The organism is uncultured Planococcus sp. (genome assembly GCF_947501725.1).
In the GTDB taxonomy this organism is placed as follows: domain Bacteria; phylum Bacillota; class Bacilli; order Bacillales_A; family Planococcaceae; genus Planococcus; species Planococcus donghaensis_C.
The window spans coordinates 57672-173014 of record NZ_CANMXD010000003.1 but is presented as its reverse complement, the minus strand read 5'-3'; the positions used below and the strand labels follow the sequence as shown (position 1 = coordinate 173014).

112 protein-coding genes and 1 tRNA gene (1 of these 113 only partly in view) are annotated in these 115343 nt (G+C 45.7%); 84 read left to right on the top strand and 29 right to left on the bottom strand.

Annotation, left to right across the window (positions count from 1 at the left end):
• Nucleotides 1-61: 61 nt before the first annotated feature.
• From Q0785_RS05445 to Q0785_RS05425, 5 genes are all read left to right on the top strand, one after another.
• Nucleotides 62-1048, top strand: a complete 987-nt coding sequence (locus Q0785_RS05445) for a TAXI family TRAP transporter solute-binding subunit (RefSeq protein WP_298826700.1) — start codon at nucleotides 62-64, stop codon at nucleotides 1046-1048.
• A 78-nt stretch (nucleotides 1049-1126) separates the two neighbouring features.
• On the top strand, nucleotides 1127-1651 hold the full coding sequence (locus Q0785_RS05440) for a DUF1850 domain-containing protein (protein WP_298826697.1): 525 nt from the start codon (nucleotides 1127-1129) through the stop codon (nucleotides 1649-1651).
• Nucleotides 1641-3674: a TRAP transporter permease gene (locus tag Q0785_RS05435; protein ID WP_298826694.1), complete on the top strand. Its 2034-nt coding sequence runs from the start codon at nucleotides 1641-1643 to the stop codon at nucleotides 3672-3674. The genes Q0785_RS05440 and Q0785_RS05435 overlap by 11 nt, the downstream gene beginning before the upstream one ends.
• 502 nt (nucleotides 3675-4176) lie before the next feature.
• A complete protein-coding gene (locus Q0785_RS05430; RefSeq protein ID WP_298826691.1) occupies nucleotides 4177-5436 on the top strand; it encodes a UV damage repair protein UvrX in 1260 nt (419 codons plus the stop codon).
• Between the two features lie 13 nt (nucleotides 5437-5449).
• On the top strand, nucleotides 5450-5812 hold the full coding sequence (locus Q0785_RS05425) for a YolD-like family protein (RefSeq protein ID WP_298826688.1): 363 nt from the start codon (nucleotides 5450-5452) through the stop codon (nucleotides 5810-5812).
• A 267-nt stretch (nucleotides 5813-6079) separates the two neighbouring features.
• Here the strand turns inward: Q0785_RS05425 and Q0785_RS05420 are convergent.
• From Q0785_RS05420 to Q0785_RS05410, 3 genes are all read right to left on the bottom strand, one after another.
• Nucleotides 6080-6152, bottom strand: a tRNA-Val gene (locus Q0785_RS05420).
• 128 nt (nucleotides 6153-6280) lie between these two features.
• Nucleotides 6281-7015, bottom strand: coding sequence for a thermonuclease family protein (locus tag Q0785_RS05415; protein ID WP_298826686.1), 735 nt, complete (start codon nucleotides 7013-7015; stop codon nucleotides 6281-6283).
• A 194-nt stretch (nucleotides 7016-7209) separates the two neighbouring features.
• On the bottom strand, nucleotides 7210-7353 hold the full coding sequence (locus tag Q0785_RS05410) for a hypothetical protein (RefSeq protein ID WP_298826684.1): 144 nt from the start codon (nucleotides 7351-7353) through the stop codon (nucleotides 7210-7212).
• Between the two features lie 116 nt (nucleotides 7354-7469).
• Between Q0785_RS05410 and Q0785_RS05405 the strand changes: the two genes are divergently transcribed.
• The 6 genes from Q0785_RS05405 (at nucleotide 7470) to Q0785_RS05380 (ending at nucleotide 13703) form a co-directional block, all read left to right on the top strand.
• Entirely contained in the window at nucleotides 7470-8393 is a 924-nt protein-coding gene (locus Q0785_RS05405) for a Gfo/Idh/MocA family oxidoreductase (protein WP_298826682.1), read from the top strand.
• A 64-nt stretch (nucleotides 8394-8457) separates the two neighbouring features.
• The gene (locus tag Q0785_RS05400) at nucleotides 8458-9846 is read left to right on the top strand and encodes an aldehyde dehydrogenase (RefSeq protein WP_298826679.1); all 1389 of its coding nucleotides are present in this window, start codon (nucleotides 8458-8460) and stop codon (nucleotides 9844-9846) included.
• 348 nt (nucleotides 9847-10194) lie between these two features.
• Entirely contained in the window at nucleotides 10195-10893 is a 699-nt protein-coding gene (locus tag Q0785_RS05395) for a response regulator transcription factor (protein ID WP_298826676.1), read from the top strand.
• Complete coding sequence (locus Q0785_RS05390) at nucleotides 10877-12244, top strand: HAMP domain-containing sensor histidine kinase (RefSeq protein WP_298826673.1); 1368 nt, start codon at nucleotides 10877-10879, stop codon at nucleotides 12242-12244. The genes Q0785_RS05395 and Q0785_RS05390 overlap by 17 nt, the downstream gene beginning before the upstream one ends.
• Entirely contained in the window at nucleotides 12244-12939 is a 696-nt protein-coding gene (locus tag Q0785_RS05385; RefSeq protein ID WP_298826671.1) for a PepSY domain-containing protein, read from the top strand. The genes Q0785_RS05390 and Q0785_RS05385 overlap by 1 nt, the downstream gene beginning before the upstream one ends.
• A 110-nt stretch (nucleotides 12940-13049) precedes the next feature.
• Nucleotides 13050-13703 (top strand): PepSY domain-containing protein, encoded by a 654-nt coding sequence (locus Q0785_RS05380; protein ID WP_298826668.1) that lies wholly within the window; start codon nucleotides 13050-13052, stop codon nucleotides 13701-13703.
• Nucleotides 13704-13777: 74 nt separating this feature from the next.
• Here the strand turns inward: Q0785_RS05380 and Q0785_RS05375 are convergent, their stop codons facing one another.
• Complete coding sequence (locus Q0785_RS05375) at nucleotides 13778-15349, bottom strand: ATP-binding protein (RefSeq protein WP_298826664.1); 1572 nt, start codon at nucleotides 15347-15349, stop codon at nucleotides 13778-13780.
• A gap of 220 nt (nucleotides 15350-15569) precedes the next feature.
• Here Q0785_RS05375 and Q0785_RS05370 point away from each other — a divergent pair, with 220 nt between their 5' ends.
• The 10 genes from Q0785_RS05370 to Q0785_RS05325 all read left to right on the top strand — a co-directional run bounded on the left by Q0785_RS05370 (nucleotide 15570) and on the right by Q0785_RS05325 (nucleotide 30041).
• Nucleotides 15570-16622 carry a M42 family metallopeptidase gene (locus Q0785_RS05370; RefSeq protein ID WP_298826661.1) on the top strand — a complete coding sequence of 351 codons (1053 nt, stop codon included), beginning with the start codon at nucleotides 15570-15572 and terminating at the stop codon, nucleotides 16620-16622.
• 19 nt (nucleotides 16623-16641) lie between these two features.
• The gene (locus tag Q0785_RS05365; protein ID WP_298826658.1) at nucleotides 16642-18102 is read left to right on the top strand and encodes a UDP-N-acetylmuramoyl-L-alanyl-D-glutamate--2,6-diaminopimelate ligase; all 1461 of its coding nucleotides are present in this window, start codon (nucleotides 16642-16644) and stop codon (nucleotides 18100-18102) included.
• A gap of 607 nt (nucleotides 18103-18709) precedes the next feature.
• Nucleotides 18710-20278, top strand: coding sequence for a peptide chain release factor 3 (locus Q0785_RS05360; protein WP_298826655.1), 1569 nt, complete (start codon nucleotides 18710-18712; stop codon nucleotides 20276-20278).
• A 136-nt stretch (nucleotides 20279-20414) separates the two neighbouring features.
• Nucleotides 20415-23474, top strand: a complete 3060-nt coding sequence (locus tag Q0785_RS05355) for an efflux RND transporter permease subunit (protein ID WP_298826652.1) — start codon at nucleotides 20415-20417, stop codon at nucleotides 23472-23474.
• Nucleotides 23475-23549: 75 nt separating this feature from the next.
• Nucleotides 23550-24629 carry an SDR family oxidoreductase gene (locus Q0785_RS05350; protein ID WP_298826649.1) on the top strand — a complete coding sequence of 360 codons (1080 nt, stop codon included), beginning with the start codon at nucleotides 23550-23552 and terminating at the stop codon, nucleotides 24627-24629.
• 221 nt (nucleotides 24630-24850) lie between these two features.
• On the top strand, nucleotides 24851-25648 hold the full coding sequence (locus Q0785_RS05345) for a TerC family protein (protein WP_298826646.1): 798 nt from the start codon (nucleotides 24851-24853) through the stop codon (nucleotides 25646-25648).
• Between the two features lie 235 nt (nucleotides 25649-25883).
• Complete coding sequence (gene sigI / locus Q0785_RS05340; protein ID WP_298826644.1) at nucleotides 25884-26630, top strand: RNA polymerase sigma-I factor; 747 nt, start codon at nucleotides 25884-25886, stop codon at nucleotides 26628-26630.
• Between the two features lie 188 nt (nucleotides 26631-26818).
• Nucleotides 26819-27916 (top strand): hypothetical protein, encoded by a 1098-nt coding sequence (locus tag Q0785_RS05335; RefSeq protein ID WP_298826641.1) that lies wholly within the window; start codon nucleotides 26819-26821, stop codon nucleotides 27914-27916.
• A 253-nt stretch (nucleotides 27917-28169) separates the two neighbouring features.
• Nucleotides 28170-29519, top strand: coding sequence for a TrkH family potassium uptake protein (locus Q0785_RS05330; protein WP_298826638.1), 1350 nt, complete (start codon nucleotides 28170-28172; stop codon nucleotides 29517-29519).
• A 78-nt stretch (nucleotides 29520-29597) separates the two neighbouring features.
• Nucleotides 29598-30041, top strand: coding sequence for a MarR family transcriptional regulator (locus tag Q0785_RS05325; RefSeq protein ID WP_223633802.1), 444 nt, complete (start codon nucleotides 29598-29600; stop codon nucleotides 30039-30041).
• A gap of 65 nt (nucleotides 30042-30106) precedes the next feature.
• Here the strand turns inward: Q0785_RS05325 and Q0785_RS05320 are convergent, their stop codons facing one another.
• On the bottom strand, nucleotides 30107-30769 hold the full coding sequence (locus Q0785_RS05320) for a hypothetical protein (RefSeq protein ID WP_298826629.1): 663 nt from the start codon (nucleotides 30767-30769) through the stop codon (nucleotides 30107-30109).
• 59 nt (nucleotides 30770-30828) lie between these two features.
• Nucleotides 30829-31443 (bottom strand): type II CAAX endopeptidase family protein, encoded by a 615-nt coding sequence (locus tag Q0785_RS05315; protein ID WP_298826626.1) that lies wholly within the window; start codon nucleotides 31441-31443, stop codon nucleotides 30829-30831.
• Nucleotides 31444-31664: 221 nt separating this feature from the next.
• Here Q0785_RS05315 and Q0785_RS05310 point away from each other — a divergent pair, with 221 nt between their 5' ends.
• From Q0785_RS05310 to Q0785_RS05290, 5 genes are all read left to right on the top strand, one after another.
• Nucleotides 31665-31853 (top strand): hypothetical protein, encoded by a 189-nt coding sequence (locus Q0785_RS05310; RefSeq protein WP_298826621.1) that lies wholly within the window; start codon nucleotides 31665-31667, stop codon nucleotides 31851-31853.
• Between the two features lie 29 nt (nucleotides 31854-31882).
• Complete coding sequence (locus tag Q0785_RS05305; protein ID WP_298826619.1) at nucleotides 31883-32818, top strand: MoxR family ATPase; 936 nt, start codon at nucleotides 31883-31885, stop codon at nucleotides 32816-32818.
• Entirely contained in the window at nucleotides 32819-33973 is a 1155-nt protein-coding gene (locus tag Q0785_RS05300; RefSeq protein ID WP_298826617.1) for a DUF58 domain-containing protein, read from the top strand. It begins immediately after the preceding gene.
• The gene (locus Q0785_RS05295) at nucleotides 33970-35193 is read left to right on the top strand and encodes a hypothetical protein (protein ID WP_298826614.1); all 1224 of its coding nucleotides are present in this window, start codon (nucleotides 33970-33972) and stop codon (nucleotides 35191-35193) included. Before Q0785_RS05300 ends, Q0785_RS05295 begins: the two co-directional genes overlap by 4 nt.
• A 225-nt stretch (nucleotides 35194-35418) precedes the next feature.
• A complete protein-coding gene (locus tag Q0785_RS05290) occupies nucleotides 35419-36279 on the top strand; it encodes an NAD(P)-dependent oxidoreductase (protein WP_298826610.1) in 861 nt (286 codons plus the stop codon).
• 43 nt (nucleotides 36280-36322) lie between these two features.
• On the opposite strand, the gene Q0785_RS05285 is transcribed toward Q0785_RS05290, so the two are convergent.
• Nucleotides 36323-36784, bottom strand: coding sequence for a YkyB family protein (locus tag Q0785_RS05285; RefSeq protein WP_223633778.1), 462 nt, complete (start codon nucleotides 36782-36784; stop codon nucleotides 36323-36325).
• A 270-nt stretch (nucleotides 36785-37054) separates the two neighbouring features.
• Between Q0785_RS05285 and fadH the strand changes: the two genes are divergently transcribed.
• The 14 genes from fadH to Q0785_RS05215 all read left to right on the top strand — a co-directional run bounded on the left by fadH (nucleotide 37055) and on the right by Q0785_RS05215 (nucleotide 54657).
• Complete coding sequence (gene fadH, locus Q0785_RS05280) at nucleotides 37055-37822, top strand: 2,4-dienoyl-CoA reductase (RefSeq protein ID WP_223633774.1); 768 nt, start codon at nucleotides 37055-37057, stop codon at nucleotides 37820-37822.
• A gap of 102 nt (nucleotides 37823-37924) precedes the next feature.
• Nucleotides 37925-38368 (top strand): cyclic-di-AMP-binding protein CbpB, encoded by a 444-nt coding sequence (gene cbpB, locus Q0785_RS05275; protein ID WP_223633772.1) that lies wholly within the window; start codon nucleotides 37925-37927, stop codon nucleotides 38366-38368.
• 179 nt (nucleotides 38369-38547) lie between these two features.
• Nucleotides 38548-40026 carry an MDR family MFS transporter gene (locus Q0785_RS05270; protein WP_298826601.1) on the top strand — a complete coding sequence of 493 codons (1479 nt, stop codon included), beginning with the start codon at nucleotides 38548-38550 and terminating at the stop codon, nucleotides 40024-40026.
• Nucleotides 40016-40891, top strand: a complete 876-nt coding sequence (locus Q0785_RS05265; protein WP_223633766.1) for a LysR family transcriptional regulator — start codon at nucleotides 40016-40018, stop codon at nucleotides 40889-40891. Before Q0785_RS05270 ends, Q0785_RS05265 begins: the two co-directional genes overlap by 11 nt.
• A gap of 67 nt (nucleotides 40892-40958) precedes the next feature.
• Entirely contained in the window at nucleotides 40959-41672 is a 714-nt protein-coding gene (gene dapD / locus Q0785_RS05260; RefSeq protein WP_298826595.1) for a 2,3,4,5-tetrahydropyridine-2,6-dicarboxylate N-acetyltransferase, read from the top strand.
• A gap of 12 nt (nucleotides 41673-41684) precedes the next feature.
• Entirely contained in the window at nucleotides 41685-42800 is a 1116-nt protein-coding gene (locus tag Q0785_RS05255) for an N-acetyldiaminopimelate deacetylase (RefSeq protein WP_298826592.1), read from the top strand.
• A gap of 134 nt (nucleotides 42801-42934) precedes the next feature.
• Nucleotides 42935-45292, top strand: coding sequence for a hypothetical protein (locus Q0785_RS05250; protein ID WP_298826589.1), 2358 nt, complete (start codon nucleotides 42935-42937; stop codon nucleotides 45290-45292).
• A complete protein-coding gene (locus Q0785_RS05245) occupies nucleotides 45289-46224 on the top strand; it encodes an ABC transporter ATP-binding protein (RefSeq protein ID WP_298826586.1) in 936 nt (311 codons plus the stop codon). The genes Q0785_RS05250 and Q0785_RS05245 overlap by 4 nt, the downstream gene beginning before the upstream one ends.
• Entirely contained in the window at nucleotides 46221-47063 is an 843-nt protein-coding gene (locus Q0785_RS05240) for an ABC transporter permease subunit (RefSeq protein ID WP_298826582.1), read from the top strand. The genes Q0785_RS05245 and Q0785_RS05240 overlap by 4 nt, the downstream gene beginning before the upstream one ends.
• Nucleotides 47064-47075: 12 nt before the next feature.
• Complete coding sequence (locus tag Q0785_RS05235; RefSeq protein WP_298826579.1) at nucleotides 47076-48494, top strand: hypothetical protein; 1419 nt, start codon at nucleotides 47076-47078, stop codon at nucleotides 48492-48494.
• Between the two features lie 14 nt (nucleotides 48495-48508).
• Nucleotides 48509-49501, top strand: a complete 993-nt coding sequence (locus tag Q0785_RS05230; protein WP_298826576.1) for an AAA family ATPase — start codon at nucleotides 48509-48511, stop codon at nucleotides 49499-49501.
• Nucleotides 49498-50358, top strand: coding sequence for a DUF58 domain-containing protein (locus tag Q0785_RS05225; protein ID WP_298826570.1), 861 nt, complete (start codon nucleotides 49498-49500; stop codon nucleotides 50356-50358). Before Q0785_RS05230 ends, Q0785_RS05225 begins: the two co-directional genes overlap by 4 nt.
• 11 nt (nucleotides 50359-50369) lie before the next feature.
• Nucleotides 50370-52103, top strand: a complete 1734-nt coding sequence (locus tag Q0785_RS05220) for a BatA and WFA domain-containing protein (protein WP_298826567.1) — start codon at nucleotides 50370-50372, stop codon at nucleotides 52101-52103.
• Entirely contained in the window at nucleotides 52084-54657 is a 2574-nt protein-coding gene (locus tag Q0785_RS05215) for a VWA domain-containing protein (RefSeq protein WP_298826564.1), read from the top strand. Before Q0785_RS05220 ends, Q0785_RS05215 begins: the two co-directional genes overlap by 20 nt.
• Nucleotides 54658-54767: 110 nt before the next feature.
• Here the strand turns inward: Q0785_RS05215 and Q0785_RS05210 are convergent, their stop codons facing one another.
• The 6 genes from Q0785_RS05210 to Q0785_RS05185 all read right to left on the bottom strand — a co-directional run bounded on the left by Q0785_RS05210 (nucleotide 54768) and on the right by Q0785_RS05185 (nucleotide 60404).
• A complete protein-coding gene (locus Q0785_RS05210) occupies nucleotides 54768-55958 on the bottom strand; it encodes an MFS transporter (protein WP_298826561.1) in 1191 nt (396 codons plus the stop codon).
• Between the two features lie 106 nt (nucleotides 55959-56064).
• A complete protein-coding gene (locus tag Q0785_RS05205; RefSeq protein ID WP_298826558.1) occupies nucleotides 56065-57141 on the bottom strand; it encodes an ABC transporter substrate-binding protein in 1077 nt (358 codons plus the stop codon).
• The gene (locus tag Q0785_RS05200) at nucleotides 57138-57944 is read right to left on the bottom strand and encodes an ABC transporter permease (RefSeq protein WP_298826555.1); all 807 of its coding nucleotides are present in this window, start codon (nucleotides 57942-57944) and stop codon (nucleotides 57138-57140) included. Before Q0785_RS05200 ends, Q0785_RS05205 begins: the two co-directional genes overlap by 4 nt.
• Nucleotides 57928-58752, bottom strand: a complete 825-nt coding sequence (locus Q0785_RS05195) for an ABC transporter permease (RefSeq protein WP_298826552.1) — start codon at nucleotides 58750-58752, stop codon at nucleotides 57928-57930. The genes Q0785_RS05200 and Q0785_RS05195 overlap by 17 nt, the downstream gene beginning before the upstream one ends.
• Nucleotides 58742-59848, bottom strand: a complete 1107-nt coding sequence (locus tag Q0785_RS05190; RefSeq protein ID WP_298826549.1) for an ABC transporter ATP-binding protein — start codon at nucleotides 59846-59848, stop codon at nucleotides 58742-58744. Before Q0785_RS05190 ends, Q0785_RS05195 begins: the two co-directional genes overlap by 11 nt.
• A 16-nt stretch (nucleotides 59849-59864) precedes the next feature.
• A complete protein-coding gene (locus Q0785_RS05185) occupies nucleotides 59865-60404 on the bottom strand; it encodes an XRE family transcriptional regulator (RefSeq protein ID WP_298826547.1) in 540 nt (179 codons plus the stop codon).
• A 376-nt stretch (nucleotides 60405-60780) separates the two neighbouring features.
• On the opposite strand from Q0785_RS05185, the gene Q0785_RS05180 reads away from it, so the two are divergent.
• Nucleotides 60781-61077, top strand: a complete 297-nt coding sequence (locus Q0785_RS05180; RefSeq protein ID WP_223633691.1) for a hypothetical protein — start codon at nucleotides 60781-60783, stop codon at nucleotides 61075-61077.
• A 98-nt stretch (nucleotides 61078-61175) separates the two neighbouring features.
• Entirely contained in the window at nucleotides 61176-61835 is a 660-nt protein-coding gene (locus Q0785_RS05175; RefSeq protein WP_223633688.1) for a TrkA family potassium uptake protein, read from the top strand.
• 146 nt (nucleotides 61836-61981) lie between these two features.
• On the opposite strand, the gene Q0785_RS05170 is transcribed toward Q0785_RS05175, so the two are convergent.
• Together Q0785_RS05170 and Q0785_RS05165 are read right to left on the bottom strand one after the other, a co-directional pair.
• A complete protein-coding gene (locus Q0785_RS05170) occupies nucleotides 61982-63649 on the bottom strand; it encodes a ribonuclease J (RefSeq protein ID WP_223633685.1) in 1668 nt (555 codons plus the stop codon).
• 2 nt (nucleotides 63650-63651) lie between these two features.
• Nucleotides 63652-63864, bottom strand: coding sequence for a DNA-directed RNA polymerase subunit epsilon (locus tag Q0785_RS05165; RefSeq protein WP_223633682.1), 213 nt, complete (start codon nucleotides 63862-63864; stop codon nucleotides 63652-63654).
• Between the two features lie 285 nt (nucleotides 63865-64149).
• Here Q0785_RS05165 and Q0785_RS05160 point away from each other — a divergent pair, with 285 nt between their 5' ends.
• Nucleotides 64150-64920, top strand: coding sequence for a Cof-type HAD-IIB family hydrolase (locus tag Q0785_RS05160; protein WP_298826535.1), 771 nt, complete (start codon nucleotides 64150-64152; stop codon nucleotides 64918-64920).
• A gap of 740 nt (nucleotides 64921-65660) precedes the next feature.
• Here the strand turns inward: Q0785_RS05160 and def are convergent.
• Nucleotides 65661-66227 (bottom strand): peptide deformylase, encoded by a 567-nt coding sequence (gene def / locus Q0785_RS05155; protein WP_298826532.1) that lies wholly within the window; start codon nucleotides 66225-66227, stop codon nucleotides 65661-65663.
• 146 nt (nucleotides 66228-66373) lie between these two features.
• Between def and Q0785_RS05150 the strand changes: the two genes are divergently transcribed.
• From Q0785_RS05150 to Q0785_RS05125, 6 genes are all read left to right on the top strand, one after another.
• On the top strand, nucleotides 66374-67018 hold the full coding sequence (locus Q0785_RS05150) for a YkyA family protein (RefSeq protein WP_298826529.1): 645 nt from the start codon (nucleotides 66374-66376) through the stop codon (nucleotides 67016-67018).
• Between the two features lie 252 nt (nucleotides 67019-67270).
• Nucleotides 67271-68383: a pyruvate dehydrogenase (acetyl-transferring) E1 component subunit alpha gene (pdhA, locus tag Q0785_RS05145; protein WP_298826526.1), complete on the top strand. Its 1113-nt coding sequence runs from the start codon at nucleotides 67271-67273 to the stop codon at nucleotides 68381-68383.
• A 3-nt stretch (nucleotides 68384-68386) separates the two neighbouring features.
• Nucleotides 68387-69364, top strand: a complete 978-nt coding sequence (locus Q0785_RS05140; protein ID WP_298826523.1) for an alpha-ketoacid dehydrogenase subunit beta — start codon at nucleotides 68387-68389, stop codon at nucleotides 69362-69364.
• 28 nt (nucleotides 69365-69392) lie between these two features.
• Nucleotides 69393-70784, top strand: coding sequence for a dihydrolipoamide acetyltransferase family protein (locus Q0785_RS05135; RefSeq protein WP_298826520.1), 1392 nt, complete (start codon nucleotides 69393-69395; stop codon nucleotides 70782-70784).
• Nucleotides 70785-70789: 5 nt separating this feature from the next.
• Nucleotides 70790-72199, top strand: coding sequence for a dihydrolipoyl dehydrogenase (lpdA, locus tag Q0785_RS05130; RefSeq protein WP_298826517.1), 1410 nt, complete (start codon nucleotides 70790-70792; stop codon nucleotides 72197-72199).
• An 87-nt stretch (nucleotides 72200-72286) separates the two neighbouring features.
• Nucleotides 72287-73123 (top strand): polysaccharide deacetylase family protein, encoded by an 837-nt coding sequence (locus Q0785_RS05125; RefSeq protein ID WP_298826514.1) that lies wholly within the window; start codon nucleotides 72287-72289, stop codon nucleotides 73121-73123.
• A 40-nt stretch (nucleotides 73124-73163) separates the two neighbouring features.
• On the opposite strand, the gene Q0785_RS05120 is transcribed toward Q0785_RS05125, so the two are convergent.
• Nucleotides 73164-74633, bottom strand: coding sequence for an aminotransferase class I/II-fold pyridoxal phosphate-dependent enzyme (locus tag Q0785_RS05120; RefSeq protein ID WP_298826511.1), 1470 nt, complete (start codon nucleotides 74631-74633; stop codon nucleotides 73164-73166).
• A 135-nt stretch (nucleotides 74634-74768) separates the two neighbouring features.
• Here Q0785_RS05120 and Q0785_RS05115 point away from each other — a divergent pair, with 135 nt between their 5' ends.
• Both Q0785_RS05115 and Q0785_RS05110 read left to right on the top strand, forming a co-directional pair.
• The gene (locus Q0785_RS05115; protein ID WP_298826508.1) at nucleotides 74769-75734 is read left to right on the top strand and encodes a nitronate monooxygenase family protein; all 966 of its coding nucleotides are present in this window, start codon (nucleotides 74769-74771) and stop codon (nucleotides 75732-75734) included.
• Nucleotides 75735-75750: 16 nt separating this feature from the next.
• Nucleotides 75751-76029 (top strand): UPF0223 family protein, encoded by a 279-nt coding sequence (locus Q0785_RS05110; protein WP_298826505.1) that lies wholly within the window; start codon nucleotides 75751-75753, stop codon nucleotides 76027-76029.
• Between the two features lie 20 nt (nucleotides 76030-76049).
• On the opposite strand, the gene Q0785_RS05105 is transcribed toward Q0785_RS05110, so the two are convergent.
• Nucleotides 76050-76691: a YktB family protein gene (locus Q0785_RS05105; protein WP_298826502.1), complete on the bottom strand. Its 642-nt coding sequence runs from the start codon at nucleotides 76689-76691 to the stop codon at nucleotides 76050-76052.
• A gap of 171 nt (nucleotides 76692-76862) precedes the next feature.
• Between Q0785_RS05105 and Q0785_RS05100 the strand changes: the two genes are divergently transcribed.
• Together Q0785_RS05100 and Q0785_RS05095 are read left to right on the top strand one after the other, a co-directional pair.
• Nucleotides 76863-77057 (top strand): hypothetical protein, encoded by a 195-nt coding sequence (locus Q0785_RS05100; protein WP_223633629.1) that lies wholly within the window; start codon nucleotides 76863-76865, stop codon nucleotides 77055-77057.
• An 86-nt stretch (nucleotides 77058-77143) separates the two neighbouring features.
• A complete protein-coding gene (locus tag Q0785_RS05095; protein WP_298826498.1) occupies nucleotides 77144-77935 on the top strand; it encodes an inositol monophosphatase in 792 nt (263 codons plus the stop codon).
• A 34-nt stretch (nucleotides 77936-77969) separates the two neighbouring features.
• On the opposite strand, the gene Q0785_RS05090 is transcribed toward Q0785_RS05095, so the two are convergent.
• Entirely contained in the window at nucleotides 77970-78164 is a 195-nt protein-coding gene (locus tag Q0785_RS05090) for a YlaF family protein (protein WP_298827309.1), read from the bottom strand.
• Nucleotides 78165-78278: 114 nt separating this feature from the next.
• Here Q0785_RS05090 and typA point away from each other — a divergent pair, with 114 nt between their 5' ends.
• Both typA and Q0785_RS05080 read left to right on the top strand, forming a co-directional pair.
• A complete protein-coding gene (typA, locus tag Q0785_RS05085) occupies nucleotides 78279-80126 on the top strand; it encodes a translational GTPase TypA (RefSeq protein WP_298826496.1) in 1848 nt (615 codons plus the stop codon).
• A 24-nt stretch (nucleotides 80127-80150) separates the two neighbouring features.
• Nucleotides 80151-80480, top strand: coding sequence for a YlaH-like family protein (locus tag Q0785_RS05080; protein ID WP_223633616.1), 330 nt, complete (start codon nucleotides 80151-80153; stop codon nucleotides 80478-80480).
• On the opposite strand, the gene Q0785_RS05075 is transcribed toward Q0785_RS05080, so the two are convergent.
• Genes Q0785_RS05075 through Q0785_RS05065 form a run of 3 tightly spaced genes read right to left on the bottom strand, consistent with a single transcriptional unit; the run spans nucleotide 80474 to nucleotide 81645 of the window.
• Nucleotides 80474-80923 (bottom strand): hypothetical protein, encoded by a 450-nt coding sequence (locus tag Q0785_RS05075; protein ID WP_298826492.1) that lies wholly within the window; start codon nucleotides 80921-80923, stop codon nucleotides 80474-80476. The genes Q0785_RS05080 and Q0785_RS05075 overlap by 7 nt on opposite strands.
• Complete coding sequence (locus tag Q0785_RS05070) at nucleotides 80923-81126, bottom strand: YlaI family protein (RefSeq protein WP_223633595.1); 204 nt, start codon at nucleotides 81124-81126, stop codon at nucleotides 80923-80925. Before Q0785_RS05070 ends, Q0785_RS05075 begins: the two co-directional genes overlap by 1 nt.
• 12 nt (nucleotides 81127-81138) lie before the next feature.
• Entirely contained in the window at nucleotides 81139-81645 is a 507-nt protein-coding gene (locus Q0785_RS05065; protein WP_223633592.1) for a peptidyl-prolyl cis-trans isomerase, read from the bottom strand.
• 167 nt (nucleotides 81646-81812) lie between these two features.
• Between Q0785_RS05065 and Q0785_RS05060 the strand changes: the two genes are divergently transcribed.
• The 3 genes from Q0785_RS05060 to pyc all read left to right on the top strand — a co-directional run bounded on the left by Q0785_RS05060 (nucleotide 81813) and on the right by pyc (nucleotide 86790).
• Complete coding sequence (locus Q0785_RS05060) at nucleotides 81813-82094, top strand: YlaN family protein (protein ID WP_058384833.1); 282 nt, start codon at nucleotides 81813-81815, stop codon at nucleotides 82092-82094.
• A gap of 73 nt (nucleotides 82095-82167) precedes the next feature.
• On the top strand, nucleotides 82168-83334 hold the full coding sequence (locus Q0785_RS05055; RefSeq protein WP_298826485.1) for an FtsW/RodA/SpoVE family cell cycle protein: 1167 nt from the start codon (nucleotides 82168-82170) through the stop codon (nucleotides 83332-83334).
• 15 nt (nucleotides 83335-83349) lie between these two features.
• Nucleotides 83350-86790, top strand: coding sequence for a pyruvate carboxylase (pyc, locus tag Q0785_RS05050; protein WP_298826484.1), 3441 nt, complete (start codon nucleotides 83350-83352; stop codon nucleotides 86788-86790).
• Nucleotides 86791-86824: 34 nt separating this feature from the next.
• Here the strand turns inward: pyc and Q0785_RS05045 are convergent, their stop codons facing one another.
• Nucleotides 86825-87742, bottom strand: coding sequence for a heme A synthase (locus tag Q0785_RS05045; RefSeq protein ID WP_298826483.1), 918 nt, complete (start codon nucleotides 87740-87742; stop codon nucleotides 86825-86827).
• A 346-nt stretch (nucleotides 87743-88088) separates the two neighbouring features.
• Here Q0785_RS05045 and cyoE point away from each other — a divergent pair, with 346 nt between their 5' ends.
• The 7 genes from cyoE to Q0785_RS05010 all read left to right on the top strand — a co-directional run bounded on the left by cyoE (nucleotide 88089) and on the right by Q0785_RS05010 (nucleotide 94659).
• On the top strand, nucleotides 88089-89006 hold the full coding sequence (gene cyoE / locus Q0785_RS05040) for a heme o synthase (protein WP_223633581.1): 918 nt from the start codon (nucleotides 88089-88091) through the stop codon (nucleotides 89004-89006).
• Nucleotides 89007-89055: 49 nt separating this feature from the next.
• Nucleotides 89056-90138: a cytochrome c oxidase subunit II gene (coxB, locus tag Q0785_RS05035; protein WP_298826481.1), complete on the top strand. Its 1083-nt coding sequence runs from the start codon at nucleotides 89056-89058 to the stop codon at nucleotides 90136-90138.
• A 31-nt stretch (nucleotides 90139-90169) separates the two neighbouring features.
• Nucleotides 90170-92053, top strand: coding sequence for a cytochrome c oxidase subunit I (locus Q0785_RS05030; RefSeq protein WP_223633576.1), 1884 nt, complete (start codon nucleotides 90170-90172; stop codon nucleotides 92051-92053).
• Entirely contained in the window at nucleotides 92043-92669 is a 627-nt protein-coding gene (locus Q0785_RS05025) for a cytochrome (ubi)quinol oxidase subunit III (RefSeq protein ID WP_146556494.1), read from the top strand. The genes Q0785_RS05030 and Q0785_RS05025 overlap by 11 nt, the downstream gene beginning before the upstream one ends.
• The gene (gene ctaF, locus Q0785_RS05020; RefSeq protein ID WP_223633573.1) at nucleotides 92669-93001 is read left to right on the top strand and encodes a cytochrome c oxidase subunit IVB; all 333 of its coding nucleotides are present in this window, start codon (nucleotides 92669-92671) and stop codon (nucleotides 92999-93001) included. The genes Q0785_RS05025 and ctaF overlap by 1 nt, the downstream gene beginning before the upstream one ends.
• 247 nt (nucleotides 93002-93248) lie before the next feature.
• Nucleotides 93249-94172, top strand: coding sequence for a cytochrome c oxidase assembly factor CtaG (ctaG, locus tag Q0785_RS05015; protein WP_298826475.1), 924 nt, complete (start codon nucleotides 93249-93251; stop codon nucleotides 94170-94172).
• A 25-nt stretch (nucleotides 94173-94197) separates the two neighbouring features.
• Nucleotides 94198-94659, top strand: a complete 462-nt coding sequence (locus tag Q0785_RS05010; RefSeq protein WP_298826472.1) for a DUF420 domain-containing protein — start codon at nucleotides 94198-94200, stop codon at nucleotides 94657-94659.
• Nucleotides 94660-94687: 28 nt separating this feature from the next.
• Here the strand turns inward: Q0785_RS05010 and ytvI are convergent, their stop codons facing one another.
• A complete protein-coding gene (gene ytvI, locus Q0785_RS05005; RefSeq protein WP_298826469.1) occupies nucleotides 94688-95743 on the bottom strand; it encodes a sporulation integral membrane protein YtvI in 1056 nt (351 codons plus the stop codon).
• Between the two features lie 82 nt (nucleotides 95744-95825).
• Complete coding sequence (locus Q0785_RS05000) at nucleotides 95826-96191, bottom strand: YugN family protein (protein ID WP_298826466.1); 366 nt, start codon at nucleotides 96189-96191, stop codon at nucleotides 95826-95828.
• 144 nt (nucleotides 96192-96335) lie between these two features.
• Here Q0785_RS05000 and Q0785_RS04995 point away from each other — a divergent pair, with 144 nt between their 5' ends.
• Entirely contained in the window at nucleotides 96336-97400 is a 1065-nt protein-coding gene (locus Q0785_RS04995) for a CAP-associated domain-containing protein (RefSeq protein WP_298826463.1), read from the top strand.
• Here the strand turns inward: Q0785_RS04995 and Q0785_RS04990 are convergent.
• Complete coding sequence (locus tag Q0785_RS04990; RefSeq protein ID WP_223633554.1) at nucleotides 97381-97890, bottom strand: PaaI family thioesterase; 510 nt, start codon at nucleotides 97888-97890, stop codon at nucleotides 97381-97383. The two genes, Q0785_RS04995 and Q0785_RS04990, sit on opposite strands and share 20 nt — an antisense overlap.
• 76 nt (nucleotides 97891-97966) lie before the next feature.
• Between Q0785_RS04990 and Q0785_RS04985 the strand changes: the two genes are divergently transcribed.
• Nucleotides 97967-98413: a YlbF family regulator gene (locus tag Q0785_RS04985; protein WP_298826456.1), complete on the top strand. Its 447-nt coding sequence runs from the start codon at nucleotides 97967-97969 to the stop codon at nucleotides 98411-98413.
• 63 nt (nucleotides 98414-98476) lie between these two features.
• Here the strand turns inward: Q0785_RS04985 and Q0785_RS04980 are convergent, their stop codons facing one another.
• Nucleotides 98477-99388 carry a glycerophosphodiester phosphodiesterase gene (locus Q0785_RS04980; RefSeq protein WP_298826453.1) on the bottom strand — a complete coding sequence of 304 codons (912 nt, stop codon included), beginning with the start codon at nucleotides 99386-99388 and terminating at the stop codon, nucleotides 98477-98479.
• A 249-nt stretch (nucleotides 99389-99637) separates the two neighbouring features.
• On the opposite strand from Q0785_RS04980, the gene Q0785_RS04975 reads away from it, so the two are divergent.
• Nucleotides 99638-99910, top strand: coding sequence for a DUF2129 domain-containing protein (locus tag Q0785_RS04975; protein ID WP_223633528.1), 273 nt, complete (start codon nucleotides 99638-99640; stop codon nucleotides 99908-99910).
• Here Q0785_RS04975 and Q0785_RS04970 read toward each other — a convergent pair whose 3' ends face one another.
• Entirely contained in the window at nucleotides 99911-100291 is a 381-nt protein-coding gene (locus tag Q0785_RS04970; protein WP_298826443.1) for a methylthioribose kinase, read from the bottom strand.
• An 83-nt stretch (nucleotides 100292-100374) separates the two neighbouring features.
• Here Q0785_RS04970 and rsmD point away from each other — a divergent pair, with 83 nt between their 5' ends.
• From rsmD to Q0785_RS04955, 3 genes are all read left to right on the top strand, one after another.
• Nucleotides 100375-100950, top strand: coding sequence for a 16S rRNA (guanine(966)-N(2))-methyltransferase RsmD (rsmD, locus tag Q0785_RS04965; RefSeq protein WP_298826440.1), 576 nt, complete (start codon nucleotides 100375-100377; stop codon nucleotides 100948-100950).
• A complete protein-coding gene (coaD, locus tag Q0785_RS04960; RefSeq protein ID WP_298826438.1) occupies nucleotides 100943-101422 on the top strand; it encodes a pantetheine-phosphate adenylyltransferase in 480 nt (159 codons plus the stop codon). The genes rsmD and coaD overlap by 8 nt, the downstream gene beginning before the upstream one ends.
• A 75-nt stretch (nucleotides 101423-101497) precedes the next feature.
• Entirely contained in the window at nucleotides 101498-102523 is a 1026-nt protein-coding gene (locus Q0785_RS04955) for a SepM family pheromone-processing serine protease (RefSeq protein WP_298826435.1), read from the top strand.
• Here Q0785_RS04955 and Q0785_RS04950 read toward each other — a convergent pair.
• Complete coding sequence (locus Q0785_RS04950) at nucleotides 102511-103710, bottom strand: nucleotidyltransferase (RefSeq protein WP_298826433.1); 1200 nt, start codon at nucleotides 103708-103710, stop codon at nucleotides 102511-102513. The genes Q0785_RS04955 and Q0785_RS04950 overlap by 13 nt on opposite strands.
• Nucleotides 103711-103836: 126 nt before the next feature.
• Here Q0785_RS04950 and Q0785_RS04945 point away from each other — a divergent pair, with 126 nt between their 5' ends.
• The 13 genes from Q0785_RS04945 to Q0785_RS04885 form a co-directional block, all read left to right on the top strand.
• Nucleotides 103837-104370, top strand: coding sequence for a YceD family protein (locus Q0785_RS04945; protein ID WP_298826430.1), 534 nt, complete (start codon nucleotides 103837-103839; stop codon nucleotides 104368-104370).
• A gap of 24 nt (nucleotides 104371-104394) precedes the next feature.
• Complete coding sequence (rpmF, locus tag Q0785_RS04940) at nucleotides 104395-104571, top strand: 50S ribosomal protein L32 (protein ID WP_006828847.1); 177 nt, start codon at nucleotides 104395-104397, stop codon at nucleotides 104569-104571.
• A 121-nt stretch (nucleotides 104572-104692) separates the two neighbouring features.
• Nucleotides 104693-105445, top strand: a complete 753-nt coding sequence (locus Q0785_RS04935) for an enoyl-CoA hydratase/isomerase family protein (RefSeq protein WP_298826389.1) — start codon at nucleotides 104693-104695, stop codon at nucleotides 105443-105445.
• A gap of 149 nt (nucleotides 105446-105594) precedes the next feature.
• Complete coding sequence (locus tag Q0785_RS04930; protein WP_298826386.1) at nucleotides 105595-106944, top strand: biotin carboxylase N-terminal domain-containing protein; 1350 nt, start codon at nucleotides 105595-105597, stop codon at nucleotides 106942-106944.
• Nucleotides 106941-107156 (top strand): acetyl-CoA carboxylase biotin carboxyl carrier protein subunit, encoded by a 216-nt coding sequence (locus tag Q0785_RS04925; protein ID WP_298826382.1) that lies wholly within the window; start codon nucleotides 106941-106943, stop codon nucleotides 107154-107156. Before Q0785_RS04930 ends, Q0785_RS04925 begins: the two co-directional genes overlap by 4 nt.
• 27 nt (nucleotides 107157-107183) lie before the next feature.
• Nucleotides 107184-108734 carry an acyl-CoA carboxylase subunit beta gene (locus Q0785_RS04920; RefSeq protein ID WP_298826379.1) on the top strand — a complete coding sequence of 517 codons (1551 nt, stop codon included), beginning with the start codon at nucleotides 107184-107186 and terminating at the stop codon, nucleotides 108732-108734.
• 82 nt (nucleotides 108735-108816) lie between these two features.
• Nucleotides 108817-109680: an FAD-dependent oxidoreductase gene (locus tag Q0785_RS04915; RefSeq protein WP_298826377.1), complete on the top strand. Its 864-nt coding sequence runs from the start codon at nucleotides 108817-108819 to the stop codon at nucleotides 109678-109680.
• Complete coding sequence (locus Q0785_RS04910) at nucleotides 109677-110054, top strand: DUF3397 domain-containing protein (protein ID WP_298826374.1); 378 nt, start codon at nucleotides 109677-109679, stop codon at nucleotides 110052-110054. The genes Q0785_RS04915 and Q0785_RS04910 overlap by 4 nt, the downstream gene beginning before the upstream one ends.
• A gap of 78 nt (nucleotides 110055-110132) precedes the next feature.
• The gene (gene bshC, locus Q0785_RS04905; protein ID WP_298826372.1) at nucleotides 110133-111752 is read left to right on the top strand and encodes a bacillithiol biosynthesis cysteine-adding enzyme BshC; all 1620 of its coding nucleotides are present in this window, start codon (nucleotides 110133-110135) and stop codon (nucleotides 111750-111752) included.
• Between the two features lie 146 nt (nucleotides 111753-111898).
• Nucleotides 111899-112330: a division/cell wall cluster transcriptional repressor MraZ gene (mraZ, locus tag Q0785_RS04900; RefSeq protein WP_146556518.1), complete on the top strand. Its 432-nt coding sequence runs from the start codon at nucleotides 111899-111901 to the stop codon at nucleotides 112328-112330.
• Nucleotides 112331-112350: 20 nt separating this feature from the next.
• A complete protein-coding gene (gene rsmH / locus Q0785_RS04895) occupies nucleotides 112351-113289 on the top strand; it encodes a 16S rRNA (cytosine(1402)-N(4))-methyltransferase RsmH (RefSeq protein WP_223633471.1) in 939 nt (312 codons plus the stop codon).
• A gap of 12 nt (nucleotides 113290-113301) precedes the next feature.
• Nucleotides 113302-113661: a cell division protein FtsL gene (gene ftsL / locus Q0785_RS04890; protein ID WP_223633469.1), complete on the top strand. Its 360-nt coding sequence runs from the start codon at nucleotides 113302-113304 to the stop codon at nucleotides 113659-113661.
• Nucleotides 113658-115343 carry the 5' portion of a penicillin-binding transpeptidase domain-containing protein gene (locus Q0785_RS04885; RefSeq protein WP_298826353.1) on the top strand. The gene runs 663 nt beyond the window's last position, so only the first 1686 of its 2349 coding nucleotides appear in the window; the start codon lies at nucleotides 113658-113660; its stop codon lies off the right edge, out of view. Before ftsL ends, Q0785_RS04885 begins: the two co-directional genes overlap by 4 nt.

The following is a 115343-nucleotide window of genomic DNA, read 5'->3' as shown; positions in this document are numbered from 1 at the left end:
AAAGACATGCTATTATGAAGGTGGAACATGGAATACTATTTGAAAAAAGGGAGGTCACTTTATGTTGAAAAAGAAATTTGGTTTATTTGCTGCTGTAACTCTTGCAGGATCTGTATTTTTGGCAGGTTGCGGAGATGATGCAGCTACTACAGAACCCGAAGGAGAAGGCGAAGGCGGGGCTTCTGATCCTGAATTCCTCAGCATCCTGACAGGCGGAACGACAGGAACTTATTATCCACTTGGCGGCGCAATGGCGACGATCATTGAAAACGAAACAGGCTTGGATACCACGGCTGAAGTTTCGCAGGCTTCTGCTGCGAACATGACGGCACTTGCCGATGGCGCTGCACAGATCGCATTCGTGCAGACGGATACAGCTTTCTATGCTGCTGAAGGATCGAACATGTTCGAAGGCGAAGTGATCGATACTGTTTCTGCAATCGGTGCACTTTATCCGGAGACGATTCAATTGGTTACGACTGCGGATTCCGGTATTGCTTCTTTTGATGACTTGGCAGGCAAAAGCATCTCTGTCGGTGCTCCTGGATCCGGGACTTATATTAACGCTGAACAATTATTGGAAATCCACGGTATGACAATGGAAGATATCGATGCACAGAACCTTGACTTCGGTGAGTCGCAGGAAAGTCTGCAATCAGGCCAGATTGACGCGGCATTCATCACTGCAGGAACTCCGACTGGCGCAGTCGAAAGCCTTGGAGCTACTTCAGACGTTGTCATTGTCCCTGTAGAGCAGGATAAAGCTGACGAACTGATCGAGAAATATCCATATTATGCCCATGACGTTGTACCATCCGGCATCTACGGCTTGACTGAGGAAGTTCCAACTGTCTCTGTTCTCGCGATGCTAGTGGTCCAGAACGACCTTTCGGAAGATCTTGTCTACGATATCACGAAAGCGATCTACGAAAACACAGATCAAATCCAGCATGCAAAAGCTGAATTTATCAAAGCTGAAACGGCTCTTGATGGAATCGGAATCGATATCCACCCAGGAGCTCAGAAGTATTTCGACGAAGTAAATTAATTGAATGAGCGATTAACTGACGGTAAAGCGTGAGCTCTGCCGTCAGTTCTTTGTTTTAAAGATGGAGGAGAATGGTCTATGCAGTTTCTCCGGATGCAGAAATTTCTTCCTTTACTGATTGCCCTCATCTTAATCGGCTCCTTAATCGCATTCTTCCCTTTCCATAAGCATTATGTATTTATCGATAATCAGACTGAAGAAACAGCGGCTTATCTACCGGTGGAAAGTCCGTATTTCCAAATAAGGTATACGCATTCAATCCATCTGTCGGAAGTCATCGAGAGCTACAAAGTAATGGAAAACAATGAGCTGATGATGACAGAGCTTGAATACGAAGATTTTAATATTGGCATGCCTTCAAATGCAGGAGAAGGAGAGACCTTTGTCGAAAAAGACGGGAAATACTTTATCAAGAACATGACAAGGAAAGTTCCTGAGTTCCGGCTGTTTGTAGGGGATGTTGATGCGGGATTGTCATTTGTTACAAAAGGGCACCAGATGGATTTGAAAAAAACGCTTGAAAGAGGTAAGTCGTATACTTTTCGGGTAGAGCGCTTATCCCTATTTCAACTAAGAAAAGGAGTGAGATTTGATGAGCGATAAGTTGCCTCCAGAAGAACGCGAACAGCAAAAGCTTCCACCAGAGGATGAATCCTACATCTCAGAAGAAAAACAGAAAGAAATCCTGCAAAGATATGATCCCGAATCCAATACACGGGATTTAAGCGGAATCATTAAACATGTGGTCTTTTTCGGATTATTGGCATTTGCTCTATTCCAGCTTTATACGGCAATTTTTGGTCAATACACCGCCTATATTCAGCGGTCGATTCACTTAGGATTTGCTTTATCCCTGATCTATCTATTATTCCCTGCCAGAAAACGTAAAGGAAACCGCCTTAAAGTTGCCTGGTACGATTATATCCTGGCCTTGCTGTCGATCGGCGTAGCTGCCTATTGGCCGATTATGTATGACGATTTGGTGTTCCGTCTGGGGCGGGTCACTGAATTGGACTTGATCGTCGGTGTTTTAGCGATCCTGCTGACACTTGAAGCGACAAGGCGTGCAGTGGGAATGCCGATTACGGTCATTGCCAGTTTGTTTTTGGCCTATTCCTTTTTCGGTCCTTATTTCCCAGGGTTCCTGCGCCATAGAGGACAAGATCTGGACTCAGTCGTTCAGTTGATGTTCTATACCACGGATGGAATATTGGGGACACCGATCGGCGTATCGGCGACTTTCATCTTCACCTTCCTGTTATTCGGCTCCTTCCTGGTGAAAACAGGAGTCGGACAGTACTTTAATGACTTGGCTGTATCCCTGGCCGGGAATTTAACGGGTGGACCGGCAAAGGTAGCTATTTTCTCAAGTGCCCTGCAGGGAACCATTTCCGGAAGTTCTGTTGCCAATGTTGTTACATCGGGTTCTTATACGATTCCGATGATGAAAAAATTAGGCTATAAAAAAGAATTTGCCGGCGGGGTGGAGGCGGCAGCTTCCACCGGCGGTCAGTTGATGCCACCGATTATGGGGGCAGCAGCCTTCCTGATGGTGGAATTTATCGGGGGAGTGACTTACTGGGAAATTGCCAAAGCAGCCGCAATACCGGCTCTTTTATATTTCACAGGGGTTTGGATCATGACCCATTTCGAAGCCAAGCGAATCGGCTTGAAGGGCCTTTCACCGGAAGAAATGCCGGACCGCAAGGAAGTCTTGAAAAAGATTTACCTGCTCCTGCCGATTGTTGCGATCATCTTCTTCCTGTTGATTGGTATTCCGACTATGCAAGCAGCGCTTTACGGGATTCTGCTGACGATTTTTGTCAGTGCTTTCAATAAAGAAACACGCTTGAATTTCAAAGACATCATCTTAGCATTGGTTGACGGTGCTCGGACTGCACTTGCTGTTGCAGCAGCAACAGCGGCAGCAGGGATCATCGTCGGGGTCGTTGTAAAGACCGGCCTTGGTTTAAGTTTGGCAAATGGACTGGTTTCCGCTTCAGGCGGAAATATCCTGCTGACCCTATTCTTCACGATGCTGGCAGCGATTGTCCTGGGTATGGGATCACCGACAACTGCCAACTATGTCATTACCTCTACGATAGCGGCACCAGCCATCATCACTTTGTTGATGATAGATGAGCCGGTTGGAGCAGCGGTACCGCTTGTGGTCGCTTTATCTGCCCATTTATTCGTATTTTACTTCGGAATCATCGCCGATATCACCCCTCCGGTTGCTTTAGCAGCATTTGCGGCTTCAGGAATCTCGGGTGGTGAGCCGATACGGACTGGTTTCATCGCGGCTAAACTGGCGATAGCAGCGTTCATCATTCCGTATATGTTCGTTTTGTCACCAGCCCTTCTGATGATCGACACGACCTGGCCTGAGCTGATTTGGGTATTAATCACCGCCATTACAGGCATGATTGCTATTGGCGCCGGATTGATCGGCTATTGGTACCGGAAGCTCAACTGGCTCGAGCGTGTCCTGACATTTGCAACCGGTTTGGCTTTGATTTATCCGGAAGGCTTGTCTGATACGATTGGCGCTGTCGCATTTGTGATTCTGTTCGGAATCCAATGGCTGGCACGCGATAAAAAACCTGCTAAAACAGCAGAAGCATAATTGAACACAAAACCGGCCGGGCATTAGCCCGGCCGGTTTTGTGTTTTTTTATCATAAGAAAAATATGAAAAAAACGAAAAAAGCCATCACCCGAAGGCGATGACTTTTTCAAAGCAAACTTTGTTCCTAAAGCTTGCAGTGGGTTTGGCACCCAATGATTCCTGCAGGGCGGAAACGGTTTCTGTCCTGTTTTCCGTTGCGCTGATAAGAACGATGGATGTCAAATCTCTTACTTGGACTATCATAATACGCGATCAGCCAAATGTAAAGTTGTTAGAAAATTCGTTGATTCAGGCTGCAATTCTTCTGTACAAACTGAAGGCCAACCATCCCCGGGTTGATTGAAGTGAAAACAGCAGAATAGCCTCGGAAAAGCGGATTCTGTTCCGCTTCGAACTAAATAAAACAAAGACCGGAATTTTTATTTTCGCAAAAAGGATTGCCGTTGTCATACTGGTGGTATAGAATAAGAACATACGTTCCCTTTAGGGAGGTGGCGACGATGAAGGGTCATGAACTGCCGGAACGCTCCATATTCTGTATCGACATGCGCGGATTTTATGCCAGTGTTTCTGCGGTCGAACTGGGATTGGATCCACTGGAAGTCTGTCTTGCGGTTGTCGGGAATCAGGAGCGGAAAGGAAGTGTGGTTTTAGCTGCTTCACCGATGATGAAAGAGCGTTTTGGTGTGAGGACCGGCACGCGGCTTTTTGAAATCCCCAATCATCCGGACATCTTGCTGATTGAACCGAAAATGAAGCTGTATTTGGAGAAGTCCATGGCCATCACTGAACTACTGGGGACTTATGTGCCAAAAGAGTCGATTCATATCTATAGTGTGGACGAAAGTTTCATTGAACTTACAGGCACTGAAAAGTTATGGGGATCGCCTGAACTCACCATGCGCCGCATCCAGCAGAAGTTGTTGGATAGCTTCAAACTGCCTTCCTCAGTCGGCGGAGGGCCAAACATGCTGATGGCGAAGCTGGCCCTGGATCTGGAAGCGAAGGAAACGGGTTTTGCCTATTGGACATATGCTGATGTGGCAGCGAAGTTATGGCCTGTTGCGCCTCTGCGGAGAATGTGGGGCATCGGATCACAAACAGAAAAGACCTTGAACAGCATGGGCATCTTTTGTGTGGGGGATTTGGCCAGTGCGGATGTCTCCCTGCTGGAAGAACGGTTCGGGATACTGGGCAATCAGCTGCACCAGCACGCGAATGGCATCGACTTATCGGATCTGGGGTCTCCTTTGATAGAGGGGCAGGTCAGTTATGGAAAAGGACAGATTCTGTATCAGGATTACATAGAAGAAAAAGACATCATGACGATCATTCTGGAAATGTGCGAAGACGTAGCGATGCGGACGCGCCAAGCCCGCCGTGCAGGGCGGACCATACATTTAGGTATCACATACAGCAAGACTGCTTTCGGTGGGGGCTTTTCCCGCTCGCGCTCTATTGAAGAAGCGACAAATGACACCTTGATGATTTATCAGGTCTGCCAGGCGATTTTCAGAGAACATTTCCAGCACAAACCCGTCCGGCAGATTTCATTGTCCATCAGCAACTTGGAAGAAGAATCATCGATGCAGTTAAGCCTTTTTGATGAACGGAAGTTCGAAAACAGAAGTCTTGGAACAGCCATGGACAACATACGGAAAAAGTACGGCTATTCGGCGATTTACCGGGGTATATCGGGTACACAGGCAGGCACAGCCATAGCGCGGACGAAACTGATCGGCGGGCACAATAAAGAGTAAGGGGAGTGGTCCGATGAAGCGCAATAAATATTTAAAGACCGTAGGCGACATCAAAGACCGTGGAAAGATCAAATGGACAGCTTTAATGCTGCCGGAACATGTCGAAATGATCCGGGAGTGGTACGAAAAAGACGAAAAGGTGCTGAAACCCGACTTGAACGAATACGACCTGCAGCTGCTCCAGGAGGAGATGGACATCGCACTGAAACGCCAATGCGAAGTCCTTATCCACAGCTGGAAGGACGGCGTGATCCATGAGCATAGGGGGACGATTGAAGGCATCGATGCAAGAAGCCGCATGTTGATTTACGGAAATCAAGTTGAAAAGCACAGGCTGCCGATGGATGAAGTGGTTTCGATTGTGACGGTTGAATGAAAAGAATTGAGGGCAGATTAGTAGAGGAATTTAAAAAAGGGATGATGAAATGAAGCGGTTAAATTTGTATTTCTTTGGCGAAGAGAGCATAAGCTTTCAAGATGGGTTCTATTTCTATGGTGGTATTTTACTGATCGTCCTATTATTGTTTTTAATTTAATAGTGGTCCGTTGGTTTTTCAGCTTGCTGTCTGCAGCTTGATGGAATATTGGACATAAAAAAACCGCGTAGCCAATGAGGCTGCGCGGTTTTTCAATCTAACACGTATGATTCCTACTGGGCTCGAACCAGCGACCTCTACCCTGTCAAGGTAGCGCTCTCCCAGCTGAGCTAAGGAATCTCAATTTCCAGGACAAATATAAGTATAGCTTGTCCACGGAAAAAGTCAATAGTTTTTGAAGAAGAAAAATACGATCTGCCTTTTATCAGGCATCCGGGCGGAAGAAAGCTGGATAAAGAGCCTCTGTCCTATTGGCCAACACCCCGGAAGCCGGCATCTTGTGCTTCTTGTTCAGTGCAGAACCATTCTTCGGGATTGGTTTGCTCGTAGGAGGAATCGCTCGGCAAGTGATAGATTTTATTGCCGCTGCGGTTGATGTTTCCTTTGATCTCGCAATCGCCTTCAGTCGGTTCTTCAGTAGCAGGACTGTTATTATTTCCGGTTGAACCTTGCCCGAATGCATCTGCGTTGAAGCCCCGGTCAGTGGAATAGTTTTCGTACTGCCAAATGCCTGCTTCCTTGTCTCGCGCAATTTGTTCGGCTTTCTCGAAGTCATCGAGGTAGCGTGTATTTGGAGGGAAAACATAGGCGACTCTGGCAAGTCCGGATTCAATCATCTGTTCCTGTACGCTTTCGCCGTCCACATAAATATAGGCCAGCAAGCGGTCGTAATCGTCGAAGCGGTCGCCGACGTCGAATTCGATCGATACATCGCCCGATTCGATCAGCCGTTTGTTTTCTTCAGTAGCTTCTTTGCCGAGAGGCTGTTCGCCCAGGCGCGGATGATTGGTTTCCGGTGTATCCATCAACAGGTAGCGGACGGTCACTTCTTCGCCTTCATAGATGATTTTGATGGTATCGCCATCAATGACCTGTGTCACTTCGACATCGATCTGGTCGGTCGTGCCGGCGGTGTCCGTCGTCTCCAACATGCTGCAGCCTGAGAGAAAGAATAGAGCCAGTAATATAAGTTTCAATTTCATAAGGATCCCTGCTTTCGTTTCCTCATCATTATATGGAATAGTGGGCTTTGTGGCAATCAGACAGCTGGTTATTGGGCTTTGCCCGAGAGCAGTCTTCCTGAAAATTTGCATAGTAAAACGCCTCTTTCAATCATAAATTGAACAAGGCGTTTTTATGTATGGCAGCGGCAATAGTCGTCTATAGGCTTCAGCAATTAAAGTGCTGGCTCCGTTTGCTGTGCAGCTTCGCCGTAATACAAGATGGATTCTTCGGTAAGGCTTTCGAGCTTTTCTTTATTGACCCCAACTTCCAATTCTCCTGTAAAAATAGGTTCCCACCAATTCGGTTGTTTATTCATCATATTCCCTCCTCAGATAGTAATGGTATTGTTTGACTATTCTATACCCCCAAAGGTTACACTAATAAACAAACAGCGTAAAAAAAGCCGGAAGGCCTTAAAAGGAGAGATTCTAAATGATTTCAATAGGCATCATTGGAGCGGGAATTGTCGGCGAACGGATCATTAAACAGATTCAGCAGGAAGACCATATACAGATCAGAACAGTCTACGACCAACAGACGGAACGGCTCACACAAATCAGCGAAACCTACGGAATTCCGATGGCGAAATCAGTGGAGGAAGTTCTCCATTCGGATATCAACTGGGTCTATATTGCGACACCGCCAGCTTTTCATGCCGAAATCGCTGAACTTGCCGCCAGTGCTGGAATCAATATCCTATGTGAAAAACCATTGGCACATAATGTGGAAGGCGGCGAAATGATGGCAGCTGCCGCGCAGGATAATCGCATCCAAACGGCTATGCATTTTCCGCTGATGTATAAACCGGCAGTCCGCGAAATGGCCAAGCGCATCAAGAGCGGCCATATCGGAAAAATAGTCCGGATTGAATTACAGACTTTTTTCCCCGATTGGCCAAGGTTGTGGCAGCAGAATCCATGGATCGGGTCGAGAGCTCAGGGCGGATTTGTCCGTGAAGTCTTTCCCCATTATTTTCAATTGATGAACCGGCTTTTCGGTGACTTATCGTTTACTTCCCATTACATCAGCTATCCGGAAGAAATTGATAGATGTGAAACCGGATTGATCGCCCATGGACTGACCCGCGACCGGATTCCTTTCCTCGTAACAGGAATAAGCGGTATCGGACAAAAAGAGTTGCTCCAGTTCAAGGTTTACGGCGAGCAAGGGGTTCTGACTCTAGAGAACTGGTCAGATCTTTACGAATCGTTAAAAGGCGAAGACCGCCAATTGATCAATGAATTTGAAGATGTGCCATCGCTTTTTGAGGAAATGAATAATCAATCGACTCTTTTGGTCAATTTTGAAGAAGGACTGATCGTCCAACGCTATATCGATCATTTATTGACTGAGTGAGTGTTCATTTTTTGAATCAGAGGCCTTAATTGGTATAATGAAGAAACTTGAAGGAGGTTGGAAAATGAATTTTACAGCAACTGACGTGGAACAGATGATTGAAGAACAACGCACATATTTTTATACAGGTGACACAAAATCAAGAGAGTTTCGGATTGAGCAATTGCATCGGTTAAAAAAGGTGATCCAATCCCATAAAACTGAAGTGATCGATGCCTTGAAGAAAGACTTGGGCAAAAGTGAATTTGAAGCCTATGCCACGGAAGTGGGATTTGTGCTCGACAGCATCGGCAGCATGGCGAAAAACCTGGAAGACTGGATGAAGCCGGAGCAAGTCAAGACACCGATTCATCTTCAGCCGGCGAAAAGCTTTGTCATCCGTGAACCATATGGCTCTGTTTTGATCATCGGGCCTTTCAATTACCCCTTCCAACTGGTGATGGAGCCCTTGATCGGTGCCATCATCGGCGGGAATTGTGCAGTCGTCAAACCTTCTGAAGCGACGCCTCACGTAGCAAAAGTCATCCGCACCATCATTGAGGAAGCGTTTCCTTCCTACTATATTCGTGTAGTGGAAGGCGAGCGGGAAGAAGTGACCGCTCTAATCCACGCCTCATTCGATTACATTTTCTTCACCGGCAGCGTCAATGTCGGGAAAGTCATCATGAAAGCGGCATCGGAACGGTTAACACCGGTTACATTGGAGCTCGGCGGCAAAAGCCCGGCAATTGTGGATCAGACTGCAAATCTTGATCTGGCAGCGAAGCGGATTGCTTGGGGAAAACTGATGAATACTGGGCAAACCTGTGTGGCACCGGATTATATTTGTGTGCACGAATCAGTTAAAGACGAATTCCTGAAAAAATTGACGAAAACAATACAGAACTTTTACGGGAAAGATGCACAAAAAAGCCCGGATTTTGGACGCATCGTCAACACGCAGCATTTTGACCGATTAGCGGAAATCGTGCAGAAGGAAGCCAATCATGTCATTTATGGCGGAAAAATGGACCGAGCTGACCTGTACATCGAGCCAGTGCTCCTGGACAACATCACGTGGGACAGTCCTTCGATGGAAGACGAGATTTTCGGGCCGATTTTGCCGATCATCACCTACAACGATTTACCGTTGCTGCTTCGCCAAATCCGCAAATTGCCGAAGCCTTTATCGGCTTACCTATTCTCGGAAAATGACCGGGCGATCCGGTTCTTCCTGGATCAATTGCCGTTCGGCGGCGGCTGCATCAACGATACGGTTTCCCATGTGGGCAGTTCGTATCTGCCGTTTGGCGGAATCGGTACGTCAGGCATCAATTCCTATCACGGGAAATCCAGTTTCGAAACCTTTACGCATGCCAAATCGATTCTGAAGAAATCAACCAAATTATCAACGAATCTGGTCTTTCCGCCGTATAAAAACAAAGCGAAATGGATCAAAACGGTATTGAGATAAGCGGCCTCCGGGTCGCTTTTTTTCGTTGTCGGATTGCTGCGCTTTTGGCTGCCTGCGCTTTTCGTATTGTCCAGTCTCCAGCGCCCAGCTCTTCGGGTCATAAGCCAACCCAGCGCCGTGGCAGAGAGCGCCACTTTACTGGTCTGTCTTATGCCCGTCAGAGCTACATGGGCGCCTACGCTTTTCGTTATTGTCCAGGCTCCAGCAGCCAGCCCCTCGAGTCGCTTCAGTCTTACCGACAATGGCAAAAAGCGCCATTACCGGTAAGACTTCCAGCGCTTATCGGGGCTAAACGGCTGCCTGCGCTTTTCGTATTTCTGCTATGATAAATACCAAGAGGTGATGGCAGTGGCGGAACGCATTTTAATTGTGGAAGATGAAAAAAGCATTGCACGTGTACTGGAATTGGAGTTGAAGTTTGAAGGGTACGAAATAGGGGTCGCGCATACAGGATCTGAGGGATTGATCCAATTCCGGGAACAGGATTGGGATTTGGTGCTGCTTGATTTGATGCTGCCGGAAATCCACGGGCTGGATGTTTTGAAAAGGATCCGTTCTTCTGATGGGTCAATTCCGGTTATTTTACTGACTGCCAAAAACGATGTGAAAGATAAAGTGGCCGGCTTGGATTTGGGAGCGAACGATTATGTCACCAAACCATTTGAAATCGAAGAGTTGTTGGCACGGATCCGCGCTTGCCTGCGCTTATCGAACGGCAACGGCAATTCGACGCTGCACCGCTTCCATGAGTTGGAGATGAACGAAAGTACACGGGACGTCAAAAGAGGCGGACGTATAATCGAATTGACGCCACGGGAATTTGACCTGCTGCTGTATCTGATCAAAAATCCACAGCAGGTACTCAGCCGGGAACAAGTGTTGAATGCGGTGTGGGGCTATGATTATTACGGAGATACCAATGTAATCGATGTCTATATCCGCTATTTGCGGAAGAAAGTGGACGCCGGTGAAAACTCCACCTACATCCAGACCGTCCGTGGAGTCGGATATGTATTGAAGGAGCAAGGCTATGAAACTGAAAAATAAAATCCATATCTCTTCCGCTTTGTTGATGCTGGTCATTTTGCTGGTACTGGCTTTTGTCATTTATTTTTCATTCAGCCAATTGACCTATTCAACGGAAGTGGAGCAGCTGCAGGCAGAAACGAGTGCCTTAGTAGCTGATCTCAATGAAACTGCTGGAGATCCAGGAATTGTGCTGCGGGCATATATGCCAGTCAATGGACTTGTGAAAGTGACTGTTCCAGAAGGCGAACAGCCTTCTCCAATCCAATCTCCGTCAGTGACTGTCGAGCTCCCCGCAGAATTGGAAGGACAGTCCGGAACAGTAAACGTGGAAGGTGAGCGCTTTGCCTATAGCAAAGCACCTATCTTCTGGACAGACGGCCAAGTGGCGGAATTGACAGTTGCGCAATCTTTACGGGAAACGACGAATAATTTGAATACGCTGCGTCTGGTATTGGTAGTGGGAACTTTACTGGCGATGATTCCTGTTATCATTTCCAGTATTGTGCTGGGGAAAATTGTCACACAGCCCATTACAAATCTTACGAAGACCATGACACGCATCCAGCGAAACGGCCAATTTGAAAAACTGCCCGTAGAAGGGAAGTCTCAGGATGAGCTGGCGCAAATGGGCCATACCTTCAACGAAATGATGGGCTTGCTGGAAGAGAATTATTCCAAGCAGGAGGAGTTTGTTTCCAACGCTTCCCATGAACTGAAGACGCCGTTGACGGTCATCGGCAGTTATGCCAAATTGCTTGAGCGCCAAGGGATGCACGATGAGAAAATTGCAGAGGAAAGCATTTCTGCCATCCGCGCAGAAACCGATCGGATGAAAGCGTTGATCGAGCAGTTGCTGCACATTGCCCGCCGAAGTGAGTCGCAAGTTGAATGGACAAAAGTGAACGCCGTGGATTTATTGGAGCAGACTGTGACAGCGATGAACACATCCTACGATCGTGAATTCAAGCTGATCACCACGGAACAGTCCCTGCCGATCACGACCGATACGGCAAAGTTCAAACAGTTGCTGTATATCCTGCTCGATAACGCCCGGAAATATAGTTCGGACAAGATCGAAGTAGTGGCGAGGAAAAATGGCGACACCGTCATCCAGATTCGCGATACGGGAATCGGCATTCCAAAAGAAGCAGTGCCTTATGTCTTTGAACGTTTTTACCGGGTCGATAAGGCCAGAAGCCGGGAAACAGGCGGTTTTGGCTTGGGCCTGTCTTTAGCGAAGCAATTGGCCGACTCCCTGAACGTCAAAATCGAGCTGGAAAGCATCGAACAGCTGGGAACCACGGTATCCATCATTTTCTCAGAGAATTTTAATGTTGAGGATGTACACTCAAATCAGGAGGGGTTGTGATGCGGAAATGGATGGTTATGGCGTCAGCGACAATCTTGTTAGGAGCAGGAGTCCTGGTGTTTCTGTTATTCCCGAATTCTTCAGAGGAGATAACGATGGAACAGGCGAATGAAACGGTGATTACCCTTTATGGAGGAGAAGTGGAACAGACCACGGAATCCGGTAAAGTCTACAGCGTGGAATTTCAGCGGGCGGATGGGCGTTATTTGGCATTGGTCAACCGACAGAACGGTCAAGTCGAAAATATGGAATTGATTGAAAAAACGGCAATGGCTAAAGAACTGACAGAACAGCAGGCGAAGGACCTTGCTTTAGAAAAAGCTGAAGGGACAGTCGACAGCATCAGTTACGACGAAGGACGCAATGAGTACGAAGTCAAGGTCAGGGAAGAAACGCAGATCTCGACGATTGTCTTATCTGCAGCTAATGGGGAAGTGCGGAAGATCAGCCAGGAGCCGATTGAAACGGAATCTCCAGCGGAGGAACCAGAACCTGAACGAATCATTACACGGGATGAAGCAGTCCGACTGGCTAAAAACACCTTAGACGGAGAACTCCAGGAAGCGGAGTTTGTACAGACGGAAGATGGCGGCTACTACTTGGTGGAGATTGAAAATGATCAGACCGAACAAGAAGCGACTATTCAAATCCATGCAATACGCGGTGATACGATGTCGGTCGAGTGGGATGATTGACACTGAGAACAGTTTCATGTATTTCTCATCAAATTCTCATAAAGCCTTAATCTTCTCCTCAGAAGAGAAGGTTATTGTAAGAGTAACAACAAATGAGGAGGAGAAATTACATGAAGAAATTAATTTACATTCCAGTTGCAGCAGGGGTTTTAGCGTTTGGGGGCATTGTCTTGGCCAACACCGAAGCGCCTGCAGCCAATCCAACATCTACGTCAGGAACGGTGACCAATGAAGTGCAGGCATCCTCAGCAACTGAAAAAATGCTCAGTTTTGAGGAAGTCTCAGCGAAAGCCTTGGAGTTGGCAGATGGCCGCATCACCGATATTGAATTGGACAAAGATGACAGAAGACCCCATTACGAAGTCGATATCGATTTTGATGGCTACGAATATGATTTTGAATTCGATGCCTACACAGGCGAAGTACTGAAGCAAAAACGTGAAAAAGACAGAGATGACGATTCTAAACAAATGAAAGAAGCAGCTTCATCGGCAGGTACATCATCCGCTGCAAGCAATTCCACTAGCCAAACGGCATCATCGAGCGAGGAATTGATCGGTTCTGAAAAAGCAGTCGAGGCAGCTTTAGCAGTAGTGAGCGGAACAGTTGAAAGTCTCGAACTCGAAAAAGATGATGGCGTTTCGTATTACGAAATCGAAATTAAAGATGGTCGTGCGGAGCATGATGTCGAGGTCAATGCAAAAGATGGTTCCATATTGAAAGTCGATTCGGATACTGATGACGATGATAATGACTGGGATTAATCAAAACCTATACACTAACTAAAATACAAAAAAACAGCAGGAGAAAAATCCACGGATTTTTCTCCTGCTGTTTTTCAGTTATTCAGCGGCAACAGAATTGTGGCGGCTGTTCCTACGCCCAATGTACTGGATATAAGGAGGTCGCCTTGATGTTCTTGGACGATTTTCTGGGAAATGAGCAATCCCAGCCCCGTGCCGGTTGCTTTCGTCGTATAAAAAGGTTGGAAGACCTCTCCTAAATCTGCTGCTGAGATGCCATTTCCCGAATCATTGAAAGTGATGGACAACATAGATTCGTCTTCGGCTTTCATCAAAATCCGAATTTCTCCAGGTTCATCCATCGACTCAATCGCATTCTTCAGTAAATTGATGAAAACTTGCTTCAAATGATGCTCTTCCCCGTTGACCTGAAAATCTTCATCCCAATCTTTTTTCACTGCGATGCCATGCAGATTAAGCTCTGGACCGAATAGCAGCAAAATATCATCCAATGCATTTTGGATGCTGAACTTCTTCAATGCTGAAGCTTGAGGTTTTGCCAAAATCAGAAATTCACTGATGATCAGGTTGATCCGGTCCATCTCGGATTGGATCAATGCTGTATACTCCGGAAACAGATGCTTGGGATCGTGGTGCATCATTTGGACGAAACCGGAAATGACGGTCATCGGATTTCTGATTTCGTGTGCAACGCCTGCAGCAATTTCGCCGGCGAGCTTCAGTTTTTCCGATTGAAGAATCAGTTTTTCCGACTCTTTCTGATAGCTGATGTCCCGCGAGATGATGGACGTGGCTATCACTTTTTGAGAATGGTCAAAAATGGGTGATAAGGTGACCTGTGCATGGAAACGGCTGCCATCTTTTCGGACATCTACGGTTTCAAGCAGGGAATAACTTTCCCCTTGTTGAACGTCCAATGTTCGTTTCTCGGCGGCCTCTCTCATGTCCTCCGGGTAAAGCGGCAAGATTTTTCCGATGCATTCTTCGGAAGTCCACCCATAAAGATCCTCGAAAGCCGGATTGACGGCGATGATTTTATTGTTTGAATCGAACACCGCAATGGCATCTTTCGCAGTTTCAAAAAATAATTGAAGATAACCTTCCTTCGACATCAAGGCCTTTTCCATCGACGCATTTTTAATTTCTAACTGCTTCCAGTAATGGCTGAAATAAATACTGTGTAAAAGTGTAATCGATAATACAGCAACGAAAAAAACAACAATGGATAGTTGGATATAAGGCAATGGGGCTCTCGCTGCAAACCGGTCAAATACGGTCAATAGAAGCGCAAATTCAATAGAAGTGACAACAGCCAGTATGACGATTGGTTTCGTATCATTGTATAGGGCAGAAGCAATAATGGGTATTACAAAGAAAACAAGCGTTACAGAGGACAAAGATTCGAAATTTAAAATGAAAACATACAAATTCATAGCAAAAAGAACCATGAATTGAAGAGCACGTTCCTGTATCTTTACAGAAAATAACCCCATCAGCACCAGATAGGAGAAGATGCCGAACAACGGCGATATGATTGCAGAATTCATCTCGATCCACTGATTGAGCAGAAAATGCAGGATGCTTGAAAATCCGTACAAATGGATGAATAATTGATTTCTTTTGCGGTTGGTTTCATTTCTTTCCATTGGACACCTCGAAGTTCATGCTTTTATATGGTTCATTATGTATAATTGCCTGTCGAATTTCGTTAAGCAATTCTATTTTTCACTAGAACCAACCTAGATATGGCCGATGCCAGAGGGCTGGGGTGAATTCTTTGAGTCAACTTATACTATAATACTATAAGACAGGACTGTCCGAACATCTTTCCTTTTGATATGATTATAAGATCGAGGAGTGATAGAAATGACTTACCAATGGAATCAAAGCGAAACCATCGATTTATTGAAAGAACTAGTGGAAATTCCAAGCCCTTCAGGATACACCATGGATGTCATGTCAAAAATCCGCACAGTGTTGACACAGTGGGGTGTTGATCACAAGACCACCCATAAAGGTGCAGTGATTGCGACGATCCAAGGAGAAAATCAGCAGCAGCATCGGCTTCTGACTGCCCATGTTGATACACTCGGCGCGATGGTGAAGGAAATCAAACCAAGCGGCCGTTTAAAGCTGTCATTGGTCGGAGGCTTTAAATTCAATGCCATCGAAGGGGAAAACTGCCTTATACATAAAGCGGATGGCTCGACGGTCTCCGGAACAATTCTTTTGCATCAGACCACCGTCCATGTCTACAAAGATGCAGGATCCGCTGAACGCAGTGCAGACAATATGGAAGTTCGCCTGGACGAGAAAGCTTTTTCGCAGGAACAGGTAAGAAGCCTCGGTGTTGAAGTAGGCGATTTTGTGTCGTTCCAGCCAAGATTTGAAGCGACCCAATCCGGATACATCAAATCCCGCCATTTGGATGATAAGGCAAGCACTGCGTTGCTCCTTCAATTGGTGAAGCATTTGAAAGAGACTGGAGAACAGCTGCCGAATACGACCCACTTCTATATATCCAATAATGAAGAAATCGGCTATGGCGGAAATTCAAGCATACCTCCGGAAACACAGGAATACATTGCGGTCGACATGGGCGCTATTGGAGACGGACAGGAATCGGATGAATATACCGTTTCCATTTGTGCGAAAGATTCAAGCGGCCCTTATCATTACGGATTGACCCGCCATCTGGTTTCACTGGCGAAAGACCAAGGGATCGACTACAAAGTCGACATCTATCCCTATTATGGATCGGATGCTTCGGCTGCGATCAGCGCCGGCCATGATGTCAAACATGCCTTGTTTGGTCCGGGCATTGAAGCGTCACATTCGTATGAACGTACCCATACAGATTCATTAAAAGCGTCGGCAGCCTTGCTTCATGCATACGTGCTGTCTCCATTGGTTTCATAAGAGTTAGGAGAGGATCTACATGAACAGCAAAGATTTACTTGCGGCAATTCCATATAAGCAGATTAAAGGAGCTTTGCCCGAAACGGTTGAACACCTGACAATAGATTCCCGTGACATTAAAGCCGGCTCAATTTTTGTATGCATCGCCGGCTATACAGTGGATGGCCATGATTTTGCACAAGGTGCTGCGGATCAAGGGGCAACGGTGATCATAGCTGAAAGGCCATTGACCATTGATAATGCGACAGTCGTCATTGTGGACAGCACTTCGCGGACTTTGGGTCTATTAGCTGCTAAGTTTTACGACTACCCTTCCAAGCTTCTTCACATGATCGGCGTCACCGGCACCAACGGCAAAACCAGTGTGGCGGGCATCCTGCATTCAATGCTGATGAATCTTGGCGAGAAATCGGCGTTAACGGGAACGATCGGCTTCAACCTGAATGGCCAACTGCATCCATCGGCCAATACGACAAACGATGTATTGACGACACAGCAGATGATTGCACGTGCGCGCGATGAAGATTGTTCGCATATGACGATGGAAGTTTCGTCGCATGGCTTGGTCCTCGGCCGCCTTGCAGGAGTGGAATTCGACACGGCAATTTTCACCAATCTCACGCATGACCATCTGGATTTCCATGGCACTATGGAAGAATATGGACACGCCAAAGCTTTATTGTTTTCGCAGCTGGGGCAGGATCTTGCCAACCGGAAACAGGCCATTTTAAATGCGGATGATTCCTGGTCCAACGAAATTGCGAAAATGACGCCTCATCCCGTTTACACATACGGCATTCGCAACGACGCTCAATTCCAGGCGAAGGAAATCGAACTGACACATGAAGGTACGTCCTTCACTCTTGAATGTTCGGAAGGGAAATTCCCGGTAAGCATGAAGCTGCTTGGCGAATTCAATGTTTCCAATGCATTGGCGGCAATTGCCGCATTATATGCGGAAGGCTACAAACTGCATGAAATCCTGAAAGCTTTATCAGAGATTTCCCCTGTTGAAGGCCGCATGCAGAAAGTGGAAATCGAGGCGCCGATTTCGGTATTCATCGATTACGCGCATACACCGGATGCCATTGAAAAAGCGATTGATGCCGTCCAGGATTTTAAAACGAATAAAATCATTTTCCTGGTAGGAACAGGCGGCAACCGCGATAAAACAAAGCGCCCAATCATGGCAGAAAAAGCATCCGTCGCAGATTATGTCGTATTGACGACAGATGATCCACGCGATGAAGCTTACGACAGTATTTTAGGTGATTTGGAAACCGGCATGACCCACAGTAATTTCGCCTGCATCGGCGACCGCGAAGAAGCGGTCAAGCATGCTGTGCAGCAGGCAGAAACGGGCGACATCATTATTCTTGCCGGAAAAGGGCATGAAGATTACCAGATTATCGGCAATACCAAATACCCGCACAGCGACAAAGAAATCGCGATACAGGAAGCGTTGAAAAAGTTTCAGTGAAAAAGTCTAACCAAAATAATTAGCGGTGCATAACCCCAACCAGCCTGGCCACTTCGCTTTCCGTGGGCTCAGCTTCAGCCTCCTCGTCACTGCGTTCCTGCGGGGTCTTCAGCTTTCGCTGTCCCACAGGAGTCTCTGGCCATCCTGGTTGGGAATGTGTTGCTTCGATCAAAGACAGAAGCCTGCTAGTCAGTTACAGGATAAAAATAGTCACAACAAATCGGAGAGATCTTTCACTCAAGGATCCGAAGTGCAAGGCGGCGAAGGGCAAAGATATGCTCCTGCATCGCTGCGCTGCTTCGTCGCAAACGAGTCAGGCACAGCCCGACTCGCTTCCTGCGGGAACAGCGAAGTGCCGAAATCCACTCGGGCGCCAGTCCGAGTTAGTTCGGCGCGAGCCCGTGGAAAGCGTCCGCCTGGAGCGCAGGATCCGGTGTAAACATGATGAGATGAGTATTTATTCTTCTAATGATCTAAATACTCTTTTGTCTATAAGCTTAAAAAGAAGCCTCCAGTGGCTTCTTTTTTTCTGCAGGCGTTGAAATTCCTTGTTTTTTTCAGTCCCCTTCTCTAATATGAAGAGAGTAGATTAAAGGAGCGTATAAACATGTCAGACCAATTAAAGAATGAAATTCAAAATAGAAGAACCTTCGCCATCATATCCCACCCGGATGCCGGGAAAACGACCTTAACCGAAAAGCTGTTGTTATTCGGTGGAGCTATCCGTGATGCCGGAACTGTCAAAGGAAAGAAAAGCGGCAAGTTCGCGACATCCGACTGGATGGAAATCGAAAAGCAACGGGGAATTTCTGTAACTTCTTCCGTCATGCAATTTGATTATGCCGGGCACCGCGTCAATATTCTCGACACTCCTGGACACCAGGATTTCAGTGAAGATACGTATCGAACATTGATGGCCGTCGACAGTGCTGTCATGATCATCGATGTTGCCAAAGGAATTGAAGCGCAGACCGTTAAATTATTCAAAGTCTGTAAGATGCGCGGCATTCCGATTTTCACCTTCATCAACAAAATGGACCGCCAAGGGAAAGAACCATTGGAATTGATGGAAGAATTGGAAGAAGTTCTGGGGATTCAATCCTACGCAATGAACTGGCCGATTGGCATGGGGAAAGAATTCCTTGGCATTTACGACCGTTTCAACAAACGCATTGAGCCATTCCGTTCTAAAGAAGGCCGTTTCCTTGAGCTGAACGAAGAAGGAAAATTGCTGAAAGACCACGAAATGACCAAGTCGTCCTATTATACACAAGCGATGGAAGACATCGATCTATTGAACGAAGCCGGCAACGATTTTTCAATCGACCGGGTGAAAAAAGGCGAATTGACGCCGGTATTCTTCGGCAGTGCTTTAGGCAATTTCGGTGTTGAAACCTTCCTGGAAACTTACTTGCAATTTGCACCTTCACCGCAGCCGCGTGATACGCAGGAAAAAGAGGAAATCGATCCGGTCGATATGCCGTTTTCAGGATTTATTTTTAAAATCCAAGCCAATATGAACCCAGCTCACCGTGACCGCATCGCTTTTGTACGGATTGTTTCCGGAAAATTTGAGCGGGGCATGAACGTGACATTGGCGCGCACAGGGAAAAATATCAAATTGTCGCAGACCACCCAGTTCCTGGCGGATGACCGTGAAATGGTCAATGAAGCCGTAGCTGGAGATATCATCGGTCTCCACGATGTGGGGAATTACCAAATTGGTGACACCATAACCAGCGGAAAGAAATTCCAATTTGAAAAACTTCCTCAGTTCACTCCGGAACTTTTCATGAAAGTGACCGCTAAAAACGTCATGAAACAAAAGCATTTCCATAAAGGGATTCTTCAGCTTGTACAGGAAGGCGCAATCCAATACTATAAAACGCTACACCTGGAAGAAGTCATCCTTGGTGCAGTCGGGCAGCTGCAATTCGAAGTGTTCGAACACCGGATGAAAAATGAATACAATGTAGATGTGCGAATGGAGCCGGTCGGTTCTAAAATTGCACGCTGGATTGAAAATGAAGAAGATGTCAAAGAATCGATGTCAAGTGGACGCTCCATGCTTGTACGGGACCGTTTCGATAATTATGTCTTTTTATTCGAAAACGAGTTTGCGACACGCTGGTTCCAGGACAAAAATCCGGGCATTCGATTATACAGCCTCTTATAAAAATAAGAACCTGCTGCGGCAGGTTTTTTTATTTTCTTGAAAAAAGTGGCAAAAAGGTGAACACCATCTATATGATTTGCGGTTGCAAGTAATTTTTCTTATGATAGAGAAACACGGATAAGAGAGGGTTGGACAAATGAAAATAAGCGATTTTTCGATAAAGAGACCTGTTTTTACGCTGGTTATTATGTTCCTGATCATCATTTTGGGAGCGGTCTCATTCAGCCGTATTCCGATTACGCTAATACCTGAACTTAATCCGCCGATTGGTGTAGTAGTGACCAATTACCCCGGGGCCAGTCCCACAGAAGTTAGTGAGAAAGTGACAAAGCCGCTGGAAGCGAATTTGGCGACCTTGCCGGGGATTGAATCGATTCAATCGAACAGCCAGGAAGGTTCAAATTTTATCCTGCTGGAATTTGATTGGTCGACGGATATCGATGATGTCCAATCAGACATTATGCAGCGGATCGACCAAACACCGATACCGGATGATTCAAACGATCCACGCTTTCTGAAGTTCGACCCTTCTCAATTCCCGATTCTTCAGTTGTCCCTGCGGTCAAGTGACCCGGATGCTGATGTGCGTGTGATTGCTGAAGAGTTGGAAACCGAGCTTCGCCAGACTGATGGCGTGGCCAGCGTGAATATTTCCGGTTCTTTAATAGAAGAAATCCAAATCGAATTGGACCAGGCAGAACTTGAGGAACGCGGCCTCCAACAATCGGATGTGGTCCAGCTGATCCAGGCAAATAACATTTCATTGCCGGGGGAACCGATTGAAACCGAAGATGGCCGGAACTTGACTACCCGAATTATCAGTACCTTAACAAGTGTTGAGGAGATACGAGAGCTGGTTCTTACGATTGACCCCATAGAAGGCGATAATGTAACAATCGCTGATGTCGCCGAAGTCAACGTCAGCGAACGTCAAAGCAATAGTGAAACAAGAACCAATGAAGAGCCGGCTGTCCTGCTATCGGCATTGCAGGAATCTCGGGCAAATACAGCTGAAGTTTCAGATGCTTTTCAGGAAAGGCTGGATGAGCTGCTGAGCGAAGAACGTTTTGAAGGAGTCGAAGCGGATATCCTGTTCGACCAGGGCGACTACGTCAAATTGGCAATCGGCAATATCGGTCAGACCCTGATTCTGGGTGGGATTTTTGCGATGCTGGTCTTGTTCTTTTTCCTGCGCGGCATCAAGAGTCCGATTATTATCGGGGTGGCCATTCCATACTCGGTCATTGTAACTTTTGTGCTGATGTTCTTTGCTGACTTTGCTTTGAACATTTTGACCTTAGGTGCATTGGCTCTCGGGATTGGGATGCTGGTGGATAACGCGATCGTGGTCATCGAGAATATCGAGCGCCATTTGGCAATGGGTAAAAATTCCAAGAAAGCCGCTTCCGAAGGCGCGAAGGAAGTTTCGGGTGCAATCATTGCTTCCACCCTCACCACTGTCGCTGTTTTTATACCGGTTATCTTCATATCCGGATTGATCGGAGAAATTTTCTTTGAATTTGCTTTAACGATATCATTCAGCCTTTTTGCCTCTTTAGCGGTTGCTTTGACCGTCATTCCGATGATGGCTTCAAGAATGCTTGGAAAACCAAGCGACAAGCCAAATGTGCAGAAAGATGCGTCAAAAAGTGTCAAAGCATTCGAAGGATCCGTTATTTGGGCATTACGCCACCGAATCATTGTCTTGTTTACTGCACTTGTTTTGCTGGTAGTTGGTGCATTCGGTGTAATGCAGGTCGGTACAGAATTTATACCGGCTACAGATGAAGGCTTTGTCAGTGTTACTGTCGAGCTTGAAGAAGGCTCTTCGAGAACAGCAACAGACGAGGTAGTCAATCTGATTGAAGATGAATTGAAACTGGAAGAAGATGTAGATGTTTACGTCAGCCTGATCGGTTCGACTCAGCAGGGACAGGCGCAAGGTTCCTCGGAATCAAATACTGCTGAAATCTATGTGAAACTTGTGGACCTGGCTGAACGGGATCGTTCCATTTTCGAATTTGTGGATGAAGTCCAGCCCCGGATACTGGAGACAGTTGGGGAGCAGGCATTGGTCAGCTTCAATTTGCAGACAGCAGCTGGTTCTTCGCCAAATACCCTATCCTTTACAGTGACGGATACCGATCGGCAACGGCTCGATAACGCGGTCGCTGATATTGAAGGGGTTTTAACAGACCTTCCAGAAGTGACAGAACTGACGAATGACCGTCAAGAAACGATCGATGAAATCCAGATGACCATCAATCGTGATGCAGCCACCGAGTATGGCTTGCCACCGGTTCAAATAGCTCAGACTGTCAATAACATCACCCGGGGCGTATTGGCTACACAGGTATTGACGGAGAATGATGAAGTCCTCAGTGTTTACGTCGCTTATGAAGAAGGCGAAAGAAACAGTCTTGAAAAGCTGCGCGAATTATCACTTCGGACGCCTGCAGGGGAATTCGTTGAGCTTCAGGAGCTTGCAGATATCGAAGTTGCACAAGGTCCTGTCAGCATTCAGCGTGTGGACCAGGCAGACAGTGTTTCCTTTACCCTGCAGCATCAATCGAGCATCACTTTGGGCGACATGTCCGATGAGGTGGATGCAGCAATTGCAGAGTTGGACTTGGATGAAAATACGATGATTTCGTTTGGTGGAGACCGGGAGTTGTTGGATAACTCCATAAACGATATGATGCTTGCGGTTGTACTTGCTATCGTCTTGGTTTACATCGTTATGGCCGCACAATTCGAATCCTTCAAATATCCATTGGTCATCATGTTCACTGTACCATTGATGGCGATTGGTGTAGCAATTGCCTTGTTCGTCACGCAGACGCCGGTCAGCATCACCGCAGTTATCGGTCTGCTGGTTCTGGTGGGTATTGTCGTCAACAACGGGATTGTGCTGGTTGATTACATCAATCAGCGGAAACAAGCGGGAATGGATTCCTACGACGCGATTATCACTTCTGTCCATGATCGCCGCCGTCCAATCTTGATGACAGCGTTGACGACTATATTAGGCTTGCTTCCTCTGGCAATTGGAATTGGAGAAGGAACTGAAATCAACCAACCGATGGGGATTACTGTAATCGGTGGACTTATCAGTTCAACCTTGCTGTCCCTTTACATTGTACCGATTGTCTATAGCTTATTTGATAAACAAACAAGAAGAATGAATAAAAAGTAAGCCTTCGGGTTTACTTTTTATTTTTGCTGAAAATTATTGGAAAATTTAGTATGATTGTAAAAAGGAGATGTGCCTATGAGAGAAGTGGTATTTACAGGATTTCCAGGATTCATTGCCAGTCAATTGATTCAAAAGCATGCAGAGAAGAACGAAGCGATTTCGGCCATCATCCTTTCGTCGGAACGGGCGAAAGCAGAAAAGGAAGCTGAGCGCATCCAAAAAGAAACCAATTGCAGGGCCATTAAACTGATTGAAGGTGATATCACTAAAAGCGGTCTTGGACTTGCACATGCCGACAAAGAATATTTAGAAAAGAAAGTAGTGACATTTTGGCATCTTGCGGCAATCTACGACCTCGCAGTTCCAAGAGATCTTGCGTGGAAAGTCAATGTAGAGGGAACCCGCTGCGTGAATGACTTTGTCGCGGCATTGCCTGTTGTGGAACGTTACGTCTATTTCAGTACTGCTTATGTAGCAGGCAATCGGGAAGGAACTATTTATGAAAACGATTTGAAGCGTCCACAAGCTTTCAAAAACTTTTATGAGGAAACAAAGTTCGAAGCGGAATTGCTGGCGAATGAAATGAAGGAAATAGTGCCGGTTACGATTATCCGTCCTGGTATTGTCCGGGGCCATTCAGTGACAGGGGAAACCATCAAATTTGATGGGCCTTATTTTTTCCTGAATTTGATTGATCGTGTCAAGTTCCTGCCAATCATTCCATTTGTCGGACGTTCAAAATCCTATATTAATGTAGTACCGATCGATTATATCCTGAATGCCTCCATCTATCTCAGCAAGTTGGAAGCAGCAGAAGGGCAAACTGTCCATCTGACAGATCCGAACCCGCATCCGGTGGAAGAGGTTTACCGTGGAATGGTCCACCTGATGACCGGAAAAAATCCAAAAGGGCGGTTGCCGCACAACTTGGCGAAAGCGTCTTTGTCGGTTGCTGCAATAAGAAAAGGGCTGGGAGTGGAGATTGAAACTTTGGATTATTTGACTTGGTCTGCGGATTTTGACACACAGAATGCCAAACGCCTTCTGAATGGCAGCGGCATCCACTGTGCCGATTTTCTTGAAACCATGCCGGCAATGGTCGATTTTTACAATCTGCATAAAAATGACGAAAAATTTCAAATCACCATTCATTAAAACTTTGCCTTGCATAAAAAAGATGCTATACTGACATTACAACTCAATACACTTTGACTTTCAGTCAAGGGGGAGTAGCTATAGGGAAACCTATTTCACAGTCGTCAATACATGGTTAGTAGCCATCGGTTGTGATAGCAAACGAATTTTGCTTAGCGAGACCTTTGCCTTTATTTAGGCGGAGGTCTTTTTTGGTGGCAAAAATAGGAGGAGAAAGCAGAATGGAAGCAATTTTATTGGAGTATGCCTGGGTCCTGTTGGTGTTAGTGGGGCTTGAAGGGCTATTGGCTGCAGACAATGCAGTGGTAATGGCGGTAATGGTAAAACATTTACCGAAAGCGCAACAGAAAAAAGCGTTGTTTTATGGATTGGTAGGAGCTTTCGTCTTCCGCTTTGCAGCATTGTTCATGATTACGCTGTTAGTTAATATTTGGCAGATCCAAGCACTTGGAGCAGCTTATCTATTGTTTATTTCAATCAAGAGCATATATGATCAGCGAAAAGGTGATACAGATGAAATTCTTGAAGGCGTAGATGCAAAACCCGAGAAAAAAGGTTCAAGTTTCTGGATGACCGTATTGAAAGTGGAGTTGGCCGATATTGCATTTGCCATCGACTCAATGCTGGCAGCGGTTGCGTTGGCGGTAACCTTGCCGCATTTGACTGTCTTCAATATGGAAGATATAGGCGGCATTAACTCAGGCCAGTTTATGGTCATGCTTGCCGGTGGATTGATCGGTGTCATCATCATGCGATTTGCAGCACATAAATTTGTGCAATTGCTTGAAAAATACCCGCAGCTCGAAACAGCAGCTTTTGTAATTGTTGGATGGGTCGGCGTGAAATTATTGGTCATGACTTTATCCCACGAAAATGTCGGGATACTGCCACACGATTTCCCACACTCAACACCTTGGACATTGATTTTCTGGACAGTACTCCTTGGCATCGTTGTAGTAGGGGGAATTCTCGGAGTCAAACAGAATAAAGAACAGGTTAAGGAACAGGAAGTTAAATAAGAGCGTGTTCCTACAAGGAAAAGCTAAACAACAGGTGCATTGAATCCAATTCAATGCACCTTTTTTCTGTGGATTTTTTAAATATGAATTTTCTATAGAGAAGAAGGAGCGGCTACCCACAAAAGAACCACTTTAAAAGCGAATAATGGTAAGAAGAGTAAAACCTGCCTCTTTTCAATTGAATCCTTCAAAGTTACAATCAAGTAGGCAATGACTTTGAGAAGAGGTGAGTGGTGTGCTTTTAACTTCATTGGGTGGGCGATTTGGACGTATCGAGAAATCCAATGCTGAAATATTGGTAATACAGGCTCAGGATGGTGATGAGCAGGCTTTGCATGACTTGCTTTTTTCCTATTCACCCTTTATGAAAAAGACGGCATCTCAAGTATGCAAACGATTTATCGACGATCATGATGATGAATACAGTGTGGCACTTTCTGCATTTAATGAAGCTGTGCAAAAGTTTGACCATACCAATAATGCTTCATTTCTGACATTTGCCCATATGGTCATCCGTAGGCGTGTCATTGATTTTATACGCAAGGAAAGCCGCCGGGACGAATTCAGCCATGATTTCATGCCGGCAGCAGAGCCGGAAGCGCATAATGGCATAGCAGATCATGCCGCTTCCGAAGCATACGACACCAATCAGCAGAACCAGAAAAGACGGGAGGAGATCGCTTTATACGAAGAGATTCTCCGGGAATTCGACTTGTCCTTTCAGGAACTGGTTAAAGTGTCACCGGCCCATCAGGATGCACGCATCACTTCCATCCAGATTGCCCAATTGGTAGCTGAAACCGATGAATATAAACAATACTTAGTGGAAAAGAGAAAATTACCGATTAAGGAGATTGAAAAGTTGGTTAAGGTTTCACGAAAAACCATTGAACGCAATCGAAAGTACATAATTGCTATGGCGTTGCTGCAGATGAGTGATTTACATTTTTTAAAAGATTATTTAAAGGGGCGGTTGAACTGATGCGGAGACAATCTGGAATATGCATGGAACTGAATCAGGACCGCTCTATTTTTCTGATGGAAAATGGACGGTTCATCAAAGGAACGCCTATAGGGAATCCGTCAATAGGAGAAGAAGCTTCCTTTTATCCATACGAAAAAAAACAGGCAGTTGGTTGGCGTCCGATTATGGCACCTTTAATCGCGGCAGTGGCTGCTTTGGTTCTGTTTATGTCTGTTTTGGTAGCACCTGCTGAAGAAGCTTTCGGTTATGTACAGGTTCAAATCAACCCCGGTGTTGAACTGGGGATCAATGACCAGTATGAAGTGGTATCGATTCGTGAATTGAACAGCGACGGACACGAACTGATCCATCAACTTGATGATTGGAAAAATGACTCCCTGTTAGATGTGCTGAGCCGCGTTTTTGAAATAGCGGTGACAGATCAGACAGAACAAATTACGATTACAGCAGTTGAAGAAGATGACAGTGACTTTGACAAGGCTATAAAGAAGGTCGTTCTTGCGGTTTCTTCAGACGCGAAAAATAAACAAATGGCCATTCAGATGAAGGAAGCCACAAAGGCGCAATGGCGTCAATCAAGAGAAGATCACGTCCCTGTTGGACAAATGATCAAAAAAACCGAAACCTTGAAAATCCAGCAGCCTGACGTGCGGAAATCGGGGGAAGAGACGGAGGCCGTAACGGAGCCAAAAGAAAGCAAAGCGGCCAATGAGCAAAAATCGTCAAACGAAAATAACGGAAAGAATCATGAGAAAGAAACAAAGAATACCGAACCGTCAGATGAAAATAAGACAATTCCTCCAAGAGATGAGAAGAAAGCAGTTCCACCTGCATCAGAAAAGAAACAAAACAATCCATCATCAAAAACAGAACAGCAAAAAACGCTGAAGCCAAACAGTAAAACTGAAAAGCCTGCAGTCAAAACCGATAAAGCTCCTCCTGTAAAAGCGGGGGAGAAGAACAATCCAAACAAGCCTGCTCCAAAAGAAAAACCTGCTGAGAAAAAAGAAAAGAACCCGTTAGAACAAAAAGAGAAGAATTCGTCAGAGAACAAAGATCGCCCAAACAGTGAAGCACCAGGGCTGCAAAAGAAGAATGATAAACCAGCAGCCAGCAATAATTCTATTCAAAAAACCGAACCTCGACCTTCGATGGATCAAGAGAAGAAAGACAGCCAGGCTCCCGATCACAGCAGTAAAGATGAAAAACAAGATCAGAAGCAAGGTGGGAACTCTTCGAATCCACAAAATGAACAAGGAAATAAAGAGAAAGAGCAGAAGTGAATCTTCTGCTCTTTTCCTTTTTACCTGCTCATAGAAGAAAGGGATTTTCTTTTTTACCGCTCAGATGGACGAAACTGCACAGAAATTAAGCAAAGTGATAGGAGGTCCATCAAGTACATATCCCTGCTCTATAGGCTTATAGCGAATGAAGCCCATTTGTTCTTCTTAAATAGATTTTCGATTTCTCTTTCTTTTTGTCAATTCTTTTCATAGAATGGGGAGAGAGTAAAACGCTGAAGGGAATCAATGTCTTATGAATAAATCATTTCAAAAAGTACGGAATCTGACACCTGCCCAGGCAATAGTTTCGTATTATTTTGTGGCAATTGCAGTTTCCTTCTTATTATTAAGGTTACCGAATGTCCATAAACCAGGGATGACCATCCCTTTAATCGACAGTCTCTTTACGGCAGTCAGTGCTGTGAGTGTAACAGGTTTAACTGTCATCAACGTTGTCGAAACCTACACGGTATTTGGCATTGTCGTTCTAATGGTGATTTTGCAGCTGGGCGGCATTGGCATCATGTCCATCGGAACGTTTTTTTGGCTCCTTGTCGGGAAGCGAATTGGCTTGCGTGAACGCCAACTGATCATGGTTGACCATAACCAATCGAGCATGGCTGGTGTAGTCAAGCTGATCCGTGAAATCGTAAAGATCCTGCTGCTGATCGAAGCCGTGGGTGCCCTTATTCTGACGATTTATTTCACGCAGTTTTTTCCGACGTTCCAGGAAGCTTTGCTCCATGGCTTGTTTGGATCAGTAACTGCGACAACGAATGGTGGATTTGATATTACAGGAGAATCATTGATGCCTTATTTCAATGATTATTTCGTGCAAATCATCAATATGATCCTCATCATTTTGGGAGCGATCGGTTTCCCGGTACTGATTGAAGTAAAAGAGTTCCTGTCAAACAAACAAAAGTATTTCCGATTCTCTTTATTTACCAAAATCACCACAAGCATATTCGCCATTTTGCTGGCGGTCGGAACAGTCGGCATCCTATTGCTGGAATCCTTCCGTGCCTTTAAAGGGATGAGCTGGCACGAATCTGCATTCGCGGCAATTTTCCATTCGGTTTCTTCCCGTTCCGGTGGATTGGTGACAGTGGATATCACACAATTCAGTGATGCAACAAATGTCTTCATGAGTGCGTTGATGTTCATCGGTGCTTCTCCAAGTTCGGCAGGAGGAGGGATTCGGACAACGACTTTTGCAATCGCCATCCTCTTTTTGATTAATTTTGCGCGCGGGAAAAACACCATTCAAATTTTTAAGCGGGAAATTGAATTGATTGATGTTTTCCGATCATTTGCTGTCATTTTTCTGGCATTTTTCATGGTACTCGTCGCAACCATCGCCTTGCTCATCACTGAACCCCAAGCGACAATCGTAGAAGTTATTTTTGAAATCACTTCTGCTTTCGGAACTTGTGGAATGTCGCTGGGGATAACAGGTGATTTGTCGTCTACCGGAAAGGTCATCATCATGGCCTTAATGTTTGTGGGGCGTGTAGGGTTGATCTCATTCCTTTTCACAATTGGCGGTAAAACAGACCCGACCAAATTCCATTACCCGAAAGAGCGCGTAATCATCGGTTAAATCCTGGAAGATGTTATTTTGATGGAAAAAGACTATAATTAGTGTAATGCAGCTTAAACAGTGGAAAGAGTGAATCGGATGAATGAAGATATTAAACAATCGCTGAAATTATTTATCGTGTTGTCGCGTGCGCATAAAGCAATTACTGAACAAACCAATCAGTTTTTTCAAGCAAGTGGAGTAAATCCTACTGAATTTGCTGTTTTGGAGCTTTTATACCATAAAGGCAAGCAGCCGCTCCAAAAAATAGGAGGCAAAATCCTGTTGGCGAGCGGCTCCATCACGTATGTCATCGATAAGCTTGAAAAACGCGGTTATATCACACGCGTCAATTGTCCGAATGACCGCCGAGTGACATATGCGGAAATATCGGAACAGGGAAAAGAATTCATGGCTCAGATTTTTCCGGAGCACGAAAAGAAATTGCATGAATTGACAGAAGCACTGTCAAGCGAGGAAAAAGAACAAGCCATTGAATTGATGAAGAAATTGGGCTTGTCGATTAAAGACCTATCCTATTGAACAAAGCAAAAAGGCCATCCGAACTTCGGATGGCCTTTTTCTATGAGCTGTTACCAGCTGATTTTTTATTTTTCCAAGGATTCGATGGTTTTACCCATGGCGATAAAATCTTCAGTAGCATTGACCGTGCTGTCATCAAAAATAGTCAGGCGCACGAGCATGTTCTCTTTTTCATAGACGATGCCGGTCACGGTGCCTTCAGCACTTGGTACTTCATAGGCTGCAGACTGGGTGAAATCTGCTCCATCGAAATCCGTAACTTCAACAGGCTCTTCATCGGGATTAACCGCCTGAAGGGTTTGTCGCATGTTTTCTTCGGCCGAAACAAAATCAGTTTCTTCAGGAGTGAATGTCTCGATCCGCATGAAAACAGCTGAATTGTCGGATACATACAATGCATCTTTGCCCGGTTCTTCGGCAGATAGCTCGTAGCCATCAAGAACGGTTAATTCATAGTTTTGCTCTTCGCTCTGGGTCAGGCTGCCGGCAAGTTCAGATTCAGGTTCTTCAGTCTCTTCACCTGCAGCGGTTTCTTCTTCGGTATCTTCAGTGTCTTCCACGGCCTCTTCAGCGGGAACACTGTCATCCGTTTCTTCTTCCACTACTTCTTCGGCAGCTTCTTCAGGAGCTGTCCCTGTGTTTTCCTCTGCAGTATCTGGAGATCCGCAGGCAGCAAACAATATACCAATCGTCAGAATGGATGAACCTAAAAATAAATGCTTCTTCATAAAAAAATTCCTCCTATCGGTTTGTCTAGTAGACGTTTCGGAAGGAGGAATGTTTCATCTTAAACAGGTAATGGCAAAACTAGGAACAGCAGGACGATCATGACCAAGTGAGCGACGATGATGACCGGCAGGCTTCTTTTCCATTCGTAGAGCAGTCCCAGAATCAGGCCAGCTACTATTCCAGCACCTACTCCGGGCCAAAACCCGCCTAATGCCAGTGCTGAACCGAACAGGACAGAACTGATCAGCACTGCCACTGGAGTGGAGACATATTGTTTCAGTTTCTGTTGAACCAGCCCCCGCCAAAAAACTTCTTCACCGGGAACGATGATGAACATCAATAAGAGGTAATGCCAAATCGAGACAGGTGCAAAAGCAGTTAGAAAGCTTTCGACAGATCCTGTGATATTTAAGGGAACCAGTTGCAGCAATTGAAATCCAACCGCAATGAGTCCATAAAGAAGTGTTCCGTAGCCTAACCCATAGATCAATGTTTTCCAAGTGACGAGCTCATCGAATATTTTAACGAATACTATAGCGAGAGACATTAAAATCAGCATTGCAAATGTGTACATATACCAAAAGATGGCGGTATTTTCAAAGGCTAAATTATACAAAAAGAAAGCCAGGGGCAGCATCAAGATCAAGGGATGCTGTTTTAAAAAGTTGATCATGTAAATCCTCCTAAAAATAAAAGCCGAAGCCCCACTTCAGTAACGGCATTAAGGACATAGATGTCCGACTTGTTGTCTTGCTGTATACTATTGCCTAGTACAGATTCTCAGAATCTGTCTGAAGGTGGCTCCTCATAATGCTTGCCGAATGGGATATTTACCATTCGTTTAGTATTATAACAGAAGGAGTTATTAAAACTAAGGCAAAAGGAGAACAATTCATGACTGACTACAACCAGCAACTCGAAGATTTAAAAAATGGGGAAATCGAATCCATCACCATCGAGAAAGAAGATTTCCTGGATTTCCGGACAGTGTTGATCGCGCGTGAGGATTTCAAGCATTTCAGAGGAATCGCCTATCATCACGGCATCACTGTCTATACGTACACAGAAGAACCATCTAAATAACAGTGGATCACAAAAGCGGAGGGGATAAAGTGGAGAAGTTAACACAGGTCAAAGCACAGTTAAATGAATTGGTGGTCGGCAGGGGAAAAGAGATTGACTTCATGCTGATCGCTTTGATTCAAGGGGGGCATGTATTGCTTGAAAGTGTACCGGGTTCAGGCAAGACATGGATGGCTAAGGCGTTTGCCGGTTCATTTGCCGGCCAGTTTCAGCGAATTCAATTCACACCGGATGTGTTGCCGTCAGACGTGACGGGAATCCGGTTTTTTAATCCCAAAACCCAGGAATTCGAATTGCGGCCGGGGCCGGTACAAACCAATTTGCTGCTGGCTGACGAAATCAACCGTGCGACACCACGGACGCAGTCAAGCCTGCTGGAATCCATGGAAGAGAAACAGGCGACCATCGACGGGGAGACCGTTCAATTGCCGGATCCGTTCATTGTCATCGCTACACAAAACCCCGTGGAATCCCAGCAGGGAACATTTCCTCTGCCTGCTGCCCAATTGGACCGTTTTCTGTTCCGCTTGGAAATCGGTTATCCGGAGTATGAAGAAGAACTGGCCATCATCCGCAACTTTCGGGATAATGTTTCGCACAAAAAAGAAATTCTGCCTGTCGCGTCGGTAGAAGACGTCAGAACGTGGCATGGTGAGGCTGGAAGAATAGCGGTGCACGAAGACATCGAAACTTATATTTTAGCGCTTGTGCGGGCAACTCGTGAACATCCAGCCATTGAACTCGGATTAAGTTCCCGTGCAGCCCTGGCCCTTGTACACGCAGCTCAAGGGAGGGCATTCATTGAAGGGCGCAGTTTTGTGACGCCGGATGATGTCAAATACATACTCGAACCTGTCGCAGTCCATCGTCTGATGCTCACGGCCGAAGGAATGCTTGTCCATGAACCTTCAACTATCTTACGGGAAATCTCGAAATCAGTGGCTTCACCAGTAGAGGCAGTATAGATGGTGTGGATACGCCATGATCACGATACGAAAAACATGAAATGGGTAATGGGCTTTTTAATGATCCTGTTCTTTATCGCTATGGCATTTCTGCAATTTACGGCTGCTGCTGCAATTGTTTTTGTCCTGGCAGTAATCAGTCTGCAGATGCTTTACTTTAAGCATGTAGGCAAGAAGCTGTCTTTTCAAAACGATCGAATACGCAGGCGCGTACTTCATGGAGGAGATTCTTCATGGCAGTTGGTTTTTAAAAATGACGGAATGCCGATTTGGGGTGGTCAACTGAAAATATGGTTTCACAACGCTGTAGAACCCAAAGGCACAGAAATTACGAGCTATGGAGATCTGATGGAGATGAATTTGCCTTTCACCATCGGCAGAAAGCAGACGATTGAAATTGAAGTGCCCGTCACCGGAGAAAGAAGAGGCGTCTCACGCATCAAGAAAATGGAAGTGTTGATTCCTCATCCGTTTGGGGAAGGCAGCATGACTTTAGAGTACCAGCCGACGATTCTGCACGAACAGCTGGTATTTCCGAAACTTCGGAAATACCCTTTTCGATATGCTCCGTCCCGCCACAAACCGGGTCAGTTCAATTTACAGCATTCCTTATTCGATGATGCATTTCAGCCGATCGGTACACGTGATTATGCATCGACTGATCAATTCAATCAAATTCATTGGAAGGCCAGTGTCAGAATGCAAAACTATCAGACAAAGATATTTTCCCAGGTGGCCAATGAGTCGATGCTTTTTGCATTGAACATCTCCACACTTTACGGAACCATCCACAATATGGAAGAGCGGATTGAAGAGTTGGCTTCTTATATTGAGAACTGCTTCAGTACGGGAGTGCCTTACGCAATTGCGGTAAACATCCGCTCAGCTGGGAAGATGCCTTATTTGTATTTAGCGGCAGGCCAGGGGCAAAAACAGCGGCAACAAGCTCTGGAGCTGTTGTCGGTCATTTCGAAAAACAGTTCCACACTTCCTTACCGTACGATGCTTGGCCATTTGGACATGCACACAGAACTGCCGTATACGACCTATTTATTGACCGATGAGCCGCAGGAAGCAACGCGCTTCATCAAAAAATGGAGCAGCCGAACGGAATTGACAGTCGTGCGGAACAGAAAGGAACGTGATCCGGCATGACTGGACGTTTGCTGCCGGCTATTCATTTTATGTTTGATGCTTTCATCGTCTCCCTGGTTCTGGTGTTCGTCTCAACGGATGCAGCGTTGCCGGTGGTCTGGAGCTGGCTATTGGCATCAGTGGCGATCTCGTGTATCGCCTATTTCCTGTTTTCAAAATCCATCTATCGGCTATCTTGGATGATTGGAATTTGTCTAGTTGCTGCCGGAGGTATGTTCGGAGCAGGTGTGCCACTGTGGCTGGCTGTAATTTTAGGGATGCTGGCTATTTACCTGATGCATGCACGTTATTCAACCAATGCTGATGAGTTTAATGATGACCACCATTTCCTGATGAAGTTTGTACTGGTTTTCAGTAGCTGCTGGGTTCTGCTCTTGTTGAATCCAGACCAGCAGACAAGCCGGTTGCTGTTCACACTTGTGCCCGCAGCGGTGCTGTTCTATGTGGCAGCCCAATTGTTGTCCCGTTATTTCCAGTCAGCAGCAGATGGCGCACGATTCAGCCAAGCAGCCGGAGTCTTCGCTATTGTAGCTTGCGCTTCTGCTATAGCAGCAATCAGCATCCTCTTTTTCGCGGATGAAGTTCGAAAGGTTGTGGGAGTGGTACTCGGTGGTGCTATTCAGCTCTTGTTTTGGCCGCTTGCACTTTTGCTGGAGCAGGCAAGTGAATTTTTGTCGGGGTTGTCGACAGAGGAAGAGATGCAGGAAACCATCGACAAGCTTGGGCCTGACGCAGAGACGGTTCGCGAAGAGACTGCTGTGGGTAAGGAGATTTCGGCGGATTTACCGGTTGAGATCCTGTTGGGTTTTGTAGTTCTGGCTTGCGCGATTGCACTGCTAGTATGGATGAGGAAGATAAAGCCGGATTCCCGAATGCCGAATCAAGAGGCTAAAGCCTCGATTAAAAGATACAGTCATACATCTGCTGAACAGCCTGTCGAATCGCCGGATCCTACTTATGGCCGAAGCCTGGAACTGCATCAGGTCAGAGAAGTTTTTCGAGGGCTTGAGCAGATGGCAAAGGATCATGGCAAGGAACGGCAGAAGTACGAAACGGTTCGGGAGTGGGTGGCACGCATGCAATGGGAGGTGACGGAGTCTTTCTATAGGACCTATGATCAGGTCCGGTATGGCGATAAGCGATTGCCAAATCCACAAGCCACGCAATTCATTGATGAAATTGAAAAAATAAAAGGGAAATATTTAAAAGAAAATGTTTAAAGTGTTTCCAGGAAGGGCATAGTATACTTGAACACAGCAACATTCTCATTTCCCCCTTTTGTGGTCGGTCCGTTTACGGATCGGCTTCTTTTTTTGTTTTTTAAACGATTGTTGAGCTGTTTTGCAGAATATGGATAAGGAAAGATTAGTCATTCAACTTTATACAAGTGAATATCCTAAAGATTTTTGCTAAACTGAAGATAAATACAAAAGGAGGAAATACATATGAAGCTCGGATTTATTGGAACGGGAGTCATGGGCAATAGCCTGGTCAAACATTTACTGGACCACGAGCATGAAGTCTCCATTTACACGCGGACAGCTAAAAAAGCAGAGAATTTGGTTGAAGCAGGGGCTATACTGGTGGATTCGCCTAAACAAGTAGCTGAAAATTGCGAAGTCATTTTTACGATGGTCGGCTATCCATCTGATGTTGAAGAAGTGTATTTCGGTGACAAAGGGATCCTTCAACATGCGAAATCAGGTTCTGTACTGGTGGACATGACCACTTCCAAGCCGCAATTGGCCCAAAGAATTTTTGAAGCTGCTGCTGAAAAAGGGCTTCATGCATTGGATGCACCTGTATCTGGAGGGGATATCGGAGCCAGAAACGGCGTTTTGTCGATTATGGTCGGGGGAGAAAAAGAAATTTTTAAACAAATTTCCCCTATCCTGAATCTATTCGGTGAAAATATTGTTTTTCAAGGTCCGGCGGGCTCAGGCCAGCATACCAAAATGTGCAATCAGATCACCATCGCCAGTAATATGGTCGGTGTCTGTGAATCGCTGATCTACGCAAAAAAAGCTGGACTCGATCCAGAGCGGGTTCTGCGCTCCATTTCTACAGGGGCAGCCGGTTCATGGTCACTTTCTAATTTGGCGCCAAAGATGATCAATGAAGATTTTCGTCCTGGTTTTTACATCAAACATTTCATCAAAGATATGAAAATCGCAGCTGAAGAAGCCGAGAGTTGGGGGTTAGAGCTCCCGGGTCTTAAGTTGTCGTTGAAAATGTATGAACAGTTGGCGGCTCAGGGTGATGAAGACAAAGGGACGCAAACCTTGATCCGGCATTACGAGGCATAAGAAAAGCCGGAAACCTGTAAAGGTTTCCGGCTGAAGATCAACGTCAATCGAAATAGGATTTTTTAGGCGAATAAAACCGGTCAACTTGCCGAGGCTGATAAGATTTAGTGAAATTGGAAGCTGCTGCTTCTTTTTTCTGTGGCTCCAATCCAGTGAGAGTACGCAAAATTTCTTTTGCCACTTTCAAGTTCATCCGGCTTGGAGGATTGCGGTACGTATCATCCAGGTGGCCTAAATGATCCAGTGACGAGAAATCTTCTTTTTTCGGTAGCATATGAAAATAGTAATTGCCGCATTTTACGAGGACTGAAGATTGTTGTTGACTTTTCTGAGGGTTTTTACTGAAGTGCAGACCAATTTTTTGTGCACGCTCCTGCTCGATCATCATATTTAAAGCTTGTTTCTTCAACGCATACAAATAGTGGTTGTCGGGAGCGGTTTTTGCATGCCGGTTAACCGTGAAAATGGCTTGCGCGATATCTGAATCTGATTTTGAAGCTGGCATGAACTCATTCCTTTCATACGAATAGTGGTTAGTTCGACTTTATCATATCAAAATTTGCAGGGACTGTATACCGATGGGGCATATGCAATAAAAGGGTAAATCAGCGGTTTTGTAGAACTCTACTAGTTAAGGTGAACAAAAGGAAATACCTTTTATACACCGCTTCATCTGGCCATGGACAGTCGAGCCTTAAGAAGCAGTCTTTCGAGATCCTGGCAGATGGAGAACTAGGATTTACAATTTATAGTCTAACTCAAAGGGGATGTTTGTATGTTCACGGATCAAACGATTATTGTTACAGGTGGCTCAAGTGGAATGGGGCTACATATGGCTAAGAAATTCGCTTCTGAAGGGGCCAATGTCGTCATAACCGGACGCGATATGGAAAAACTGAACGAAGCTGTGAAAGCGATTACAGGAGAGCGTGGCTCCGTAGAAGTGTTCCAAATGGATGTGCGGGAACCTGAACATGCCAAAGCGATGGTGAAGTTCGCCCATGATAAATTCGGCCGGGTGGACGGACTGGTCAATAATGCGGCCGGAAACTTTATCGTCCATGCAGAAAAATTGTCACCCAATGGCTGGAAATCAGTCATTGATATTGTCTTGAATGGAACCTTCTTCTGTTCTCATGCTGTCGGCAATTATTGGATTGAAAATGGCACAAAGGGCAATATCCTGAATATGCTTGCCACGTATGCCTGGAATGCCGGAGCTGGTGTTGCGCACTCCGCAGCAGCAAAAGCAGGGGTCATGTCATTGACGCGGACCCTTGCGGTCGAATGGGGAACCCAGTTTGGCATCCGGGTCAACGGCATAGCGCCAGGTCCGATCGAGCGGACGGGTGGAGCCGATAAACTTTGGGAATCCGAGAAAGCGGCGAAACGGACGCTGGAATCGATTCCGCTTGGCAGACTCGGTAAACCAGAGGAAGTAGCAGAACTTGCAGCCTTCATCATGTCGGAAAAAGCCTCTTACATGAATGGAGAAATCGTTACTTTGGACGGCGGCCAATGGCTGAATAAATTCCCTTTTTAAGACAATTCTCACAGCAATAAAATAGTTTCAGGAATCTTGATGTGTTATGATGAAATCTGAATGGTGGCATCTAATACAGGCGATGCAAAAGGAGTAGAGTACATGATTTCATTACCAAGCAGAGATTTTCTTGATACACCAATCGAAGACTATATCATTTCTTCCGAAAAAGTTGCACATGTTCAGATGGGAAACAGTGCTGAACATGCATTGCTTGTACTGACGAAAACGGGCTATTCAGCAATTCCGGTGTTGGATTCGAAATACCGCTTTTGCGGCCTCATCAATGCACAACGCATTACTGATGCAATTTTAGGGATGGATCATATAGAATACGAGCGGCTTTCTGATATCCGCGTGGAAGATATCATGGAAAAAGATCTGCCCCTGATCCACATCAACGAACGTTTTCAAAAAGCACTTGATATGGTCATCAACCAAAACTTTCTTTGCGTCATAGACGATGAAGAAATGTTTATGGGCATTTTGACGCGTCGTGTGGTGTTGAAGCAGTTGAAAAAACAAATTTATCAGTTGAAAAGATAATTACAGCAATAGCGGAGAAGGCCTCGTTTTGAGGCCTTCTTTATGCTTTGGAGCTTAGGGCATTTCTGTTCTTCAATTAGCCGGATTCCAGCGTCCAACGTAATAAGCCATTCTGGCTGTGACTCCAAGCTGCAAGTACGTTTTCGCTTTCTATTGTCAGTTGAAAAGAGGTTTAGTTAATGGATAAAACAAAAAGGCCGCTGGTATTGATCTCTGTCATGTTGGCGATGTTCGTCAGTGCAGTCGAAGCCACAATCGTATCGACAGCCATGCCAAGCATCGCTTCTGAGTTGGGCGGGTTTTCAAAATACAGTTGGGTATTCTCGGCTTATTTATTGATGAGCACGGTGACGGTCTTATTATACGGGAAATTATCTGATATATTCGGCCGTAAACGCATTTTTGCTGTCGGCATGCTACTGTTTCTGTTCGGTTCGTTATTATGCGGCTTTGCCAACTCGATAGACGAATTGATATTCTACCGGTTTATTCAGGGAATGGGTGCTGGCGCAGTCATGCCGATTGCGACAACGATTGTCGGCGACATCTATTCCAGAGAAGAACGGGCGAAGATCCAGGGCTATCTATCGAGTGTCTGGGGAATTTCAGCTGTCACTGGGCCTGCAATCGGCGGGGTCCTGGTGGTGACCGTAGGATGGGAATATGTCTTCTGGCTGAACCTGCCGCTTGGCATCGTTTCCTTGCTTGGCGTCTTGCTGTTCTTGAAAGAGCCGGTAAATACAAAAAAACCGGTGATCGATTATAAAGGGGCTGCCTTATTGACGGCTGCTTTATCGACTATGCTGTATCTATTGGTGGAAGGAGGCGTATCGTTTGACTGGCTTTCCAGGCCATCCGTGATATTGCTTGCTGCCAGCCTGCTGTTTTTTGTGTTGTTCATTCGAGCAGAGAAGAAAGCTATCGATCCGATGATGCCTTTTGAAATTTGGCGAAATAAAACCATTCTTTATGCCAATCTGGTTTCTTTGGCAACCGGTGTCATTTTGATCAGCATTTCCAGCTACTTGCCCACTTATGTTACAGGCGTGATGGAACAGCCTGCAGCCATTGCAGGCTTTACGTTGACGGCCATGTCGATTGGCTGGCCTTTGGCTGCTTTTTTCTCCGGCAGGCTTCTGCTGAGGATCGGTTACTTCAAAACCTCTTTGGCTGGTGGATCTTTTCTGATAATAGGAAGCTTGTTGTTTGTTTTGATGCAGCCTGGTTTCGGTCCTTTATGGGCAGCTATGTCGAGCTTTTTTATCGGTGTTGGAATGGGCTTGACCAGCACGGCTTTTATCGTCACTATCCAAGCATCTGTTTCCTATGAGCTGCGTGGATCGGCCACTGCTTCAAATATGTTCATGCGGAATCTGGGCAGTACGATTGGTGTCGCCTTGCTTGGCAGTATCCTGAACAGTTCGTTGCTTCGGTATTTCGCAGACAATGGGAGGGACTACTCCTTGAGCTCCATCAATGACTTATTGAGTGTCGACAGCCGCGCTGGAATTTCAGCTGATGCGCTGGGCTTCCTGCAGCAGGCATTAGCCGGAGCACTTCAGAATGTATACCTGGTAACTGCATTTTTCGCGCTTCTCAGCTTTATTCTGATCCTTGGGCTGCGCGGACAAAAAGGGGTGAAGAGCAGTGTCAAATGAAGAACTGATCATTAAAGTACTGGCTGAAGAGGGTAATATGAGAAAAGCGGCAGAGCGACTGTTTTTATCGCAGCCGGCTCTATCTCAGCGACTGCAAACCATTGAAAAGGATTGGGGTCAGCAATTGTTCATTCGTTCGCAAAAAGGCCTGTCTCCGACACCTGCCGGGGAATTGGTCATTCAATATGCCAATGAGACGATTCTGCGGAAAGAAGAAGTGTTCGAAGTATTGCATACCTTGACTTCCAAAGTGCATGGCACTTTGAAGATTGCATGTGCGACGATTGTCGGCCAAAACTGGCTGCCAAAAGTGCTGAAGGATTTTGTGACGCTTTATCCGGAAGCGAAAATTCAATTGATTACCGGCTGGAGCTCGGAAATTGTGCGCTCGCTTTATGATGGCGAAGCCCATATCGGAATTGTCCGTGGCCATACGGACTGGAAAGGGCCGAAAATCCATTTATTCAAAGATACTTTGTATTTGGTGGACAAAGAAATACGGTCACTTGAAGAGCTTCTACAGACAGAGCGGCCATTTATCCAGTTTAAAAGCGACTCGACCTATTACGAAGAAATTCAACAATGGTGGCAAAAGCATTTTGCCTCCAATCCCAAACGGCAGATCACGGTGGATCAGATCGAAACCTGCAAACAGATGGCTGTCAATGGCATCGGCTATGCCATTCTTCCATCGATTACGCTGACCGGTACAGAAGATGTACACATGATGCCCTTGACGAACAACGAGGAAGAGCTTGAACTGACGCGGGATACGTGGCTGATCGGCTACGAATCAGCATTCCAGCTTCGCCAAGTAGAGGCATTTGTCGATATAGTCAAAAAACATGCCGCTTTATTAAGGTGAAGCGGATGAATTTTTATGCGATATCAGATATACTAACAGCATCACCTAATAGAAAGAGGTTTTATTGATGAAACAAATGGATGCAAACGAAATAATCTCGTACATACAAAATGCGAAAAAAGCTACACCGGTAAAAGCATACATAAAAGGGCAAGGCGTTGCTGATTTGGATTACGGCACGGATTCAAAAGTATTCGGAGAAGGCAATTCAGTAACCGTTTTCGGCGAATGGACAGATATCCAAAAAGCATTGGAAGCCAATGCTTCTGTCATTGAAGATTCAGTAGTGGAAAATGACCGCAGAAATTCAGCTATTCCGTTATTGGATATGAAAAACATCAACAGCCGGATCGAACCGGGTGCATTTATCCGTGAAAACGTTGAAATCGGCAATAACTGCATCATCATGATGGGTGCTGTCATCAACATCGGCTCTGTTATCGGAGACGGGACAATGATCGACATGGGGGTTATCATGGGCGGCCGTGCAACTGTCGGGAAAAACTGCCACATCGGAGCGGGTGCTGTACTTGCTGGCGTTATCGAGCCGGCATCAGCCACACCTGTCATCGTTGAAGATGATGTGATGATCGGGGCTAATGCAGTAGTGCTAGAAGGCGTTCGCATCGGCAAAGGAGCAGTAGTCGCTGCAGGAGCTATCGTAATTGAAGACGTTCCTGAAAACTCAGTAGTAGGCGGAACACCCGCGCGCGTACTGAAATTGATGGATGCGAAAACACGTGCAAAAACAGAAATCAAACAAGAACTTAGACAGCTGTAATCGGTGAATCCAATGGAATTAGTGAAAATCAGGAGAGATCTGCATCAAATTCCGGAAATTGGTTTTCAGGAAGTCAAAACCCAGGCCTATTTATTAGAAGCCATTTCCCGGTTGCCCCAAGAGCGGCTGGAAGTGGTGGAATGGCGTACCGGCATCGCGGTTAAAGTGCGGGGCAGCCATCCGGAGAAGCGGATTGGCTGGCGTACGGACATCGATGCTCTGCCGATTATAGAAGAGACTGGGTTCGAATTCAAATCGATTCATCCCGGATATATGCATGCCTGTGGACATGATGTCCATATGGCGGTGGCACTTGGGTTGTTGGAAAAGCTGATTGACAATCCGATCAAAGATGATGCCGTGATTTTGTTTCAGCCTGCAGAAGAAGGGCCAGGAGGGGCATTGCCATTCCGTGAATGGCTGAAAAATGACAAACCGGATTTTCTTCCGGATGTGATTTGTGCGCTGCACATTGCGCCTGAGCTGCCGGTCGGTACAGTCGGCACCCGGCCTGGCCTGCTGTTCGCCAATACGTCGGAGCTGTTTATCGATCTCCACGGAAAAGGTGGACATGCAGCCTATCCCCATTTAACGGAAGACATGGCTGTTGCAGCTGCTTCTCTGCTGATTCAGCTGCAGACCATCGTCAGCCGTAATGTCAATCCGATGGACTCTGCAGTGCTGACAGTAGGCAAGATGAGTGCTGGAACGGTTCAGAATATCATCGCTGAACATGCTCGGTTGGAAGGGACGATCCGTACCTTGAACAGTGAATCCATGATTCATATGAAGCAGAGGATTGAAGCGATCTGCCGGGCAGTCGAGGAAGCTTATAATTGCAAGGTCTCCATCGATTATGGTTCGAGCTATTTGGAAGTCAACAACGATAAGGCGCTGGCAGAAAAGTTCCTGCATTATGCCGGCGGTTTCGAAGGCATTAAAGCAATCCGGAGTGAAGCCGCCATGACAGGCGAAGACTTTGGTTATTTCACCGAGCAGCTGCCGGGAATGATGTTCTGGGCAGGTGTTTCTTCCCCTTACGGTCTGCATCACGCGAAGCTGGATCCGGATGAAAAAATTCTGAGCCTTATGCCCGACTTTATCCACGGATTCTTTTCTGAATTATAGGAACGGACAGCTTATGCTGCCCGTTCTTTTTTCTGCAGAAATAAGAAACTCAAAATTGGATTTTCTTGTGAGAAGATGGAACTATTTAACTTTCTCAGCGTACTAATAAGGAGACGAGTAAAAGGGGGATCAACATGCATAAACGCTTGCTGGCATTTTTTGCTTTTGCATTGCTTATCAGTTTGTTTAGTATGCCGCAAGTATCTTTGGCGGCGCCGCAAATCACCGTGGATTCCAGTGCCGGTTTTCAAAACAAGGTGAAGTATGAAAAAGGGCTGCCGCTGCAATTTACGGTAACCAATCAGGGCTCAGCTTTCTCGGGTGATCTGGTGCTCAGCTATTCAGAGACCTATAGTCTGGGAGCGGGTTTGGCGATGCCGATCGAGCTAGCTGAAGGCGAGACCAAGACGCTGCAGATCGCTTCTTCAGGTTTGTCGGATATGTATTATACCGGCGGACCCAATGACCAGAGCATCTTCCTATTCGAAGGAGGCTGGGAAGAAGGGGAGTCCATCGCGTTTAAAGGATCAAAAACCATACAGCCTTCCTATTACACGCCGATGACCCTGTTTGTCGCCAGCTTGACGGATAACCAGGATCGGCTGTTGCCGCTGAAGCAGATCGCTGTTCCGGCAAGTGAAGGGGTGGAAGTGTTCCACCTCAATCAATTGAAGGGTTTCACATTGCCGACAGAAGCGCAAGCTTGGGACATGATCGATTACCTGGTCATCGACGAATTTGCCTATAGTGATTTACCGGAGCCGACGCAACAGGCAGTGTTGCAATGGGTTCAGCAAGGCGGCCATATTATCACTGGTTCATCAGGGAATATGGAAGCCGAACTGGGGAATTTGAGCGGATACCTGCCCTTGGAATTGGCTGAACCGATTGAAGTGTCTGTACCTGGACTTGAAAAATCAGTTCCAGCTTATCAGGCAACAGCAAAAGAAGAGGCAGAAACCAGGCTGAAAAGCGGAGACCAGATACTGGCCGCTACACAGCCAGTCGGTGCAGGAAGCTTGACGCAATTGAGTTTTTCTATTGGAGACGAAAATGTTTCCGGACAAAAAGGCTATAGCCAGATGCTGTCAAAATTTTTCCCGGCTCAAATGGCTTATAACCATTCAATGGGCGGCCAATCGGTTCTCGATTATATGGCCTATGAAGTGGGTGAAGTCAATGAGTTGTTCGAGAGTTTTGAAGTCTCGAAACCTTTCATCCTTGCTATTATCTTTCTTTATATCCTGTTGATTGTTCCGATTCTTTATATCGTTTTGAAGAAGAAGGATAAACGGGAATATGCCTGGTTCATCATTCCGGCAGTCGCTTTGCTGACCTCGGTCGGATTATTCGCTTTCGGTGCAAAAGACCGGATCGGCAATCCGCAAATACAGCAGACCGGTTTTTTTGAAGTGGATGCAGATAAAGGGTTGAAGGGTTATTACGTCAATTCATTGCTGTCGAATCGGGGCGGAAATTATCAATTTTCGGCGCCTCCTTCCACCACCATGACGTATCGCATGGCCAATGAATTTTCAGGTGCGCAGCCTTACCTTTCCGCAATGATGGAAAAAGGCGCCGCAAGCAATCAGATGACATTGCGTGACATGCGCTATTGGTCAGTCGAATCGATAATGGGGCAGACATATATTGAAGACAGCGGAAACTTCAGCATAGATTTGGAAGTGGCCGAAGAAAAAATCACAGGCACCATCCGGAACAACTTTCCGTTTGCAGTGGAAGATGTTTCAATTTGGTCAGGGACACGCCTGTTGGATATGGGAAGTTTGAACCCTGGAGAAGAATTAGCGGTTGATGAAAAGGTGCAAGCGGATATTCTATCGCCTGCTGCCGCAATCGGCCAGTCCTACGGTTACCAGCCGATTTCCGATTTGGAAGAACTGGACAAAGCACGCCGTCAAACGCTGCTTTCAACTTCCTATGAACAAATTTCACAAAGCGGCAAAACTCCTTATGTGATTGCTTATACGAAAGATGCCATCGTCCCCATCACCCTTGAAAATCAACGGGCTTCTGTAGAATCCGTCCATTTGATCGCACAGAGCTTTAAACCGGAATTGTCGTTGAGTGGGGACATCTCTTTGAATGCTGATGCTTTTACTATGGACTTAGCCGGAGCCAGCAACGGTGCTTATTATGATAATGTGTCTAACGACCCTTATCTGTATTATATGGAAATAGGGGAATATGACATGACCTATACGCTGCCGGAAGATATTGAACTGAAGAAAGCTTCCTGGAATGAATTGTCGGTTGCGACGACAGGCCAAACCCTGGCAGTCAGCATTTTGAACCTGGATAGTGGAGAGTATGAAGAAATTACTCAGTCCAATCAAAAGTTCACCGATAATGCAAAAAATTACCTGAGTGCTGAAGGGACGATCAAACTGAAGCTGAAAATGTCCGAGAGTTCAGGAAATCCGGAAGTCATCGTACCGAAAGTCAAAATGAAAGGAGTGATTGCCCCATGATTGAGACAATCGGATTAACCAAGAAGTACGGGTCTTTTTATGCACTTCAGGATTTGAACCTGATTGTGGAAGATAGTACTGTTTTCGGCTTTGTCGGTGCGAATGGCGCAGGGAAATCAACGACTTTTTCGATTTTGGCTACACTTCTCCAACCGACAGCAGGGGATGCCTTCATAAATGGGATGAGTGTCACTAAGAATCCACAGGATGTGCGCAGGCAAATCGGCTATATGCCGGATTTCTTCGGTGTTTATGATCAATTGAAGACAGATGAATATTTGGATTTTTATGGCGCCAGTTATGGCATCAAGCCAAAAGAGCGGGCTGTGTTGATTCCGAAACTCTTGGAATTGGTCAATCTGGAGCACAAGCGTTATGACTATGTCGATCTGCTGTCGCGTGGGATGAAGCAACGTCTATGTTTAGCGCGTGCCTTGATCCATGATCCGAAAATCCTCATTTTGGATGAACCGGCATCCGGACTTGACCCGCGTGCTCGCGTAGAGATGCGGGATATCCTGAGAGAGTTGAAGACGATGGGCAAAACCATTTTGATATCTTCACACATTCTTCCGGAGCTTGCTGAAATGTGCGATAGCATTGGAGTCATCGATAATGGAAAGTTGATCGCCCAAGGGTCAGTCCATGATATTCAAGCCCAGCTGCAAAGTGAAAAAGTGCTCCGCGTCAAAGTGGTGGGGGATACGCGTTCTGTCATTCCATTTTTTGAAATGGATCCTTTTGTTTCCCAGATTGAAGAGCAGCAAGATAAAAATATCATTCAGTTTTTCTATCGGGGAACCGAAGAAGATCAGCTGCGCTTGCTGCAGCAGGCAATAGCCCAAAAACTGCCGATCCTGTCATTTTCAGAAGAAGAGACGGATTTGGAAGATGTCTTCATGGCAATCACCAAAGGGGTGGAAATCGGATGAAAACCTTAGTCACCAACCCCGTGCTGATCAAAGAGCTTAAACTGCGCTTCCGCAACATGAAAAGCTTCACAGGGATTCTTTTCTATTTGATTGCGATGAGTGTATTCGTTTTTGGTTTCATCTTTCTGGCCACTTCTTTGACTGGCAATGGGTTTTTCCGTCCCGATGAGAGTTTTATGCTGTTCAGCATCATGACCTATATTCAATTAGGATTGATCCTATTCATCACTCCGGCATTGACGGCGGGAACCATTAGTTCTGAACGTGAAAAACAGACCTTGAATATTTTATTGACAACTTCTCAGACTTCTTTCCAGATCATTTTTGGAAAAATGACGTCATCGATCGCTTTTCTGCTATTGATGATAGTTTCGGGGCTGCCTATCTACAGTCTGGTATTCTTGTATGGTGGAGTTTCCCCGAGCCAATTGTTTTTTATCTTCCTTTTTTACCTGCTGACCCTGCTGGCAATTGCCAGTATCGGCGTCATGCTGTCAACTTTGATCCGAAAAACAATCGTCGCCATCATCGCGACTTATGGAGCGATGATTTTCATTACTGGGGTCACAGCATTTTTCCTGTTGATTTCCGTTCAAATATCGCAGATGGGCACTGCTGCTCCGTCGATGTCGCCGATCGCACATTTTTGGGCGACCATCAATCCGCCGGCCGTCATGCTGACCTTGCTGCAGCCGCCGATGGAGGAACAGCTGCAAAGCCTGACGTTGGTCCCGATACCGTTATGGATCGGATACACCATCTTCTATCTTATTCTGTCAGCGGCCTGCATTCTTCTGGCAGTCAAACGGCTGCGCGTTAATATGAATAAATACAAATAAGGAGGGATTTCCATGGACAATCGTGATATTAACAGGTATGTCAGAAAAACAGGACGCCTGTTGAAAATGCTTCATTTCAGCCGCAGTTTTCAGTTCGCTTTGTTTGCAGGATTGGTTTCAGCCACGGCTTTGTTATTGATATCGCGATTGTTCATGCTTCCTTATTATGAATTTTATGCATATGCTGCAGGGGTTGCAGCCGCAATGTCCTGGCTTTTGTTGTCCATCAAAGACTTGCCGACAACCGGACAGGCGGTACAGGAGCTGGACCGCTTTACGCCCCATAATCAGCTATTGGCAGTATGGAAGCTGGTTGAGAAAAATACCCTGGCAGAGGACTTGACCAATAAAACTGCACAAATCATCCCTTACAGTTACCGGCTGTTCCGGAAAGAACGGAAAGCATGGCTGCGGCCTAAGTGGCTGTTCGGCGCGGTGATCAGCGGCACCTTGATGCTTGTGCTTTTGGTGTTTCCAAGCACTTTGCAGAATCAGGCAAATGATGCCGAAAAAGAGATGGAATTAGTGGATGACATCAAAAAAGAAGTCGATGAAATGGAAAAACGGGCAGAAACGCAAGAAGCCAAAAAAGAATTGAACGCCTTAAAAGAAACGATTGAAGAAAAGGAAGATCCAGAAGCAGTTTTGAAAGACATCGTTAAAAAACAAAAAGAACTGGATTTAAAAAAACGGCAACTGGCTGAAAAAAACAACTCGGATGCCGAAGCCACTTCGAAAGACCTTGAAAAAGCTTCGGAACAACTGGCCGAACAAGCCGGGAAAACGCAAACGGCTTTAAGCAATATGGGGAAACCTGTGGCATTTCCGCTGCAGCAGACCATTGCCAACCGTGAGCAATCCAGCCAAGAAACTCCGAGCGGTTCTGCTGATGGTGAATCTTCAGGTGCGGAAGGTGAAGCAGACAGTTCCGGTGCCAATGGACAAGCGTCAAGTGATACAGATAAAACAGATGCAGAAGAAGCTGGAAGTTCAGAGGATGGTTCAGAAAATAGTCAAGGCCAAGGCCAAGGACAAGGCCAAGGACAAGGGCAGGGACAAGGGCAGGGACAAGGCCAAGGACAGGGACAAGGACAAGGACAAGGTCAGGGTCAAGGACAAGGGCAGGGTCAAGGGCAGGGACAAGGGCAAGGAGCCGGCAAAGGGCAAGGAAGCCGAGAGCTGTTGACCGCCCCATCCCGAATCGGTGGTGAAGGTGAAACAGCAGTCGACAGCGGAGAAGTTAGTGAAGGCCAAGCAGCTGGAGAGCAGCGTGGGCCGGTTTCCGCAACTAAAGGAACCGTGCAGCCCTATGCCGATTTGGTAGGTGACTATTCGGATTCTTATTTCTCAAGTGCCGACCGTCTGCAATTGCCGCCTGATCTGCAGACAATTGTAGAGCGATACTTTACAGATATTGAAACCGATAAATAGAAAAGAGGGGTTTTATGACATATACTACCGATCAATTTACAGAAATGAGCCAATTGCTTAGAGAAGTCAAAGAGGAAATTGGGCGCTTCATCGTAGGACAGGAAACTGCAGTCGAGTTTTCTTTGTACGCTATTTTGGCGGATGGCCATGCGCTGCTTGAAGGGCTTCCCGGGCTTGGCAAGACGATGTTGATCCGTACCATTTCGGATGTACTCGATTTGTCGTTTTCAAGAATCCAGTTTACGCCTGACTTGATGCCCTCTGATATTACGGGAACCAGCTTGATCGAACGTGATGCGGAAGGGCGCCAGCAATTTACCTTCCGGGAAGGGCCAATCTTTCATCAAATGGTGCTTGCCGATGAAATCAACCGGGCGACACCTAAAACCCAAAGCGCATTGCTGGAGGCGATGGGAGAAAAAACAGTGACCATCCTTGGGGACACAAAACAGATGGCAAAGCCATTTTTCGTTTTAGCGACCCAGAATCCGATAGAGATGGAAGGAACCTATCCTTTGCCGGAAGCCCAGATGGACCGTTTTCTATGCAAAATACTGGTCTCTTATCCAAGTCGTAGTGAGTTAGCCGAAATCAGCCGCCGGACGACGGGTGCAGGCATCATCAAACTCAACAAAAAAATGAATACAACCAGTCTGGTCGATGCGCAGGAGATGGTCAAAGAAGTTCTGATGGCAGAAGATATTCTACTGGTGGCTGTCGACATCATCCAAAATACGCATCCCGAACACTCGGAGCATGAAGCTATCCGACAGTATGTGCAGTATGGAAGCGGACCACGTGGGTTGCAGAGTCTGATACGCCTTGCTAAGGCACGGGCGTTGATGGAAGGGCGCTATCATGTATCCATCGGCGATTTGAAGCATGTGGCAAAACCGGTGTTGCGGCATCGCCTGTTGTTGAATTACGAAGCGGAAGCGATCGGTAAGGAAGCGGACGAACTGATTGAGCTGGTGCTCAGCACAGCTGGAAAAGGCGTTTTGAAATGACTTTGTTGCATTTGCCCGCTGATTGGGGCTCACGTCTCAGCCGCTACGCCATTGGAACAAAAGCGAAAATCCGGGGTCATCACAAAGGCTCCCATCGATCGATGCGTTTTGGCAGTTCCTTGGATTTTTCTGATTTCCGTGAATATCATCCAGGAGACGATGTACGCCATATCGACTGGAATGTCTATGCCAGAACGGAGCGCGTCTATATCAAACGCTTTCTGGATGAACAGGAAATGCGCATCCATATCCTGATCGACAGCTCGAAATCGATGGACAACAAGTGGCTGTTCGCTAAACAACTGGCATTTTCGCTTGGGCTGATGGTCTTGGGAAGCGATGACCGCTTAACGGTTACAGGCGGACAAAAAGAAACCATCCCTTTTCGCAAAAAAGGGAAATCAGCCAGAAAGCTGTTCGAACATTTTATGTCTTCGGTGCCGGATCCGCAAACCGGGTCGTTTGCAAAGCAGGCAAGCTTTCATGCTGCCAAAGATTCTACAGTCCTGTTCATCGTTTCGGATGGCTTGGAACCGTTGGAAGACTGGCACGTATTCTTTCGGCAGGTACCGGCCTATGCGCATGATATCCGATTTATCCACATCAGCACAGAAGAAGAGAGGTCGCCGTCTTACAAAGGGGATCTTCGTTTTATCGACGATGAAACATTGGAAGTGTTGAACGTTACGGTTACGGAAGAGGCACTTCGTGCTTATCAAAAGCAAAGTGAGCTTCACACAAAAGGCTTGGAATCGCTTTGCCGAACTTACGGTATCGCTTATTTGCCCGTACATGTGGAAGATGGAATCGAGCAGGTGTTGTTTCATCAGATGGTGCGCAAAAATTGGATTAAATGAGGGGGAGCGGCATGGGTGCATCGAATTGGGGAATGATCTGGACAGCAATTATGCCGCTGGCCGTGATCCTCTACTATTTCTTCAGAAAAAAATACAAAGATCAACGGGTATCGTCGACCTTGTTTTGGCAAGAACGGATGAAAGAACTGCAGGCTTCGCCGTATTTGAAAAAACTGCAGCATCATTTATTGTTCTATCTGCAATTGGCGGCGCTGTTGTTTTGCGTACTGGGCTTGCTTGGCCCTTTCAGCGAGTCGGAAACGCTTGCGGGCAATGATTTTATTTTTGTAGTGGATACCTCAGCGACGATGCTGGCCGGTTCCCCTTCTCATTTTGAAGGGCACCGTCAGAAAATGAAGGATCTTGCAGCGCAAGCCGGGGGCAAACCGGTGACAATCATCACAACCGGAAACAGTCCGGAAGTGCTCCTCCGCAATGAGCAGGACCTTGAGTTGATCGAAGGAGCAATCGATGAATTAGCGGTAAGCTATGAAAGGGCTGAAATGGAGCAGACGATTTTGTTTGCGGATACTCTCTCGGTCAGCGACTCGACGGTCATCCACATTTTCACCGATGCATTGGATCGTGCTGTGTTGGCCAGTAAAACTGGCCAAAGCTATCAGGTGCATGGTTTTACTGAAACGCTGCGCAATGTGTCGATTCAGCAGTTCGGACTGTCAGAAACAGAAGACGGCGTCCGTGGGATTGTCCAACTGGTCAATAACAGCGAAGAAACGATGCCGGCCGTTATACGTTTGTCAGCAGGTAGTACGGAGAAAATAGTGGAAGTGGAACTGGCAGCTTCCGAAGAGCTGCTTGTCCCTTTCGAAGATTTGCCGAATGACAAGCTATGGCAGGCAACTGTAGAAGTTCAGGATGACTACACAGCCGACAATACGATGGCCAGTTATTTAGCTCCTCCGGCCAACTCCATATTGGTCGACTCGGCCCTGCATGAATTGGTTGCCAGCGGTTTCCGTTCGCTCGAATTGGATGTTCTTTTGGCAGAAGCCGGGCAATTGCAGCCGGATTCGAAGTTGCCGCTTGTCACGAATCAGAGCGGATTGTTGGATGGAGCGGCACCGGTCTTATTGATCGGACGCAATGATGAAACGCCATTCGACGTATCGGGACAAATTGATTCGCAGGCGCATCCCCTCTTCACGTACGCTGCTTTGGAAGAAATCTATGTTTCACAGCTGTATCCGCCTTTTGAGGGATATGAAACCATCGCTTCGATTGATGGCCATCCTTTTATTCAAATCTCTCCAAAAGGGGACATCGCCGTGCTGACGGATATTCAATTGACTGACTGGCCTCTTTTTCCTTCATTTCCACTATTTCTATGGAGTGCCATGGACAGCTTATCGGGTGATGCGGCATTTCTCGGTTTTTTTCAACCGAATGAACATCGATCCGTGTCTTTGGCTTCTAAGAGTGGTGAATGGGAGATTTTCAAAGATGGCTCTTACAGCCATTCGTATATAGAAGGAAGCGGTCCATTTATCGCACCTTCAGATCCAGGAATCTATGAAGTGATCGGTGAAGATGAGACGATGTCCATGATTGTCCGGCTGCCGGGAGAAGAGAAAGTGCTTTCAGTGGGCTCCAGCTATGCAATAGGGCAGGCAGAAGTTTCTCAGGACACCGTCCGTTTTTCGTTTGTCCCAATTATCATTGCACTGATCCTGCTGCTGGTTGCTGTGGAATGGGAGGTGTACCGCCGTGGAATTGCGACTCGATGAACCGCTCTGGCTGTTATTGCTTATTCCTGCAGTCATCTATTTTGGCTGGTTCGGTATCAGGAATTTTTCAGTGAGCTCCAAAATTGCAAAAATCGTCTATATCCTGCGAGTCACTGTCGTCGCTTTATTGATTTTCGCACTAGCGGCGCCTTCACTGTTCCTTCCTGTAAAAGAAGAACAGGTCATTTTCCTGCTGGACCGTTCTGCCTCTCTTGAAGGAATGGAAACAGAGATGGCGACTGCAGTGGAAAATGCCTTAAACGCTAAAAAAGACCATCAATCGGTTGCTGTCTATACCTTTGCCGAAGATTTTCAAAGCTTGCTTCCGATGACGACAGAGCCGGAAACTCTGCCGCAGGAACTGACAATCGGCCAAAATGGCCACACCAACATCGCCCGCGCACTGGAACTGGCTTCGAACAGTGGAGATACCGACCTTGCAACACGGCTGGTGATTCTCACCGATGGCAATGAAACCCACTCCTCAGCAATTGAAAGTTTGAACCGGCTCCAGTCCGACCGGCTGCAAGTGGATGTATGGCCAATCGAGCAAACTATGGAAAATGATATGGCCATCAGCCGTTTCGAAACGCCATCACGCGCATTTTTAGGTGAAACTCAATCCTTTACTGTAACGGTCGATTCAGATACAGAAGCACAAGCAAGGCTGATTTTCTCAGTCAATGATTTGGATTTGGATACGAAAGATATCGAATTGGCAGAAGGGCAGAATATCTTCACTTATTCATATCCTGCGAACTCGGAAGGCCTTTTGAAGTACGAAGTGCGTTTGGAGACAGCAGAAGATGCATTTCTCGAAAACAATACATTGGTCAGTATCACAGAAGTTTCCGGAAATCCGGAAGTTCTGGTGATCAACGGGGGAGAACCGAGTCCGATACCTGCTCTATTGGATACCGGCAACTTACGGGTTACTGAGTTGTCTTCAACCCAATTGCCGAGCAGCCTGTCTTCGATCCTTCGCTACGATTCGATTATTTTTGACAATGTCTCCGGTACATCGGTTGGAGAGCAACAGATGAACATCATCGAACAGGCCGTCCAGCAATTCGGTGTCGGCTTTATGATGGTCGGCGGTGATCAAAGCTTCGGTCTGGGCGGTTATTTTAAGACGCCGATTGAACGGCTGTTGCCTGTCGAAATGGAAGTCAAAGGCAAGCATGAATTGCCTTCACTCGGTTTGATGATCGTCATGGACCGTTCGGGCAGCATGATGGGCATGAAGATGGAACTGGCAAAAGAAGCGGCTGCACGTTCCGTTGAACTGCTGCGTCCGGACGATACCTTGGGTGTCATCGCTTTTGACGATCAGCCATGGGAAATTTTGCCGACTGCCAAAATCGCGGATCCGCAGGAAGCGGTCGATAAGATTCTGGGGATTACTCCAGGAGGCGGCACCGAAATCTATCGGTCCCTGCAGCAGGCTTACATGGAACTTGAAGACTTGGAGCTGCAGCGTAAGCATATCATCCTGTTGACGGACGGCCAGTCTGCCACATCCAATGATTACGATGCATTGATTGAAAATGGCAAGGAAAATAATATCACGTTATCGACGGTGTCGATTGGCCAGGATGCTGACCGGAATCTGCTGGAGCAATTGGCAGGTACCGGCAACGGCCGTTTTTACGATGTGATCGATGCCACCACGATTCCGGCCATCTTGTCTCGTGAAACCATTATGATGTCGCGGACTTATATAGTCGATGAACCGTTCTATCCCGTTGTCTATGACAGCAAATGGAACAATTTGTTTACAGACGGCGTTCCGCAGCTCAATGCCTATATTGCCACGACAGCAAAACGCACAACATCAGTTGCGCTGGAAAGCGAGGAGGGAGACCCCGTACTCGCCAGCTGGAATTATGGCCTTGGCAAAACGGTCGCCTATACATCAGGGAGCGGTGCCTGGAGCGGTGACTTCCAAAATTGGCCACGGTGGCCTGACTTTTGGAACCGCAGTGTAGCGGAACTATTGCCGAGTTTTGAGGAAATCCCTTATTCAGTGGTGCGTAAAGAACAAGGCGTTTATACGGTTGAAGATCCTACACAAAGCTCAGCGATTTTGACGGTTGCGGCCGTTGATGAACAGGGCAATGAAATTCCACTGCAAACAGAACCGGTTGCCCCTGGAAAAGTGGATGTGAAAATGGATGCGCAGCCAGGTCTGGTGTTCTTCAGCGTGACCAATGAAAATGGAGCAGCCTATAAAACGGGACTGACGATCCCGTATGGCGACGAATACCAAACTGTAGAAGCGAACATGCCGTTGATGACAGCGCTCGCTGAACGGACTGGTGGACAGGTACTGACTGCCATGGAAGACGCTTTCCGTGATATCCCCTTCACCAGCGGCACCATTCGTCCGATTCAGCTGTATCTGCTGTTTGCCGCGATGTTCCTATTCTTCATAGACATCACGCTTCGGCGTTTCGGACTTCCAAAAACTGTGATAAAAAGAAAAGCCGCAACAGAAGAGGATTCTTCTCCAGCGGCAATCGACCAATTGATAAAAGCGAAAAAGAGGAACTGACTCTTTTTCGCTTTTATTATTTAAGAAAGTAAAATGTTTTTGCTCTTAATTAAGTGTCTAGGCCTCCAGCACTCAGTTCCTATGGGCATAAACAGGTGCTTTTGCTTTTCTCAGCTTCTGCTGGTAGCCAACAGCTGCTGTTTCCGCATCGACCAGGTATTGGCGATGAAGAAGCAGGTGATCAGAATAGCGGTTCCTAGAATATAAGGATAGCTCATATTGATATCGAACAAGATACCGGCAAGTGCAGGTCCGATCATATTGCCCAGGCTCATATAGGCATTGTTCATGCCAGCTGCAAAGCCCTGTTCATCACCCGCCAACTTCGAGATCAAGGTATTGATGGCCGGCCGGAGCAGGGAAGCGGCAGTGAAGAAGACTGCGGCCACCAAGAGGATGGCCCAGAAAGAGCTGACAAAAAGGATGCCGATCATAGCACCTGCAGACACCAGCAGGTTGACCAAGATCACCTTCATCTCGCCAAAGCGTTTGAAGAGCTTGTCGATAACGAACGTTTGGACAACTACGCCGACAAATCCGCCGACTGTAATGAGAATGGCGATTTCCTTCGGAGTAAAACCGAATTTCTTATCCGCGTATAAAGCGATCGTAGACTGGAAGTTCGCTAAACCGAAAGCGAAAATGAACATGACCAGCAACATGACAAAATAAGGGGTATAAGTGGAACGTTTCAGCTGTTGGAGCAGGTTTTCGGATTTTGTATCGGCAGCCTGAATCTTAGGTGCCACGTTCGGCAGCACCACGAAGGAAATGAAGGCTGCAATCAGCGCAACGGCAGTAGCGATGTAAAACGGAAACTGAATGCTGACTTCCGCCAGAAATCCTCCGATGCCGGGTCCGATCATGAAACCGAGAGACATGGAGGCACCAAGAAGCCCCATGCCTTTTCCGCGTTCATCGTATGTCGTGATATCCGCAACAAATGCCATCATCGGAGGAATCAGGAATGCTGCGCCTAGTCCACTGAAGAAGCGGGCAAGATAAAGCATCCATAAATGCGTAGCCAATCCGAATGCCAGTTGGGATAGTCCGAAGACGATCAATCCGAAAATGATGAGTTTCTTGCGGCCATATTTATCGGAAAGTTGGCCGGATAATGGGGAGAACAGGAATTGAGCCAAGGCAAAAGTCGCGATTAATGTGCCAAGCGCCTGGCCTGCAACACCGAATGTATCTAAATAGGCAGGCATGATCGGAATGATCAAACCGATGCCGCTCATAGCGATGAACATATTGAACATCAGTACATAGAGTGCAAATTTATTTGAACGTACGGCCATAGAGGGACCTTCTTTCGTCATTATTTCGTAAGGCTAAACTTTAGTCTATAGAATCTACATACTATACCCCAATTTCCACAAAAAAAACAGGCAAAAGTTCTGCCTGTCAGTTTTCCATATCCATTTTAAACTCTAAAAATAGTTCATTGTAAGTTCCAAGCATTTCAAGTCCCAGATTTTCATAAACTTCCAGACGTTCCCGAAGTTCTTCCGGTGGATAGAAGCGTTCATCTTCTGTCACTTCCGGATCCATCAGGGCAATCGCTTCTTCGTTCGGTGTGGAATATCCGACGTAGTCTGCATTTTGGGCAGCCACTTCGGGGTCCAACATAAAGTTGATGAAGGCATGGGCACCTTCTACGTTGCCGGCTGTTTTTGGAATGATCATATTATCAAACCATAAATTTGAGCCTTCTTCCGGAACTGAGTAATCGATGTCTTCATTGATCCACATCATATCTGCCGCTTGTCCGGACCAGGTTACGGCCACTGCGGCTTCCTCACGGCGCATCATCTCGACAATTTCGTCACCGATGATGGCTTTGACGTTGGGACCCATAGTTTTCAATTTATCGGTGGCTTCACGTAATTCGCCAAGGTCAGTCGAATTCAATGAATAGCCGAGGCTGTTCAGCCCCATACCGATGACTTCACGCGCACTGTCGACCAGGATGACTTCCTGCTCAAGTGACGGATTCCATAAGTCGTCCCAGCTATCAAATGTCTGGCCTTCCAGCAAGGTCGGGTTGAATGCAATGCCGACCGTACCCCAGAAATAAGGAATCGAATATTCATTGCCCGGATCGAAAGGGAGATCGAGAAAATACGGATCGATGTTCTCGAGATTCGGGATAAGCTCGTGGTCAATCGGATGAAGCAAGTCGTTTTCTTTCATTTTTTCGATGGCGTATTCTGATGGCATGGCCACATCATAGGTTGTGCCGCCCTGCTCGATTTTTGTCATCATCGACTCATTGGAATCGAATGTTTCATAGACCACGGAAATATTGGTCTCTTCTTCGAATTGGTCGATCAGTTCGGGATCGATATATTCGCCCCAGTTATAGACGGAAATGCTGCCTCCGCCCACTGTCGCCGAACTCTTTTCCAAAACATTGACGGCATATAAGAGAATAGCAGATACGATAAGGATTGCACTGGCGGCTCTGATGATTTCCTTCATACTTTGGCGCCTCCTGTTCCAGGGGATTGTCCAGCCCGTTGAGTAAAGAAGTAATAGCCAAGGACTAGGCCAAGTGTTACCACGAATATTAAGGCGGAAAGGGCGTTGATCGTCAAGGTGATTCCAGCCCGTGCCATTGAGTAGATTTCAATTGATAAAGTCGAGAATCCATTGCCGGTAACAAAGAATGTCACTGCGAAATCATCCAGCGAATAGGTGAGGGCAAGAAAGAATCCAGCGAAAATACCGGGCTTGATATACGGAATGATAACACGAGTCAAAATATCCCGTTTCGATGCCCCCAGGTCGGTTGCTGCATCGATCAGCGAACCGCTCATTTCCTGCAGCTTCGGCAGGACCATGATGACCACGATTGGAATGCTGAATGCAATGTGTGAAATCAGCACAGATGCAAAACCGAGCTTGACGCCGATCATGGTGAATAGGATTAGAAATGAAGCTCCGATAATGACATCTGGACTGACGATCAGAATCGTGTTCAATGACAGAACGGCATTGCGCGTTTTACGGTTCCGCAAAAAGACGATGCCAATTGCACCAAGAACTCCGATAGCTGTTGAAATGAGAGAAGACAGCAATGCGATGATCACTGTATTCATCAAAATAATCAGCAGCCGGGTATCATTAAAAACGGCGCCGTAATGTTCCAATGTAAACCCTTCGAAACTCGACATGGTACCGCCGCTGTTGAACGAATAAAAGATCAGGTAGAAAATCGGCGTATAGAGAATGGCAAAGACGAGTATCAAATAGATTTTTGCGGGGTTACTTAGTTTTGCCATTATATAAGCCTCCTTTTTCTTTCTGGCCTGTCAGCATCATGATGATGATCATGAATAAGATAAGGAACACGGCGATAGTGGAACCCATTCCCCAGTTCTGTGTCACTAAAAATTGCTGCTCGATTGCTGTTCCAAGAGTAATGACCTTGTTTCCGGCAATCAGACGGGTGATGACAAAGAGTGACAGGGCAGGGATGAAAACAGCCTGGACGCCAGATTTAACACCGTTGATGGCCAAAGGAAAAATGATGCGCCTGAAGGTGGTGAAAGACGAAGCGCCCAGATCGCGTGATGCGTCGATCAACGCGGGGTTGATTTTATCCAGCGAATTGAAAATCGGCAGCACCATAAACGGAATGAAAATATAAACTGAAACAAAGATAAAGCTGAAATCGGTGAACAGAATCTGCAATGGGCCGGCACCCAGCGTCTGAAGAAACTTGTTGGCGGGCCCGTATAATCCGAAGATCCCGATAAAGGCATAGGCTTTCAACAATAAATTGATCCATGATGGAATGATGATCAGCAATAACCATAGCTGCTTATGCTTTGTCTTGGTCAGCCAGTAGGCTGTCGGATAGGCAATCAGAATGGTGATCAATGTGATCAGGAAAGCATACCAGAAAGAACTCAAAGTCATCCGCAAGTAAACGGAGGAAAAGAAATTCTGATAATTCTCCAGCGTGAAAGCTCCGGTCAAATCTAAAAATGAAAAATAGAAAATCAACGCAATCGGTGCGATGACGAATAAAGCGATCCAAATATAATAAGGGGCGAGGTATAACGGACGCGATGGGTTATCTTTCATTGACTGCCGCTCCGTAGGACTCCAGTCTTGCATCAAACGCTTCTTCCGACTCGTTCAAACGCATGACATGAATTGCCTCTGGTGAGAAGTCCAAGCCGATCTGTGAACCGACCTCCACTTTTTTCGTGGAATGGACAAGCCATTCATTGCCGACTTCGTCGATGGTGGAGATTTCAAAATGGACCCCTCTGAATAATTGGGTATCGACGGTCACCGCCATTTTGCCGGCACCGTTTGCTGTGATTTCCAGATCTTCAGGACGGATGACGATTTCCACCTGTTCATTAGGATTCAGTCCCGCATCCACGCATTCAAAATCCTTATTCGCAAAACGAACCTGGTAATCGGCAATCATCTCACCGCTGACGATATTCGATTCTCCGATAAAATCAGCGACGAAGCGGTTGATCGGTTCGTCATAAATGTCCATCGGAGTGCCGCTTTGCTGGATTTGGCCAGCATTCATGACAAAAATTTCATCAGACATGGCCAGTGCTTCTTCCTGGTCGTGAGTAACAAAAACAAAAGTTTTCCCAAGGCGCTGCTGAAGTTCACGCAGTTCATACTGCATCTCGGTCCGCAGTTTCAAGTCCAAAGCAGATAAAGGCTCATCGAGCAGGATAACCTCCGGATCATTGACGATGGCCCGGGCGATGGCGACGCGTTGGCGTTGGCCCCCGGACATTTCTGCAATTTCACGTTTCTCATAACCTTGCAGATTGACGAAAGCCAAAGATTCCCGCACACGGCGTTCAACTTCAGGGCCTTTGACTTTCTTGATGCGCAAGCCGAACGCAATGTTTTCAAATACATTCAAATGAGGAAATAGAGCATAATCCTGAAACACAGTGTTGACCTGGCGCTGATTGGCAGGTACGGTGTTCATTTTTTTGCCTTCAATATAAATATTGCCATTGGTCGGTGTAGCAAAACCGGCAATCAAACGCAGAATGGTTGTTTTCCCACAGCCTGACGGGCCAAGCAATGTATAAAACTTTCCTTTTTCAAGTTCAAAGCTGACGTTGTCCAAGACATTGCCGGCCCCTTCGTATGTCTGAGTGACATTTTCGAAGCGTATAATAGATGTTTCAGTCATAAAGATCCCTCCTGAATTATAAATAAGATTGAGTGGCAACGACGATCACTTCGGATATTCCGTCAAAATCATTGATCAGTTGATGATGATTGGAAGCTTCAAAGTAAATGGAGTCACCGGCGACAGCGGTGTATTGATGGTCTCCGATTCTGAGCAGGACCTTTCCTTCCAGAACGTAGATGAAGGTTTCAGCAGAAGACGGTTCAAACTTTTTAAAGTGGCCATTTGCCTGGAAGGTCAAAAAGACGGGTTCCATTTCCTTCTCATTCGATGTGGGGATGAGCCATTCCACTTCATATCCCGCTTCTTCATCGATATGTGCCGTATGGTCAGCGGTGGAGTATACGACTTTAACGTCGTGTTCATCAGCGAAAAACTCTTTAGGGGTAGTCCCCAACACTTCGAGTAAACTGAAAAATGTTTCAATAGAAGGGGAATTCATGTTCCGCTCCAGCTGGGAAATAAAACCTTTGCTCAGGTCCGTCCGTTTTCCGAGCTCTTCCTGAGTCAAACCATTCATTAATCGGAGGCGTTTGATTTTTGTTCCGATGTCCATCAGAATTCTCCTCGCTTCATCATTAAATAATACTTACAGAAAGTTTAGTTAAAATATACTTTTAGTTTACTAATAGCATATATTCATTATACGAGACGACTGATATTTTTCAAGTTAAAAATTATTTTCAATAAGGGATTGTTATCTATTGCAATTTACCGGCAGTATTTACTATCATAGAGAAAGTGTGAAATTAATAATGATGTCTCTAACCGGAATCTAACTGATGAAAACCTAAAAATGAACGATTATAAAAAATGTACCTATAACAATGGAAGACATGCCTTTATGTATACATAAAGGGGGGAAGCGGTTTGCTGCTGACCTGAGCAAGACCAGTTTTTACAGCTCGACCAAAACTCTAGGAGTGATCAATGTGAACGGCAAAATGAATTTCTTTCTCGACCCCAAAAATCGGGTCATTCAAAAACCTTCGATTATGAATTATAAACAGGACCAGCAAGGTTTGTACCTTGTGGCAGACAAGCGCTTCATCAACTGGATGGATGTCCATACGTATTGCCATAGTTGCTTGTCGGCACTTACTTTTGACGATGAATTTGACGCAAGTTATTGCGCCAGCTGCAATGAATGGCGGGAAGAACCCTGCACAGACATCAGCTGCGAGTATTGTGAAAACCGGCCGAAACGCCCATTGGATCCCCGCCGATAAGCGGGGTTTTTTTCTTGTAGCAGTTCTTGATGGATAAGATTTTTAGTTCGAGCTATATATGGTAAAATAAAGCCACTTGAACTAGTTGGAGGATGGATATGAAAAAGGAATTTGTAGTCATTGGACTGGGCCGTTTTGGCGGCAGCATTGTACGTGAATTGATTGAACAGGATGCGGACGTGATGGCGATCGACAAAGATTCGGAACGGGTGGATGAATTTTCCGCGATTGCGACTCAGGCTGTTGTTGCAGATACGACAGATGAAGCCGTATTAAAATCGCTGGGCATCCGGAATTTCGAGCATGTGATTGTAGCAATCGGTGAAAATATTCAAGCCAGTATTCTAACGACTCTGATGCTGAAGGAAATCGGCGTGAAGAAAATTACGGTAAAAGCGCAAAACGATTACCATGCTAAAGTATTGAACAAAATCGGCGCAGACAAAGTGGTCCATCCGGAACGTGATATGGGAATCCGGATTGCCCATAACATCCTCTCCAATAATGTACTGGATTACTTGGAGCTATCCGATGAACATTCCATCATGGAAATCAAAGCAAACCATAAGCTCGCTGGCTATACCTTAATTGGCTTAGATATTCGTGCCCGTTACGGCATCAACATCGTGGCCATCAAAAGGGGGGAAGACATCATCGTTTCCCCGCAGGCCGATATGGAAATCGAACAGGAAGATATCCTGATTATTATCGGTTCCGATGCTGACATCAACCGTTTTGAGAAGAAGATGATGAACTGATAAAAGAACGGCAGAGCGTCATCCTAAATGAACACGAAAAAGAAGCATTGGATTTTACTCCAATGCTTCTTTTTTAGGTCTAGTGCGAGTGCCGATAGGATCTATCGGGCGCTTGTCGAGGCTTAACGGCTGCTTGCGCTTTTCTGCTAAACTTCCATAATCACCGGCAAAATCATTGGACGGCGTTTTGTTTTTTCGTAGAGATACGGCCCAAGAACGTCGGAAATGTCATTTTTCAATTCTGCCCATTCCGTGTTTTTGCTGTGTATCTTCTTGTTCAAATGGCGGTTCAGCATTTGCTGAGCCTCATAGATCATGGTACCTGACTCACGCATATAGACAAATCCGCGTGAAATGATATCAGGTCCGGAGACCATTTTGTTCTTCTGCATATCGACGCTTACGACGACGATGACCAAGCCTTCTTCCGAAAGCACGCGACGGTCACGCAGAACGATGTTGCCGATGTCGCCGATTCCGCTGCCGTCGATGTAAACATCACCGGAAGGAACACGTCCTGCTACAGAAGCTTCATCCTGTCCTAAAGCAAGAACTTCACCATTTTCCATGATAAATGTGTTTTCAAGTGGAACGTCACATTCAACAGCCAAGCCCGCATGCGTTTTTAACATCCGGTATTCACCGTGTATCGGCATAAAGTATTTCGGTTTGATCAAACGAAGCATCAATTTGTTTTCGGGTTCTGAACCATGGCCTGATGTATGGATATTGTTAAGTGATCCGTGAATTACATCTGCTCCGGCGCGGAACAATAAATTGATTGTCCGATTGACGCTGCTCGTATTGCCCGGAATCGGAGAAGACGAGAAGACGACCGTATCGTTCGGCTGAATTTGAATTTGGCGGTGGGTTCCGTTGGCGATTCTCGAAAGAGCGGCCATCGGTTCACCTTGTGAGCCGGTGCAGAGAATCAATACTTCGTTTGCCGGCAAACGGTTCAAGGTTTGTGTATCTACAAAAGCATCTTCCGGAGCATTGATGTAGCCAAGCTCGCGGCCGATTGTCATCGCATTGTCCATGCTGCGTCCGAAGACGGCAATTTTACGGCCTTGCGCGACCGCTTCATCAGTTACCTGCTGAAGACGGTAGATATTCGACGCGAAAGTAGCAAAAATCAAACGTCCATCAATTTTTCTCATGATTTCCTTGATGGAGTCGCCGACTTTTCGTTCGGACATGGTAAAGTCAGGAACTTCAGCATTTGTACTGTCCGACAGCAAACAAAGTACGCCTTCACTGCCGATTTGCGCCATCTTCAATAAATTGGCAGGCTCACCCACTGGGGTGAAATCGAATTTAAAGTCACCAGTATGGACGATATTACCGGGCGGAGTTTTCACTACGACACCGAAAGCATCAGGGATACTGTGGGTTGTGCTGAAAAAGCTGACAGCTGTCTTGCGGAACTTGATGATATCATCTTCACCGATTTCAGTCATTTTCGTTTGACGCAATAAACCATGTTCTTCCAATTTCTTGCGCAATAGGCCAAGAGCCAGTTTGCCGCCGTATACTGGAATATTGATTTTTTTAAGCAAGTAGGGAATGCCGCCGATATGGTCTTCATGGCCATGTGTAATGAAGAGGCCTTTGATCTTGTCGACATTTTTTACTAAGTATGTGTAATCCGGAATAACGTAATCGATTCCGAGCAAATCGTCTTCCGGGAATTTAATGCCTGCATCAATCAGGATAATTTCATCCTGGAATTGGACACCATACGTATTTTTGCCGATTTCACCCAGTCCGCCTAGGGCGAAAACAGCTGTTTGGTCGTTCTTGACGAACTTCATGATTATTCTACGCTCTCGACTTCGTAATTTTGGGCAGCCTGTTCATACTCGAGATGATTGCCTTCAAGTAATTGAACAAGTTCAATATTGTAGTTGCGGTCTTTTAAGTGGTGTCGGACTTCTCGCTCGGATGCTGCTTCCACATAAAGGCTTTGGGTATTTTCTCGAACTGGTACTTCAAAACGGTTTTCTTGGTAGTATACTTTAAAAATCATTGTTTGCTCTCCTTTTTCCACGCTCAGATAAATGCACTTCCTTTATATTATCATGTCATTAGACTAAAATAAAGAATAGCCCTCCTTATTTATAAAGAAGGGCTAAAACATTTATGCGATTTTCTTTTTGTTCATGATGCCATTGAGCTGTCTGAGAAGTTTTCTTTTCAAACGTTTCAGCATGGCCAACCACTCCTTATAGCGAGTATACTTTTTTTTCTGACAATTGTAAAGGAACCGGGCTTTGGCATGGCTACTCAATTTAACAAGAATGGAGACTAAAAAATGTCTAAATTATTATTGCTGGATATTGATGGAACTTTATTGGATTCACACAAAAAATTGCCGGCTTCTGCAAAAGAAGCATTGGTACAGGCTCGTTTGAATGGCCACGAACTGGCCATTGCAACCGGACGCGGTCCCTTTATGATCACTCGGATTCTGGAGGAACTGAACATAGATACATACATTACATTCAATGGTCAGTATATCTCCCATAAAGGGCAAGCCATCCATAAACAGGCGATCGATTCGAATATGCTCAATGAGATTTTTGAATATGCGGAGCAGCGTGACCATCCGATCGTGTTCATGAATGAAAATAAGATGGTATCGTCCATTGATTTTCATCCGGATATCGACGAAAGCATCAAAACGCTGAAAATGCCGCATCCGGAAGTGGAAAAAGATTTTTATCTGAAAAATGATATATACCAAGCGCTGCTATTTTGTGAAAAAGAAGAACAACAGCAATATCATGAGGCATTTGAGCAAGTGGACTTTGTCCGCTGGCATCGCGTATCCTGTGATATCACACCCAAAGGCGGAACAAAGGCTAGCGGAATCGAGCACTTGATCAAAGCGACGGGACACTCTATAGAAGATACGATTGCATTCGGCGACGGTCTTAACGATCTGCAGATGATGGATATTGCCGGATACAGCGTAGCAATGGAGAATGGCCACGAAGAAACAAAAAAACGTGCAACCTACGTCACGGATCACGTCGACAACGATGGACTTGCAAAAGCCTTCAAGCATCTGAAATTGATTTGATAAAGAAAAGCGGAAGCAGCCGTTTAGCCCCGACAAGCGCTGGAAGCCTTGCCGGTAATGGCGCTCTTTGCCATTGCTGGTAAGGCTGAAGCGACTCGAGGGGCTGGCTGCTGGAGCTGGACAGAGAAAAGCGGAAGCGCCCAGTGCTGAAGCTAACCTAAGAACGCGACTTCCTGTTGCAACGGTTAGCTGACCCGCATCCTGCGGGCCCCCGACGGGCATAAGACAGACCGACAGTGTGGCGTACTTTGCCACGTAGCACGAAAAGTAGAAGTGCCTGCTCAGCTCTGACAGGTGTAAGATGAGCTGGCGAAGTGGCATATTTTCAGCCACACAGCCAGTTCGACTTACATCCCGAAGAGCTAGGCACTGAACTAGACAGTTGGGTTGGCTTATAACCCAAAGAGCTAGCTGCTGGAGTCTGGACAAAGAGAAAAGCGGAAGCAGCTGTCCAGCTCTGCCGGGCATAAGACGGACCAGTGAAGTGGTGCTTTTGCCACGTAGCACGAAAAGTAGAAGTGCCTGCTCAGCTCTGACAGGTGTAAGATGAGCTGGCGAAGTGGCATATTTTCAGCCACACAGCCAGATCGACTTACATCCCGAAGAGCTAGGCACTGAACTAGACAGTTGGGTTGGCTTATGACCCAAAGAGCTAGCTGCTGGAGTCTGGACAATGAGAAAAGCGCCGCACCCATCGACTGAAAAATTCAAAGCTCACTGAAATAAAAAAGAGGCTCGGCTTACTCAGCCGAGTCTCTTTCGATTGCGATAGCATTTTCAATTTCCGCGAATGGGTTTTTGGAATCGATGTGATCGAAGAACATGACCCCATTCAAGTGATCGAGTTCATGTTGGAAGGCGATCGCTGGAAGGCCTTTTAAGCGCATCTTGATTTCTTCGCCATCCAAATTGAATGCCTTGATGGTGATTCGGGCATATCTTGGTACATAACCTGGAATTGCACGGTCGACAGACAAGCAGCCTTCTCCAGCTGCTAAATAAGCTTTTTCTACTGAATGGCTGACGATTTTAGGATTCACCGCAATCAGGCTAAGGTTTTCTCCGGAAGTCTCATCGAAATGCAAGGCGAATATGCGTTTCGCTTCATTTATTTGAGGCGCAGCAATTCCCACACCGGGGCGCAAATCGTATTTTTCAGCCAATTCATCATCCTGGCTGTTCACTACGTATTCCATAAGGTCTTCACCCAATTTCCGATCTGCTTCAGAAAGGGGGAATTTCACTTCCTCAGCGCGTTTTCTGAGTGTAGGATGACCTTCACGTATTATGTCTTTCATTCGTATCAAGTGATTTCATCCTTTCAAATGGCTTGCTATACAATTTAGTATAACGTAAATCTGTGGTTTTGAAAAAAGAAAAAGCTATTGGGTGGAGTTGTATTTTAATCCTCTGCATACTATAGTTAATTCATGGTAATTAAGGGGTGAATCAGATGAAGAAATTAGGGATGGCGGTTAGTTTATCTGTTCTTCTATTGTTGTCTGCCTGTTCAGGTTCGGGCATCAGGGAAGATTTGGATGGCGTTCTGAATGAGACTTTCGATGCTGAAGAAGAATATCGTGCAGTGCAGGATGACCTCGAGGAGCGGGAAAAAAAGGAACAGCAATTGTTTGAAGAAATTATGGCTCTGACTCAAGAGGAACAGGAGCAGGTGGCAGAGCAGGCTCAAGAAGCACTTGATTCTGCAGATGAACGCCTGGAGTTTTTACAGACTGAAAAAGAGTCGATGGAATCGGCTGAAGAGAGTTTCACTGAAATCGACAAAGTAATCGAAGAAGCGAAAGAGGAATCTGTAAAAGCTGATCTGGAAGCGCTGAAAGCAAAAATGCAGGAACGCTTTGCTGCCCATGATGAGTTTACAACAGCCTATGAAAAGTTGGTCGCTCGCCAAAAAGAACTGTATGCACTATTGAAGGATGAAGAAAGCAAATTGCAGCTGCTTCAGGAAAAAGCTGCAGAAGTGAATGAGCAAAACGAGCAGGTCCAGCTGGCTGTTACAGCGTTCAATGAGTTAACACAACAGGTGAATGACTTAAAGGACGAAACAATGGAAAAATTAAATGAAAGCGAGGAATAAGCGGCCGTTAGGGTCGCTTTTTCTGTGCTATAAAAGATGGTCGAAAACGCTTCTGTATTATAATACAGGCCTTGAAATCAACTGATACAGTTTTGGATATTCGAATTATCTTATTATTACTATTGTCCGAAAATGTTAGGTTCTCTATGATTGACCGAGTTATTTTTGTAACGTATACTGGTAAAGAATGTGCAATTGTATCATAAACAATGGGTAATTATTTTAATACAGATAAAAAGGAGAGTTGCTTTTATGGCTGCGAAAAAATCACAGCAGTTCGATCCAGTGGAAACGCTTAATGCAATCGAAGAAAAGTTTGAAATGGTTCAGATTTTGAACGAAGAAGGCAAAATCGTCAATGAAGAGGCAGACCCGAAACTATCGGATGAAGATCTTCAGGAACTGATGACCCGTATGGTGTATACGCGGATCCTCGATCAGCGTTCTATTTCCTTGAACCGTCAGGGGCGTCTTGGATTCTATGCTCCGACAGCAGGACAGGAAGCCTCTCAATTGGCCTCTCACTTCGCTTTGTCGAAAGAAGATTTCATTTTGCCGGGTTATCGTGATGTACCACAATTGATCTGGCATGGATGGCCGCTTCACCAGGCATTCCTTTTCTCCCGTGGGCATTTCATGGGGAATCAGATGGCTGAAGGCTTGAATGTTCTGCCGCCGCAAATCATCATCGGCGCTCAGTTTATCCAGGCTACGGGCGTTGCGCTTGGTATGCAGAAACGCAAAAAAGAAGCTGTTGCAGTAACTTACACAGGAGAAGGCGGTTCTTCACAGGGCGATTTCTATGAAGGAATCAACTTTGCCGGAGCTTTCCGTGCACCGGCTATCTTCATCGTCCAAAACAACCAATACGCAATCTCGACTCCTCGTGAAGCTCAGACTGCCGCTAAAACAATTGCCCAAAAAGCTGTAGCTGCCGGCATTCCAGGCATCTTTGTCGATGGAATGGATCCATTGGCTGTTTATGCGGTGACACGCGATGCACGTGAACGTGCAATCAAAGGGGAAGGCCCGACGCTGATTGAAACATTCTGTTACCGTTATGGACCACATACGATGGCAGGGGATGACCCGACACGCTACCGTACATCGGATATCGACAGCGAATGGGAAAAGAAAGATCCGCTTGTCCGTTTCCGTAAATACCTGGAAGCGAAAGGCATTTGGGATGAAGCGAAAGAAACTGAAGTAATGGATAGAGCTAAAGAAGAAATCAAAGCGGCAATCAAAAAAGCGGATGGCGCTCCGAAGCAAAAAGTTACAGATTTGCTCGGATTTATGTATGAAGAGCTGCCGTTCAACGTGCAAGAGCAGATGGATATCTATAAAGCAAAGGAGTCGAAGTAAGCCATGGCACAATTAACAATGATCCAAGCGATTACCGACGCTCTGAAAACAGAGATGAAGAACGATGAAAATGTTCTTGTTTTCGGTGAAGATGTAGGAAATAACGGCGGGGTATTCCGTGCAACGGAAGGTTTGCAGAAAGAATTCGGAGAAGATCGTGTCTTCGATACACCTTTGGCGGAATCTGGAATTGGCGGCCTTGCAATTGGTCTTGCTTTACAAGGATTCAGACCTGTTCCGGAAATCCAGTTTTTCGGATTTGTCTATGAAGTGATGGATTCGATCAGCGGCCAAATGGCACGCATGCGTTTCCGCAGCGGCGGGAGCCTGAATTCGCCAGTGACAATTCGTTCGCCATTCGGCGGCGGCGTCCACACACCAGAAATGCACGCTGATTCATTGGAAGGATTAATGGCGGCTCAACCTGGGCTGAAAGTAGTCATTCCGTCTACACCGTACGATGCAAAAGGTTTGTTGATTTCAGCAATCCGTGACAACGATCCGGTCATTTTCCTTGAGCATATGAAGCTGTACCGTTCTTTCCGCCAGGAAGTGCCGGAAGAAGAATATACGATTCCTCTCGGTAAAGCGGATGTGAAACGTGAAGGCAAAGATTTAACGATTATCGCTTACGGCGCAATGGTGCAGGAAAGCATCAAAGCAGCAGAAGCGCTTGAAAAAGAAAACTACTCGGTTGAAGTGGTCGACCTACGCACCATCCAACCGCTTGATATTGAAACAATCATCGCTTCTGTAGAAAAAACTGGACGCGCTATGGTCGTTCAGGAAGCTCAAAAACAAGCTGGAATCGCAGCGAGTGTCGTGGCTGAAATCACAGATCGTGCGATTTTGAGCCTAGAGGCACCTGTTCTACGTGTAACTGCGCCAGACTCTATATTCCCATTCTCGCAAGCGGAGCAAGTTTGGCTTCCGAATGCGAATGATATAGTAGAAACAGCTAAAAAAGTACTTACGTTTTAAAATAGACAGAAACGGAAGGGTGAAATATATGGCTTTTGAATTTCGTTTGCCTGATATCGGAGAAGGTATCCATGAAGGTGAAATCGTAAAATGGTTCGTAAAAGCAGGAGATAAAATCGAAGAAGACGATATCCTTGTTGAAGTGCAAAACGACAAGGCGGTCGTTGAAATTCCATCACCGGTTTCAGGAACAGTTGAAGAAGTGTTGGTGGAAGAAGGAACAGTTGCCGTAGTAGGCGATGTTTTGATCCGCATTGATGCACCTGATGCTGATGGTGGAGAAGATGAAGAGCAAGGCGATAAAAAAGAAGCAGCTCCTGAAGTGAAGGAAGAAACGGAAGAGCAGGTTCAGTCCGGTACAGCCGAATCCGGCCAGGATGTCGATAAAGCTCCGGCTGAAGACGACAAGCCTGAAGAGAAGACTGGCGCTGGAGCTCAGCCGCAAGCTGATGCTAAAGAAGAGTCTGATCCAAATGCACGCGTCATTTCAATGCCGTCTGTCCGCAAATTTGCGCGCGACAACGATGTTGATATCAAACAAGTTTCAGGATCCGGCAATAATGGACGCATCCTAAGAGAAGATGTGGAAGCCTTCATGAACGGCGACCAAAAAGCGGCAACGCCTGCAGCTTCTGAGGAAGCTCCACAGGAAGCGGCAGAAGAAAGCACTGAAAAAGCGGCAGCGGCACCTAAAGCAGCGGCAGCTCCTGAAGGTGAATTCCCTGAAACCCGTGAGAAAATGTCCGGTATCCGCAAAGCGATCGCTAAAGCGATGGTCCATTCAAAACATACCGCTCCTCACGTAACCTTAATGGACGAAGTGGATGTCACGGAATTGGTGGCACACCGCAAAAAGTTCAAGGATATTGCGGCAGAAAAAGAAATCAAACTCACTTATTTGCCATACGTGGTGAAAGCTTTGGTCAGCACATTGCGTGAATTCCCAGCCTTGAATACATCATTTGATGATGAAACAAGCGAAGTTATCCAGAAGCATTATTTCAACATCGGTATTGCAGCCGATACAGAAAAAGGCTTGATGGTTCCTGTCATCAAAAACGCAGACCGTAAATCCGTATTCGCCATTTCCGATGAAATCAATGGGTTGGCGACAAAAGCGCGTGACGGCAAATTATCTGCTGCTGAAATGAAAGGCGCTTCATGCTCGATTACAAACATCGGTTCTGCTGGTGGTCAATGGTTCACACCAGTCATCAACCATCCGGAAGTAGCAATTCTTGGAATTGGCCGAATTGCAGAGAAGCCTGTAATTAAAAATGGTGAAATTGTAGCTGCACCTGTGTTAGCATTATCATTGAGCTTCGATCACAGAATGATCGATGGTGCAACAGCGCAACATGCATTAAATCACATAAAACGTTTATTAAGTCAACCTGAATTACTATTAATGGAGGCGTAAAACTTATGGTAGTAGGAGATTTTCCGATCGAAACAGACACACTTGTAATCGGCTCAGGCCCTGGCGGTTACGTTGCAGCTATTCGTGCAGCACAAACTGGTCAAAAAGTAACAATCGTTGAAAAGGAATATATTGGCGGCGTTTGCTTGAATGTCGGCTGTATCCCTTCAAAAGCGATGATTTCTGTTGGGCACCGTTTTGAGGAAGCTCAGCATTCGGAAGATATGGGGATTGTTGCCAAAGAAGTTTCGCTTAACTTTGAAAAAGCACAAGCTTTCAAAGACGGTGTCGTCAAGAAATTGACTGGCGGCGTTGAATCTCTTCTTAAAGGCAATAAAGTCGAAATCCTACGTGGAGAAGCTTATTTCGTTGATGAAAATACAGTTCGTGTAATGGATGACAATTCAGCGCAGACGTATAAATTCAAAAATGCAATTATCGCTACGGGATCTCGTCCGGTTGAAATCCCGACGTTTAAATTTACAAAACGCGTGATTAATTCAACTGGAGCTTTGGCACTTACTGAGCTTCCTAAAAAACTTGTCGTTATCGGCGGCGGATATATCGGTACAGAGCTTGGTACTGCATTTTCGAACATGGGTTCTGAAGTGACGATCCTTGAAGGCGCTCCTGATATCTTAGCTGGATTCGAAAAACAGATGACAGCAATCGTTAAAAAAGGATTGAAGAAAAAAGGCGTTGAAGTCATCACTAAAGCATCTGCTAAAGGTGTAGAGGAAACTGATTCAGGCGTCAAGATCACTTATGAAGCTGGCGGGGAAGAAAAAACGCTTGAAGCTGATTATGTTCTTGTAACAGTTGGCCGTCGTCCGAACACAGACGAAATGGGTCTTGAAGAAGTGAACGTTAAAATGACGGACCGTGGTTTGATCGAAGTCGACAAGCAATGCCGTACGAACATCCCGAATATCTATGCAATCGGAGATGTGGTAGCTGGACTTCAATTGGCCCATAAAGCTTCATATGAAGGTAAAGTTGCTGCAGAAGCAATTGCAGGCGAGAAGTCTGAAGTTGATTATATGGCTATTCCGGCAGTCTGCTTTACAGATCCGGAACTTGCAAGCGTAGGTTTGTCTGAAGAACAGGCAAAAGAAGAAGGATTCGAAGCTGCGGCTGCGAAATTCCCATTCGCTGCAAACGGCCGTGCTCTTTCATTAAACGCAACTGAAGGATTCGTGAAACTGGTTTCACGCAAATCTGACGGCTTGTTGTTAGGGGCACAGATCGTTGGAGCTGGTGCATCAGATATGATCGCTGAGCTTGGCCTTGCAATCGAAGCTGGAATGACAGTGGAAGATATCGCAATGACCATCCATGCGCATCCGACACTTGCTGAAATTACAATGGAAGCTGCGGAAGTAGCTCTTGGAACACCGATTCATATCATCAAATAATTGCCAGGAAGCCGCTTATGCGGCTTCTTTTTTTTGGAAAAAATGGACTAGCCATGGTAAGATTTGTTTAGAAATGGGGTGGTTGTATTGATACATAAACGATGGATGACACTTGCAGCTATGCTGATTTTGCTGGCTGCGTGCAGCGGAGAAAGCAATGAAACATCGGTTGAGGAAAAAGAGCCCGCTGTAGATCAAACGGCAAATAAGGAAGAAACTGAAGAAGGCGGAAAAACAGCTGAACCGAAAGAAGAAGAAAAAGAGCAAAAGGTAAAAGAAGTGGAAGTGGCTGAACCGCAATACCGCATTAATTCTGCCAATTGGTCCGTGCAGCCAATAGCGGATGCTGCAGAAAAAGTCGTGCTGGTGACAATTGATGACGCACCGGACAAACACGCTATGGAGATGGCGGAAACCTTGAAGAACCAGGAAATCCCGGCGATCTTTTTCGTCAATGGGCATTTTTTGGACACGGATGAAGAAAAGCAGCAATTGAAGCAGCTTCATGAAATGGGTTTTGCGATCGGCAACCATACCAACAGCCATCCGAACTTAAGGGATCTTACTGAACAGCAGCAAAAAGAAGAGATTCTGCAATTGAATGAAACGATCGAAGGGATCATCGGGGAAAAACCGAAATTCTTCCGGGCACCACATGGAGCGAATACGGATTTCAGCAAACAGCTTGTTCAGGAGCAGGAAATGGTCCTCATGAATTGGACCTATGGCTATGATTGGGAACAGCAGTACCGGGATGCCCAGTCATTAACAGACATCATGGTCAATACTGAGTACTTGAACAATGGCGCCAATCTTTTGATGCATGACCGGGAATGGACGTCAGAGGCCCTTCCAGGCATCATTGAGGGCTTGAAGGATAAAGGCTATGGTTTTGTAGACCCTGCAGCAATAGAGGGCATTTAAAAAGATCCAGGAGCAGAGGCTCCTGGATCTTTTTTTTGCTTTATCTGATTGCTTGCTGTTCTTTTATAACGCGCAGCATCTGCAGTGTATCGTCTTCCGGACCCTGTACAGGCAAACCGGCAGCAACGTTCATGTGGATGTAATTGATGTTTTCTTCGGTAATGATTTCCCCAGGAATGAAAATAGGGATGCCGGGCGGATAGACCATGATGAATTCAGCTGAAATGCGGCCGACAGCATCATTGATTGAAATGACTTCCGTTGTCGCGTAGAAAGCGTCTCGCGGCGTCATGGCAAGCCGTGGAATATCGGGCAGCAGGACGACCGGTTCGACGACAGCGGCGTCACTGTCGAATGATTCGCTCATGCGCTGTAGAGCATTCAACAGCAGATTCAGTTCCTTGCGGGTGTCACCGATTGTCACGAGGCATAGAATATTATACAAATCGGAAAGTTCGATTTCGATATTGGCGTTTTCCCTTAGCCATTCCTCAGCTTGATGCCCGGTGATGCCCAGGTTCTTGACGCTGATCAGCAGCTTCGTCGGATCCATATCGAAAGTGGCTGACGAATTCAATACCTCTTTTCCGACGCAATGCAGATGAGGAATCTTATTGATGCGCTTGCGGGCATCCTGAGCCAGACGGATTGCCTGGTCGATCAGGTCGAAGCCATGGATCGCCAATTGACGGCGAGCAGTGTCAAGGGACGCCAGAATCGGGTATGAAGTCGATGTTGTCGTCAGCATCGAGAGCGTGGACTGAACGCGTTTAGGCGATACCAGACCTTCCCGAACGTTGAGTACAGAGCTTTGTGTCATAGATCCACCGAGCTTATGGACAGAAGTTGCCGCCATGTCTGCTCCTGCCGCCATCGCTGAAATAGGGAGCGATTTATGGAAGTGAATGTGGACGCCGTGTGCTTCATCGACTAAAACAGGCACATTCCGCGCATGAGCAATATCGACGATCCGTTTTAAATCAGCTGCTACTCCGAAATACGTCGGATTGATGACCAGCACCGCTTTGGCATCCGGATATTCGATCATCGCCTTTTCTACAGCTTCTGCAGAAATGCCGTGTGAGATTCCGAGTTCAGGATCAACTTCCGGATGGATGAAAATCGGGATGGCACCGGCAAAGACAATGGCCGACATAATGGATTTATGGACATTTCGCGGTACGAGTATTTTGTCGTTGGGACCAACCACACTCAAAATCATGGTCATGATGGCGCCGCTTGTACCCTGTACCGAAAAGAATGTATGGTCCGCGCCGAATGCTTTGGCAGCCAGTTCCTGCGCGTCTTTAATGGCACCCTTCGGAGAATGTAGATCGTCCAGAGGGGCGATATTAATCAAATCAATGGATAAAATATTATCGCCGACAAATTCCCGGAATGCGGGATCGACGCCTTGGCCTTTTTTGTGGCCTGGAATATGAAATTGGATCGGGTGCCGGTTTCGATGCTTCAAAAGCGCATCAAATAACGGAGTTTCTAATTGAGACAATGATTAGCCCACCTCACTTAATAAAATGAAAACAAAAAGAATTATAGCATGATGCCAGAGCCTATAGTAAAAAATAAAAGGATTTTCTGTTGTGGAAGCGAATACATGACATACAGAGAGAAAAGGAGTGAGTTCATGGAATTTAATACGAGGGTGACTGAGCTATTGAACATACGCTATCCCATTATTCAGGGAGGCTTGGCATACTTAGCTTATGCAGAATTGGCGGCAGCCGTTTCAAACGCAGGAGGACTTGGGCAAATTACAGCAATGAGCCTTTCTACACCTGAAGAGCTGCGGAAAGAAATCCAAAAAGTTAGGGAATTGACGGACAAGCCTTTTGGTGTTAATTTTGCGATTGGCGATCATGGCCGTGCATTTTCGCATATGCTGGATGTGGCGATCGAAGAAAAAGTGCCGGTCGTTTCGATGACGGGCGGAAATCCGACCCCGATATTCGAGCAGCTAAAAGGGACGGATATCAAAAAACTGGTCCTTGTGGCTGCTAGAAGGCAAGCTGAAAAAGCGGAAAGCCTCGGTGCGGATGCTGTGATGGTCGTGGGGCAAGAAGGCGGCGGACATTTGGGGCGTGACGACATCGGTACGATGGTGCTGATTCCGCAGGTAGTCGATGCCGTGAATATTCCGGTCATCGCTTCAGGCGGAATCGGGGACGGACGCGGCTGGATGGCAGCTCATGCCCTTGGCGCTGAAGGCATTGAGATGGGGACGCGTTTCATCGCTACAAAAGAATGTGTCCATGCTTCAGAAGCCTATAAAGAGCAGCTGGTCAACAGCTCTGAAAACGATACAGTCATCATCAAACGAAGCATCGGCACACCTGCAAGGACATTGCGGAGCAGCTGGACAGATAAGATCCTGGAGATCGAAAGCCAGACACCCACCTATGAAGCCTTGAAAGAATTCATTAGTGGTGAAGCCAATAAGCGATTCATCTATAATGGAGAAAAGGACCAGGGATTTGGCTGGGCTGGGCAAGTGACAGGATTGATCAAAGATGTACCGACAGTCCAGGAACTGATTGAGGAAATGGTCCGGCAAGCTGAAGAAATCCGCAAGAAATGGTCTGTCACAGAGTGAAAAGAGGTGTGAAAGGATGGATTATTCCTATCCATTTTCAATTGAATGGTCAACAGAGGAAATCATTGATGTCGTAAGTTTTTTCGAAGGCATCGAGATGGCGTATGAAAAAGGCATCAACAGACAGGACCTATTGACGCGTTACCGTAAGTTTAAACAGGTAGTGCCTGCGATTTCAGAAGAAAAAACCTATTTCCGTGAATTCGAAGACGAAAGCGGCTATGCGAGTTTCCCGGTCATAAAAGAAATGAAGGCAGGAACCGGCGACGAAATCATCAAGATGAATAAGAACTAGCAGAAAAAGAACCTGCAGCCTCAGCGGCTGACAGGTTCTTTTATTGGTTGGAGCAAAGTATGGTATACAGGAAGAAGGGCCTCGAAAGTTTCTTCAGCAAATCGGAGGAACTGTTCTTTCGTTAAAGAAGCGGCCTGTTCTCTGGACAGGTGCCGACCGATAACAAATTCACCTTTTTTAACATCGCGCAGGCGGGTCAGCAATTTCTCGATGCCTTCTTCCCCTAATTCGATCAAGGATTCAGCCTGGGGCTTCATATGGTCTCCGGAAGCGACGAAGTCTCCTGATAAGAGGTCCAATACTTCAGAGTGCAGCAGGTTTTCAGCCATTGTTGATTTATTTGGTGCTTCGTAGATCACAGCCAAAATAACGAATACGTGGCTTTCCCACATGCCGATCTGAAAATGGGGCACTGCTTTATAGCCTCTTTTGTAAGGGGCAAAAGCTACCCAGCTATCATTTGGGGGATTGACGGTTCTCCGCATATGCTTCGCGACATGAGGAAAAAACTCATCCCCGGTTTTTCCAGAGAAGAAAGATGAGAACTCAGTTCCGAGTTCCTGGAACTTCGGACGGACATATTCTGTGAGTGCTGACATCCTGGCATCGAGGCCAGGAGTGTTGAAAACTTCGAAATCCTGGTCATTCCAATAAGGCTTCAAGTAAATATCCTCCTTTAATTTAGGTAATCAGGTTTCATTTTAACGAAGTTTGGGAAAAAAGAATATAAATACGTTTCTGCCAATGGATTTCATTAAAGAAAAGTGGTATTATAATAATTGTAACACGATTAGTCAGAATTTTCGGAGTATGATGAGAAAGGGGTGCTCATTATGAAACAGATGATTCAGATAATCCGCAAAGCGGATGTAGAGAAAGAATATGTACATGTGCTGAAATTAGAACTTGACTATGAACTTGCTTCATTATTTGATGCGATGCAGCAGAAAGACGATCATCAAATCTCAAAAAGCAAGCAGCGGCTTCAAGAGATTCACGTAGAACTGGAGGCCCTTCATGCGCTCTAATACGTCTATACATTAAAGGCATCTGCTGAAGTAAGACAGCAGATGCCTTTTTCGTTATACTGTAACAAATGAGGAGGGATACATACATGGATTTACATGCTATGGATTTATACATAAAATCACTGATCAAAGAAGCGGGGCATCGGATCCGCAATTCGTTTTTGACTGATATCACCATCGAATCAAAATCAAACGCCAACGATTTGGTGACGAATATCGACAAGGAAATCGAGCAATTTTTCATTGGACGCATCCGCAGGGACTTTCCGGGACATCGGATCTTCGGGGAAGAAGGGTTCGGCGACGATATCCAAAGTTCGGAAGGGACCATCTGGCTGCTCGACCCGATCGACGGCACGATGAATTTTGTTCACCAGAAACGCAATTTCGCCATTTCACTTGGCATATATGAAGACGGAATTGGCAAACTTGGTTATATTTATGACGTTGTCAATGATGATTTATATCACGGGATAAAGGACGGAGGCGCCTATTACAATGATGAGCAGCTGAGGCCTCTGATGGAAACGGTGATAACCGAATCGATTGTCGCTATGAATGCGACGTGGGCAGTGCCGAACCGCTATCTGGACCATGAAGCGACCATCCAATTGATCCGCGACGTAAGGGGCATGCGTTCTTATGGATCTGCTGCACTGGAGCTTGCCTATTTAGCGAGCGGACGTGTCGATGCCTATATTTCCATGAGATTGTCACCATGGGATATTGCGGGTGGCATGGTCATTGCGCAGGAAGTTGGTGCGGTCACAACGAATTTCAAAGGCGACCCGGCGAACTTATTGAAACAGGATACGTTTATCGCCGCCAATCCGGCTATTCACCAGGAACTGTTGAAAAAATATATCAAAATCAAGTAAAAAAAGATGCGGATTTCCGCATCTTTTTTTATACTTATAGTAATCCGGCTTCCCGCATTTCTTTTTTCTTCTTGAAGCCCATGCCCATGATCAGACCCAACAGCAAGATCGCTGCGAATATGCCCAGGACACTGCGCAGGCCAATAGCCAAACCGATTCCGACCATTGCCAATATTGCTGCCAGAGAATACAGTACAAAAATCCATTTTATGTTTTTAACTAAACTCATCACGCGATTTTCCTCCTGTAGCTTACTGCCTGAAATAAAATCTTAGGGTTTTACACCTATATGTGCTATACTAGCACAGTTATAGGCATGAAAAAAGAATATTGGAGTGAAAATATGACTAACTTACGTAACGACTTAAGAAACATTGCAATTATTGCCCACGTTGACCATGGTAAAACGACTTTGGTGGATCAACTTCTACAACAATCCGGAACTTTCCGTTCAAATGAACACGTTGATGAACGTGCCATGGACTCGAATGATATTGAAAGAGAACGCGGAATTACAATTCTTGCTAAAAATACTGCGATCCAGTACAAAGACGCAAAAATCAACATCCTGGATACTCCTGGACACGCTGATTTCGGCGGAGAAGTTGAACGGATCATGAAAATGGTCGATGGTGTCCTTTTAGTAGTCGACGCTTATGAAGGCTGTATGCCACAAACACGTTTTGTTTTGAAAAAAGCTCTTGAGCAGAACTTGAAGCCAATCGTTGTTGTCAACAAAATTGACCGCGACTTCGCACGTCCTGAAGAAGTGGTTGATGAAGTTATCGAATTGTTCATCGAGCTTGAAGCAAATGACGACCAATTGGAATTCCCGGTTATCTTTGCATCAGGTATGAATGGTACAGCAAGCCTTTCTGCTGATCCAGCAGATCAGGAAGAAAACATGCAGGTCGTTTATGATGCAATTTTGGAACATGTCCCAGCGCCTATCGATAACAGAGATGAGCCACTTCAGTTCCAGGTAGCTCTTCTTGACTACAATGACTATGTTGGACGTATCGGTATCGGCCGTGTATTCCGCGGGACGATCGAAGTCGGACAGTCTGTAGCATTGATGAAACTTGATGGAGCAGTGAAAAACTTCCGAGTTACTAAAATCCATGGTTTCATGGGGCTTAAACGCGTTGAAATCCAAAAAGCTGAAGCTGGCGATCTGATCGCTATTTCAGGTATGGAAGATATTAACGTAGGGGAAACGGTTTGTCCTGCAGATCATCAGGAAGCATTGCCGATCCTGCGTATTGATGAGCCGACCCTGCAAATGACTTTCCTTGTCAACAACAGCCCGTTCGCAGGTAAAGAAGGGAAGTTCATCACATCAAGAAAAATTCAGGAACGTCTGGATGCTCAACTTGAAACCGACGTTTCCTTGCGTGTAGATCCAACTGATTCACCTGATGCATGGGTAGTTTCTGGACGTGGAGAACTGCATTTGTCGATCTTGATCGAAAACATGCGCCGTGAAGGATTTGAAATTCAAGTTTCAAAACCTGAAGTTATCGTCCGTATGGTTGATGGAGTTCGTTGCGAACCTGTTGAACGCGTACAAGTGGATGTACCTGAAGAATATACTGGAGCAATCATCGAATCATTGGGTGAGCGTAAAGGTGAAATGCTGGATATGATCAATAACGGAAGCGGACAAGTCCGTCTTGTATTCAACGTACCAGCACGTGGATTGATCGGTTATACAACTGAATTCCTGACACAGACTCGTGGCTACGGAATCATCAACCACACATTCGACAGCTACCAGCCAGTTGCTTCCGGCCGTGTCGGCGGACGTCGCCAAGGTGTATTGGTATCTATGGAGCGCGGTAAAGTTTCGACTTACGGCTTGATGGGCATCGAAGACCGTGGTACTGCATTCGTTGAAGTCGGTGCTGAAATCTACGAAGGCATGATCGTCGGAGAACATAACCGCGATAGCGATCTAACAGTAAATATCGTGAAAATTAAAGCTGCAACCAACATTCGTTCAGCAAATAAAGACCAGACAACAACAATGAAAAAAGCACGTTTGATGAGTCTTGAAGAAGCGCTTGAATACTTGAATGATGATGAGTATTGCGAAATCACTCCACAAACCATTCGTTTGCGCAAAAAAATTCTTGATAAAAACGAACGTGAGCGTATGGCTAAGAAAAAGAAAGTTGCCATCGAAGAATAAGTGAATGGGAAGGATGTATAGCCCGTGGACGATCAAGCCTTTGTCTATGACAATATGTATCCGGTAGCCCGAGTTCTATACCAGAGTCTGCCGAGTTTTGAAATGGCGGGATACGCATTATTTGCGGTGATTTTCCTGCTCTCTGCATTCGTCTATAAATTAGGGTTTGCTAAAAAGTTATCTATTGGAAAAAATGCAATGATCGGCCTATTTCTGGCTGTCGGTGGTTTAGGGCTCACATTTCTTGCCTTCTTCCTGCCGATAGTGGAAGGGCTCATTATTGCGGCGCTTATACTGATTCTTTATAAAATCCGCCTATGGCGCGAAAAACGCGAAAACGCTGTATCTCATTGAGATACAGCGTTTTTGCGTTCAAAAGTTTTGTAGAGGATCGGCAACAGTAAAGCATATGTGAGATGGGCAAACATCCAATAAAGGAACGCCCCCAAATCAGTGGGAGCTGGCACGTCAGCTTCGACGGCTAGCCAGGATAATAGAAAATAGAGAAACGGGAAAGGGATGGACAAAAGCAGACTGATGATCACCATTTGGCCAAACGAATAGTTGCGTCTTTTTGCCAGGTAGACAAAGACCACACCGATGATCAACGAAATGCTCATGTGAAAAATGAATTCAGTTATCTCTGACCATTGCACATCGCCGATCAATGGAATGAAATCTACGTTCAGTAGAAGGGTATAGACTTGTTCGCCAGTGACGGATTGAATCCATTTCAGTAGAAGACCTAAAATCAACCCACTCCAGAATCCAATCCAGATGCCTTTTAACAGCTTCATCAGAAGTCATCCTCAATGCTGCGGGAACTGCGGTAAAAGTGGAAAGAACCGGTAGCCAGGCGCTCCTTGGTCCTTTCGGTGATCCGGTCATGGCATTCATTGCACATATGGGTATGGATGGGCCTGTTCCGCAGACGCTTAGCCTGCAAGGTATCATCCACTAACTCCTCAATCTTGTCGCAGATTACGCATTGTACACGCATGGTGAATCACTCCTATTCGAATCGGATGGCTTGGATATCGGTAATGGGATTTTCCTGGTTGGAACCATCCGGAAGAAGAACATGGACAGGACCGTCTTCTTTCAAGGGCTGGCCTTTTTCACTGAACTTGAAGATTAATTGTTCAGCGTGCTCAATTGGAAACTCGAATTCTCCGTGCAAAGTTTCGAAAATTACACGTTTTGTATGTTCATAAGGTTCCGCATTCAGAAGAAATGGTTTAAACACGATACCGAAAGTACCTGTCAGCATTTCCTTTTTTTCTTTGCTCTTGTAGGTTTTTTCTGAGTTTAAAGTTGGCGGTACAGTGTTACCTTCCATAATTTCCCTGGACCAGTGTTCGCCCATTCCACGCTTGTATTCTTCGAGTTCGTCTTTTTCGATTCGCTCTTCTTGGAAATACGTCTCTAAATTCAATTTCCGGTCATCAAAAATCCACACTGTCGGATCCAGTATCAGCTTAAATTTCACTTCACCTTTAAAAGGTACGATAAATTCCATGGGTAAACCCTCCATTTAAATAATCACTCTTCTAACAGTATACCTTTTTGTGTCAAGTTCCCAAAGGGATTCATCTCTTTCATATAGAGGCTTGCATTTTCCTTGCTTAAAAGATACACTTTAAACAGGAAAATAGAGAAGAAAACTCATAAAATGGGGGAGTCCTCATGGAACACACAGAAGAACAAACATACCATCTGAAGGCTTTAGAACTCCTCAAAGCTGATGCAGAAAAAATCGAGCAGTTAATCAAGGTGCAAATGGATCATTTGACGTTGCCATCTTGTCCTTTATATGAAGAGGTGCTTGACACCCAAATGTTCGGTCTTTCACGCGAAATCGATTTTGCGGTTAAGCTGGGACTCATCGAACGTGAGGCTGGAAAAAATTTAATGGATACGCTTGAAAAGAAACTTTCAATTCTTCACGAAGCGTATACAAATAAATGATCTAAAACTCAAACGAATTTTGTTTGAGTTTTTTTACTAATTCAACATCCATCAAATTAAAAGAGGTATAAAAATGAAATCTTACATCAAGAAGTACGCAAAGTTTTTCGATTATCCTTTATTTCTCACTTATTTGGCCTTAACGATATTCGGTTTGATCATGATCTACAGTTCAAGCATGGCCTGGTCGGTCAATTATTATGGCTCAGAGCCAGACCGTTTCTACATACAGCAATTGATAAATCTGGCAATCGCCTTCCCGGTATTCGCGATTGCTGCTGTTTTTCCGTATAAGCATTTTAAGAAACGCTGGATGATGGTGACCATCCTGACGGTTGTCTTTTCCGGATTGATAGCCGTCCATTTTATCGGTTTCGCAGCCGGCGGCGCCAAAAGCTGGATCAGCCTTGGGTTTGCCAATATACAGCCTTCTGAGGTAGCGAAAGTCGGCATTATTCTATACTTGGCCGGGGTGTTTTCGAATAAATACAATAACGGCACCATCAATAAATTAAATGAATCCATCATACCGCCGGTCATTATTTTGACTCTGGTCCTGTTTTCCGTTTTTCTTGAACCGGATCTTGGTTCCATGTTGATCATCGGCGCTGTCGGCCTGTCCGTCATGTCAGCGAGTGGCGTCCGCTTGAAACCATTTATCCGGCTTGCGGGCATCTTTATCGCAGCAGCATCAGTCTTCATCGTTCCGCTCATGATCTTTGCCGGCGACAGTATCTTTACGGAAAAACGGCTAGGCCGTCTGGATGCCTTCTTCAACCCCTTCTCGGACGAGCTGGGTTTTGGTTTTCAGATAGTCAATGGTTACCTGGCAATCGGTTCTGGCGGTTTGAGCGGATTAGGGCTCGGACAATCCATCCAAAAATTGGGCTACCTGCCTGAACCCCATACCGATTTCATCATGTCGGTCATTGCTGAGGAGCTGGGCGTATTGGGTGTCGTATTTGTTTTAGGCGGCTTAGGGTTTATTGTTCTGCGGGGGCTTTGGATTGCCATGACGACGCATGATCCGTTGGCCAGAATGCTTGCAGCAGGTGTTGCGAGCATGATCGGCATCCAATCTTTTGTGAATTTAGGCGGCTTAACGGGGCTTATTCCACTGACTGGAGTAACACTTCCATTTATAAGCTATGGCGGAACGTCCGTAATTTTGTTATCTTTAGCTATGGGAGTATTGATGAATGTTTCCATGTTCAACAAATACGAAAAAACTAAAAAGTAAAGGGTGTGCTGCGGTGTGAAGGAGATCAACAAAATCTTGGTGGCCAACCGCGGAGAAATCGCTATTCGGATTTTCCGCGCTTGTACAGAACTGAAAATTCAAACAGTTGCGATCTATTCTCAGGAAGACAGTGGTTCATATCACCGCTATAAAGCGGACGAATCCTATTTGGTTGGCAAAGGAAAAAAACCGATCGATGCTTATTTGGATATTGAAGATATTATCCGCATCGCAAAGGATTCCAATGTAGATGCCATCCATCCCGGCTATGGTTTCTTATCGGAAAACGTCCATTTTGCAAGACGCTGTGAGGAAGAAGGAATCGTCTTTATCGGTCCGACTTCGCAGCATTTGGATATGTTTGGGGACAAAGTAAAAGCGCGTACGCAAGCAATAGCTGCAGGCATTCCCGTCATTCCGGGTACAGATGGCCCTGTACAGTCGTTGGAGGAAGTTGAAGAATTCAGCAAAACAGCAGGTTTCCCCTTGATGATCAAAGCCTCGCTAGGCGGCGGCGGTCGCGGAATGCGAATCGTCAAATCTCATGAAGAGTTGGCGTCTGCCTATGAACGTGCGAAATCTGAAGCAAAAGCAGCTTTCGGTTCAGATGAAATGTATGTTGAAAAATTCGTTGATAAGCCAAAACACATTGAAGTCCAAATTTTGGGTGATTCAGATGGCAACGTCATCCATTTGTACGAAAGAGATTGTTCGATTCAGCGCCGTCATCAAAAAGTCGTGGAAATCGCCCCTTCAAATTCAATCAGTGAAGAATTGCGCAACGAAATTTGTGATGCTGCAGTCAAATTAATGAGAAACATCAACTACATAAATGCGGGAACTGTGGAGTTTCTTGTAGCTAATGATGAATTCTACTTTATTGAAGTAAATCCACGTATCCAAGTGGAACATACGATCACCGAAATGATTACAGGCATTGACATTGTCCATGCGCAGATCCACATTGCGAGAGGGCATATGATCCATAGTGAAGAAGTGGGGATTCCTCAGCAGAGTGAAATACCGTTATTCGGCTTTGCGATCCAATCCCGTGTGACGACTGAAGATCCGTTGAATGATTTCATGCCGGATGCAGGGAAATTGATGGTATACCGCTCAGGCGGCGGCTTCGGTGTCCGTCTGGATGCAGGTAATGGTTTCCAGGGAGCGGTCATTTCCCCTTATTATGATTCACTTTTGGTTAAAGTTTCCACTTGGGCAGTGACGTTCAAGGAAGCTGCGGCTAAAATGGACCGCAACTTGCAGGAATTCCGGATTCGTGGCATTAAAACAAACATTCCTTTCCTGGAAAATGTGGTAAAACACCAGAATTTCATAAAAGGTGATTTTGATACCAGCTTTATCGACAGTACACCCGAATTGTTCATCTTCCCGGTTCGCAAAGATCGTGGTACGAAGCTATTGAGCTATATCGGAAACGTAACTGTAAATGGATTCCCGGGTATCGAAAAGAAAAACAAGCCGATCTATGGCGCTCCAAGAAAACCGGAAGTCGATTTATCGGCACCGGCACCAAGCGGCACCAAACAAATCTTTGATCTCGAGGGAGCAGAAGGGCTGACCAAATGGATTCATGAGCAGAAAGATGTCCTGTTGACAGACACGACATTCCGGGATGCCCACCAATCATTATTGGCTACACGCGTCCGTTCGCATGACCTGTTTGGGATTGCCAAAGAAACTGCACGTTTGCAGAGCGATCTGTTTTCATTGGAAATGTGGGGAGGCGCAACTTTTGATGTGTCTTACAGATTCCTAAAAGAAGATCCGTGGGAGCGTCTGATCAAACTTCGCCAGGAAATTCCGAACGTATTGTTCCAAATGCTGTTCCGTGGAGCAAATGCTGTCGGCTATAAAAATTATCCCGATAATGTCATCCGTGAATTTGTCCGGAAATCAGGCGATGCGGGAATCGATGTATTCCGCATTTTCGATAGCTTGAACTGGATCAAAGGAATGGAAGTGGCGATTGATGAAGTCCGCCAATCCGGTAAAATCGCAGAAGCGGCGATTTGCTACACTGGGGATATCCTTGACCCGAGCCGTGACAAGTATACGGTTCAATATTACAAAGATATGGCAAAAGAACTGGAAGCGGCAGGCGCTCATATTCTGGCCATCAAAGATATGGCTGGTCTGTTAAAACCGGAAGCGGCGTATCGTTTGGTGTCCGAACTAAAGGATACGGTTTCACTGCCGATCCACCTTCATACACATGATACAAGCGGCAACGGCATCTATCTTTACTCGAAAGCCATTGAAGCAGGTGTGGATATCGTTGATACGGCTCTTGGATCGATGGCAGGTTTGACTTCCCAGCCAAGTTCCAACTCACTTTACTACGCAACAAGCGGCAGCGGCCGTGAAGTTCGAGCGGATGTTAAAGGGCTAGAAAAAATGTCCCATTATTGGGAAGACGTCCGCAAATACTATGTTGACTTTGAAAGCGGCATGAACAGCCCGCATTCTGAGGTTTATGAACATGAAATGCCGGGCGGCCAGTACAGCAATCTTCAACAGCAGTCAAAAGCAGTAGGCCTCGGTCTGCGCTGGGAAGAAGTTAAAACGATGTATTCGCGCGTCAACCTGTTATTCGGTGATGTCGTTAAAGTGACACCTTCTTCGAAAGTAGTCGGTGACATGGCACTATTCATGGTTCAAAATGAATTGGATGAAGAAACGGTCATTTCCCGCGGGAAAACGATCGACTTCCCTGAATCCGTCATTGAATTCTTTGAAGGTTATATCGGTCAGCCGCATGGTGGATTCCCGGAAGAACTGCAGAAAGTCATCTTGAAAGAGCGTGAGCCGATCACAGTTCGTCCTGGTGAACTGTTGGAACCAGCAGATTTCGATGAAATCAAGAACACTTTGTATGATAAATTGGAACGTCCGATCACAAGCCATGAGGTTTTGGCTTACGCACTTTATCCGAAAGTGTTCGAAGAATATACAGCAACCAATGTCCAATTCGGTAATGTATCCGTTCTTGACACGTTGACGTTCTTATACGGAATGAGATTAGGCGAAGAAATCGAAGTGGAGATCGAAAAAGGGAAAACTTTGATGATTAAGATGGTATCAATTGGCGAACCGCAAAAAGACGGAACGCGCATCATCTACTTTGAATTGAACGGCCAGCCACGTGAAGTCAGCATTCAGGACATGACGGTGGAAACGGATAGCACGGCCAAACCGAAGGCGAATCCGACAAACGAAAGCCATATTGCAGCGACAATGCCGGGCACCGTACTGAAAGTGGTGACGGAAAAAGGCGCTAAAGTGAAACGCGGCGATCATTTGCTGGTGACAGAAGCCATGAAGATGGAAACGACTGTCCAAGCTCCATTTGATGGAACAATCCAGGATATCCATGTAGTTGCCAATGACGGCATTTCTACTGGAGATCTTCTGATTGAAATGGAGAAAAAATAAAAATATGGCTGGCGCATTTGCGCCAGCCATATTTTTATGAAGATTTTTTGATTCGGCTCCGTGAAACTAGGAGTACCATGTAGCACAATAGACCAAAAAGCATAGAGATTAAAAGCGAGTGAAGAAGTGCCACTACTAAATTCAATTTAGTCAGGACAACCAGCATGCCGGTTGTCGCTTGAAGAAGGACAATGATGAAAGCGATTGTCCATCCCCAATAGATGACGCGCTGATCTTTGTATTGCTTGATTGCGTGCCAGGCGATGTAGCCCAGCCATATGACAATCAGTCCGGCAGCAGCACGATGTCCCATCTGGACCCATTCATACATATTGCCCGGCAATGCAAAGTCATCGTTCCGGCAAAGCGGCCAATCTGAACAAATGAGGCTTGACTCTGTATGGCGAACCAACGCGCCGGTATAAACCACGATATAGGAATACAAAGTGACGCCTATCGTATGGAATCTGAGTTTTTTGCCGATCTGCAAACGATCTGCATCAAACTTCCGGTCCACTTCGAAAATCAGCAGCGTCAAAAGCAGGATGGAAGCGAATGACAGGAGGGAAATTCCGAAGTGAAGAGCTAAGATGAAATCACCTTGTCCCCAAAGAACCTGTGCTGCTCCAATCAATGCTTGCAGAACCAGAAAGAATACGGCCATGATTGCCAAAAACTTTGTTTCCCGGACATGGCCGAATTTTCTCCAGGCCCATACTGCCAGTATGACGATCAATATGCCGACGACCCCTGTTACAAGGCGGTGGGAAAATTCAATCAGAACTTCAGGTGTGATGTTATCTGGAATCAATTTGCCATTGCAATCCGGCCAATTTCGTCCGCATCCCATACCGCTGTCGGTCTTGGTGACAAGGGCACCACCCAGAAGAATGAATAACATACCTATAGTAGCCGCAACGGCAAACCATTTTATATATCTATTTTGCTGCAAAATACCACCTACTTTTTCTATAGAAAACTTTTCAACGTCCATCTACCTGCATACTCGATAATAGCGAATGTTTCTTCAAAATACAACGAGAAATCAACAATAGAGGAAACTTTCAAGATTTGGACATAATAAATGGAGCTTCACAAACTGTTCAAAAACTATTATTTTTCTATCTTAAAATAGTGTGACCGTTAAGGTATGATAGGAGATGGATATTTGTGAGACCAATTGCGTGGAAATCATCTCTTTTATCAGGAAATTTCAGTTATATGTAGAAAAACAACTGGAATTTAGATATAGTTATGGTTAGCGGAATATGCTTACAACTTTGAAAGGAGGGACTTATATGTCAAACGGCCGGGCAATGTCTGCAGAGACACACGAAGCGCCGGAAGCGACGACATTCCTGAAAGACTTTTTGGCACTTATAAAAATTGGAATTGTAAATTCCAATTTGATTACTGTCTTCACAGGATTGTGGCTCGCATTCCAGTTTTCCGACAGGCATTTTCTGAACGAGCTGGATATCCTTGTCTATACCATCGTCGGTTCAGCACTGATCATTGCGGGTTCTGCAGCTATGAATAACTATATCGATACGGATATAGACCCATTGATGGAAAGTAAGAAAGCACGTCCGACAGTGACAGGAAGATTCAAGCCATCAGCTGTATTGGCACTAGCTGTTTCTTTCATCGTTATAGGCGAATTGTTTTTGTTTTCCGCTTCTGTATCAGCTGGCCTATTCGGGATTGCCGGAGTCTTAGCTTATGTCGTCTTATATTCCATGTGGTCTAAAAGACGCCATGTCAGCAACACGATCGTGGGGAGCATCTCTGGTGCGATTCCGCCGCTGATCGGTTGGGCTGCTGTTGAACCGACACTCGGGACAGGAGCTTGGGCATTATTCCTGATCATGTTCATTTGGCAGCCACCGCATTTCTATGCTTTGGCTATGAAACGGACTGAAGAGTATCGGGCAGCAGGTATTCCGATGCTACCGGTAATCAAAGGTTTTCACCGAACCAAAAAATCGATGCTTGCATGGGTTGTAATGCTTTTCCCTCTGCCATTCCTATTAATGGAACTTGGGACAGGCTTCATCATCTTAGCGACACTTTTGAACATCGGTTGGCTAGTCCTAGCCATTCGTGGATTTAAAGTGGCTGATGACTTGAAATGGGCGAAGACGATGTTCATCTATTCATTGAACTATATGACTATTTTATTTGTGTCAATGATCATTTTCGCTGTCTTTATCTAATGACCATTTCTAAAGAGAAACTATTTAAATGAGAGGGGTATGAAAAGCTATGATGAAAGGAATTAAAAAATGGCGGCTTTTCGCATTGATGACCACATTGCTGGTTTTTCTTGCGGGATGCGGACGTGAAGAGATTTCAACCTTAATACCGGCAGGCAAAGTTGCTCAAGATCAATTTAATCTGTTGATTTTATCATCAGTCGTTATGCTGTTTGTCATTATTGTTGTATCGATTATCTTCGTTTTAGCAATCGTTAAGTTCCGCCGTTCTAAAATGGGGGAAGACATGATCCCCGAGCAGGTTGAAGGAAGCGCAAGATTAGAGTTTTTGTGGACAGCTGTTCCAATTGTCCTTCTTTTGATTCTTGCTGTTCCAACAGTCTATTCAACATTCGATTTGGCTGACGTTTCGACAATGGACGTTCAGGCAGAAGATGGCAATTCTTCTCATCTGACAGTCAATGTAACCGGAAAACTTTACTGGTGGGAATTTGAATACCCTGAACAAGGAATCGTAACTGCACAGGAATTGGTTGTACCAACTGATGAACGCGTTTACTTTAACTTGATTTCTGCGGATATCAAGCACTCATTCTGGATTCCATCTATTGGCGGTAAATTGGATGTAAACCCGGAAAACGTCAACACTTTCTACCTGGAATTCGACCAGGAATCTTCAGAGCTTGAAGATGGCGTTTTCTATGGTAAATGTGCTGAGCTTTGCGGACCTTCCCACGCCTTGATGGATTTCAAAGTGAAATCTGTGGATCGCGAAGAGTTTGACCAATGGGTTACAGCAATGCAGGAAGAACCAACTCCTGCTGAAGATGCGGTAGCTCAGGAAGGCCAAGAGCTATTCGAACAAAGCTGTATCGCTTGCCACGCCACTTCTGGCGTTGGAGGTACTGGTGGAGTTGGACCTAACTTGGCAACATTCGGTGACCGCAACCGGATTGCTGGATATTTGGAGCATGATGAAGAAAATCTTAAAAACTGGATTGCAGATCCACAGGAATACAAGCCAGGCAACTTAATGCCTGATCCTGAATCATTGAACGACGGTGAACCATTCACTGAACAACAGCTCGATTCTCTTGCAGCCTATCTCATGGGCCTAACAGTTGAAGAGTAGAAATAAAGCTTAAAAAAGGGAGGTATACAGTGTGAGTTCTATTGCTCAAAAAAAGGGCTTCGGCGCTACAATTTGGGACTTCATGACAACGGTCGACCATAAGAAAATCGCGATCCTTTATCTGATCTCTGGTGGTTTCTTCTTCCTTGTCGGCGGTCTTGAAGCGATGTTGATCCGTGTCCAGTTGGCTACAGCAGGAAATGATTTCCTAAGTGCCGGAACATATAATGAAATTATAACAATGCACGGTACTACCATGATATTCTTGGCAGCGATGCCGATTTTACTGGCTTTCATGAACGCTATCATGCCTTTGCAGATCGGCGCGCGTGATGTCGCTTTCCCATTCTTGAATTCACTTGGATTCTGGTTATTCTTCTTTGGTGGTATTTTCCTGAATCTTTCTTGGTTCATGGGCGGCGCACCTGATGCCGGCTGGACGAACTACGCTTCGTTGGCACTGGCATCTGAAGGACACGGAATCGACTTCTATTCACTGGGGTTGACGATATCCGGTTTTGGTACATTGATTGCAGGGATTAACTTCCTGGTTACGATCATCAACATGCGTGCACCAGGTATGACGTATATGAGAATGCCATTGTTCACTTGGACAACTTTCGTTGCTTCCGCTTTGATACTATTGGCATTCCCGCCACTTACAGTCGGACTTTTCTTCATGGTCTTTGACCGTATGTTCGGAGCAAGCTTCTTTGCAGTCGAAATGGGTGGTAACACGATCATCTGGGAGCATTTATTCTGGATCTTCGGTCACCCTGAAGTTTATATTCTGATTTTGCCTGCTTTCGGTATCTTCTCCGAAATCTTTGCAATCTTCTCCCGTAAACGCCTTTTCGGATACACTGCACTTGTTTTTGCAACAATCCTTATCGGTTTCTACGGATTCATGGTTTGGGCTCACCACATGTTCACAGTCGGCTTAGGGCCAACAGCTAATGCTGTATTCGCTCTTGCGACGATGATCATTGCTGTCCCGACAGGAATCAAAATTTTCAACTGGTTGTTAACGATCTGGGGAGGGAATATTTCCTTCACGACTCCAATGATCTACGCTGTAGCTTTCATTCCGTCATTCGTTGCGGGTGGGGTTACAGGGGTAATGCAGGCGATTGCTCCTTTGGATTATCAATTGCATGATTCCTACTTTATCGTAGCTCACTTCCACTATGTAATCGTTGGTGGTGTTGTACTGGCAATTCTGGCAGGTACACATTTATACTGGCCGAAAATGTTCGGAACGATGCTTAGTGAAAAACTTGGTAAATGGACGTTCTGGTTCTTCTTCATCGGATTCCATTTAACTTTCTTCATCCAGCATTTCCTAGGCTTGATGGGTATGCCTCGCCGTGTTTACACGTTCGGAGCTGACCAAGGCTGGGATCTATTCAACGCAATCAGTTCAGCAGGTGCTGTATTGATGGCAATCGGCGTTATCATCCTTCTGGTAAACGTTGTCATGACTTCTATCAAAAACGAGCGTGTCGGCAACGATCCATGGGGCGACGGCCGTACATTGGAATGGGCAATTGCTTCTCCACCGCCATTCTATAACTTTGCTCAAACTCCATTAGTTCGTGGTCTTGATACATTCTGGATCGAAAAAATGGATGGCAACAAAAAAGGCATGATTTACGCTGAACCTCTTGGCGATATCCATATGCCGAATGGTTCCATCATTCCATTCGTAATTTCGCTTGGAATGTTCATTGCATCTTTCGGAGCACTGTACTTCCTCGACGGCGACAAGCCTTGGGCGTTGGCAGTATTGATCATCGGATTAGTCATTACTTTCGGTTCGATGTTAGTCCGCTCATTGAAAGATGATTTAGGATTCCATATTACGAAAGCAGAATTACTTGAAGACGCGAAGGGAGGCAACACCGATGGACATTAATCAAAGATACACTCCTCAATCATGGCCGGAACATCCTGAGACGGCTACGATGGAAGGGAAAAATAAGTTTATTGGTTTCTGGTTGCTTCTTGCTGCGGAGACAGTAACATTTGCTTCGCTTTTCGCAACTTACCTTGCATTAAAAGATAAAGGGCCGAGCGGCATGGAGTTTTCTGCCGCTGGACTTTTTGAACTGCCGCTGGTTTTTGCAATGACGATGATTCTTTTGACATCTTCATTGACAAGCGTTTACGCAATGTACCATATGAAAAACCATAATTTTAAAGCGATGCAGGCATGGCTTGGAATTACAGTCCTGCTTGGTGCAACTTTCCTAGGATTGGAGATTTATGAGTTTAACCATTATGTCCATTTAGGATTCGGTTATACAAACAGTGCTTTTAGTTCTGCGTTTTACACTTTAGTCGGAACGCACGGGGCTCACGTATTATTTGGCCTTAGCTGGTTTATCGCGTTGATGCTTCGAAACGCTAAACGCGGTTTGAACATGTACAATGCACCAAAATTCTATCTTGCCTCGTTATACTGGCATTTTATTGACGTTGTATGGGTATTCATCTTTACTGTCGTCTATTTGATGGGAGTGATCGGATAATGGCACACGATACACATATTCATGTTAGATCGCAGGCAGAATTCGAATACGCGAAGAAAAAGAGAGCAGAAGAAATGCGCGGCCATTTAGCAACTTTTGCGATTATGATCTTTTTGACATTAGTTGCCTTTACGATGGTGGCTGCTGGATTCTCCGCTTACCTGATTGTTCCAATCATTCTTTTGTTGGCGGGTATTCAAGTCATTCTTCAACTTTATTATTTCATGCACATGAGCGGTAAAGGACACGGTATGGTTGCGTTCTTTATGTTCTGTGGTATGTTTGTAGCTTTCATCACAGTTCTTGCATTAGTGACAATTGTTTGGTGGTAGGCACATTCTAAAAGCCCTTACCTTTCGAGGTAAGGGCTTTTTCTATGGATAAGGATGATACTTGCAACATGAAGGGAGAAATGCCTTAGGCTGCATCCTGAAGCGGATTTCATCTCTTGGAGGAGACGGAAAGGAAAAGCTTGCCGTCTGGCACTTTCATATTTCATATTGTTCATAGTTCGTTCATTGATATAGTTTGCAAGCCACTATATAATGAGGGTACTTGAAGAAAAGGAGGTCCCATTACATGCCGATCAGTATCTTCGGGTTTCAAGCTTTATGGAGTCCCATTTACTTAGCAGTCCTCGTTTTGGTGACGATTCTATATTTTTTGGCTACTACAAAGTGGCGTGGAAAGTTTAAAGGAAATCAGCCGCTGACATTAAGAGAAGCAGCACTTTTTGTATCAGGCATTGTCCTGCTTTATATCATCAAAGGTTCACCTGTGGATTTATATGGGCATATCCTATTTACAATGCATATGGTTCAGATGGCACTGTTGTTGCTGCTGATTCCACCATTACTGATAATGGGTATCCCGACTTATATCTGGAGAGCATTTATCGATCTTCCAGTAGTTAAGCCTGTATTCAACTTTTTGACTAAGCCGATGCTGGCATTGATCTTGTTTGGAATGGTCTTTTCGTTTTATCACATTCCAATGGTCTTTGATTTTGTCAAACAAGATGTATGGATTCATGGGGCAGTAAATATCGTCTTGTTCACTTCGGCAATATTCTATTGGTGGCCGGTAGTCAATAATTTGGAAGGCATGCATAAATTTCATGGATTGAGTAAACTGGCGTACTTATTTGGATTGAGTGTTTTGATGACCCCTGCATGTGCATTGATCATATTCAGCGGCACTCCTTTTTACGCGACATATACCGATGGTGAAGCATGGCTGCAGGCTATGGCATTATGTGTACCTGCCGGGACGCTTTCGCAATTGAATCTGTCGGGTCCTGAGTTATTCTCCACTATGTCAGCGATTGAAGATCAGCGTACAGGTGGAATTACAATGAAAGTTCTTCAGGAGCTTGTTTTCACAGTATTCCTATGGCTGGTATTCTATGAATGGCTGCGTAATGAAACAGACAATGCTGACGAAATTACGGCTAAAGTATTGCAGGACCGGAAAGACATGGCCTATCACAGACATAATGCTTAACGCATCACAAAGGAGAATAATGTAAATGAATTTGCCGCTATTGCCGACTATCAGTACTTTTTTTATCGTATTAAGCGCAATTTTGGTGGCGATCGGCTGGAACCTGATCCTTCGCCGCAAAATTGAAGCTCATAAGAAAGTGATGGTGGGAGCTGGTGCTGCAGCACTGACTTTCTTCATCATTTATATGTCCCGCACTATTTTCGTCGGAAACACTGCTTTTGGTGGACCTGATGATTTAAAAATCTTCTATACGGTATTCTTGATCTTCCATATCACTTTGGCTACAACAGGCGGTATTATGGGCTTGATCACGATATACTGGGGCTGGAAAAACCAATTGGCCAAACACCGTAAAATCGGACCGATTACTAGTGTGGTCTGGTTTTCAACTGCCATAACAGGCGTGATGGTCTATTTGCTGCTTTATGTGTTTTACGAAGGCGGCCATACAACTTCTGTGTTTAAAGCCATTTTAGGCGGATAAAAAAAGGAACCCTCGCTGGGTTCCTTTTTTATACTTTAAAATCAATTTTTATCATACCGGCTTCACGTGCTGATGTGAAGAGGATGACGATCAATGGGCCGATAAAGAATCCGAGAAAGCCGATCAGCTGCAGCCCGATGAACATAGCAATCAATGTCGCTAGAGGTGATAGGCCGATCTGGGTCCCCATAACTTTCGGTTCCACTGTCCGCCGGATAATCAACAGGACAAGCGCCAGAATAGCCAGTTGGGTTCCTTGGACAATATCGCCTGTAATGTATTCATATACAAACCAAGGTGTCAGAACGATAATCGATCCTAAAATTGGTATGAAATCAATAATCCATATCACCAGTGACATAACAAAGGCATATTCAGGGGTGATAAAGGCCAGTGAAACGAGCGAAACGATGAAGATGATGCAGCTTACCAGAAATTGTGCTTTCAAGAAACCAAAAATCACTTTGTTTAAACGTGCAAACATGAAACGGACCTTTTCGGCTGTTGAATCCTTTAAGCGCTTGAACAGCATGATTTTTAAATCAGGCAAATCCAGCATGAACAAAAACAGCGCTATCAAAAAGACAATGAAACTGACAAGAAAAGAGGGGATGCCTGTCAAAAGGTTGGAGACGGTATCGTAGTTGACGATCGTCAGCACCCAATTGCGTATGCCCTCCATAAATCCTGCTAATTCAGTTTCAAATGAAGAAACCACTTCGACCGGCATATCTTCTGTAGAACGGAAAAAGAACCGTTGAAACTCATCCCACATGGCCGACAAAGAATTGATGTATTCGGGGACCATTTTCGAAAACTGGATAATTTGTCCGATTAACTGGGTGACAATCCAGTAAAGCAACCCAGACACAACCAGTAGGAACAGGATGAATACTGAGATGACTGCCGATTTTCTGTGCCATTTGAACCTTTTATGGATAAAATTAACAAGTGGTTCTAAAAAAATAGCAGTGATCAAAGCGATGATCAATGGAATGGAAACAGGCAGTATGTATATCGAAATCAATATCAAGACCGCTATCACGACAGCGATCGTTACAGTTCTTTTCGTCAACCACTTCACTTGTTGAATCCTCCTTAGGAAGTTGAAATATTCATGGATCGGGTTAAAAAAACCGCAGTTCAATTACTGAACTGCGGGATTTTTATACGCTGATCTCGAAAGTCTGGATATCCTTTTTGATGGAGTCCAATAAGCCGATACACGTTTTAACCAAATGCTCCGGGAATTCTTCATCTTCACCATATTCAACACCATGCGGATAATAATGTTTGCCAAGTGCTGGCTTCAAGACGCGCATAGTGGCATCGTTTGAATCAACATCTCCGTCTGTAGCATAAGCGAATACGCGCAAGTAGTAAGTGCCTTCGCGAATGATGAATTTGCGGTCATAAGTGACACGCTCGTAATCCCATTGGCCTTCTTTAGTCAAGCCATGTTTGTTCATGATGCTTTCAAGTAATGCGACATCTACGTGAATGTTTTCAAGTCCTGTATTTTCAAAATACATAGGATCTCTCCTCCTCTATAACAAAAAAGACTACATGCTCCTTTAATAATAGATCATAATTTAAGTTGTTGCAATGGCTAGATTGTGTCAGTGTAGAGGCGACTGGTATAATAATGGAGATACAATAGCAAAGGGGCTGTTCGATTGAAAGACTTGCTTCGCATTATGATTTTTCTATCGATCGTTCTGATTGGTTTATTTTATTTGGATCCTTCAATAAATGAAAATGATGTCTTGGAAGCGCCGCGGACCACTGATCCTTTGCCAAGCGAAGAAATTACGGATGAATCATTGGATATTGCCCGTCCTGCCACGGGAATTTCAAGCTATATAGGCAAAGCCAGTGAGCGATGGATTGAACAATTCGGAGAACCAGGAAGGATTGAACCTTCTGCCTTCGGATATGATTGGTGGGTCTATAACGACAGCTATGCCCACTTTACGATGGTGGGAGTAAAAGATGACAAAATCGTGCAGGTGTATACAGCAGGGACTGCGGCAGATGCCACTCCCTATAAGATAGGGCAATCACTGGATGAATTGTACCGGTTCACCATTCTCGAAAATGAAGTCACTGTCAAATACGGCGATAATTCGTATACATTCAATGTCACTGCTGAAGATATGGATAAACGCATCCTCGTTAAATTTGAGGGGGTCTATGCACAATTGTATATTGATTCCATCGATAGGGCATTAGAAGCTGTCCGCTTCATGGATGCGGAAACTTTAGTGCGGCACCAGCCGTATGATATGATGTTCTCCGGTGAATTATTGCCGATCCAGACGCCATCTTCTACTATGCAGCAATCAATCGATGATGCAAACGCCAAACAGATTGTCGACTTAGTAAATGTTTATCGCCTGCACCATCAAACAAAGCCTTTGATCGCCGACCCTTTGGCGAACATGGTGGCAGAAACGAACAGTGAAGATATGGCCAAACAAAATTTCTCTTCCGAAGAACTGGAATTCAAAGATTTGCATGCCCGGCTGGAAGAAGGGAATATTGATTTTGAACAAGCTGCGGTCAATACAGCTGCCCGCTATTTTGATGCAGCAGAGACTGTACACGGCTGGACTAATTCAGATGTCCACCGCAAGACGCTGCTGAGTAATCAATATAACCAGACCGGAGTCGGGGTATTCGGAAAATACTATACACAGATATTTCTAGAAACAAAGCCTGTTATTGCTCAGAAGCAATAACAGGCTTTGTCTTTTTAGGAACGATGAAAAAAGAACCGGTGGCGGTTGCTATGTGCTTTCCGTCTTCTTGATAGATATTTCCTTCCAGTACCATGGTGTGCCTTCCGCTGCGGATGATGCGCGCTTCCGCGTTGATCGTTTCGTCGTCTGCGACAGTCAGGTAATGGATGGTAAGATTGGTAGTGACAGCTCCGAATCCGGTTGGACATTTGCTGTTTGCAAGAGTACCCATCGCTGTATCAAGGAGAACTGCAAGGATGCCGCCGTGGGGGATATCAACATTGTTATGGATGAACGGCGTATTCGGAATCGAAACAACCGAAGATTGTTCATCTGTAACACGTGTCATGTTCAGGCCGGCGCTTAAATAAGTGGCGAATTCGCCTTGTTGTTTTTTCTCGAAATTCGTGAGGTAGTCTGTCAGGATCTTAAGGTCTTCAGTACTGGAATTCTCCATAATGCGTGTAAATTGATCGGTTAAAGGGTTCATGCTGACAATCCTCTCAAGTCTATAGTGAAATTCAAAAATATCTGCTATGATTAAAAGCGTAAAGGAGGAAAATGCTATGATTATGACCTATGAATGGGCTGAAATAACTGACTTTGCAGATGAGTTAAGCCAAATGATCCTACAATCAGAGCAGGCTGACCTTTACCGGGCGGCTTATGACTCTGTCTATAACGATAAAAATCTCGCGGCTGAAATCCAAGCCTTCGCCAGATTAAAAGAACAATACGAAGAAGTACAGCGTTTTGGTAAATACCATCCGGAATATTCACGGGTGATGAAACAGATTCGCGTGGATAAACGCCGATTGGACCTGAATGAAAAAGTGGCCAATCTGCGTTTGGTTGAAAACGAGCTGCAGGATCTGATGGACCAAGTAAGCTTCATTATTGGAAGATCTGTATCTGAAGCAGTAAAAATTCCATCCACCAATCCATTTTTCTCATCGGAATCTTCCTGTGGAGGAAGTTGCGGTACTGGCGGCGGCTGCTCTTGTTCAGCTTAACCGTTTTAAATCAAACATTTCCATAGAAAAAGAGCAGCGCCCCGCGTTGCTCTTTTTCTATGGCTACTCTTCTTCCATTTCTGAAATGACAGCTACAGCCAGATCAGGGCGATCGGTTATGATGCCTTTCGCTCCTGCTCCGATTAAAGCGCTCATGGCTTCCGGTTCATCGATGATCCAATAATGGACCGGAATGTTCAAATTCCCAAGGAACGAAATAAAGCGGGGAGAATCCAAACGGAACACGGATGATTTAACTGGAATCTGAAAAACATCTGCGCGCGGCTGATAGAGATGGCCGAACTGGCTATTATAGGATGTATAAGCTTTTCTGACCTCGTTTTCACCTGCTCCAATGGCTACCCGGTTTTGGGCATATAAATTGAAGCGGTCGATCTGTTCATCATAAAAAGAAGTTACTGCTACGCGGTCTTGAACACCTAGTGAATCAATTAAGCGCCACAGCTTTGAAGGAACTAAGCTTCCTTCGTATGTTTCAGGGTCGTCTTTGATGTCGATGTTGATATACATCTGAGGGAATTTTTCAATCAGTTCACGCAGCAGTACCACTTTTTCGTTTTTGCCACGGTAGGAATGCTGACCGTCCAGGTCGATGAAGTGGTAGCCGAGATCGAACGCCTTTAACTGATCAAGCGACATATCAGCGACTCTTCCTGCTCCATCAGTAGTCCGGTCAATGAATTCATCGTGAAAAACTAGGATCTCTTCATCGTTCGTCATCCGGATATCGATTTCAAAGCCGTGGACTCCAAGTTCAGCTGACCGGTTAAAGGCAGCCAATGTATTTTCAGGTGCCAGTTTGGCGCCGCCGCGATGTGCGAGAACAATCGGGCGTTCATAATTCAAGACTTCTTTAACAGGACGCTGCTGTGGATTCGCCAACGCTTTGGAACCTGCCCAAGCGGCAGCTCCGACAGCCGCGGCGGCAAAACCGATTTTTGTCTTTTTCCCCATATTCAGTGTGACCTCCCTGGAATTCTGTAATAAAAACAGTATAGCGAATTGTGCGCTGTACTGACAGTTTTTTCTATTTCATGATCAGTGGCTTTCATAAGTGAAAAAGGCTGCCTTCGTTCTTAGCCTGTTTTCTGTTTTTCTTCAGCTGCGGAGTAAGCCTTACGCATGGCTTGGAGTTTCTTTGTATTCGGTTGCGGCTTTTTTCTTTCCTATGGTATTCTAGAAACTAAGAAAAGAGGGATACTTATGCATGATCGCCAAGGCCTCATCGTCTATGTGCATCATTTAAAACAAGCTAAATCGCTGCGGAAGTTCGGGCACGTCCATTATATTTCCCGTAAATTGAAATATGTAGTCCTCTATATGGATCAGGATGCCATCGAAACGACCAAAACGAAGTTAAATAAATTGCCTTATGTAAAACAGGTACTTGAATCCTACCGTCCATTCCTGAAAACAGAATATGAAAACGCCAAGCCTGATAAAGCTAAGGAATACGATTACAAAATCGGCCTTTGATTATTGCATTGGCGGAATATAATGATTTAGCCTTAATACTGAAATCAAGTGGCTATGGTAGAATTTCCGGTCCGCGTACACGGTGGAGTGCTTGACCTCCATCTTGATGGGAGTAAATCCGATTTCGGCAACGGCTTGTTCAAAAATATCCAAACGCTTGGAATCGACTGGGATTCCTTCCCGGCACATATAGATTGGCATGAAGTTGCCTTCTGCAGCCGGTTTGAACACAGCTGCTACCGATAAGACATCCTGTCCTTGTGGATTTTTTGAAATAAATACAAAGCCATGCATAAAGCGTTGTTGATTGCTTGTGATGAGTTCACGGAGCTCATAGATATCTCCGTACCCTTCTCCGAGTTCAATAAAACGTTGAATCATCGTTTCACGTCCTTTCCAGTCTTCATTTTACCATTATGCATGTAAATTGCATCAAGAAAATCATTTAAGTTAGAGGCGATAGTATGCGTGTTGTAGCAGGTTCAGTTAAAGGGATTCCATTGAAGGCGGTGCCTGGCAATTCAACCAGACCGACGACAGACAAAGTGAAGGAATCCATCTTCAATATGATCGGCCCATTTTTTGACGGCGGAGTTGCCTTGGATCTGTTTGCAGGAAGTGGCGGACTGGGCATTGAAGCCCTTAGCCGTGGCATTGACCAGGTCATTTTCACTGATAAAGATAAGCGGGCTGTAGAAACGATTCAAGCAAATCTTGAAAAGACGCGCCTCGTTGGCCAAGCGGAGGTGTACCGGGCAGATGCAGAACGTGCCATAAAGGCGATAAAGAAAAATGGGGTACAGGCGAGATTGGTTTTTCTGGATCCTCCTTATCACATGAAAAAATCCTATGATCTGATGGATAAAGCGGGAGAATTGGAAATTGTCACGAAAGATGCGATTATAGTCTGTGAACATGATCGGGAAGTGGAGCTTCCGGATCGCACCAGGTATTTTGAGCGCTACAAGAAAGAGCTTTATGGAAGCACCATTATTTCAATTTATCGTTATCAAGGGGAAGAGGGAGAACGTATTGACTAAAATTGCTGTAGTTCCAGGGAGTTTTGACCCGATCACAATGGGCCACCTGGACATTATTAAACGGGCGTCCACTATTTTTGATGAAGTTAAAGTGGTCGTAATGAATAATTCTTCAAAAAACCCATTATTCGACGTCAATGAGCGAATGGATTTGATCTCGCAGGTGACGAAGTCTATTCCAAATGTCAAAGTGGATTCATTTTCCGGTTTGCTGATCGATTATTCAGTTGAAGTTCAGGCAAACGCTATCATCCGCGGCCTCCGTGCGGTAAGTGATTTTGAATATGAAATGCAGATCACATCGATGAACAGATTCCTAAATGAAGATATCGAGACTTTATTCATGGTGTCCAACAACCAATATTCATTTCTTAGCTCGAGCATCGTCAAAGAAGTGGCGAAATACAAAGGCAGTATAACAGGCCTGGTTCCTGAAGCAGTCGAAAAAGCCCTTCATTCGAAATTTCAATAAGTCACGAATTTCGTGGCTTTTTCTTATGTAAAACGTAAATACCTTAAGATTTCAGCCGATGAAAGGAAGAACTGCATGAAAAATAAACGATTAGTTATTTTCGTCATCGTGATGGCGCTTGTAGTCTTTCTGTCCACTTATCAATTAGATGCCTATATCACGAGACCAGGCGGAGCCTATGAGCTGTCTCCGCTGGTTGAAGTGGTCGGCGGCGATGAAGACGATGAGGGCAGCCTCAGCCTGATGACGGTTTCCATGCTTACAGCGACTCCCGCTCTATATGTCTGGGCAAAAATCCAGGATGGGTATAAGGTTATGCCGCCGGAACAGGTCAGAAGCCCTCATGAAAGCGATGAAGAATACAATGTGCGCCAGCTGAAGCTGATGTCGGATTCGCAAGTGAATGCTTTGCAGATTGCGTTTGAGCAGGCGGAATTGCCTTACGAAATCAGCAATAACGGCGTTTTCGTTCTGAATGTACTCACCGGAGGGGCAGCAGATGGCATCTTGGCACCTGGTGACCGCGTTCTGGAAGTGGATGGCAATAATTTTACTGAAATGCAGGAATTCATCGATTACTTGAGTGACAAAGAAGCTGGGGAGACAGTGGAGGTGCTTTACGAGCGCAAGGATCGCGAAATCAGTACCGACATCGAACTGGCTCCTTTGCCTACGGATCCTGAGCGTGTCGGCCTGGGGATATCCTTTGTTGAAGACAAGAGCATTGAAACGACACCTGAAGTGGAAATCGATTCCGATACGATAGGCGGTCCATCAGCCGGTCTGATGTTCACGCTCGAAATCCTCAATCAGTTAGTGGACGAAGATATTACGAAAGGTTATAACGTCGCTGGCACCGGTACCATGGAAAATGATGGTTCTGTCGGAAGAATAGGAGGCATCGACCAAAAAATCATGGCCGCCGACTCTGCGGACATCGATATCTTCTTTGCGCCGAATGCCCCGGTAGAAGGTGGGGGAGACAGCAATTATACAATAGCTGTTGAAACCGCAGAAAAAATCGGGACATCGATGGAAATCGTTCCCGTCGACACCATTGAAGATGCACTTACTTTTCTGGAAGAGCTTCAGCCCCGGTAAATCGGAGGGGTTGTAAATTCTTTTTTCAAATCAGCAGAACCCATTCCCTGCAAATACATGGCAGTGGCATGAATATCAAGTTTCCCCATCTCATCATGCAGCTCGGCTGCACGGCTGACCAAGGGAAGCTTGATGTTTTTTTTTGTTTGGTTTAAATAGCTTCTGCCTGTGGCTGACATCCCTAGAAGCCTGATGTAGCCAGGGGCTTCAAATGAACGCAGCAGCTGCCAGGTGAAGCCTGTATAAATATGCGTCAGCATCCGTTGAATCCGCGTCCGTGTGAAACGCTTGGATTTGACGAGTGAAATGAAGGATTCAAAGTCATTCGCTGTTTTCGCTGACTGATAGATCAAATTTTCGATACCTTCGGTTATTTCGGCGAAGCGCTTCAGGTTAGCAGGACCTTCCCGCAGAACCGTAAAACGCAGCAGCGGATAAAACTGTTCCCAACTGCCGAAAGTGCCATATTCCTGTTCCATGTTCTTTAGTGGCAGGATTGAACTTTCCGGCATATAGGATGACAGCTCATCGACTGACTCACCCTTAAAGAAAGCTTCGCGTATTCCGGTAGCACTGGCAATCGGCAGTCCCGCTCTGATCGGGTCATGGTAATTCGCGCCGATGCGCTGAATCGTCAGTGGCTTCATCGAAGATCCCGAATTTTGAGCGGCCTCCAGATAATGAAACCCTAAAATATTATTCGGTTGTGTCAAATCGGCAAAACCCGCCCCGTTGCCGGTCAGGGAAAGGTAGGCATTGTTGAGCGCTTTTGGATAGCTGATGCCCGTTTGTACAGCCTCGTGGATGAGGTGCTGGTATTCAGCACTGCGCTCAGTCAACAACTCTCGGGAGTTCAGGAAAGGGGCAATCGATCCCTGCTCACTGCCAAAACAAAAAGAAGAACAGCCGATTGCCTCAAGCAGCGCAATTCCCCCTTTGGCGAAATCGGATGCCTGCGCCGTGGCATATACGTATGGCAGTTCAATCACCAGATCGATTCCTGCATCCAGCGCCATTTGTGTCCGCGTCCACTTATCGGCAAACGCCGGTTCCCCGCGCTGCAGAAATTGTCCGCTCATGACCGCTATGACAAGGTCTGCCCCCGACTCTGCGCGCGCTTGCTGCGCATGATGCAGATGGCCATTATGGAAAGGGTTGTATTCAACAATAACTCCTACAGCTTTCAATCTGCTCACCTCTTTGGTAGAATTAACTTTAGTATACCGATGTTTGAAATAGAGTGACAAGATTTTTTCTTGACATCTTTTTCTGTGCATTATATAATCAACTTTGTTGTCTTGAGGTGATTACTTATGAAAATAGCGATTCAACAGCTTCAAAAGCATCGCAGAGACGGACTGCCAATTGACCAAATTGTTCATTTGGATGCAGTGAAATCACGGAATAGCGATATTCGGGAAATTTCACCTGTACATGTCACTGGACATTGCACAATTGGTTCGCAACAATTAACGTGCCAACTCCATCTCGAAGGTATGCTCACGCTGCCTTGTGCCAGAACTTGGGAGGATGTTGAGTTTCCGATCAACGTCGACTCGGTTGAAGTCTTTGATTGGTCTGAAGAGGCCGGAGAAGACAAGCTTAGTGATGTTCACGCAGTAGAGACGGAGATCATTGATCTTCAGCCGATACTGGAAGAACTAGTTTTGCTGCAGATACCGATACAGGTGTTTAAGGAAGACGCTGATCAGACTGTCATCAAAGGCGGGAACGATTGGTCGTATTCAACAGACGAAGAGTATGAGGCCGAGAAAGAAGCGGCACCACCAAAACCGGATCCAAGACTTGCTGATTTAGCAAAGTATTTTGATCAGTCAGATGAATAGAATTAGTGTAAGGAGGTGTCACCAATGGCTGTACCAGCTAGAAGAACGTCCAAAACCGCTAAAAGAAAGCGCCGTACACATTTTAAATTGTCAGTGCCGGGCATGGTAATTTGCCCAAGCTGTGGCGAAAGTAAATTGGCTCACCACGTCTGCAAAGCATGTGGATCATACAAAGGGAAAGAAGTAGTAGCAAGCAAATAAAACAGTATTTGCTGCTGAAAGGCTATTGAGAGGCCATGGCTCTCGATAGCCTTTTTCTCTATACATAAGCAAGTGGCGACAGTATCGCCAGCAGGAAAAATGGCAGAAGAGAGGGATTCTATTGTCTTATACGATCAACCTTAAGGATGGCATCATGACGTTCACCATTGACCGTCCGCATATTCGCAACGCCATTAATGATGAAGTGACAGCAGGGCTTGAGGAACTGGTGGAAAAAGCGCAGCATCCCTCTGTTCAGACAGTCATCATCACAGCATCCGGCAAACAGGCTTTTTGTTCAGGCGGTGATCTTTCGGTGTTCCATGCCTTGCGGACAGAAGAACAGTCCTATGGCATGCTGAAGCGCATGAGTGATGTGCTGTATTCGATCAAAACACTGCCTGTACCGGTAGTTGCGGTGGTTAATGGCACTGCTGTCGGCGGTGGCTGTGAAATCGCTACAGCGTGCGATTACAGGCTTGTATGGGATCATGCGAAATGCGGCTTTATTCAAGGTACCCTAGCCATTACAAGCGGATGGGGCGGCGGCACTTACCTGATGGAAACTTTGCAGCATGACAAAGCGTTGAAAATGCTCAGTGAAGCCAGAGTCTATACCGCAGCTGAACTGCGGGAGATCGGCTGGGCATCATCGGTCATTCGGGAGGACCAGGACATCGACTCCTTTTTCAGCTCCATGAAGAAAGTCCATCCGGATGTCCACCGTGCCTATAAGGAAATGGCCATCCGTAAATGGCGCAAGACCGACCTGCAGGAACGCGTCGAACAGGAAGTCAGAAGATGCGCCGTCCTGTGGGAGAGAGACGCCCATCACGAAGCAGTCGACAACTTCCTCAATAAAACGAGGAAATGAAATCCCTTTTAAGAGGGATTTCTTTTTTTGTTTTAGTGGAATCCTGCAGTTCATTCTACTTTGAAAGAAATATTTCAACGAATAGTTGAAATCGCTTACAAAATTCGTATATGCTATAGAAGGGAGAAAACATAGGGGGTATTTCAAATATGAAGAAAATCCTGATTGCGAACCGGGGAGAGATCGCGCGCCGAATCATTCGGACATGCGACCGCCTCGGAATCGAAACGGTCGCCATCCACTCCGAGGCAGATGGGGATCTGCCTTACGTCAGTGAAGCGACTGAAGCTGTACTGATCGGTCCGAATCCGGTCGTACAGTCTTACCTGCAAATTGAAAAAATTATTGAAGAAGCCAAAAAACACGGTGTGGATGCGATTCATCCCGGATATGGCCTGTTATCGGAAAATGCGGATTTTGCACGCAAAGTGGCGAAAGCCGGAATGGTTTTTATCGGACCATCGAGTGACATCATTGAAAAAATGGGTGATAAAATCGAGTCCCGAAGAACCATGATCCAGGCTGGGGTGCCAGTGGTTCCCGGTACTGAAGAAGGCGTGGCCACGCTGGAAGAAGCACTTCAGGAAGCTGAAGAGATCGGCTATCCACTTATGCTGAAAGCCAGTGCAGGAGGCGGGGGGATCGGCATGGTCCGCTGTGAAAGTGAGCAAGCGCTCACTCAACAGTTTACTTCAGTAAAAAATCGCGCCAAAGCCTATTTCGGTGACGATGTCGTTTATCTTGAAAAATTTATCGCAGATGCCCGCCACATCGAAGTCCAGATTTTCGGTGATCATCATGGCAATCTCGTCCATTTGTATGAACGGAATTGTTCGGTCCAGCGGCGCAACCAGAAAGTGATTGAAGAATCACCTTCGCCGCACCTGCCGCAGGATGTTCGTGAGCGCCTTTGCGAAGCCGCACTTAAGGCTGGAAGAGCGGTTGATTATACGAATGCTGGAACAGTGGAATTTATCGTCGATCCGAAAAACGAGTTTTATTTCCTGGAAATGAATACGCGTTTGCAGGTGGAACATCCTGTCACCGAGGAAGTGACTGGATTTGACCTGGTCGAATGGCAGCTGACCGTAGCTGATGGAGGCGAATTGCCTTCTCAAGACAGTATCGGAACCAAAGGCCATGCAATCGAATACCGTGTATACGCAGAAGATCCGAAAACGTTTTTCCCTTCTCCAGGGAAGCTCGAAAAGCTTCAATGGGGAGAAGGCGCACGCATTGAAACCGGCTATGAAGAAGGCAACAACGTCACTCCTTTCTATGATCCGATGATTTCTAAGATCATCATACACGGAACGGATCGAGTTGACGCGCTGTCCAAATCACAGACTTTTTTCAATCATGTTACAATTAATGGTGTAAAAACCAATATTCCGTTATTTAAGGAATTTATTAGGTCTGAAGAATTTATTTCCGGTGATTATGCGACAGCAGTATTGCCGCAATGGATGGAAAAAACAAAGGAGGAACACACATTATGAAAGAATTGAAAGCGTCTATGGCAGGAACAGTATTGAATGTATTGGCAGCCGAAGGGGAAGCCGTAACGGCAGGACAGGCTGTTCTGACAATCGAATCAATGAAGATGGAAATTCCGATTGAAGCTGAATTTGGGGGCAAAGTGGAAAAAATCCATGTGGAAGTTGGCGGTTTCGTCAACGAAGGCGATCTTCTGTTGACTGTCGGCGAATAAACGATCTCAAGCAAAGGGGACAGTGAAATGACAAAAACGACTGAAACAACTGGCTATAATGAACGCTTGGAACAGAAGCTGGCGAAGATTTTTGCTGGGGGGCAGCAGAAATACCACGAAAAAATGAAAGAAAGCAATAAATTGTTTGTCCGTGACCGGCTGAAATTACTATTTGATGATGAAAATTATGCTGAAGATGGACGTTTTGCCAATGTAGAGGCAGAAGATCTGCCCGCTGATGGCGTTGTTACTGCCATCGGCAAAGTCAATGGGGAAACTGTCTGTGTAATGGCCAATGATTCTACGGTCAAAGCGGGATCATGGGGTTCCCGTACCGTTGAAAAGATCATCCGCATTCAGGAAACCGCTGAAAAAATGCAGGTGCCGATGTTGTACCTGGTGGATTCTGCCGGAGCCCGGATTACAGATCAGCTGGATATGTTCCCGAATCGGCGCGGAGCAGGGAAAATATTCCACAACCAGGTAAGGATGTCTGGAATGGTGCCGCAAGTATGCCTATTGTTCGGTCCATCCGCTGCAGGCGGCGCGTATATTCCTGCTTTCTGTGACATCGTCATCATGGTCGATGGCAATGCCTCGATGTATCTTGGATCGCCGCGTATGGCTGAAAAGGTCATCGGTGAAAAAGTGACGCTTGAAGAGATGGGCGGAGCCCGCATGCATTGCACCGTCAGCGGTGTTGGTGACGTGCTGGTTGCGACGGAAGAAGAAGCCATTTCTGAAGCGCGCCGCTATCTGCAGAATTTCCCGGCCAACTTTGCCATTAAGCCTGAAAAGATAGAGGCAAAAGCGGCGAAGGCTGGACGATCATTGGAAGCGATCATTCCAGAAAACCAGAATGCACCTTTCGATATGTATGAACTGATCGATCAGTTGGTCGACGAAGGCAGCTTCTTTGATATTAAAAAGTTGTTCGCCGGAGAATTGATTACAGGAATTGCACGCATCGACGGTCAGGTGGTCGGCATTCTTGCCAACCAGCCGAAAGTCAAAGGCGGCGTTTTGTTCGGTGATTCAGCTGATAAAGGAGCAAAATTCATCAATCTTTGCGACGCTTTCTCAATTCCGCTGCTGTTCCTTGCTGATGTACCAGGCTTTATGATCGGCACAAAAGTTGAACGCGCGGGCATTATCCGCCATGGTGCGAAGTTTATCGCAGCCATGAGTTCAGCAACAGTACCGAAAATCTCTGTTATTGTCCGCAAGGCTTATGGAGCCGGCCTCTATGCAATGGCAGGCCCGGCGTTTGAACCGGATGTCTGCATCGCTTTGCCGACAGCGCAAATCGCTGTGATGGGTCCTGAAGCGGCAGTCAATGCTGTTTACTCCAATAAAATCGAAGCAATTGAAGACCCGAAAGAACGTCTCCAGTATGTGCAGCAAAAACATCAGGAATACAAAGAAGAAATCGATATTTACCGTCTGGCGTCCGAATTGATCATTGATGAAATTGTGGCGCCTCATCAATTGCGTTCAGTGCTTTCCCAGCGTCTATCTTTTTATGAAACAAAAGATTTGCCGTTGCCATATCGAAAACATCCGATTTATCCTGTATAATGAAAATTATTATTGGAAGTCTGCCTAATATGGGCAGGCTTCTTTTTTAAGAAAAAATTGTGGCACTGTAAGGAGTGATTCCGTGAAATATGCAATTATCGGAGCTGGAGCGAGTGGACTGCTGCCAGCCTATCTATTGAAAAAAGCTGGCCATGATGTTCAAGTGATCGCACAGCATGAAGAACAAGCCGCATTGATCAACAAGCAGGGAATCATACATGGGGGAAACCGCCAGCCAGTCGAAGCCTATACGGATGTGGAGCAGATCGATCCCGATGCTGTTATTATTCTGACGTTGAATTACGAAGACCTGCAGCCAATTTTAAGGCTCTTGAAGATCCGCTGCGCAAGCAATAGGATCATTTTCCTTCAGCAAGGCATGTTGTTTTTGGAAAAAGCAAGAACTCTATCGCACCGCCATATTGCAGCCGCCATACTGGAAACGGATTGCATCAAGCTGAGTGATGTTGAAATCAGTTTCAACAAAGCAGCGCGGTTTACGTTCGGATTGGTAAAGGGGCATGCAGAAGAATTTCTCCCGGTTCTTGAAACCTCTGCCTGGCAGAGCGAGTGGGTGGATACTATTGAAGAATCGCTTTTTGAACAGTTGTTGTTCAACAGCCTGATCGATCCGTTGACGGCAATCATGAAGATCCGCAACGGCGAACTGATCACCAATCCGCACGCCTATGAATTATTCAGGAACTTATACAGTGAACTTTATTTGGCTTTCCCTGAAATTGAGTGGCTGCAGCCGATTGAAAAAGTGGCGACGTTATGCGCCGCCGAGCCTGAAAGAGTATCTGCCATGCTGGCTGATCGTCTCGCAGGCGATGCGATGGAAGTTGATGGCCTGATGCTTTATGTGTTGAACCGTTCAAAGCTGGAATTGCCTTTGTTTAAAGCTTTTTATCACCTTCTGAAAACTGTTGAGGTAGGAAAATGACGATATTACATACAATCGGAACCGTCTTCCTTTACGTCCCTTTTCTGCTGTTTGCTTTCATCTATTTCATCTCATTGAAAAGAAAAAAACGGAAAGCGCTTGGTATGGCATCGGATGTCACCACCTTTTTATTGTTCTTTTCCGTACCGGCTTCGGTTGAATTCCTGTGGGGCTATTCCATTACGGCAGCTGTTTATTTTGTTGCCCTTGTCCTGGCGATTGTTCTTTTGGTCATCGAATGGAGAACAGCCAAAGAAATTGAAATCATCCCGTTTTTCCGGAAATTATGGAGAACCTACTTTTTGCTGTTAGCCTCCGTTTATGCTCTTGTGTGGCTGGTCGGCCTTGTGATTGTTATCATAAAATCATTTTAGCAGGCGTATTTTTTTTCTTTGAGTGATGCGTTTGATATAGTAGATTTTAAATGTAAAGGGAAAAGGGGACTTTTTTTCATGAAGGTAGAGGAACAATACGTAGAACCAGTAAGTAAATTGATGAATGATTATGTGAATGGCAGACCGGCAATCCGCTCTTATTTTTCGTATGATCCGCAGATGCAGTCATTTGATGAACGCTTGAAGAACCTTCAAGGGCATTCTGTCGACCGTGGAAAATTGGCAGGTATTATGCGTAACTATATGGAACGTAACGGGTTGTCGGAAGCAGCACAACAAAATCTGAGAGATTTTGAAAAAGGCGCACCGGTGGTCGTTACAGGTCAGCAGGCGGGTCTTTTGACAGGTCCCCTATACACGGTACATAAAGCCATTTCAGTAATTATTTTGGCAAAACAAGCTTCAGAGCAGCTGAACACCAAAGTAGTGCCGGTTTTTTGGATTGCCGGCGAAGACCATGACTTAGCTGAAATCAGCCACCTTTACCGGGAGGTCAATGGGCGGGTCGACAAATTGAATATTCCCCATGCTGAGTATGGCAAGCATTCAGCTTCTACCGCAGAGCTCAATAAACCTAAAATCGCGATTTTCCTGGAAGAGTATTTCCGCAGCCTACCGGAAACTGAACATTCCAGAGAAATCCATCACCTGGCATTCGGCCTCCTGGAACAATCCGTTTCCTTTACTGATTTCTTCGCTGCGCTGCTCCATTATTTTTTCGAGGATGAAGGGCTGCTGTATATTGATGCAGCAGATAAAGAATTCCGCAAATATGAAGCTCCTTATTTCATGAAGCTGATTGAACGTTCAGGAGAAATTGCACAGACAGTAACTGCTGCCGAACAGGCACTTGTCCAAGATGGGTACAGTGCAGTGATCGGTGCGGAAGAAAATGCCGCCAACCTGTTTATTACAGTGAAAGGCGAGCGTCTATTGCTGGAACGCGAAAACCAGGAATTTATAGCAAACAATGGTGCTATCCGCTATACAAAACAGCAGCTTTTAGACATTGCCCAACAGAATCCGGAATTCTTGAGCAATAATGTGGTGACGCGCCCATTGATGCAGGAGATGGTGTTCCCTGTACTGGCATTTGTAGGCGGTCCCGGGGAGATCTCCTACTGGGCTGCGTTAAAAGATGCTTTCAAGTTGATGGACATGGAGTTGCCGGTCATCATGCCGAGGCTGAGCCTGACCTTGGTGAACCGCAAAACCCAAAGTCTATTGGAACAATATAAATTGGATTTTACAGCCGTAGTCAATGAACGCAGAATTCCGGTGATGAGAAACGAATTGATGGAATCAATCCGCGAGCAGGAAGCTGAAGCATTGATAGAGGGGCTGCAAGAGCAGGTGGAAGAAGCCTATGAGAAGATTAATCAACAGTTTTCTTCCATCAGTAAAGGCTTAACGCCGGTTGTCGAAAAGAATCTTCAGCTGCATATTAAACAATTCACTTTTTTGAAGAACAAGCTGCAGGATGAAGTGATGCTTCAAAACAGCATTGAGTTTGGCCATCTTTCTTCGATTGAAAATGAATTGCTGCCAAATGGCGGATTTCAGGAACGGATTTACAGTCCATTCATCTATATGAACCAGTACGGAACAGGGCTGGTGAAAGACCTTTTGGCTCTTCCGCTGAATTATGACAAAAATCATAAAATTATTTATTTTTAACCCGAAAAGTCTGCATTCGCAGGCTTTTTTTATGTCAAAATAACTTGTTGAGATAATTTCTTGTAACAAACGTGAAATATTTCAAAAACAAGTGGTGGCAAGTGGGGGATTGTGGTACATTTATTACAATAAGTGGGGTGAAGGGAATGTTCATGGGCGAATATCAACATAGCGTTGATGCAAAGGGACGGTTAATCATACCGGCTAAGTTTCGTGAACTGCTGGGTGACAATTTTGTCATCACTCGGGGCCTGGATCAATGCTTATTTGGCTACACGATGGACGAATGGCAGAAAATTGAAGAAAAGCTGAAAGAGCTGCCGGTCACTAAAAAAGACGCTCGTGCTTTTACACGCTTCTTTTTTTCAGGTGCTACGGAAGTGGAACTTGATAAGCAGGGACGCGTCAATATACCGACGACATTAATTTCTTACGCAAAACTTGAAAAAGAATGCATCATTTTAGGTGTGTCCAACCGTTTTGAAATATGGGCAAAAGATTCATGGGAAAGCTATTTTGCAGCATCCGAAGATTCCTTCAATGAAATCGCGGAAAATTTAACTGATTTTGACTTTTAAAAGTGAACGGGGGGAATGGATTGTTCAATCACACCACGGTTTTACTGCATGAAACTGTCGATGGTCTGAACATTCGCCCTGACGGCATATATGTAGATTGTACGCTGGGCGGAGCAGGACACAGCGAATATCTGGTTCAGCAATTATCTGACGAAGGTCATTTATATTGTTTCGACCAAGACGCAACAGCATTGGCTCATGCAAAAGAAAAACTACAAGATTACTTACATAGAATTACGTTTATCCATGCCAACTTCAAGTTTTTAAAAGAGGAACTGGAAATGCGTGGAGTGCAGAAAGTCGATGGCATTTTATATGACCTCGGCGTTTCTTCTCCACAATTGGATACTCCTGAAAGGGGCTTCAGTTATCATAATGATGCCCCTCTGGATATGCGGATGGACCAAAGCGCTGAGTTGAGCGCGTATCATGTAGTAAATGAATGGTCTTTCGAAGACTTGGTGAGAATATTTTACCGCTACGGCGAAGAAAAATTCTCGAAACAAATCGTACGCAAAATTGAAGCTGCAAGAGAAAAGCATCCTATTGAAACAACCGGCCAACTGGTCGAATGCATTAAAGACGGTATTCCTGCTTTTGCCCGCCGAAAAGGCGGCCATCCTGCAAAACGTGTGTTCCAAGCCATCCGCATCGCAGTAAACGATGAGCTTGGAGCCGCTGAGACTTCACTGCAGGACGCAATCGGCCTATTGGCTATCGGCGGAAGAATTAGCGTCATCACCTTCCATTCACTTGAAGACCGGCTCTGCAAAGCAATTTTTAAAGAAGCATCCTCGCTTCCTGAATTACCGCCGAATTTACCGGTGATTCCAGAAGGGATGGAGCCGATCCTGAAATTGATCACAAGAAAACCAATCCTGCCTACTGAAGAAGAGCTTGCACATAATAATCGGTCAAGGTCCGCTAAGCTGCGGATTGCAGAAAAAATAAACGAGTAAGGACGTGTTCAGATGGCGTTGAATGCAAGAACTGAAACCTACATCCAACAGCCGGCCGTTCCTCAAAACCCGAGTCGGCAGCCGGCAAGAAAGAAAAGCTTAATCACAAAAGGCGAGAAAATACTTTACGTGACTTTTGTAGCAGTCTGTATCCTGTGCGCATTGCTGGTTCTACAGAATCAATCGACGATTCAGGCATCTACTCAGGAAATTCAAACAATTGAACAATCAGTCAATGAAAAAACGAAGCAAAATACAGATTTGTCGGTACAGGTAAGTGAACTATCTTCATACGAGCGCATTTGGTCGAAAGCAAAAGAACTTGGCCTTAAATTAAATGAGCAAAATGTAAAGGTAGTGCCTGGACAATGAAAAAAAAGTTTCGATTTCAAGGGGGAGCCTTTCTGCTGTTTTTGTTATTTGCAGGGCTCTTTTTCCTTTTATTGACTAGAATTGTGACAATACAAGCTACGGGAGAAGTGGAAGGCCAGGAACTTGCTGCTAAAGCAGCGGCGAAGTACAGCCAGGAAGAGGTGCTTACTGCTGAGCGTGGACGCATCATCGACCGCAACGGAGAAGTGATTGCTGAGGATACTCTGACTTATAAAGTGGTTGCAGTGGTTGATGAATCAGCCACCCAAAAGGCCAGTGATCCGCGTCATGTCGTAGATATCGAAGAAACTGCCGGGAAACTGGCGGGCTATTTAGATGTTTCGGAAGAAAGTATCCTGAAAACGTTGAAATCCGGTAAGGAAAAAGACCGCTATCAGGTGGAATTCGGTGCGGCAGGCCGTGAAATCAGCCACACACAGATGCTTGAAATGAAAGAAGCCGAAATTCCGGGTTTACTATTTGTCCGGGATTTAAAACGATTATACCCGAACGGCGTTTTTGCTTCTCACCTGATTGGCTATGCCATGAAAGAAGAACTGAAAGATGGCGAAACAAAAACGACTGGAAGAATGGGTCTGGAATCCATACACAATGATATTTTGACAGGAAAGAACGGTAAAATAGAATTCGATACCGATAAATGGGGATTCCTGCTGCCGAATAGTGAATCTGCGGTAACTCCAGCTGTCGATGGTTCTGACGTTCAGCTGACTTTGGATAAAACATTGCAGAACTTCCTGGAAGACGCAATGAGCGGTGTCCAGGAAGAATACGATCCCACACGGATGATCGCTGTAATTGCTGATCCTAAAACCGGTGAAATACTGGCGATGTCCCAGCGCCCGACGTTTAATCCGAATACGCGGGAAGGGCTGTCCGATAACTGGCTGAACGAAAGCATCGAATTGACGATTGAACCTGGATCTCCGATGAAGATGTTTACGTTGGCGGCAGCAATCGAAGAAGGCAGATGGGATCCGAATGCTACCTATAATTCAGGAACCTATACGCTGCTGGACAGCACGATCGGTGACCATAACAGCGGACGCGGCTGGGGAACCATCTCGTATCTGGAAGGTTTTCAACGCTCTTCCAACGTCTCGATGGCGTACTTATTAGAACGGCTTGGGGCAGACACGTTCATGACATACGTCGACGCTTTTGGATTCGGCGAGCAGACAGGAATTGATTTGCCGAAAGAAGCAAAAGGCACAATCCTCAATCAATATCCGATCAATAAATTGACCACGGCGTATGGACAGGGATCGACTGTAACTCCTATTCAAATGATCCAGGCTGCTACTGCAATTGCAAATGGCGGTGTGATGATGAAGCCCTATGTTATCGATCAGATCAAGAATTCAGATACGGGTAAAGTCACTGTCAAAAGTGAACCAGAAGAAGCAGGGCAGCCTATTTCAGCTGAAACTGCTGAAAAAGTAAAAGAAGTCCTGGCTTCAACTGTCACGTCCGAGGTTGGGTCAGCGCAAGGTTTTGCGCTTCAGGATTACACAATAGCCGGGAAGACTGGAACTGCCCAAGTTCCGAAAGAAGGCGGCGGTTACTTAGCAGGCAGAAATAATTATTTGTTCTCCTTCCTGGGCATGGCTCCTGCCGATGATCCGGAATTGCTCATCTACATTGGTGTCCAGCAGCCTAAT

Bases quoted from the DNA above. Each gene is read 5' to 3' on its own strand.
- ftsL (WP_223633469.1), top strand. From the start codon at position 113,302: ATGGCGTTGAATGCAAGAACTGAAACCTACATCCAACAGCCGGCCGTT.
- Q0785_RS04970 (WP_298826443.1), bottom strand. From the start codon at position 100,291: ATGATTCAACGTTTTATTGAACTCGGAGAAGGGTACGGAGATATCTAT.
- Q0785_RS04920 (WP_298826379.1), top strand. From the start codon at position 107,184: ATGACAAAAACGACTGAAACAACTGGCTATAATGAACGCTTGGAACAG.
- Q0785_RS05135 (WP_298826520.1), top strand. From the start codon at position 69,393: ATGGCTTTTGAATTTCGTTTGCCTGATATCGGAGAAGGTATCCATGAA.
- Q0785_RS05115 (WP_298826508.1), top strand. From the start codon at position 74,769: ATGGAATTTAATACGAGGGTGACTGAGCTATTGAACATACGCTATCCC.
- Q0785_RS05025 (WP_146556494.1), top strand. From the start codon at position 92,043: ATGGACATTAATCAAAGATACACTCCTCAATCATGGCCGGAACATCCT.
- Q0785_RS05365 (WP_298826658.1), top strand. From the start codon at position 16,642: ATGAACAGCAAAGATTTACTTGCGGCAATTCCATATAAGCAGATTAAA.
- cyoE (WP_223633581.1), top strand. From the start codon at position 88,089: ATGTCAAACGGCCGGGCAATGTCTGCAGAGACACACGAAGCGCCGGAA.
- Q0785_RS05320 (WP_298826629.1), bottom strand. From the start codon at position 30,769: ATGAAGAAGCATTTATTTTTAGGTTCATCCATTCTGACGATTGGTATA.
- rsmD (WP_298826440.1), top strand. From the start codon at position 100,375: ATGCGTGTTGTAGCAGGTTCAGTTAAAGGGATTCCATTGAAGGCGGTG.
- Q0785_RS05330 (WP_298826638.1), top strand. From the start codon at position 28,170: ATGAATAAATCATTTCAAAAAGTACGGAATCTGACACCTGCCCAGGCA.
- Q0785_RS04945 (WP_298826430.1), top strand. From the start codon at position 103,837: ATGAAAATAGCGATTCAACAGCTTCAAAAGCATCGCAGAGACGGACTG.
- mraZ (WP_146556518.1), top strand. From the start codon at position 111,899: ATGTTCATGGGCGAATATCAACATAGCGTTGATGCAAAGGGACGGTTA.
- pdhA (WP_298826526.1), top strand. From the start codon at position 67,271: ATGGCTGCGAAAAAATCACAGCAGTTCGATCCAGTGGAAACGCTTAAT.
- Q0785_RS05095 (WP_298826498.1), top strand. From the start codon at position 77,144: ATGGATTTACATGCTATGGATTTATACATAAAATCACTGATCAAAGAA.
- coxB (WP_298826481.1), top strand. From the start codon at position 89,056: ATGATGAAAGGAATTAAAAAATGGCGGCTTTTCGCATTGATGACCACA.
- Q0785_RS05405 (WP_298826682.1), top strand. From the start codon at position 7,470: ATGATTTCAATAGGCATCATTGGAGCGGGAATTGTCGGCGAACGGATC.
- Q0785_RS05300 (WP_298826617.1), top strand. From the start codon at position 32,819: ATGGTGTGGATACGCCATGATCACGATACGAAAAACATGAAATGGGTA.
- bshC (WP_298826372.1), top strand. From the start codon at position 110,133: ATGAAGGTAGAGGAACAATACGTAGAACCAGTAAGTAAATTGATGAAT.
- rpmF (WP_006828847.1), top strand. From the start codon at position 104,395: ATGGCTGTACCAGCTAGAAGAACGTCCAAAACCGCTAAAAGAAAGCGC.
- Q0785_RS05190 (WP_298826549.1), bottom strand. From the start codon at position 59,848: ATGACTGAAACATCTATTATACGCTTCGAAAATGTCACTCAGACATAC.
- Q0785_RS05200 (WP_298826555.1), bottom strand. From the start codon at position 57,944: ATGGCAAAACTAAGTAACCCCGCAAAAATCTATTTGATACTCGTCTTT.
- Q0785_RS05245 (WP_298826586.1), top strand. From the start codon at position 45,289: ATGATTGAGACAATCGGATTAACCAAGAAGTACGGGTCTTTTTATGCA.
- Q0785_RS05220 (WP_298826567.1), top strand. From the start codon at position 50,370: ATGGGTGCATCGAATTGGGGAATGATCTGGACAGCAATTATGCCGCTG.
- Q0785_RS05415 (WP_298826686.1), bottom strand. From the start codon at position 7,015: ATGAAATTGAAACTTATATTACTGGCTCTATTCTTTCTCTCAGGCTGC.
- Q0785_RS05100 (WP_223633629.1), top strand. From the start codon at position 76,863: ATGAAACAGATGATTCAGATAATCCGCAAAGCGGATGTAGAGAAAGAA.
- Q0785_RS05325 (WP_223633802.1), top strand. From the start codon at position 29,598: ATGAATGAAGATATTAAACAATCGCTGAAATTATTTATCGTGTTGTCG.
- Q0785_RS05140 (WP_298826523.1), top strand. From the start codon at position 68,387: ATGGCACAATTAACAATGATCCAAGCGATTACCGACGCTCTGAAAACA.
- Q0785_RS05205 (WP_298826558.1), bottom strand. From the start codon at position 57,141: ATGAAGGAAATCATCAGAGCCGCCAGTGCAATCCTTATCGTATCTGCT.
- Q0785_RS05000 (WP_298826466.1), bottom strand. From the start codon at position 96,191: ATGTATTTTGAAAATACAGGACTTGAAAACATTCACGTAGATGTCGCA.
- Q0785_RS05010 (WP_298826472.1), top strand. From the start codon at position 94,198: ATGAATTTGCCGCTATTGCCGACTATCAGTACTTTTTTTATCGTATTA.
- ctaF (WP_223633573.1), top strand. From the start codon at position 92,669: ATGGCACACGATACACATATTCATGTTAGATCGCAGGCAGAATTCGAA.
- Q0785_RS05175 (WP_223633688.1), top strand. From the start codon at position 61,176: ATGAAAAAGGAATTTGTAGTCATTGGACTGGGCCGTTTTGGCGGCAGC.
- Q0785_RS05375 (WP_298826664.1), bottom strand. From the start codon at position 15,349: ATGGAAAGAAATGAAACCAACCGCAAAAGAAATCAATTATTCATCCAT.
- Q0785_RS05350 (WP_298826649.1), top strand. From the start codon at position 23,550: ATGAGAGAAGTGGTATTTACAGGATTTCCAGGATTCATTGCCAGTCAA.
- Q0785_RS05235 (WP_298826579.1), top strand. From the start codon at position 47,076: ATGGACAATCGTGATATTAACAGGTATGTCAGAAAAACAGGACGCCTG.
- Q0785_RS04980 (WP_298826453.1), bottom strand. From the start codon at position 99,388: ATGGGGAAAAAGACAAAAATCGGTTTTGCCGCCGCGGCTGTCGGAGCT.
- Q0785_RS05185 (WP_298826547.1), bottom strand. From the start codon at position 60,404: ATGGACATCGGAACAAAAATCAAACGCCTCCGATTAATGAATGGTTTG.
- Q0785_RS04930 (WP_298826386.1), top strand. From the start codon at position 105,595: ATGAAGAAAATCCTGATTGCGAACCGGGGAGAGATCGCGCGCCGAATC.
- typA (WP_298826496.1), top strand. From the start codon at position 78,279: ATGACTAACTTACGTAACGACTTAAGAAACATTGCAATTATTGCCCAC.
- Q0785_RS05295 (WP_298826614.1), top strand. From the start codon at position 33,970: ATGACTGGACGTTTGCTGCCGGCTATTCATTTTATGTTTGATGCTTTC.
- Q0785_RS05385 (WP_298826671.1), top strand. From the start codon at position 12,244: ATGCGGAAATGGATGGTTATGGCGTCAGCGACAATCTTGTTAGGAGCA.
- Q0785_RS05090 (WP_298827309.1), bottom strand. From the start codon at position 78,164: ATGAGTTTAGTTAAAAACATAAAATGGATTTTTGTACTGTATTCTCTG.
- Q0785_RS05315 (WP_298826626.1), bottom strand. From the start codon at position 31,443: ATGATCAACTTTTTAAAACAGCATCCCTTGATCTTGATGCTGCCCCTG.
- Q0785_RS05425 (WP_298826688.1), top strand. From the start codon at position 5,450: ATGAAGCGCAATAAATATTTAAAGACCGTAGGCGACATCAAAGACCGT.
- Q0785_RS05110 (WP_298826505.1), top strand. From the start codon at position 75,751: ATGGATTATTCCTATCCATTTTCAATTGAATGGTCAACAGAGGAAATC.
- Q0785_RS05310 (WP_298826621.1), top strand. From the start codon at position 31,665: ATGACTGACTACAACCAGCAACTCGAAGATTTAAAAAATGGGGAAATC.
- Q0785_RS05355 (WP_298826652.1), top strand. From the start codon at position 20,415: ATGAAAATAAGCGATTTTTCGATAAAGAGACCTGTTTTTACGCTGGTT.
- Q0785_RS05345 (WP_298826646.1), top strand. From the start codon at position 24,851: ATGGAAGCAATTTTATTGGAGTATGCCTGGGTCCTGTTGGTGTTAGTG.
- Q0785_RS05170 (WP_223633685.1), bottom strand. From the start codon at position 63,649: ATGAAGTTCGTCAAGAACGACCAAACAGCTGTTTTCGCCCTAGGCGGA.
- Q0785_RS05070 (WP_223633595.1), bottom strand. From the start codon at position 81,126: ATGCGTGTACAATGCGTAATCTGCGACAAGATTGAGGAGTTAGTGGAT.
- ctaG (WP_298826475.1), top strand. From the start codon at position 93,249: ATGCCGATCAGTATCTTCGGGTTTCAAGCTTTATGGAGTCCCATTTAC.
- Q0785_RS05210 (WP_298826561.1), bottom strand. From the start codon at position 55,958: ATGGCCGTACGTTCAAATAAATTTGCACTCTATGTACTGATGTTCAAT.
- Q0785_RS04910 (WP_298826374.1), top strand. From the start codon at position 109,677: ATGACGATATTACATACAATCGGAACCGTCTTCCTTTACGTCCCTTTT.
- Q0785_RS05075 (WP_298826492.1), bottom strand. From the start codon at position 80,923: ATGAAGCTGTTAAAAGGCATCTGGATTGGATTCTGGAGTGGGTTGATT.
- Q0785_RS05160 (WP_298826535.1), top strand. From the start codon at position 64,150: ATGTCTAAATTATTATTGCTGGATATTGATGGAACTTTATTGGATTCA.
- Q0785_RS05065 (WP_223633592.1), bottom strand. From the start codon at position 81,645: ATGGAATTTATCGTACCTTTTAAAGGTGAAGTGAAATTTAAGCTGATA.
- Q0785_RS05435 (WP_298826694.1), top strand. From the start codon at position 1,641: ATGAGCGATAAGTTGCCTCCAGAAGAACGCGAACAGCAAAAGCTTCCA.
- Q0785_RS05430 (WP_298826691.1), top strand. From the start codon at position 4,177: ATGAAGGGTCATGAACTGCCGGAACGCTCCATATTCTGTATCGACATG.
- Q0785_RS04925 (WP_298826382.1), top strand. From the start codon at position 106,941: ATGAAAGAATTGAAAGCGTCTATGGCAGGAACAGTATTGAATGTATTG.
- Q0785_RS05445 (WP_298826700.1), top strand. From the start codon at position 62: ATGTTGAAAAAGAAATTTGGTTTATTTGCTGCTGTAACTCTTGCAGGA.
- cbpB (WP_223633772.1), top strand. From the start codon at position 37,925: ATGATTTCATTACCAAGCAGAGATTTTCTTGATACACCAATCGAAGAC.
- Q0785_RS05290 (WP_298826610.1), top strand. From the start codon at position 35,419: ATGAAGCTCGGATTTATTGGAACGGGAGTCATGGGCAATAGCCTGGTC.
- Q0785_RS04990 (WP_223633554.1), bottom strand. From the start codon at position 97,890: ATGAACCCTTTAACCGATCAATTTACACGCATTATGGAGAATTCCAGT.
- Q0785_RS05195 (WP_298826552.1), bottom strand. From the start codon at position 58,752: ATGAAAGATAACCCATCGCGTCCGTTATACCTCGCCCCTTATTATATT.
- Q0785_RS05370 (WP_298826661.1), top strand. From the start codon at position 15,570: ATGACTTACCAATGGAATCAAAGCGAAACCATCGATTTATTGAAAGAA.
- Q0785_RS05060 (WP_058384833.1), top strand. From the start codon at position 81,813: ATGGAACACACAGAAGAACAAACATACCATCTGAAGGCTTTAGAACTC.
- Q0785_RS05055 (WP_298826485.1), top strand. From the start codon at position 82,168: ATGAAATCTTACATCAAGAAGTACGCAAAGTTTTTCGATTATCCTTTA.
- Q0785_RS05255 (WP_298826592.1), top strand. From the start codon at position 41,685: ATGGAATTAGTGAAAATCAGGAGAGATCTGCATCAAATTCCGGAAATT.
- Q0785_RS05285 (WP_223633778.1), bottom strand. From the start codon at position 36,784: ATGCCAGCTTCAAAATCAGATTCAGATATCGCGCAAGCCATTTTCACG.
- Q0785_RS05410 (WP_298826684.1), bottom strand. From the start codon at position 7,353: ATGAATAAACAACCGAATTGGTGGGAACCTATTTTTACAGGAGAATTG.
- Q0785_RS05250 (WP_298826589.1), top strand. From the start codon at position 42,935: ATGCATAAACGCTTGCTGGCATTTTTTGCTTTTGCATTGCTTATCAGT.
- Q0785_RS05390 (WP_298826673.1), top strand. From the start codon at position 10,877: ATGAAACTGAAAAATAAAATCCATATCTCTTCCGCTTTGTTGATGCTG.
- Q0785_RS05360 (WP_298826655.1), top strand. From the start codon at position 18,710: ATGTCAGACCAATTAAAGAATGAAATTCAAAATAGAAGAACCTTCGCC.
- Q0785_RS05225 (WP_298826570.1), top strand. From the start codon at position 49,498: ATGACTTTGTTGCATTTGCCCGCTGATTGGGGCTCACGTCTCAGCCGC.
- Q0785_RS05270 (WP_298826601.1), top strand. From the start codon at position 38,548: ATGGATAAAACAAAAAGGCCGCTGGTATTGATCTCTGTCATGTTGGCG.
- lpdA (WP_298826517.1), top strand. From the start codon at position 70,790: ATGGTAGTAGGAGATTTTCCGATCGAAACAGACACACTTGTAATCGGC.
- dapD (WP_298826595.1), top strand. From the start codon at position 40,959: ATGAAACAAATGGATGCAAACGAAATAATCTCGTACATACAAAATGCG.
- Q0785_RS04955 (WP_298826435.1), top strand. From the start codon at position 101,498: ATGAAAAATAAACGATTAGTTATTTTCGTCATCGTGATGGCGCTTGTA.
- Q0785_RS05165 (WP_223633682.1), bottom strand. From the start codon at position 63,864: ATGATTTTTAAAGTATACTACCAAGAAAACCGTTTTGAAGTACCAGTT.
- Q0785_RS05440 (WP_298826697.1), top strand. From the start codon at position 1,127: ATGCAGTTTCTCCGGATGCAGAAATTTCTTCCTTTACTGATTGCCCTC.
- Q0785_RS04985 (WP_298826456.1), top strand. From the start codon at position 97,967: ATGATTATGACCTATGAATGGGCTGAAATAACTGACTTTGCAGATGAG.
- Q0785_RS04975 (WP_223633528.1), top strand. From the start codon at position 99,638: ATGCATGATCGCCAAGGCCTCATCGTCTATGTGCATCATTTAAAACAA.
- Q0785_RS05380 (WP_298826668.1), top strand. From the start codon at position 13,050: ATGAAGAAATTAATTTACATTCCAGTTGCAGCAGGGGTTTTAGCGTTT.
- Q0785_RS05230 (WP_298826576.1), top strand. From the start codon at position 48,509: ATGACATATACTACCGATCAATTTACAGAAATGAGCCAATTGCTTAGA.
- Q0785_RS05150 (WP_298826529.1), top strand. From the start codon at position 66,374: ATGAAGAAATTAGGGATGGCGGTTAGTTTATCTGTTCTTCTATTGTTG.
- Q0785_RS05240 (WP_298826582.1), top strand. From the start codon at position 46,221: ATGAAAACCTTAGTCACCAACCCCGTGCTGATCAAAGAGCTTAAACTG.
- Q0785_RS05400 (WP_298826679.1), top strand. From the start codon at position 8,458: ATGAATTTTACAGCAACTGACGTGGAACAGATGATTGAAGAACAACGC.
- fadH (WP_223633774.1), top strand. From the start codon at position 37,055: ATGTTCACGGATCAAACGATTATTGTTACAGGTGGCTCAAGTGGAATG.